Origin of the sequence: Streptomyces sp. NPDC059917, assembly GCF_042730635.1 — a bacterium.
In the GTDB taxonomy this organism is placed as follows: domain Bacteria; phylum Actinomycetota; class Actinomycetes; order Streptomycetales; family Streptomycetaceae; genus Streptomyces.
The window spans coordinates 112,962-224,632 of sequence record NZ_JBHWLC010000001.1; the positions used below are offsets into that span (position 1 = coordinate 112,962).

Sequence of the window (111,671 nt, forward strand, 5' to 3'; positions counted from 1 at the left end):
CTGATCGCGGGGGGCTCGGTCGGGTGCGGCAAGGCGGTCAGCGACGCCGCTCGTGATGCGGCCGCGCTCGGGGCGCTGGCTCAGGCGTCGGCCGTGGTGTCGAAGGCGGGGTCCGCGGACGTCAGCATGACCGTGACGGCGCCGTCCACGGGCGGTAAGGCAGTGGCGATGAACGGGCTCTACTCGTGGGGCGCGGGCACCGGTGTCGCGATGGAGACAGAGATGTCGGCCGCGGACCTCAACATGAGCGCGCTGGTCGCTGACGGCACCATCACGATGCGTCTGGTCGACGGCGTCTACTACTACGGCGTGGACCCCCTCAAGGAAGGTGCGGCCAAGGGCAAGTCGTGGCTCAAGGTCGAGGCCTCGGCCTTCGTGGGCGAAGACGGGGCGGCCGCCATGAAGTCCGGCAACGCCGACCCGACCGCGGGCCTCAAGCTCCTCCCGCACGCGAAGGACGCCGAGGAGCTGGGGACCGAGGACGTCCGGGGCGTGGAGACCGTCCACTACACGGCGAGGATCCCTACCGACAAGATGGTGGGCGACGCCGGCTCCGTGTTCAAGGGGATGGGCGCCACCGGCGACGTCCAACTGGACGTCTGGGTCGACGACAAGGGCAACCCGGCCCGCCTGAAAGAAGTCGTCGGCACCACCACGGTGGAAATGGAATTCCTGTCATTCGGCGGCAGCCGGACCGTCCAGGCCCCGCCCGCCGCGGACACCGCGGACCTGACCGAGGGAATCAAGAAGGCGAAGAGCGCCGGGGCAGCCTGACGCGGATGAACCGGTGGGCGGTGCTGCCGCCCACCGATTTCGCGTTACATGATTCCTTGCCAGGACCAGGGGCGGGGTCCGTGGCGCCCCCGGAGGCAGTCCACGCGGTATTGCGCTTGTTCGCGCCAACCAGGGTGGGACGTGGCGTGCTGAGCTGCGTAGGACACCATCCGCAGTTCACGGGCTCCCGCCAGTACTTCGTAGCCAGGCCATTGAGTGACGTCGTGTCCGTATGCCGAGCAGAACTCCGCATACTCGGCCGGTGTGACCGCGCCCGTGCTGCGAGAGCGGGCCGCGGTGGAGACGAGGTCCCATTCGGGTGGCCCGATGGAGAAGCGTTCGAGGTCCAGCAGGACGGTCTGTTGCGGTGTGCGGACGATGTTGCCGGGCCAGGCGTCGCCGTGGATCGCGCGGTGCGGGAGTCCTTCGGGGAGGCCGCTGTCCCATTGGTCTGCGAGGTCGTGGAGGCGGTCGAGGAGCCAACGGCGATCGTTCTCGGGGAGCGTGCTCGCGGAACCGAGGCGTTCGGGGATGCGGACGAAGGGATCTAGCCGGCCGATGTCGAAGTCGGGCACTGGCAAGGCGTGCAGTGTCTTGAGGGCCTGAGCTACCTCGGTGATGCTGCCGTGCTCGTGCGCCGGCAGTTCCTCCCAGAACGTCACAGGGCGCCCTGCGGTCGCAACCGGCTGCGCGACGGCCAGTGGCCTGGCCGTCGGGACGGCGTTGGCCAGCAGCCAGCGGGCTACGCGCACCTCGCGCTCGGCTGCGCCATGCTGTCCGGTGCGTGCGATGCGGGCGATCAGGCCCCCTCGCAGACGCCAGGTCTCGTTCTCGGCGATGCGTATGGGCTCGGCATCGGTGGGGTCGACGCCCGCTGCGACGCAAGCCGCGCGTAGTACCGCCGCCGAGGAGGAGTTGGGGGCGGTGGTCATGCCTTCACGGTAGCGGTGATTCGCCTGCGCAGGGCGGCTACGTCTGGCAGGCGGTTGTGGCGCGAGGCGTGGCGCGCGAGCTCGCGGAGGTCGTCGGCGGCCCGGAGCGAGGTGATGCCGCTCCCAAGGCCCAGGGCCCGGGTGCCGATGACGGCGGCTTCGTGTGGATCGCCGCGGTGCATGAGCAGTGAGGCGAACTTGGTGCAGGAGATGGCCTTGGAGCGGACGAAGCCGGGGCCGTGGCCGTTGACGGCCCGCCCGAATCGGGTGACGGCCTCGGTGGGGTTGTGGTCGTCGAAGGTGACCGCGAGATCGAAGAGGGCTCGCGCGGTGTCGCCGTTGTGCTGGGCCTCGTCGTAGTACGCCATCCACGGCGGGTCGTTCTCGGGCTGCCGCTGGGCGAATGCGTCGTCGGCCGCACCGACGGCGGAGAGGGTCCCTTGGACGTCGCGTAGCTTGCCGAAGGCACGGGCCCGGGCGGTGTGGAGCATGGCGCTCGGTCGCGGTGAGACGGTCGGCGCGCACGAGCCCCTTCTCCGCGTGGGTGAGGCCGTCGTCTGGATCCCCGGTCCAGATGGCTTGGCGGGCGAGGAAGCTGTAGCCCTTCGCCCTCAGGTGCCAATGACGTCCTTCTTCGGCGCATTCGACGGCGACCTTGAAGGCGAGCCGTGCTTCGTCGTGCCGGTAGACGTCGAACTGCGACGCGCCCGCGACGAGGCCGAGACGGGCGACGGCCGCCAGGAAGTGCTCGCGCAGCGGGGTTGGGCACTCGACGGAGAGAAGCCCGATGGCCCACTGCATCGAGGAGGCGGAGAGCCGGCCGATGAGGCCCCCACCGCCATGCTGGTTGTCCCAGGTTTGAAGGCCTTGGGCGATGTCGAGGAGACCTCGGATCTCGGTGGGGGTGATCCGCTCGGGCAGAGGCGCCGGGCTGGTGGGAGTGAGCAGACGGGCCAGGTCCACCGGAGCGGCGATGGCCAATCCGCCGATGGCCAGCAGTGTTCGTCGGTACACGGAGTCAGGACTCCTCGGCGCGGTCGGAGTAGTTCCGACCAGCATGCGCCCCTTGGGCATTCCTCCGGTGCGATCGGCCGGGTGCGCGCGGGACTTATCCGCATGGGGAGCGGATTTATCCGCATCGCCGAAGACCATGGCCCACGACCGAACGAAGAGGCCTCCCGTATCGAGGGCATCGTCGAGGCGAGGGGCGAGGTCCTGGGGACAGCGGTAGATGCCCTTCTCAATCTTGAGCAGCACATCGACGCTGACCTGCAACTTGGCCGCGACGGGCCCCGCAGTGGGGTAGCTGGCGTCCTTGCGGCGCAGCCTGATCTCGTGGCCGTACCACGCTTCCGGTGAGCTGCCCGGGTCAAGCACTTTCTCTGGCTGGGCCATTGCCGCCCTCTTCAGCCCCATGCGGATTCCCTGAGGTATCCGCATCGCCCTCTACACACGGCTCTGGCGTCCTGCCTGGATGGTGGCTGACCGGTGCACACCCAGTACACACCGCTACCGGGGCCCCGTGACGGGGTTTCAGGTCAACCGCACTGGATCAGACATGACGCCTTCCTCTGGAGCGACCTCCTACGGGCCCGCGCCCAGCCTGCTGCGCGGGCGGCCCGGTCAGATGGACATGGACCTGGAGGTCACCGCGCGCTCGATTCACCACACGAAGCGCCTCCTGATGGAAGGCGTCCGCATGTGGGGGGGGGCTGGAAACCTTGGCCGACGACCTCGGCCTGGTGGTGGCGGAGCTCCTCACCAACGTGCTGCGCCACGCCGTCCACCCTGACGGAACACCAGTTGGCCGCGCCCGCTGCGTGGTGCAACGCACGCCGACCGGTCTCGTGATCGTCGTCCACGACGACGACCCCGCTCTGCCGCGCGAACAGCCCGCTGATGACGAGGCCTGCAGCGGCCGCGGGCTGCGGATCGTCCGCGCACTGGCGTCTGGATTGGCCATCGTTCCCAGTCCGGCCGCCAGCGTCGGGACGGACATCACCCTCGATCACGAGCCTCCCCAGCACAAGCACGCCGAAAGCGCCGCCTGACTTCACCGTTCCCGGCGGCCCGCCTCTACGCTCTGGAGAACGCCCGATGACCACGGCCGACGACACCGGCTCACCCGTTCCGCTTCCCATCCGGTCGGCCGGAGAGGAATGGAAGATGGCGGAGGCCAGCCGTACCTCCCAAGGGCACCTCTTGCGCATGGAACAGGGCTTGTCCGCCGTCCCCACCCACAGCCTTGAAGAGCTGCTCGGGCAGTACGGCCGCGGGGACGCCCAGGGGTTGGCCGATGCCCAGGTGATTCAGCAACAGGCCGCGCGCGAGGAGGTGTTGGACACGGGCGCCTACGCCGAGGACCGCCTGCGCGCCCTGGAAGCGAGCGCGGTGCAGATCACCGCGCTCACCTACTGGACGTCCCCGCCCTTCTTGCACCGCGCCCCCACCCTGATTCCCACCTCAAGGCGGGGCAAATCGTGCCGTACTCACGGCCACGCCCCGCCTGCCCGATCACCCTCCTCATCGAGGAACCCGTCCTGAGCCGACCCGCGGGAGGAGCCGTCGTCGCCGGCGCCCAGTTCCACGACTGGGTCGACATGGCGGACGCCGGGCTCGTCACCTTGCGGGGGTTTTCCCCCATCACGGCGATGTCCCCCGCCGGTGGCCTCCTGAGCGAGATCACCCTGGCCCGCGCGACGCTCTGGGTCGAGGACCAAGGCATCCCCGTGTACTCCAGCGGCACCCCCGCCGCCTGGCGGCGCGACCTCATCCAACAAGCCACCGCCTCGGCACTCAGCCCCGACGGCAGCCGCGCCGCCGTGTCGCAGGCAGCCCACCGCTGGGCCCCCCGCAGCATCACCACGCCCTGGAGAAGCGACCTCGCGCGCTGCAAATCCCCCGCGCAACTGCGCGCGGTGGGCGCCTGGGTCCGCTGCACCGTGCGCACCGCGGCCGTCGCCCGGCGCCTTACATCCTGCGGATGGCGAACCGTGCACGAAGAGCCGCCACAGGCGCATCTTTCCCTCATGCAGCTGACCCCGGCCCCGGTTCGCGACCTGGAGAAGACGGTCTGTAGCGAAGGAGTCGTCAGGTCCGTTGGTCGGACGCGTTCCTGATGTCCAGGGTGGTTTTGGCCGCTTCCGTCAGATCCGTGATTCCGTTGTGCAGGACGGTGCCGAGGGTGTCTGAGTCGCTCCAGACGCAGACGGACATGGCGGGGTTGTCGTTGTAGTGCCCGCAGGCCAGCCGGCCGCCGAGGGGGCCGGCAGGATACTCCGCGGAGTCGGTGCTCTTGGCTCCGGCGAAGAAGTTCCTGAACTCTTGCGTGATGGAGTCCCGTTGCTTCTCCGCGGCCAGCTTCTGCGACCACTGAGTGGTGTCGATGTGGAGGACGCTGTCAGCGCGGCCGTCATCGTCGCGGTCGTAGTACCAGCTGCGGCCACCGGGAATGCGTGCGGCTCCCGCTTGCGCCTCACGGTAGGAGGCCGACTCCTCCTCCGTCATCAGCCGGTAGCCGTCCACGGCCGCGGGCGGCGTGATCGTACGCGCACCGGTCGCGGCCGTGTCGGCTTCTACCCGGTCGGCCGCGGGCGCGGCGGTCTCCGCGGCGCGCGGCTCCGGCCCGTACTGGAGCGCGGCGTTCACCACGGCGCCCACCCCGAGCAGGCCCAGGACAGCGAGGACCGTACGGCGCCGGCGCACTCGCAGCGCTTTGGTGTGCGCGTCAACGATCACGCCGGGGGGCAGGGCCTTGCCCCGCCGCCACGATGCGGTGACGCGCCAGAGCACGAGCAGCAGCACGGCGGGCAGGAGGAGGGCACCCAGCACCCGCCCGCTCGCGTACGCCTCGGAGGTGGTGTCGATGGACAGATAGATCATCACCGGCGCATCGTACGCAAGTGCGAAACTCGCACGCCCGCGCCCCTGTACCGGCCGAGCCAATGTGCTCCGGCCCGGTCCACGGCGCGTGAGCGCTGGCCGGCAGCTACTCAGCACAGCCGCCCAACGTCGCACAGCCCGGCGCTTCGTCGTTGGGCAGAACCGCGATTCTCCGGACGGCGCACTGGGGCCCGACCTAGTCTCGATGGGTCAGGTACCCGAAGGGGAGGAGCAATCGATGTCGACACCACAGGGGCCGCAACCCGGACCGTACCCGGGCGACGGCGGGAACCCTGTTCCCCAGCCCCCGCAGGACCCGCCCACCCCCTCGTCATGAACGCCAGGCGCCCGGAGCAGATCCGGGGATTCCGAATCCGCGAGAAGCCGCGCACGGACCCGGACCCGGGGATGGACACCGGCTACCGCATCGTGTGCGCCACGGGCCACCCGGCGTACGAGACGATGCACTGGGGGGGCGGTCAGCACACGTGCCAATGCGGCCGTGGGCTCGTGCTCACGCGGGCCGAATTGGACCTGCTGTACGACGCCTACCTGCCCGACCATCTCCGCTCAAAGAGCACCCGCAGAACCGATCAGCAGCACCAGTGACCGCGGATACCCCGCCCCGGCCAAGATCCACTCCTTAGGGGACACGCCCTGGCTAAGCAGCCGATCTGGTGGCGCCACCGGGTCGCCCCAGGGATTCAGGGACGCCTACGGGCCGCGGGGACCGGACGTGATCCAGTCCTCGCGGCCGGCCTTCACCGGCCTAGGGACTGGTAGGCCCGCATGTTCAGGAGTCGCGTATTCGCCATAGCCGTCGGCCGATCGTCACCCTGTGTCGGCGCTCTGCGGCATGCATGATGATCGATGTGAACACCGAGATACTGATAGACGTCTGGCAGCGGCTTCTCGCCGACCCTCGCAAGTCGTGGGTGCTGTTCGAGCATGGCACTTGTGTCGTGCTGACCGCTCCGGACGGGGAGCTTGCTGAACAGGCAACCGACCTCCTGAAGAAGTTCGGCCCGGCGCATGCCGGATCTTCGGCAGGAGACTTTGGGGTGATCGACCTCACGGACGTCGAGGGCTGGGTCGTCACGGGGCATCACAACGACGTCCTTACCTATGTCGGCCTCGATGAGCCTCAGGATCAGTCGCAGATCACTGTCGGGCTGTTCGGACGTTCCAAGCGCCACCGGGACGGCACCGAGCTTCACGTCGTCCACGTTGAGGACAAGCGAGGTTCAGCGACCCCAGCGTAAGCAGCCGCCCTTCACCGCTGGTGGTCGCCTGGGGCGTATCGGCTCCAGGTCCCGCCGGCTTCGGTGACCGGGCGGGTGGCAGTCTTGTCGTGATAGCCGAGTGCCTTCGCGATGACGGGGGCAGGGGCTTGGAGGACGAGCTGATGCATCGCGGAGGTCCTGCCGCGCTGCGGAGGGACGCCGATCTCACGCAGATGGACTTGGAGGCTGACCGGGTTCATGGGCTGTCCGGGCTGGCGGCCGGGGAAGAGCCACTGTGAGCTCCTGCTGCTGGCGTAGGGCAGGTGTTCCCGGGACTGGATGTAGGTCCGCATCAGGTCGGCGACGGGCTGCGGCAGCGGGGACGGCGGGTCTCCCAGCCGGATGGTGACGGTGGTCTTGCCGTCGGTGACGTCGTCGATGGTGAGGCGGTCGATGCGGCTGACGGGTTGCGCGTAGAGGAGAACGAGGGCGGCGGCGACTCGGGCCCGCAGGGGCAAGGAGTCGTCGTTGAGGACTCGGCGGAGGATCGCGAGCCGACGGTGCTGGTGCAGCGGTTCCGAGTCCTGGGTGATGACCGCGGGCGGCAGCGTGAGGCGGGGCATCTTGCCGGTCTTCATGCACCACCGGAGGAACGACTGGGACGGGCGGCGGGTGGCCAGGCTCTCGGTGTGTCAGGCGTCGATGTCGGCCTGCTGGCACTGTCCGATTGCACGTCCTCGGCTGGCGAGCCATGTGAGGAAGGCGCCGGCTTGGGTGTTCCTGCTTGGTGTGGTTGGTCTGGGAGCGTCCCAGTGGTCCCTTCTCCGTCTTCGTCCGCAGGCGCCGCATCTGGTGCCAGGTGGCGAAGTGGCGGAGGAGCTGATGGTGTTCGGGGTCTTCGATGGCGGCGAGCCGTTCGGTCAGCCAGCGCTGGTAGAGCAGGAGCTGCCGGTCGACCCGCGGGAGGACACCGCTGTCCATCAGCAGGTCAAGCAGATGCGTGACGGTTCGCCAGGGGGTTTCCTGGTGCAGCCCGTCATGGGAGAGCGGGATTTTGCCCGTGGCCAGGCCCTGGAGAAGTTGAACGACGTTGGGGTTGCGCAGCCAGATGAGTCGGCTCTTGGGCCGGTCCATCTCCAGCAGGATCTTGACCAGCGGCAGCAACTCCGGGGTGACACGGCCAATGCCGTCGTCGAGGAGGTGGGCGAGCGTGTCGGCGAGGGTGCAGTGTTCGCAGAGGCGCCCGCCAAGCAGTAGCCCCTCGAAGCCGCAGCGGTCGCAGAAGAAGTCGCGGACGATGCCCGCGCAGTCGCGGCAGATCGGTTCGCCGTCGGTGTCCCGTCCGGGCAGCAGCCGGTCCGTGTCGCAGCAGGGGCAGCGGCCACGGACTCGCATCGCACGGTCGTAGCAGGTTCGGCAGATCGGGCCGTCCGACCACTCGGCGGACTTCGAGGCGCGCCGGCCGCAGCGGGCGCAGTCGCGGATCATCCACCGCTCGTACTCCTCGGGCGTCACCACTCACCCCTCGGGCGTCAGCCGGACCCGTGTGGGTCGGCGAGCAGCCAGATTGATCGGCGGCTCTTCGCCGGCGGCGCGGCGGGCCGGGAGGTTCTGGGCCGAGGTGGCGATCAGGTCGGTAGGCGTGCGTCGAGGATGTCGCAGAGCGTGGCCAGCACCGGCAGGGACAACCGTTCCGGGGTGCCGGAGACCAGACGGTGGACCTGGGAGGAGGACAGCGTGATGCCGCGTTCGGTCAAGTGCGGCATCAGTTCGGCAACGGTGAACATGCCGCGGGCGGCCATCAGCTCGCGCAGGCGCCACCGGTAGCTGATCTGGCGTGCCATCAAGAGGTCCTTCCCTGCCGCAGAGCGGCCTCGATGGTGGCGTCCAGGACACGTCGCAGGGAGCGGGTGCGGAAGTCGGAGGAGACGCAGGTGTAGATCGCGGTGGTGGAGGCGTGGTCGTGACCAACCTGTTGCTGGACGAACAGCGGGTCGTGGCCGTCCTCGATCAGATGGGTGATGTAGGACCTGCGCAGCGAGTGGAACTCCAGCGCAGGGTCCAGGCCGACGGCGTCCCGGTAGCTGGCGAAGCGGGAGTCCAGGCGTTGAAGACCGACCCGCGGGCCTCGTTCGGATGGCCACAGGGCCCGGCTGGTCGAATGCCGCATCCCGGGACGCACCTCGCTGATCCATTCCTCGATCGTGTGGGGCGTCCAGTGCCAGACGGTCAGCACGCTTCGGCGCTTGGGCGGCGACCCCTTCTTGGCCTTGCCGTAGCGGACCAACAGGGTGCCGTACTCGCCGAACTCCCGGCCCTCCGGATTGCGTCCGAAGTCGGTGAGATCCAGCATCCGGGTCTCGTTGCGTCGCAGGCCGTAGGCGTACGCGACCTTGGACAAGGCGGCATCCCGGAAGGCCGGCAGCCAGCCCTTGCGGCCCTTGCCGCGAACGCGCAGGACCTTCTTCGTCGGCATGATCGAAGAACGCCTCCAGTTCGGGTTTGGTGAAGGCTCGGCGTTCAGGCTCGCCCTCGGCTTCGTCGACGTGCTGCGGCGTCCACTGCCACGGCATCGCATCGGCGTGCCGGGTGAACGCCCGAACTGTGCGTTCCTGGTCACTGACGTATCCCGGTGAGAGATTCCGGGCGAGCTGCTGGTTGCGCCAGCCCTTGATCATGGCCTCGAAGACTTGCTCGTCCGGCCGCAGCAGCGGCAGACCGTCGATCAGGTGCAGCCGAGCAGACCCTGGAGCAAGACCGTCCCCACCCATCCGCCATCACTCTCCGTCTATCGCATCTGACGCGAGAATTTCGCATCAGATGCGACTCGGAGGCGTCTTCGCAGTTCAATCGCTCGATGGAGTGAGATCCACGGGTGTCCGCCGAGGAGACCGCTACCGTGGTTCTGAGGTCAGCGTCCCTGGTGGAACCGCTTCCAGACGGTCCCGGGCCAACCTCCGGGATGTGGCCTATTCGCATCCGATGCAATTGGCGTCGGTAGGAACAGCGGTACAGCGGTTAACGCTAAGCCGATGATCAAGGGGTCGGTGCAGGTCGGGAGCGGGTCTACCTCAGTTCGGCGTTCGGGTGGGGCTGGGCCTGGAGCCGTTCGCGTAGCTCAATCTCCTCGGCGCTGAGTGGCTCTCCCGGCCGGCGCAGGCGGACGGGCTTGGGCCGCATTGGCACGCCGTCGTCCGGCGCGGCGGCCTCGGCTTCCGCGAGGGCCCGGTACAACGAGGCGACCGGCGGGGACTTGCCCGTGTTCTTCCCCACCTTGATGGTCAGCTTCTTGGCAATCTCGGGGACAGGGACGCCCTTGTCCTTCAAGGCGATGGCGAAGGTGAGCATGTCCTCGTCGATGACTTTCGGGCGCCCGGACCTTGATGCGGGTGCTGATCTACTCCTTGAAGACCTTGTGGCACTCCGCCCGGTGGAGGGCTTCGAGCTGGCTCGCCAGTTCCTGCCGCGCGGTCGACGTCCTCGCGTACCCGATGCGGACCGGGCGCTCGGTTCGGGGCGCGGGCACGACAGCGAGCGCCGGGCCCTGCTTCCACGCGCGGCCGGGGTGGCGGTCGGCGGGGACGAGGGCGAAGCGGGGGGTGTGGTACTTCGCGGCGGTCTCTCCGCCGCGAGTGCGGCAGGCTGAGCCGGCGGGCGCGTCACAGTTCGGGCAGTTGTGACGTTCTACCGCCAATACTGCCCGATCGGGCGTGAGATCCATGCGGGCAGCCTCTCAGAAGTGCCTCGCACAACATGCAGGTTTCGAGAGGACTTTTGCGAACACTGACATGCGGAAACGTGATCACTCCGGCGGCTCTCGCAGAACTCTCACAGATGAACATTTGTGAGAGTGGTCCCAAGTGCACACGCGCGGGTGGATGGCACCGCTTCTGATGTCCTTTCGCACGCTTCGTTGTCGCTGTGCTCACTAGTCCTCCGTGTCTGCACTGGCTTCCCAAGCGGCAGTGACACATCCCTCCTCCCAGTGCCACCAACCCTTCGCCTCGCCGTGTTCGAGCAGCTTGCGAATCCGCTGAATGTCCGCTTCCGGCGGGACGTCGAGCGCGACCATCCGAAACTGCTCGATGCCCTCGCCGGTGGTGCCGAGCCGGTGGAAGGTCTCCAGCACGGTCTGCCGGGCCGCCTCAGAGCCACCGTCCTTCAGCACGATCAACCGGACGGTGCAGTTCTCGGAGGGGTGAACGGTCTCCCCCGCCCAGCGCAAGCCGTCGTCGTCAACGTCCACGCGGATGACATCGCCGCTCGCGATGCCGCGGACGAACCATGGGGTGTTGTCGAGGCGCACTGTTCCGTCGCCGAGGTCCACTGCCCAGAGGCTCTCGACGCTTGCGGGCGGCCAGCCGTCCTCGTCAATCTCCATCCGGAAGTGGACCTTCACATGGGCGTCGCTGATGTTCGTCACCGCGCCATCATCCGCGCGGCCCGGAGGGGACCGACCCGCGGGGCCGTCGCGCGTCTGCGCTCCGACGCCCTGCCGGTCCCGGTCTTCTGGACCGGCAGGGTAGTTCGTTGTCGGTCAGTCCCGGCGGGCACCCTGCACGATCCGGTCGATGACGGCTGCGGCCCGCTCCGGGTCTTCCTTCAGCCACCTGCCGAGGTGGTCTTGGACGGCCTGTTCGACACAGTCGCGTACTTCGGCGTTGCCCAGCACGCCGCGCGTGGACCCCTCGAACTCGGGACGGTCCAGCTTCACCGACACGACCGCCGTCAGGCCCTCGCCGATCCGATCGGCGCCAAAGTCGGGGTCCGTAGCTGTCAGCAGCCCCTGCTCCCGCGCGTACGCGGTGACCGCGGCTGTCATCCCGTTGCGAAAGCCCACCGCGTGCGTGCCGTTGGTGGTGGGCCGGCTGTTGGCGAAGCTCCGGACCCGCTCCTCAGGACAGTTGCACCACCGGAAGGCCACCTCCATCACCCCCGCCATCCGAGGGTCCTCGTGCTCGAAAGCGATGGTGTCCATGGGGGCGGACACCGCCGTGTGCCCGTCGAGGAAGGCGACGAAGTCCCGCGTCCCTCGCGGGAACCGGAGCCGCACCGAACGGGACTCATCCGGGCGGCGCAGGTCGGTAAGGGAGATCTCCAGGCCCTTGTTCAGGAAGGCCAGTTCTCTGAATCGCTCTTCCAGCCCGTCGAACGAGAACTCCGCGGCTCCAAAGATGTCGGCGTCGGGCCAGAAGGCAATCGTGGTCCCGCTTTCGGTCGCCGTCCCGGCCTCGGTGAGCGGGGTGGCGGCCACGCCGCGCACGTACTCCTGGACCCATCGGACTCCCTCGCGTCGCACCTCGGCCGTCATCCGTTGCGACAAGGCATTGACGACGGCGGGCCCGACACCGCAGGAGCTGAGCGTTATGTCGTGGCGGCCTGCGGCTCCCGTCCCGGCCTGCATTTGGGTGAGCAGGGCTTTGAGCCCGGGACCGCCGGCGGTCCCCGTCTCGTCGATGGGAATGCCCGGCCCGTCGTCGGCGACATACACGCCGCCGTCGGGCGTGAGGGTGACGTCGACGGAGGCGGCACGGCCGTCCAGAACCTCGTTCACCGCCCGGTCCGCGACCTCGAACACCATGTGTCGCAGGCCGCGTTCACTTGTCGAGCCGATGTACATTCCGGGCCGCTTTCGAACGGCTTCCCACCCCTCCAATACCTGGATGTTGCTGGCGTCGTAACTGGTGGATTCCTCGCTCACAGTGTCCCCTCCGATGGTGTCCAGCAGAACTCCCCAGGCTAGGCGAATCCCAGGAAAACACCAGGTCAGAGCCATCTATCCGATGTCACGGGCGGGCTTAAGAGCGACTGTCCGGAGGTAGTCGGCCCAGGGGCCGCAGATCATCGCCGGAGTGCGGCCGCGGCGCCATCGAGAGCGTGAGCGGCACCCTTTCCAGCGGCCCCGAGGCCCCAGTTTCGACTCCGGCAAGGTCCTCCCCTGTCCAGCACCTATCCCGGGCCAACAGTCCGGCTCCCGGGGAGAGGCCGAGGTCCCGTCTACTCTTCGTCGTCCTCATCCAGCCCGAGCCCGGCCGCGTCCGGGTCGCGCAGCGGGCGCAGGGCGCCGGCGGCCGGGGTGGAGGCGGGTGAAGCTGTAGCGGCCGAGCACGTTGAGGTTCGCGTGCTTGAGCGGGGAAAGGCGGGCGATGCTCCTCGTCCCGGATCTCGTGGCCCTCAACGCGGAGCTGGGCGACGGCGGCGTCGATGCATTTCGTCGTCCCAAACACGATGGCGTTGAGGACCAGGCCGAGCGCGCCGAGCTGGTCCTCCATCCCGTCGCGGTACGCCTGGTGGATGGTGCCGCGCTTGCCGTGGCACACGTCGCGGGCAGGCTTGTGGCGGGACTCCTGCACGGTGAGCTGGCGGTTCATCTGCCGGCGGTAGGTGTCGTCGACCGGGTCGACCATCTGCATCAGGTGCTCGGTCTTGCCGATGCGCCCGTACTCCGCGAACGCCTGCCCCAGCGGTGTGGGGTGGCCATATCGGCCGAACATCCGCAGCAGGTCGTAGGCGCGGACCTGGTTGGTGACCAAGGAACCCGCGACCCGGAGCATGTCCGGCCACCACGTCTCGATCTTCTTCAGGTTGACCCGGTTCGGCGCGAGCGGCTCCAGCACCCCGTACGTCCCCGTCTCCACACCAGGCATCGTGGCCCGCCAGAACCGCTGGTCGTCAAGGTCTTTGAAGCGGGGGCTGAAGTTGTATCCCAGAATCTTGAAGATCCCGAACACGATGTCGGAGTACGAGGCGTTGTCGGTGGCCACCATCTCCGGCTTCACCCCGCCGTCGAGGTTCAGCAGGGCGTCCAGGATGTGCAGGGAGTCGCGCGGGGTGCCCGGAACGACCATCTGCCCGATGCCCGCGACCTGGTCGTTGACGGCGTTGAGCCAGGTGATGCCCCGCTTGAACCCGAAGTACTTCGGCGAGAGCGCGGCGCTGATCGTGCGGACCGGGACCACGAACCGCGGCCCGTCCACAGAGGCCAGCAGCCCGTCGCCCCAGTACGCCACGATCGGCACCTCGGACTGCGCCTTGATGAGCATCGCGTTCGCCGCGGCGATCGTGTCGGCGCGCAGGTAGAACTGGTCGACGTGGACCAGGCGGGAGCGGGTGAGGGCCTCGTGGCCGGGGTTGGTGACCGGGGTCATGCCGATGTTGCACGCCTCCGAGACCAGCAGCGCAACCAGCGAGGTGGTCAGGTCCTTCATGCGGGTGGTGCCGTCGCCCAAGTGCACGCAGGCGTCGAGAAACCCGGTCCAGGAGCGGACGTCGAAGAGCAGGCCCGGCAGGTCGATCTTCGGGAGCATCTTCTCGACCCGCTTACGCGGCCAGGCCAGTGACTTCGGCTCGCCCAGCGCGCCGAACTTCTCCACGTTCAGCTTCACCCGGCCGTCTCGCTGGACATCGAGCGACACCTTCGCGTCCTCGCCCGCCGACTCCAGGCGCTCCGCCATCTGCTTCCAGCCCGCGTCCAGGGCCCGCACCAGCTCCGCCAAGTGCTCGGTGACGGGCATGTCCAGGCTCAGCCCGGCCAGCACGTCCTCGCGCACCGCCTCCCACGCCGGCCCGTCCAGCAGCCGGGCGCGCGGGTCGGACCAGCGGTGCGAGGGGGAGGCGAACACGTCCCGGCGCTGGAGGGCGCGGTGCAACTGCTCCAGCACGCACACCACGTACGCGTCCCGGTCCACCGACCCCTGCGGCAGGTCGGCGTTCGCGTAGACCGCCTTACGCCAGGCAGCCGGCACCAGCTCGTCGTCGACCTCGCGCGGCAGGAGCGGCTTGTCCTTGACCCGTCGGCGAGCCAGCGCGGGCAGCCGCCGCACCCCGGACAGCACCCGCGTACCGCCTGTCGCCGCGTCCAGCGCCTTCGACTCGCCCAGCAGTGCGAGGAACGGGCGCACCGTGTTGTAGCGGGTGGTCAGGGCCGCCCGCATCGCGACGTTGGCCGAATCCTCGTCCTCGGGCACCAGCGACACCACCAGCGCGGCCGTGGTCATCACCGCTTCCCGGGGTGCGACCTCCTCGACCGCCGCCCACAGCGCCGCCGTATCCAGGTCCGCGCCGTGCTCCTCGACCAGCTCCAGCTCCTCGAACAGCACCTTCGCCGCCCGCGCGAGCGTCCGTGACGCCTTCTCCAGCTGCGGCAGCGTCGACAGGCGCTCCTTCTCCGTGGCCCGCTTCGCCGTGCTGATCAGCCGGGTCGCCATCAGGACCTGGAAGAGGAGGTCCAGGGCCTCGTCGATGGCCTTCGCCGCCAGGTGGCGCATCACCGCGGTGAGCATCGCGGTCCGCCTGGGCTCCTCGGCGCGCTCCAGGCTCGCCGCCTTCGACCCCAGCCCCTAGCGGGCCAGCGCGGCCAGCCGGTTCGGCGGGACCTGCGACAGCCGCACCCGGCCCAGCCCGAACGCGCCGATCTCGTCGACCCGCTCCGGCGAGCGGGCGAACGCCGTGCCCGTCGTACGTGTCGGCGGCCGGCGCAACCGCTCCAGCTCCGAGAACCGCGCGCCCTCCGGCGTCACCAGCATGGCCACCAGGTCCCCGGGCAGCGCCGCATCCGCCCAGTGCGCGGCCCTGGCGACCGTGGTGTGCCGCCGCTTCTCCGCGACCGCCCGGACCTCCGACACCTTCCGGGCCAGCACCGACACCCCCGGCAGCAGCACCCGGTGCCGGCGCAGCCAGCCCACGGCCTGGTTGAACAGCGCCACCGGCCTCTCGGCGTGCGTCCATGCCCGCCCGTGCAGGAACGTACGGAACTTCCGCCCCCACTCCGCATCGTCGTACTCGTGGTACTCGTACACGTCCCGGATCTCTCACCCGTGCTCGTACGCCGTCGGCTTACGCTCGGTGTACTGCATCACGCACGAGACGTCCTCGATGCCAAGCTGCTCCCCGAGGTACTCCACCACCACCCACGCAACGTCCAGCGGGTTGTCCGGGAGGAAGCGGCCGATGTAGCGCACGGTGCACATCTGAAGAGCGAACCCGAGCCGGTTGTGATCACCGCGCCGCTTCGCGATCAGCTTGCGGTCCTCGTCGTCGAGGAAGAAGAACCGCTCCAGCTCCGGCCGGGTCGGCTCCTCGTTGAACTTCCCGTACGAAGCCGCCTGCTCATCAGTCAGAAACTCCACCGGCATGGACCTGACGCTAACGACGCCCGCAGCCGCCCAACGATCTTCCACCGAACCCCGGCGCCAGACCGATCGCTGTGCTAGCAGCCCATGATCACCGGCTTAGCGTTGACGGCTGTACCGCTGTTCCCCGAGGCCGTTCACCAGCCCGGAGTATCAGGGGCCTCGTCCCCATCTGTTCGTGCTCGTCCCGGTCGGCTGCACTCGCCAGTAGGGTTACTCAGGTGGACATCTCCTCGCTCTCGCGTCCCTTCCGGCTGCTGGTGACGGGCGGAGGGACTGGCGGTCACACCTACCCCGCCCTGACCGCGGTCCGTGCTCTGCAAGCTCGTCTCGCGGCAGCGGGCGGGACCCTCGACGTCCTGTGGATCGGTACGGAGAGCGGTCTGGAGGCGCGCGTCGCTCCGGCCGAGGGCATCGCGTTCAAGACGGTGGCCACCGGGAAGATCCGCCGCTCCTCGAACCCGCTCAAGATGCTGTCCGCCGCGAACATGAAGGACATGGCCAGGGTGCCGCTCGGCGTCGCTCAGGCCCGGGCGATCATGTCCGCTTTCCAGCCGGACGTTGTCCTGGCGACGGGCGGGTACGTAGCGGTCCCGGCCGGGCTCGCCGCGCGGTTGTGCCGTCGCCCGCTGGTTCTGCACGAGCAGACCGTCCGGCTCGGCCTGGCGAACAGGAAGCTCGCCAGTTCGGCAACGCGGATCGCGGTGTCCTCCGAGTCCTCGCTGCCCCTGCTCCCCGCCGAGGTGCGCGAGCGCGCCGTCGTCACCGGGAACCCGGTGCGACCGGAAGTACTCGTCGGCCACCCGGACAAGGCGGTCGAGGCCCTGGCGCTCTACGGGTTCGACCGTCGACTGCCCACCGTGTACGTGACCGGCGGTGCGCAGGGTGCGCAGCAGATCAACGGCGCCGTCCGGGAGGTGCTGCCCTGGCTGCTGACCCATGCCAACGTGATCCACCAGTGCGGTCCGGCGAACGTCGACGAACTCCGCCGTGCCGCTGCGGATCTGGACCCGGTGTTGGCGGGCCGGTACCACCTGACGGGTTTCGTGGGGTCGGAGCTGCCGGACGTGCTGGCGCTGGCTGATGTGGTGCTGTCGCGGAGCGGGGCGGGGACGCTGGCGGAGTTGACCGCGTTGGGCAAGCCCGCGGTGTTCGTCCCCTTGGCGACGTCGGCGGGGAACGAGCAGGCGCACAACGCGACGCACTTGGCCGATGCGGGGGCCGCGGTCGCGCTGCTGGGCGAGGTCACGGCTCAAGGTCTGCAGAATGCGGTGGGCCCGCTCCTGACCGATCCCGCCCGGCGGGCGGCGATGGCGGGACGGGCCCGTGCGTACGGGAGGCCGGATGCCGCGGAGCGGTTGGTGGACGTCCTGCTGTCCGCCGCGAGCGGCTGATCTCCCTTCTGGCCGCTATTTCAGGTGCAGGCGGGCCGCGGTCTCCACGAGGTCGATCACCTCGGTGAAGGCCTACGGCTCCCTCCCGTACGGGTCGGGGACGTCCCGGCCGCCCAGGTACAAGCCGATCTTGTGGCGTGCCGGGCCGCGGGGGCGAGTGCGTGCAGGGCGGTGAGGTTGGTGGCGTCCATGGCCAGCACGAGGTCGGCCCAGTCGATGAGGCTGTCGGTGACCTGGGTGGCCCGGTGGGCGCTGAGGTCGTAGCCGCGCGCCGCCGCGGCCGCCACCATCACCGGGTGCGCGGGCTCGCCTTGCCACCGGTCGCGGATTCAGGCCGAGCGGACTTCGACGGCCGCCCCGCCGTGGCGGGCGAGGATGACGGCGGCCAGGGGTGAGCGGCAGATGTTGCCGAGGCAGACGGTGAGGATGCGCCGGGGCCGAGTCACCGGTCGGCCTTGGCTTCGGCAACGGCGCTGGCGAGTTCGGCGGCCACGCGGCGGACGTCGGCGTCGGTAAGGTGCTGGTGGAAGGGGAGGGTGAGGAGTTTTCGACCCACGCTCTCGGTCACGGGGAGAGTGCGGGTCTAGGGGGCGAAGGCGGGCTGCAGGTGGTTGGGCGGGTAGTGGGTGCCCACTCCGATGCCGCGCTCGCGCAGGGTGCGGAAGATGCGGTCGCGGTCGCGGGCGGCGACGAGCACGACGCACAGGTGCGGCACCGAGCGCTCGACGTCGACGTCGACGAGGGTCACCCCGTCGAGACCCTCCAAGGCGGCAGCGTAGGACCGCCACAGTGCCTGGCCCGCGCCGCGAGCCTCGACGAACTCCTGGCGAAGGCCACCGGACGGCTGTCCCTGCTGGACGAGCACAAGCCCCACCTCCACGCCCGCTGGCTGGAGGGCTGTCACGACATTCCCCATCTCCACCGGGAACTGCGCGAGCACGGATTCACCGGGAGTGTCCAGTGCCTCCGCCGCTATTTCCGCGCCTTCAGACCTCCCCGCCAACCAGGACGGAAGTAGCAACCGGTGTCCCGGCCGCAGCCCAGGACCGCCCGAAGCCTCGACGCGTCGTCCGCTGGATCATGACGAACCCTCAACACCTCGCGGCCGCCGACGCCGCGGAACTGAAGGAGATTCGTATGGCCTGTCCTCACCTCGACGCTGCCGCACGGCACGTCCACGACTTCGCTGAGATGCTCCACCACCTCCGCGGAGACCAACTTCCCGACTGGATGGAGCGAGTCCTTGCCGACGACCTACCAGCCCTCCACTCGCTGGTCAGCGGCCTGCGGCGCGACTTCGACGCCGTCACCGCGGGACTCTCCACGCCATGCAGCTTCGGACAGATTGAGGGCCACGTCACCCGCGTCAAGCTCATCAAGCGCAATGGCCTACGGCCGAGCCAACCTCGACCTCCTACGCCAACGCGTACTCCTGGGCCCATGACCCTGCGACATCACAAGATCCCCGACAGAGTCGAGAAACGTGAACGCTCGCATGCAGCCGCCCGATCCTCAGCTCGATCCCCGGAAGCAGGACGTCCGACAGCTCACGGAACCCCATAGAGAAGTTGTGCCGCGACGAAGCGATCCGGCATGCCGCCTTGTCGGAATCACGGCCCGAGGAACTGATCCAGGTGACCACTCCCCCTTTCGACCGTGGCCGAACTGGCCCAGCTATCTTCGTCATCGTTGGTCAACGCGACGTTTGAGCGAGGTGGGTATGTGTCAGACCTTGAGGAGTTGAAGCGCCTGTTGGGAGAGCCTGCGCCAAGGCCGCACTCGCCGAGCGACTGGGCTCAGGTTGAAAACCACCTCGGCTCGTCGCTGCCGAGCGACTACAAGGCCTTCATGGACGCCTACGGCAGCGGCATCATCTCCGAAGAGCTCATGGTCTTCCACCCCCAAGGCTCGACTCCGCTCCTGCCACGCATGCGTGAGATGCACGAGCGCATCAGCCGGTCCCGCGAGCGGCGCCCCGACGACTTTCCTTATCCGTTCCACCCTGAGGAAAACGGTCTCATCTACTGGGGGTACGACTTCGGCGGGGATGACCACTTCTTCATGCCGTGCAGCCCTGATCCGAACCGATGGAAGGTCGTCACAGCGGTGCATGGATCCAGCTGCGTGACTTTCGACGGCTCGTTCACCGCGTTCGTCCTGAACTTCGTTATGAATCTTCAGTTCATGGACGAAACGGGCAACATCGGACCCGCAACCCCCAGCTTCGAGTCCGCCTGACCCGGCGCCCACGTCCATGAGCGGCAAAGGTCGTAGTCATCACGGAAGCGCGGTCACAGCCCTGGAAACGACCAGGGCTACTCCTCGCCCCACTCGGTCCGTTCCTCAAGCGAGTGGGGAAGCACGGCGAGCGCCAAGCCGTCGGCGTGCCGGGGCCGCCCGACCGTTCAGTGTCCGGGCGACGCCGGCCCGTCAAGGGCGCCTTCGGCGCCGCTCGCGCGATGCGCTCCGCGCACCCTGGACCGGCCACCGAGGCCCTGGTGCTGGCTGGCTATCGGGCGGCCCCTCCCGCGTGGCGCCCGTCCGCAGGTCAGCGCGGGTCTGCCTGGGGAATCAAGCCGAGCAACTCTGCGGGCAGCCCGAGCGCCGGGTGGGGAGATTCAGATATCGCCATCAGCGAGGAGCTGCGGGCCTTGGAGGTCGTTGGCGAAGGCCTTCCGCTTGGCGGTATCCCAGAGGTCGGCGCCGGAGCGCCAGGCGTTGGCGAGGGGGACGATGTCGACCTTGCTGGCTGGCTGGCTGCCTCCCTACCACGCCCGTCTCTACAGCGGAGGGTGGGGCGGCGATGGGGTGATGCCCGGTGGCAACCGAGGCGGGGGTGGTGGTGAGGAGGGGCGTTGCGGGGAGGGCGAGCGCGGGCAGAGCGCGCATCATCACGGTCTTGATCACACGGATGGTCTAGGTGTGTTGTCCGGGGACGTTGGTGACACGCGTGCTGGGTCCTTGAAATGCGTGAGGGCCTCCGGGGTCGGTGTGGATTGCGACATCTACACAGATCCGAGGAGGCCCTCGTGATCCACCGTAATGCCCCGCTGATCGAGACCGGACGACTGCGCCCGGCCCGCTGTGTCGTGGACGACGGCTGGCCCGTGCGCCGGGCCGCGGAACGTTTCCAGGTCAGCCACACCACCGCGGCCCGCTGGGCCACCCGCTACCGCACTCTGGGCGTCGCCGGAATGAGTGACCGGAGCAGCCGCCCCCACCACCAGCCCGCCCGGACGCCGACGGCGGTGGAGGAACAGGTCCTGCGCCTGCGGCGCGAGCACCGCATCGGTCCGCTGCGGCTGGCGGCCCGGTGCGGGATCGCCGCCTCGACCGCCCACCGCATCCTGGCCCGTCACGGCCTGCCACCACTCGCGGCCCTGGACCGAGCCACCGGCGAACCCATCCGCCGCTACGAACGCTCCCGGCCGGGCGAACTGATCCACATCGACGTCAAGAAACTCGGCCGGATTCCCGATGGCGGCGGCCACAAGACCCTCGGCCGGGCCGAAGGCCGGCGCAACAAGACCGGCAGCGGCTGGGCCTACAGCAAGAACACCTGGCGCGACACCTGCCGTGACCTGGGCATCAGCCCGCGATGGACCCAGCCCTGGCGGCCGCAGACCAATGGCAAGGTCGAACGCTTCCACCGCACCCTGCTCGAGGAATGGGCCTACCAACAGCCCTACACCTCAGACCGGCAATGCCAGGAAGCCTTCACCGACTGGATCGACTGGTACAACTACCACCGACCCCACACCGGCATCAGTGGCCAGACACCCGCCAGCCGCGTCACCAACCTCCCCGGACAACACATCTAGGCGTTTCCTTCGGATCACCTTCAACGGCCTTGTCTGGCCTGGATACGGTGACGGCATGACGGCAATCCTGCGGCACCCCCGACCCGGATTCCTGTGGGATTGGTGGGCAGTGGACGCTCACGGCTTCCTCGTGCAGTTCAGTGGCGGGCCTGCTCCTGAGCATCTACTGGTGCATGTGGATCGTGTCGACGCTGCGGCTGCGTGGGCCGAGGAGAACCGTCCGGCATGGTTCAACGGTGCTCCCCCATCGCTTCACGCCTTCAGCTGCAATGGCGAGCTGCCGGTCTACACCCGCAACAGCGTCCCGGACTCCCCGTTGCGGCTGTCCGACGCCCCGGCAGCCATCGCAGACGCTGCGGCCCTGGTTGAACTGCACAAGGCAGTGAGAGACACCTGGACGGTGTACCTCGATGAGGGATGGGTCTAGGCACCCGGCCGCAGTCACCTGGCTGACCAGATGAAGATGGCGGCGATGTTGAGTCCGGCGAGGTACAGGGGTGGCGGTCTTGTCATAGCGGGTGGCCAGGCCGCATCACTGCTTGATCCTGTTGATGCACCGCTCGACGGTGTTGCGCTGCTTGTACGCCTCGCGGTCGAAGGTCGGCGGACGGCCACCGAGCCGGCCGAGTTGCTTAGGCGATGTTTCTCGGATCATGTGCGGAGCCAGATGATCCGAGAAGCATCGCCTAGCCCTCCCGGCCCCAGCTCGTAGATGGCCTCGAGCATCAACTCACCCGGCTGGGCTACGGGTTCACCGGGGAAACGATCCCGCCCCCGCTGGTGCTGAGGGCAGCCGCCTACAAAAAGCGGCGGCCGCTCGCAGGTAGCGCGGGCCGGACACTGAGGTCGAGGTGGCCCTCGCCGAATCGGCTGCCTCAGCTGTTCCAACCATGAATTGAGACACTGCACACGTGACCCAGTACCTACCGCGAATCTTGCTCATCGGCGGAGGTGCGGGCTCCGGCAAGACTGCCCTCGCCTACACGCTGGCCGCCACCATGTCCGGAGCCGCCCTGGTCCACCTGGATTCCTGTTTTCACCGCAACCCCGGCCTGTCCCCGAGCGTTCCCCGCCTCGACGGGAAACCGGGCCGACTGGTCGACTTCAGCGACCCACGATCCCTCGACCACGCCCGGATCGAACGCGCGCTCGCCGAGCACGCCACCAGCCCCCTCGTGATCGTGGAGGGCACCTTCGCGCTCGCGCTGCCCCAGCTCACCGCCCTCGCCACGCTGACCGTGTACGTCGACACCCCTGCCGACATTCGCGTCGTCCGCAAAACCCTCCGGAAACTGCAGGAGGGTCTGGACCCGGCCCCCGGCCTCCTCGGATACGACGCCAGTCACCGTTCGTACACCCGCCACGTCGCCCCCACCCGGGAAAGCGCGGACCTCGTCCTCGAGGGCACCCGCACCACCGCCGAGCTCGCAGCCGAGGTCCAGGCCCACCTGCCCGAGTCGTGCCGCAAGACCGCGGCCCCATAGCCGGCCTGTCGTACAGGAGTGGATACGGGAGCCACCGACGGAAGGATGAAGGCGGCCCGGCGGTACTGCCCCCGATCGAAGCGGGCACCGGGCCTGACCCGCACACGCCATATCGGTGCGGGCTGCGTTCGACCCTAGGTCCTGTTGGAGAGGGCTGGCGAACTGGCCCTGACGTCAGCACCGCTGTACACGGCGGGCGCGCCCTCAACTCAGTGAGCTTTTTTCAACCTGACGGTGGGGCTGTGGTGATGGTCGGCTGTACGAAACGACGAAGCTCCTGGTAGATGGGTTCTCGACCAAGATCACCCGTGTCCGCCACGAGCTTCGCGTGCTGGTCTACCCGTCGTCGATCGATTTGTCCAGCAGTACCCTGCGGTACCTGACCGAGCAACTCGCAGTTCGGCAAAGGGAGATCGGTACCCGGTGGTGACGACTGCCCGTCGGCCGTCGGGCCCTGCTCGCCCTGGCCCGCCTTCGGTGTGGTGACACCTACGCCGAGCTCGCCGCCGGGTTCGGGATCGGCATCGCGACCGTCAGTCCTGGGTTGCCCGCCCGACTGCCCCAACCCAGAGCGCAACCGCTACCTGATCTACGTCGCCCACCTCGCCACGGCGTACCGGTCCGCACCACCCTCACCGACACCGTGACCGCGGCCCTCGCCCTGGTCTCCGCCGCCCACCCCGAGCAGGAGAGCCGCCGATGATCTGCCGCCTGTTCCGACGCCGCGCCACCGTGCCTGGCACCGTCCTCGCCCCCGCGGACCAGACCGTCGTCGACGCGTTCCGCGCGATGCTCGCCGCCCTGCGCACCCCCCAACCCTGGACCCCCGGCTGCGCCCAGGACGTCGCCGTCCGGGTCGGTGCCCACATCGAACGTGCACACATCCGGCCGGGCGACGACCACGGACCTGACGTGATCGCCATCGCTCTGGTCCACCCCGACACCCCGCACGCCGCGGCCTACGCCCAGCGCTACACCCGTAGGGGCTGGCTCCGCTGCGAGACCGCCACGATCCTCGGCCTCTGGCAGCCGGCTTACACCGCGCTTTCCCACGCTGCCGCGGGCCTCGACCTTCCCGACGATGCCGGCATGTCCCCCGGCCCACTATGGCGGCGGCGTCGAAGCGCGGCGGGCTGACGGATCCGGCTTCACTGTGCTCCGCCTCGGCCCGTACACCCAGACCCGGCTCGCCTCGCGCGACGCCGACCGCCTCAACACCGAGCTGCAAGTCCGAGCGGCCACGGTCGTACCCGGGTCTACCGTCACCGCGACGAGTGCGCCGTTCAGTTTGAAGAGCGTGAGAACTTCAGCAACCCGGACCAGACCGGAGGCATCGAGCTCCTGGCCGCCGCCCTGATCGGGGCGGCGGCATGAGGCGTTTGGACGTGGTGAGGCCAGATCGCGGCCGCCATCCGGAGACCGACCGGGAGACGGGGGCCGCTCTTTGCGTTCCGAGTCCCCCGCTGCTGCGGCTGATGACTCTGCTCTCAGGGGCAGCGTCTTGGGGCTGGTCCGCCTTCAGATCACCAGAACAGCAGCCTGGCTCTCGCCACATCAGCGCAGGGCGTTCGTGAGCCATGTCCAGCTGACGGCCGGACAGGGGCTCTGCTCCACAAGCACTGTCGGTACGGGGAGCTGAGGCTCCGCCTTCGGCGATCCATTGGAGGCGAGGGCGGGGATGCGCAGAGTGCGCGTGCCCGGTCCGTTGGGGGGCAAGGCGGCGAGGCGCGCAGTAGTGGGTGTCTGGGATGGTCTGTGGCTGGTGGGCAAGGGGCAGCGAGACCGGTTGTCCCGTCCCACCGAACCTTGACCGATCTCACTGAACTTTGACCGGTAGTCCCGCTGGTCCGCGCAGACCCGCGGAGGCCGGCGAGCGCTGCGCTACTGCCGCTCGCCAGCGAACTCGTCGAGAAGCTCGAACAGAACCTTGATCGCGTGCTCATCATCCTCAGGCGCAAGGTTCCAGGAGTCGTCCCAGCCGTCGGGGAGGGCGATGTGAAGGACCTGGCCGGGCCAGGCGTGGTTACAGTCCCGTCCGCGGCGGTCGACGAGCCACTCGCTCCAGTTGGCGAGCCCGTCTCCGCCGTGGCGCATGGCGTGCTGGTCGTACCCCATCAGGAACGCCGTCAGGTTGTTGAAGGAGGCCTTGCCGACGAACATGCCTGGGCGTTTGCCGACGAAGGCGAAGTACTCGCGTTCACTCATCTCCGAGAGCGGTTTCATGTGCCCACCTTGCCAGTTCTGGCTGGAGGTCTCGCCGGTGGGCCGACTACGGCCTCGACGCTGCGCAGTAGCGGCACCGATCAAAGTTCAGTGAGATCGGTCGAGGTTCGGTGAGACGGGACACCGGTTGAGGTGCGATGGGGCAGGGCCGGGGTATGCGAGTTGGGGGTGCTAACGGCGTTAGCACCCCCAGGTTCAGTGCTTGCGGCGTTAGCACTGGAGTAGCAACTGCCGTGGAAAGTTAGCAAAACGCGCTTATTGGATCACTGATATCGCATATCGCGGCAGTATGTTGCCGTCTATGTCATCTCCGAACTCGGGAGCTGAGAGGGAGAAGCTCGCCTCGAAGCTGCCCGCTCACCTCCAGCAGGCACTCAAGGTCCGTGCAGCGCAGCTCCAGACCGATATGCAGGATGCGGTCGCCGCGGGCATCCAGGCCTGGCGCGACTGCCCGGACGAGCTCCCCGCGGCCAACACCGCCGGAGCCGACTCCTTCGGCACCTACCTCCCCGAAGGCCTCTACGAGGACTTCAAGACCGACTGCCGCGAGCGCGGAGTCTCCTACATCCAGGGCCTGGCACAGTCAGTCGTCCTCTGGCTGGCCGACCACCCCGCCGAGGCACAGAAGACCACTCGGCGGATCATCGTCTGCAACCAGAAGGGCGGCGTCGGCAAGACCGCTGTCTCCGCCGGCCTCGCCGAGGCCCTTGCGGAGGACCCGTCCGCCATCGGCGCCGCGGCCTCTGCCGCGATCGGCGGGCTGAAGGTCCTCCTCGTGGACTACGACCCCCAGGGCCACCTCACCCACCAGCTGGGCCTCACCGCGATCCCCGCCGGTGAGGAAAGCCTCATCACGCACATGCTCCACCGCGAGCAGGCGAAGCAGACCCTGCTCGACCTGACCGTCGCCATAAGCGGAGACCGCTTCGGCGGCCGTCTGCGGATCCTGCCCGCCGCGTTCGACGCGTTCCTCCTCGACTCTGGCCTCACCGTCTTCCGCGGCCCGCGCGAAGCCGCACTCGAACGGGCACTGGCCCCCCTCGAAGAGCACTTCGACGTCATCGTCGTCGACTCCCCTCCCAGCCTGGGGCTGGCCATGGACGCCGCCCTCAACTACGGCCGCCAGCGCGACGGAGAGCGGCCCGGTTCCTCGGGCCTCGTCATCCCGGTCGAAGCCGAGGACACCTCCGCCCAGGCGTACGGGATGCTCATCCAGCAGATCGATTCCCTTTCCCGGGACTTCGACATCGAGATCGAGCAGCTCGGCCTCGTCGTCAACAAATTCGACAGCCGCCGCGGCTACATCGCGACCTCCTCCCTCGACAAATGGAAGTCACTGGGCACTCCCCCGGTCCTCGCCGTCGTCCCCGACGTCAAGGAGCAGCGCGAGGCCGTCCGCAAGCAGCGACCGCTCCTGGATTACGCACCCGACTGCGAGCAGTCGCATCAGATGCGGCAGATCGCCCGCGGGGTGAAGAGCGTATGAGCAAGGCAGACAGGCTGGGGGACTCCCCCACCTTCAACGCGGTCGCCCAGCCCATGAGCAGCCGCGCGGCTTCCTTCGCGCGGTTCGCGGGCCAGGACACTTCGGCTGCGGAGCAGCTTGCAGCCACCCCGGCCGGGACGCTGCGCGTCCCGCTGGAGGCTCTTGCGCACAACCCCTACAACCCGCGCGAGGAACTCAAATCGGTCGAGGACCTCGCGGACAGCCTTGCCTCCCGGGGCGTCATCCAGCCCCTCGCGGCCGTCACACGCCAGGCCTTCCTCGCCGCCCACCCCGGGCAGCAGGAACAGATTGGCCAGGCGGAGTACGTGGTCGTCGACGGCAACCGGCGTCTGGCCGCAGCGAACCTCGCCGGGCTCGACGAGGTTCCCGTCCACGTCGACGACTCCCTCGCGCAGGACGCCGACACCCTCCTGGAAACCGCCCTCATCGCGGCAGTGCAGCACGAGAACCTCGACCCTCTCGACGAAGCGAAGGCCCTCCAGCGGCTCGTCGTAGTTCACGGATCGCAACGAGCCGTCGCGCGTGCCCTGGGCAAGTCCAGCCCCTGGGTCACCCAGCGCATTGCCCTGCTCAAGCTCACTCCCGAACTGCAGGAGGCCGTCGAGGACCGGACCCTGCCCGTGGAGATCGCACGGAACGTGGGTCAACTTCCGGCGCAGCAGCAGCAGAGTGCCGCTGAGGAAGCCTTGGCCAAGCGTGCAGTGTCCAAGCGGCGCAAGTCGAGCGTCCAGGGTGCTAACGCCGTTAGCACCCAGACTTCGCCTCCCGGTGCTAACGCCGTTAGCACCGGGCACTCCACTCCGGGTGCCGACTCCAGCACCGCTCCGCTCTCCCCACACGCCGAGACCCCGTCGATCAGTGAGGCACCCCAGGCAGGCGCTCCCCACATGCCGTGGAACGACGGTCTCAAGGTGGCCGACATCATTCTCGAGAAGATGTCCAGTGCACAGCGTGAGCTTCTCCTGGAGCGGCTCCTGGCCGCGCACGGTGAGCAGTAGCTCTACCGTTGGCACATGAAGGCGCCCGCCGGATCCCCCGGCGGGCGCCGCCACGTTCTTGGCCGGGGTGCTAACGGCGTTAGCACCGGAACAGCTGGGGGAGTCGAAGGCAGGAGCTGCCACCGAGGGTTGACCGTTCTCATCCCATCGAGGCGGCTACTCGGCGATCCCAGTCGTTCGGCCTTCCATCAGTGAACCCAGCCGTACGGCTGACCGCGCTGGGGGAGCTGGTGGCCGTACCGGCTGGGGCGGATCTCGCAGAACCGTACGTCGAGCTGTCGTACGTGGACGCCGTACGTCAGCGGCAGCGCCGGCCCTGCTGGACTGTGTGACGGCTCGCCCTACTCACTGCTCCGCCACTAAGTCCGCTCGCGCTGCCCTCAGCGCGTCGCCGCGAAATGGCATGCTCGACCCGCTTGGCCCGTGTGATCTCGCAACTCGCGTCACAGGGCTCATCACTCGTCCTCGTCGCAGAGGTCGTAGGGCGGGATGGTCCATCGCATCACTGTCGTCCCCGTCTCGTCAGCTTCGAGCGTGACCGGATAGACCTGGCCGGCGTCCCGCTCGCCGCGGTGCCGAATCGAGTGGTCGCCCTGGTCCCATTCAATGCCGAGCACCCGGCAACCGCCGACGTCGATCGCACCGACATGGAGCGGATGGTGCCACCCGGCCCGCTGGAAGCGGTGGAAATCGGTGTGCTTGTCGACCGAGACATGAGGCCCTTGCCGTGGAGGCGGTCCCGCCAGGCGGCGAGTTCGGCCGCACGTGCCGCCGCCTCAGCCACCGGGAGGTCCAGCCACCCATGCGGTCCGTCGACGCCGTGCTGCGCGATCCGCTCACCACCGAACCGCGCATGTGCGTCGTCCGCGTACAGGCCCCAGTAGAAGACATCGGCGAGCCCGTCCGCCGGCTCGGCGTCCATTCCCGTCCACGCGTCCAGCCCCGCGGCATCGCCGACAACCATGCCGCACCGGTCGACGGGCAGGTCCCCGAGTCGGACCGGTGCCGCCCGGTCCGCGGTCTTAGGCCACGAAAGACCAAGACTGATCTCCAGGGTCGCGATCGTCGGTTCCTTGCCGAACGGAGACGGCGAAGTGCGCGCCCGCACCATCAAGGGCCGGTCGTCCTCTGCCGGAACCGCGACCGCCTCGCACAACCACTGCTGAAGATGGCCTCCTCCCCTCGCCGCAACCGTCCTGGCACGCTCGGACAAGGGCTGCCCCAGGTCCCGCCACTGGTCGATCCACCCAGCCATGCCGAGGACCAGCGCACCCGACGGCGCATTGACTTCCCCCAGTTCGACGAAGATCTCAGACATGCGCCGATTGTGCCTTCCCAGTACGACAATCGTTCGGACTGGACCCGCCCTGCGAGAAGGCGCAAGTCTGTGACAACAGGGCCTCCTGGCAAACACGTTGGCGTGGGCTCCTACCGAGCTACGAAAGACCCTGCGCCTCATGCCCGAAACCCATCGCGATCACCCGAACGAGATCCCCTTCGACCGACACCACTCCCGATCGGAACGACAGCAGCCACTGATCCGCAGGGGCTCCGGTGGGACCCCATGACCGTGACGAGTTCCTTGAGCGGGCCTGCGGTGCGCTGCGAGCTGATCCGGTCGACGAGGCCGGGCTATCAGCAACCGCCCCCTGCGTCAGCGAACCCAACTGTCGAGGCCGACCAGTCGTGTCTCTCGCCTCAGGACGTCGAGCGCTGCCCGAAGCCCTTCCACAGCCGATCGGAATGCCTGCGTGGTCTCCGGCCCCAGTGTCGGAGACGGCGGGGTCTCCCAAGTGCCGTCGCCGACAGCTGCCGCGAACCGCTGCCAGGCGCTCTCGTACAAACTCGTGCACCGTGTGAGCTCGGCAGCACACTGGTGCCAGGCACCTCCGATCGCTCCGCCTTTGGTGCACGCCAGGAGATAGTTGACCTCCTCGCAGACAGTGATCATCTCCCCGGTCAGGGCTCGCCGCTGTGAGCCGCTGAAGCGGTGATTCAGAACCTCGATGAACAACTGGTCGGGATACACGTAGGGGAGGTGCCGGGCCGGAGCCTGCGGCAGGCCCGGTATCGGGCCGAGCATCAGGGGCCGGTCGGGATCACTCAGCTCGTCGAGCCTTGCCGTGATCCGCTCCACCGACACCGCAGCATTGCTGAGATGCGCGGCCTGCTCGGACCGCCTGGCCGGTTCGACGCTGTGGATCATGCTCACCTCGCCGACGATGCGGCCGAGTGCGTTCACCAAAGCCCGGGCCCAGAAGTCGGGGTCATTCATGTACTCGTCGTCGGTCACGGCCCCATCATGCCGGGCAGAGCCTGCCGAGCTCACCCGGTCGCAGCCGCTCGCCAGGCGGCGTCGGGGGTCCCGGCCTTGATGGCCAGGTCCTTCGTGAGCTGCAGGGAGATCGACACGGCGCGCGGGAGAACATCCGGGAGTCGGCCCTGGACGGGCTCGACACCTCGGCCCGCAAGGGCAAGCACGACGGCCGGCCTCCGGTCATCACCGATGACATGCTCCATACCGTCCTGCGGCGCCGCGCGGGCGGTGAGCAGATTCAGCTCGATTTGATCGTCCCCACCGGCTGGCGCAAGGGGCCGGAATCCGAGCCTGTCCAGCGTCTACCGGGCCGTGGCCGAGCACGAGAAACGGGCAGGCGTACCCGGAGGCCTTCGACGCCGGCACACGCCGACTTCGCCGCCCTCCAGAGCGTCGGGAGCATCCCGGGCCGGACAGCGGGGAGCCTGAGACCAGGGCCTGACCCAAGGCCGGGAAGAAGAGTGGGACGACGCGGTCGACAGCACGAAAGACTGCGGCACCAGGGTTTCCTGACGCTCTGATGGATGCGGCACCCACGAGCTGTTCGGGAGGCCCTGACCTCATGCCCAGACCAGGGGAAGATCACCCGGCCGGGCAACCACACTCGAACTCACGCCCACCATGATCGGTAGAACAACGGCTGCTCAGGCGATCTGGTCCGCCGGCGCTTCTGCCAGTGCTGGATGGCAGGCTTCGCGCATGAGTTATGACCTTGCTGTCTGGGAAGGCGAGCGGCCTTCAGATGACGCTGCTGCGGGCCGGTGCTTCACCGATCTGTACGACGAGTACATCGCCGCGGACGGGCCCGGTGTTGCTCCGACCGAGCAAATCGCAGCCTATGTCGCCGTACTGTTGGGACGATGGCCGGATCTCACCGAGGACGAGGACGAGGACGACAACTCGCCGTGGTCGACTGGTCCGCTTCTCGGAGAGGCCAGTGGCCCCCTGATCTACTTCCCGATGCGCTGGAGCATGGCGGAGGAGGCATCCGCCTACGCGGCCGAGATGGCTTCATCTATGGGCCTCAACTGCTATGACCCGCAGGCACAGTGCCTCCGGCCGTGATGATCGCGGGGGAGCGGTCGAGTCCACCCGTGCTGTTCGTCTTCGCCCCGGCCCCCACGCCGCACACCACGACCCGGTCGGCCGCCTCGTGCCGTTCGCGCGACCGGAGGCGCTGCTGGCCCTCACCGATCCGCACGACACCTACTGCACAGCACGGGTGGAGCTGTCCGGAGCCGAGACCATAGGCCGGCTCCACGACTCCTCCACGCGCTCGCCCGCGGCGTCGCCATGGAACTGTCCATCCCGGCCCGGGACCGGGCCCGGGACTGCCGTGGAGGTCCACCTCAGCAAGCGGCATGCACTCCCTTCTCACCATGCTCACTTCGATGGCCTCACCCGGCCCCTGTGCCACGCCGTCGCCACCATCGCGGCCCGCACCACGCCTGGGTGCGACCGGTGCTTCCAGTGCGAGAGGACCGGGCTTGCCCGCCCGGTGTGGGAGACGCCGCCTGGGCAGGCTTGACCGGCGGGCAAGCCTGGGCAAGCCTGGCCGCGCTGCTGGGCAAGCCCGAGTGGCTGGGCAAACCCCAGGGGAGCCCGGGCAGGCTGCCCCGCACGGGGGCTTGCCCGCCCCGGCCGCGTGCGCTCAGGGTGGTGCCCGTCCTGCCGGGTGTTCCGGCCGGGCCGCAACGAGAGGGGAACCGTTGGAGACTTTCGGGGTGGGGGAGACGGTGGTGCGGCGCGACGTGCACCGCTCCGGGCGGGTGTGGAGCGAGCATGCGCTGCGCGTGATCGCTGACACCGGCGAGGCGTTGGTGACCGCCTGCGCGCCCGGCGCCCAGACGCTGTGGCCGGCCCTGTACGCCAAGGCCCGCGTCGACGGAGACCGGTCGGTGCGCACGGAGGCGTTCGACGCGATGGCGACGGGGGAGTGGCGGCTCGCCCCCGGGGTGTGGCAGGAGACGGAGCTCCTGCTGTGGAAACCAGCGACGGCGTGGTTCAGCATCAACGCCTTCTTCACCGCGGCCGGACTGAGGAACTGGTACGTCAACTTCGAGCGCCCCACCCGCCGCACCCGGGCCGGATTCGACACGTTCGACCTGACCGTCGACCTCGTCATCGACCCCGATCTGAGCACGTGGACGTGGAAGGACGAAGACGAGTACGTCCACGTGAGGCGCCTGGGCATCGTCACCGACATCGAGCACCAAGCCGTGGAGCTCGCCCGCGCCCAGGTCCTTACGATGCTCGAGGACCGGGCGGGGCCGTTCGCGGACGCTGACCGGTGGGCGTCCTGGCGCTGGGAGCAGGCCTGGCCCGTGCCGCGCATATCGGGGAGTGGTGGCGAGCCGCTGGGACTGGGCACTTGAACACCACGTCGGCGGGACACGCCGCCTCCGGCGGAAGCGGGACCCGCTTCATGCTGGCGCGATGTATGAGATGAACCCGGCTGGTTGACCGACGAGATGCGTCAGGCCGCGGACAGCATCCGGTGCCAGGGACTCCGGACAGACCTGCGTACGCCGGCCGCCCAGACCCTGCTCTACATCGAGAACATGGCCGGCGGCGTGAGCGACGGTCAGCCGCTGCACCTGCCCAGCAGCCGTTCCGCCGGCACCCGGATCGACTGGACCGGTCCCGCGGGGGAGGAGTGGTTCGAGCTGACCGAGGCGGTGCTGACGGACGGCACCTACGCGGCGGAGCGGGCGGAGTAGAGAGGGGCCCGGCGGCGGCAGCATCGGCCGGACGTTGGCACGCCGCCGGGGGCATCCAGTCTCCCTTACTCCTCCGGATTGTCGGGGTCGCCCTCGATCCCGACCGGGCCGTCATGCTCAGCGCGGGCCAGTCCTCGGCGTCCAGGGAGGATGTCACCCCTGACCCACTCGGCTCGCCCAGCGCAGCTCGACGACTGACACCGCCGATCTCAAGGGGGTCACCATGACCGGGCCCGCCCAACTGTTACTGGGGGCGCTCGGAGTCCGGGGAGAGGTATGCGACCTCGGCATCGCGAACGCGCTGCTGCTCCCGGCTGATGCGCGTCTTCTGGACGCCGGCGTGTACGAGCCCCACGACGATGACGCAGAACGCGATCGCGAGACCGGCGTTGAAAGCCTGCTCCCTCTCCAGCCGCTGCTCGTCGAAGGAGATGGAGAGCACCCACACCATCAACAGCAGGAAGGCGCCCGTGCACCACAGGATGCCGATGGTGGCAGGACGCCACATGCGCCGCTCGACCGGTAGCCCAAGGCCGGTGCGCATCGCCCGGGTCGCGGCGTCGGCACGGCGGACGGACACGTGCGTGGCGATCATGCTCGCCGCAGCACCTCCCAGCAGGACCGTGACCAGGCTGATGGTGACGGCCGGCGCCACGCCGAGGGGATGAAGCGTCAACGCCATCGAAAAGGCCAGCGTAAGAAGCGTCACGGACAGGGCACCCCACTTCGCCGGCCACAACTGGTCGGCACCCTGGCGCCACCTCCTCCAGCACCGCCAGGCGACCCCGGCCGTGACGGCCCAGAGGATCGTGTAGAGAGCCACTGCCTTCACGGACTTGCTCTCTCCCCTGTGGCGTACGTCGGATCCCCTACGGTCCAACACCCTGCGGCACAGCCGCAAGAGCGCCGGCTCGAAGCGGCCGTGCCGCCACTGCTGGAGGAGGAGCACGCGCCGGACCGCCCTGGCGCAGCCTCTTCCACCGCCACAGCTGACCGCGGCGCCCGCCGGGCAAGCCACCCCGTCAGAGGCGGCTTGCCCAGGCTTTCGGCTACGGGCTCCCGCGTCCCGGGCGCAGGACGTCGGCGTAGACCCGCGCCCGGACACCGGGCTCGCCGGGATCTCTGCGCACCGAGCCGATACCCCGAGGTCGCCCAGCGCTCTTCGAGCGCGGCCGCGACGGCTCGGACGGTGTCCTCGTCCCCGCCGGTGATGTCCGGCACCACCAGGCCGGGCTCCGCGATGTGCTGCTCGTCGATCGGTTTCATGCACCTTTCGACAGCATGACGACGCCGGGCGGTTCGCCGGCGGTGACGGAGCCACCCGTACGAGGGAGGAGACAGTGGTTCAGGTCCGTGCCGTCCAGCGCACTTTGGCAAGCCTCCCCGGCCGCGGAGACCGGCGCCGAGCCCTGCCCCCGCAGGAGGATTGCATCGGAGGTGGGACCCCCCAAACTTGGCGATCTTCCATTCGTACAGGTCAGGGGCCATGGGCAAGCCTTCTCCCGAAAACGACACCTCTATTTCGTTAGTAATTAGAGGTTCTGGATCTCTGATGGGCCCGGGGCGGCGTGTTCTGCCCCCCCACAGGCCCGTCGGGTTCGGGATCCTCGATGGATGAACTGCCGCACGGTGACGCGTCTTCTCCGTGTGCTCGCCTTCGAGAACGGCGCCGGAAAAGGGGCGGGATCCATGGACGTGTTCTGCGGGATCGACTGGGCGGAGGGACACCACGACGTCGCGCTCGTGGACGACACCGGCAAGCTGCTGGCCAAGTGCCGGATCAACGACGACCTGGACGGCTACCGACTGCTGCTGGACCTCCTGGCCGAGCACGGTGACACCGCCGAGACGCCGATCCCGGTGGCCATCGAGACCAGCCGCGGTCTGTTGGTCCCAACGCTGAGGCAAGGCCTTCGGAAGATCTACGCGGTCAACCCGATGGCTGCCTCCCGCTACCGCGACCGCCACGGAGTCAGCCGCGAGAAGTCCGACCCCGGCGACGCCCTGGTCCTCGCGAACATCAGCCGCACGGACGCGCCGATGCACCGCACTTGGCCCGCCGACACCGACCTGGCCCAGCCCGTCGCTGTCCTGGCCCGGGCGCAGCTGGACGCGGTCTGGAACCGGCAGCAGGTCGCCAATCAGCTGCGGTCCCTCCTCAGGGAGTACTTCCCGGCGATGATCGAGGCATTCAAGGACGAGCCGGGAACCCTGACCCGCCCATATGCCTGCCGCATCCTCGCCGTCGCACCCACGCCTGCCCTGGCCGCCAAGCTGCAGATGTGGAAGCTGACGGCCATGCTCCGGTGAGCCGGCCGCCGCCGAGGTATCGAAACGGACGCCGAACGAACCCAGCAGCTCTTCCGCGAGGGGGCCCCTCGGCAGCTGCCCCTAGTCGAGGACGCCATGGGCAAGCAGGCACGGGCCCTGCTGCTGCAACTGGACGCGAACTGCGAGGCGGTCGATGACCTGGCGCGTGCCACCGAGGAGGCATTTCGCTGGCACCCGGACGCGGCGATCATGCTGAGCTTCCCTGGGATCGGCCCCAGTTCGGTGCCCGCATTCTGGGCGAGATCGGCGACGACAGGAGCCGGTTTGCCACGGCCGGAGGGCTGAAGGCGTACCATTACCGGCGCCGCCGGGCAGGAGGGGACTGGCACATGCAAGCCCTGCGGCACTTGTTCAACCGGATGCTCGGCCAGCTCCACCACTGCTGGCACGCGTCCCATTCGATGAAGCAATCGCTTTCCCATCAGAGACCCAGCCAGCAGCGACAGCTACTGCGTGATGAGGATGGCCCTGTCTCACCGCTCCCGCCCGACGGGCGGCAGGATGTGCGGATGGCGAAGAGCGAGATAGAACTACTGGCACTGCTGCGCGAGCTTGATGACCCGGAGCGGTTGGAACGGCCTCTGCACTACGACCGCGCGGCGACCGGCCTCAAGTTCGGCGGGCTGGTGCGTCGGCTCGAAGCGGACTTCGGTGTCTCGTGCGAGTCCGAGCGGGACACCCAGGACTCCAGCGAGTACGGGCGCGTCCACGTGCCTGCGGACGCGACGGTCTGCGGGACGCGGATCGTGGTCTGCGTGAGCAAGTTCGGCTCCCTCGCAGAGGTTTGCGCCGACAATCCGGGGGCCTTCCTCGGCACGGCCGAGGCCCACGAGGAGGGGGCGCTGGACCTCGGCGACCTCGCCACCGTGGAGCGGGCGTTGGCCGACCTCGGCTACGTGAGTGTCCCCGAGGAACTGTTGGAGAGCGACTACGAGGGCCCCAGCGGGCTGGAGCACTTCGCGGCACGGCCCACCTGGTGGACACGGTTCTTCGGCCCCTGGTGACCCACCCGCCCGGCCTCCACGCTCAGCTGGCCTCTGGGCGCTGGCTGAGGCCCGGCGCGGACCTTCGGCAAGATCTGTAAAGGGAAGGCCTCACACCCCGCGGCCTGACGGGTTACCGCATGAGGTGTCTTTCACCGCGATAGCCGAGGGAAGAGGTCCACTCGTATTGCGGCCGGCAGCCGGCGACTTCGCGCGCGTGCCGCACCCCTGGACCCTGGTCCGCGGTGCCGTCGAGCCTTCGCCCTGTTCTTCGGGATTCCGCCGTGTGTGGGTCATCGTGTGCGGGATGGTCGTGGTGCGCCTCGCTGAGGAGGTCGACCACCTGCTGGCGCAGCTGACCGAGGTACTTGACCGGTTCGTGGATGATGAGCCGGCCGGGGCGTTGAAGGCCGCGGGTCGGCTGGAGATGCTCGCGCAGAGCATCGGCTACGACGCCGGCCCGTCCCAGGGGTGTTCTACGGCTGGCCCCAGTCGGCACCGGCGCCGTCCCCTGTGAAGAGGGCGGTGTCGGGGCGGCAGTGGATGCAGGCGGGGACGCCGCGGGCGAGGAGTTCGCGTAGTTGCTCGGCGGAGGCGGGCACGCAGCGTTTTCCGGTGGCCCAGCAGTCCCCGACGTGGACTTGGGTGGGCGGGCGCCCTACGCCTGTCCCGTGCTCGACCAGCCACGCGGGCGGCTCCGGCGGCGTCCTGCGATGTGCCGTCGCGGCTTCCTCCTGCTCGGCGGCCAGGAGCGCGCGCTCCGCGCGGGTGAGCTCGGTGCGGAGGTAGGTGACGAGGGTGCGGAGCCGGGCGGCGTCCGGCGGCAGCTCGGACATCACCACTCCTGGACCACCATCTGACGTGCGCTTCTACAGCTCACGCACAACGTCGAGGCGCCCACTCCGTACCGGCAGCAGGGGGAGTGGCAGGCCGTGCACGGGCCGGTCCGGCTGGGTGCCCAGGTGACGGGCTGGGGTCTGGCGGAGGCGGTGGTGCTCACGGGGTGCTCCTCGGCGGTGCGGACTACCTCCCTCCATTAGATCGTACGTTCGAATATCTTGCCTAGGCTGTGTGCCACCCACGTCCGCCCCGCGGTGGTCTGGGTGCGCTGGTCGATCTCGCGGCACGTCGACGCGCCCCACCCCGATGGACCTAGCCCAACGCCGAGCCCCTGTCGGCCTCATAGCGGATCTGCCGGACGGCGGGCAGCCGGGTCCGCGGGCCGCGGACGCCTGTTCCCTGCCGGCCGTGGCGCTCTCCCGCAAGGCCAGCAGGGGGGGGGGGGGGGCGGGGCCGATGCCGCAGGCGTTCGTGGAGGCGGTGATGACGTCCTTGGCCGGGATGGTCTTCCCGGAGGCGGCGCGTTGCAGAACGGCTGGCTCACGGTGCTCTGGCTGGGGGAGTCGAGGAGGCTTCGGACGACCTCCCGGATGAGCCTGCCGCTGCTCAAGCGGCCGAAGATCGCCCTGGCGACGCCCGCGCCGGCGACAGCCGAGTGGCGCCGGAGATATGCCATCCGTGCAGGATGCGAGGCCACGGTCTCCGAAACCGTCGTAGCGCGAGTCACCGTGGCCCCTGGAGCCCAGGTCCAGATGTGGGATTACTGGGGCGGCGCAAACCAGAGGTTCTCGTTCCCTGCTCTGGGGCAAACTCTCAAAAATGGGTTGGTGGCATGTCGATTCCCACTTCGATCCCCTCTATATTCCACGCGACATCCGGGCTATGTCTCGATGTGGACAATCGGGGAACTGTAAACGGCACGTCAGTCATCTTGTGGTAATGCACCGCAAGTATCAATCAGAAGTGGCGTACGTCTTAAAAGTAAGGTATTCACCCTCTCGCCGAAACTGCCCCGGCTGCGGCGAGCCGGGGCAGTTTCGGTTAGTTATTCACTGAACTGAATGACATATTCTTCGAGACCTTCCTTTGGATGCACCCGGCCTGCCAGTTCGTCATGGCGTTCTTTCGCGTCATCGCCTCCCTTGCGCCAAACGCTCAGCACGTATTCCGTGTCTCGTCCCAGAGGGAAGGTCGCGTACGGGCCGTTGATAGTAAAAAGCGACGCATCCCCACTGGTACTTCTGTATCGCTCGCGGCCCACGAGCTCGAATTCGGAGGCGGGAGATTCGGGGGCGGTTTCCCACACTTCGATTGTCACCAGGGCGACATGAGTCCCTACCAGGCTCACGAAACGGATGGCCCCAGGTGAAACCCTCACGGGCGCAGAATCCATATCGAGATCCGTCCAGGCCTGCAGTGAACTCAAATCTCCGCCCACAGGTGCGGTCTCATTGATCCCAAAAATCATACGGTCGATGGGCAAATGGATTGTCTCGCGGTATACGACATCGTCCGGCATGTTCCGATCTTAATCATGTGGAACGTCGCGAAGTATGGGCTCTCTAAGATTTGGGTCGCGCCGAGTGGTGAAGTGCGCACTGGTGAAGGTAGACAGCCTTCGACCGGGTGAAGCGATTCGGTCGCTTCTATCAGTGTTGGGTCTAAGGACGAAGGATGGGACGGCAGCAGCCGCCGCAAGCACGCCAAAGCCGCACAGGTCACCGCGGATTGCTGCTCAACCAGCAGTGGCCGAGGCGGTCGTCACCAAATGCCAAAGACGGGGCGGGAGTTGACGCACGCGGGCCCCAGCGCGGAGGGGTGCGCTGAGGCTCGTATGGAGGCGCCGATCAGGCGGTCGGATGGGCGGGGGCGGGGACGCGGAGGCTGTTCACCTACAGCATCGCGGGGTCGTAGCCGACGGGGACGGCTCCCCAGCGCTCCCAGTCCAGGATGACGAGGGGGTCGTGGGTGAGGTTGGCCCACTGGAGGTCTGCGTGTCCGGTGACGCGTTCGGAGATGGCCGGGGCGGGGATCCCCAGGAACTCGGGGAAGACCCGGTCGGCCCAGGACTGGCGGATGGTCTCGCGGGGCGGTTCGGCGGTGCTGAGGGCGTCCAGGCTCTCCCACCGGGGCGTCCACCAGGAGTCCGGCAGGCACGGATCCTCGGTGAGGTCGGGCGTTTCCGGCGAGATGACGGGCTGGGTGATGTAGTCGATCAGCTCCGCTTCGAAGACGTACTCGCCACCGTCCCAGCGGTACAGGTCGTGGAGGTGTGGGCGGGACACCTTGTCGGACACCCGTTCCTCGGCGAGGGCGATCTCCTCGTTCCGGGTGGCGGGGGTCTTGGCCGCCTCGCCGCAGTGGACGCGGAGCCGGTGGCCGCCTGCCGTGCGGCTGCCGATGGTGCGGCCGAGCCAACCCCAGGCCGTGCCCCCGTCGTCGTGGTGGACAGGCGGGCAGCGGCGTGGGTCAGGGCGTCCTCCATGCGCGCCCCGGTGGTCTCATCCTTGGGCGAGTACATCGGTGACCTTCCTGAGGTGGCCCGGATCGAGCGGGGCGGCGACGGTGGCCTCTGCGGCGGCCCAGTGGGGGGCGGTGCCAGCAGACAGCAGTACCACGTCCAGGCTCGGGCAGGAGGCCGCAGCGAGGAGAGAGGCGGTGGCCGGCGAGGCCCCCGGGCGGATGAACTCGGCGAGTTCAGGCGTGACGAGGCCGGGCAGCTCGCCGCCGTGCAGAAGCGAGGAGCCGAAGGTGATCAGGCCCCCCGCGCGGGCCAGGACGGGCGGGCCCTGCCATCGAGGGAAAGGGCGATCGGCCTTGCCATGGCGAAACCGACCGGCTGTTGGACGGCCCGCAGATGATGTTCACCCGAACCAGCGGCCTCGATGGCCAGTCCCAGGAGTTCGGACACGGAGAAGGCGTCATGCTGAAACCCCGACCAGGTGGCCACGCCGTACCCGCCGATCCCGCCCGCGTCAGCGAACTCCTCCAGGACCGCGACCACATCACCCAGTGCCGGATGAAGCTCCGTGGGACAGAGACCGGCGTGCTCCGGGTTGTGGACGAACACGAGTTCGATCCGGCCGATAGCGGCCAGGGACCTCTCCGTCTGCCAGCGGACGAAGCCGGGATCGAGGCTGTGTCCGGCCCGGACCCGGGCGGCGGTGAGGACCCTGGATCGAAGAGCAGCCGTGCCCTCATCCGGGGTGAAGAAGCCTGTCTTCGTCGCCACCATGGCGCGCGGGTGGTCGGCGATGACGGGGCCGAGCGCCTGGTGGGCACTGCCGTAGTTGGGGGCGGTGTCGATCCAAACGAGCCCGTCGGCACACGCGATGCGGGCCGCCTGTTCGACAGCGCGCACCCGGTACGTTCCCGGTCCCAGGGGGGCGGTCACGAGGAGCCCCCGACCACGGCGACGGCTTGACCGGCGACCAGCGCGGGGACGACCTCCGCCACCTGGACGAGGATGAGACCGGACTCGGCGGCCAAGTCCGCGAGGGTGGCCGGTGGTCCACCAGCGAGGAGGCGAAGGACCGGGGCGACGGGGAGGGCGAAGGTCCACTCGTTCCCCGCCCCCGCGAAGGTCACGGCCTGGTCGTCCTGGTCGATCCGGGCACGAGGCGCCGTGGCCCGGACAGTGATGCCCGGTTCGGCATGAACGGCGGTGAGGTGTGGCAGCGACAAGCGCGGGCGCCCGGGGTGCGTCGCGTCCAGTGACGTTTCCCAACGGTCCATAACCGCAGCGTCGTCCAGGGCGGCCAGTACGTCCTTCCCTACGGCTGCCAGGTAGTCCGCCCGCTCCTTAGGGGTTAGGGGCGCCGAAACGAGATACGTCCGCCCGGACGATCACGCTCGCCCGGAGGTCGTCGCGAAGCCAGCCCAGGAACTCGGCACCGGTCTGAGTGGCGAGTCCGAAGGTGAGGCGCAGCGCGGCGGTGCCCTGGTCTGCGCTCACGGCGTGCCACCAACCGCGCGGCAGATAGAGCACGTCGCCAGGCGTCAGGACGGTGTCCGCGACCGGGCCGCCCGTTGGGACCTCCGGAGTTTCCACGTCGCGCCAGGCGGGGGCCGACTACTGGGCGGGGGAATACCGGCGGGCAGGAGACCTTGCGCAGGCCGGGCATAGCGAGGGTCGAGGCCCCGGCACAGGAACGATCAGGGCCCGGCTGCTGAGCTTGGAAGCATGTGCCCGTGCAGCCGAAGGCGACAACCGCAACGCGCTGCGGGTACTCGCACTGGCCCATGAGGCACGGGACGCTGCGGGAGCCGACGAGTTGCCCGGGGTCTTCTCATCTCCCGAAGCCAAGCAGTGGACCTACGCCGGTACCACCCTGTTGGCCGTCGGGGGCGACGAGCAGATCCGGCACGCCATAGGCGCTTCCCATCGTGCCGTGGATCTGTACCACGCCGGGCCAGAAGACGACCGTTCCCCCGGCGACCTACAAGCCGCCCATCTGGATCTGGCCACGGCCTACCTTGCGAGCGGCGAGGTCGAGAGAGCCAGTGCGAAGCTCTCGGAGGTATTCACCGCCGAGGGATGCACGGCGAGCATCACCATCAGGCTCCGCAACCTGGCTTCGCTCCTCGGAAGCGAGCCGTACCGCGGCGCACAGTCGGCAGTCGATCTCCGCGCGCACATTCACGAGGTGACCGTCCGGCCTGCTCTCGCCGGCAACCCCACGGAGCCGCGATGACTACCCAGCCCACGCCTGATCATTTGGTCACCGACCGCAGCCTTCTCTCCACCAAGGCGTATGGCACGGGTCAGCACCTGGCCGCCCGCCAATCCCTCTAGCAATGGCAGACCCCGAGCCACGACCTTCCGGGCATCGTCGTGAACGAACTGGCTGGCATACGCGGCGCAGTCGCGGACGTGGGCTGTGGCAATGGGAAGTTCGTCGCCCGTGTGCGGGAGGACCGTTCCGACCTGGCCGTGCTCCCTATGGACGTGTCTCACGACATCGCCAGACCGACAAGCGGGAACTGGAGCACCTTTGGCGCCAGGCCGCGGGCGATGTCCCGGGCATCGAAGAGGGGCCGGCCCGAGTGCAGTTGTCCGCCCGCTTCACCCTGGAGGACGCGCCAGCGATCCTCGGCACGGTCTTCGGCGAGATCCGTACGATCCCCCTCCCCGGAGTGATCGAGGTGACCGACGCTGAACCGGTCGTCGCGCACTTGGCCTCATACGAAGCATGGGCGGACAAGATGGGGGTTCCGTTCCGGGAGACGATCGAGCGTGCGCGGGAGCGAGTCAACGAGATCATTCAGGCAGAGGGCTCCTTCCGCGTCACCTGCCTGGGCGGCATGCTCGTCTGCCAAGGACCACGGCGGTAGAACCACCCTTTGGACCCAGTGGACCCAGTGGACCGAGTGTGGACCGCCAAGGGCGGTGAGGTACCCCGAGGGTAGGGAACGAGCAGGTCAGCCACGTTGAACCCGTTTGTCCAACACGTGCTGACAGCCGCCGGGACGAACATCATCCGGCTCAGCGGACGCACCTCGCCCTGCATCACACAGCCCCGCAAACCCCGGCCCCGGAGCCGCTTCCAACAACTCTGCCGAGGACTTCCCACCTAAGATCACCAACAGCATCCGAAGCGTGTGCCAGAACCTGCTGGACGCGAACGAAGCCAGTGGCGGGCACCGACCGGTGGGCGGACCTGCTCATGGCCACGTTGTCCAAGTGTCTGGTGCGCGACGCGATCCTCTCGTTCCTGGCTTGGCCGGACAAGGCGGCAAAGGCGACTCACCTAGGGCCTGTTGCGAAAGTGGCTGAAGATGTGGGGTGTCGTTCAGAGGCCGCGGATGGCCTCGGCCAGGTCAGATCCGTAGGAGGCCCAGCAGATCACTGAGCCGTCATCGTCGAGCTGTCCCATGAACCACTCGCCGTCGTCCCTCACGAGGCACAACTCGTGGAACGCAAGAATCACATCGGGCCGGAGCGGGTCGTAGTCGCCCTGCCCGGCCGCTTCAAGGACTACGAGCCGATCAAAAGAGAGCGAGACGGCGCTTGGGTCTCCGGAAAGAGCGCGCACGCGCTCGATCGTCCATCCGGCGGGGAGTCCTGAGTTCACTGGGGTATGTTCTCAGCAGGGTGCCCGTCACAGCCACTCGTTAAGGGCTGCGACCAGCACGGTCGCCTCGTAACGGACGGCGAGCTTGTCGTAGCGTGTGGCGACAGCGCGATGTCTCTTGAGGCGATTGATCCCGCACTCGACCGCATGGCGCTCGCGGTAGTCGGCCCGGTCAAAATGCGGCGGCCGGCCACCGCGGGAGCCGAGCTTCTGGCGGTTGCGTGCCTGGTCGGCCTTGTCCGGGATGGTGCAGCGGATCCCGCGACGACGCAGGTAGGCACGGTTCTTGCGGAAGGCATACGCCTTGTCCGCGCGGACCCGATCGGGGCGGACACGTGGCCGGCCCGGGCCGATGCGGGGCACGCGGACCTTCTCCAGCACGGGTTCGAACTGCGGCGAGTCCCCGCGCTGTCCTGCCGTGACCACGATCGCCATGGGCTTCTGCCCCTGCTCGACGGCCAAGTGGAGTTTGGTGGTGAACCCGCCGCGCGACTTCCCCAGCCCGTGATCGCCAGGCTCGGTGAAGATGCCGCCCGGTGATTCCTTCTGCAGGTCCCCCTGCTTGCGAGCGCCGGCCGCGTGCTGGTGAGCGCGGCAGACCGTGGAGTCGACGCTCAGGTCCCACGTGATCGCACCCTTCGCGTCGGCCAGAGACTGGAGGCGGGTGAGCATCCGGTACCAGGTGCCGTCCCGCTGCCACCGGCGGAACAGGTCGTAGACCCGGCTCCACGGTCCGTATTCGACGGGAACATCCCGCCATGGAGCACCGGTCCGGACCCGGAACCGTATGCCGTCGATCAACTGTCGCCGAGGCCAGACAGGCGGCCGCCCCGCCCTGGCACCTTTCTGCAACAGGGGCTCCAGCGCCACCCACTGCTCGTCTGTGAGATCTCCCTGCCCCATGAATAATGATCATTCACAGCCCAAGATCCACTTTCGATACACGCCCTAGACCAGCAACGGGGTGACCACGCCGGGGTTGTGACCGCCGCGCAGGGCCAGTGCGTCGGCGTCGACCAGGCCGTCGCCGCCCGCCCGCCCGGCCCAGCCCGCCGCTGCACTGTCAGCCGGCCCTGCGGCCGGAGTGCCCGCTGCCTGCGCCACAACCTCGTACGTGACGCCAGCCCCGGCCCGTCTGTGGCTGTGGCCTCGGAGTCGGGGGTGGGGAGTGCGGACGCTCGCGCGGTGTAGGGGCCGCTGATTGGTGCCTCACCGTCCCGCACGACCTGGACCTGTCCGACCGGCCCTACCGGCCCGCCGCCCTTCAGCGGCTGGGCGTTTCGGCGGCGAACAACCGACTGGTGTCCCTCGCGCAGGATTACATCGGCTCCGCGCGCATGCTCGCCAGCCGGGGCGCCGACCGGGGGATCGTGCTGACGGGCAACGGTGGAGCGGTGGTACGTCGGCGTTGGGCGGAACACGCCAGGAGGGCCGGTGCCCGGGACACTCCCCGGGCACCGGCCCTCCTGCTCATGCGGGGTCAGTCATTCCAGACGTCGCCCTGGAAGTCGCCGCCGGTCCCGCGCTCGTAGTAGTGCTGCCCGTACAGGCCGCCCACGCAGGTCTGCTGGTAGCGGTAGGCGTTGGTGGCGATCGAGCCCACCTTCACACCCGTGTCGGCGTCCCACAGCTCGGCCCGACCCCAGTAGCCGAGGGCCTTGTGCTTGCCGCCGAAGCAGACCTGGTGGTTGCCGTTGGCCGGGATGCTGCCGCTGGTGCACACGTTGCCGCCCCAGCTCTCGCAGGTCGCGCTCGCTGCGCTGGCGGGCGAGGCCACGACGCCGATGGCCACGGCAGCCATCGTGGAGGCCATGAGGCCGAGTCGGGCGAATCGATTCTTCGTCATCTTCGTTCCTCCGTTCGGCGAGCCGGTTGTTCCGGTCTCGACCTGCTCGAACCCTAAGGACGGCCGCCCGGGTGCCGGTATGTCATCCGTGCACGGTTGCCGCGCGGGTGACCGTCACGACTGCACGGCCGCACACACCTCCGCGGGCTGTCGTTCTTCGAAGGGGCGGTTCGTGCCGTAGAGCGCGAGAAAGGCCAGTGCGAGCTCGTAGACATCCACCCCACCGGCCACCAGCTCCCGCGCCAGCAGCGCCTCGGCGCTCCGCAGGCGTTCCCGGACCGTATGGGGATGCAGGCCCAGTCGTTGTGCCGTCAGCCCGACCGAGCAGTCGGCCAGGATCCAGACCCCCAGTGTGCGGTGCAGGTCGCGGGTGCCGCTGTCGAGCGGAGCCAGCACCCCGCGGGCCCATGCCCGACCGGCGTCCGTGCCGATCATGGCGGGTAGGCCCGGGTGGTGGCGGCCCGGCGCGGTGGGACGCTCTCGCAACTCCAGGGCCAGGTAGAGGAGGGTCCGTACCCTGACGTTGTCCAGGTCCGCGCCCAGGACGTCACCCACCCGTTCCATCCGTGCTCGTACGGTGTTGCGGCTGACTCCCATGATCTTGGCCGTGCGGACGGCGGTGAACTTCAACGCCAGGGACACCGTCGACAACAACTGGCCCCTCACGCGGTCCGGTAGCGCGTCCAACGGCCGCAGCAGCTCCGACGCCCAGCGGGCTGCCTCGGCACCGGGCAGCACTTCCAGCGAGTCCACACGATCGGGATGCCGACCGCGGCGATCGGGCACGTACCGGGCCGTCACCACGTTGCGGTACGCGTCCTCGTAGGCCGCACCGACACATGCGAGCGGGTGGAGTCGGCTGCGCCCTTGAAGGATCCGAGGACGGCGTGCGACGTAGTCCGACAGAGCGCGGCCCGTGCTGTCGGCAGCTCGCGGATCGGCGACGGGCACGATCGTGATCACATGGTTCTCGTAGGCCGGGCAGGGAACGACCAGGGCTTGGCCGGCGGTCAGTTCTTCGCATTCCCGGGCGACTTGGGCCCGCTCCTCCACCGGCATCTCCATCAAGGACATCCAGGCCCAGTCGGCGTCAAGCAGGCCCGGATGCATCCCGGCCGCCGTTCGCTGGGCCAGGGAGACGTCACCGGTCATCAGCAACTGCAAGACAGCGAGACGCAGATGAAGGCTGCTCGCCTCCCGTTCCCGGCGGTCGATCTCGGCTCCCGCCACGCGCGACAGCAGTCCCAGCACGTTGGCGGCGAGTCCGGTGAGGGCTGCGCTGTCGCTCTCGAAGGGGAGCTCCCGAGTGACCACGAGGACCTGGAACGGCGGCCCGTCCCCCACGGGGACCATCCGGATATGGCTCCCGTCCTCGGAGACGACGGCTGAGCCCAGTTCGCCCCGGGCCACGGCCGCTGCCTCCACCCTGGGGTCCGCTCCCCGACCAGGCCGCAGGACCTCGACGGTCCCCTCCAGCGTCCGCGCCAACCACCGCTCGATGCGATGTGCTGCCTCTTCCGCGCCGTCCGGGCCCACGCGCGCGTACCGAAGGAGTTCCGTCAGCCGCACGGATTGTCGTGTCGTGTTGTGAGCCGGCTGCCCTAAGCCCATGCTGCGTGCCCTTCTCCCAAGAATCAGCTGTTGTAAGGCCGGAGCCTCCCGGCCTCCGTGAAGGTGATCAACCGTAGTCGGGCGGGGTCGAACGGGTAAAGGTCGACCGTGGGCGCCGCCAGCTCGGCGGCGGCCTCGGGCGCCCGGCACGCGCTGGAGGTGACCGACACCCTCGCCGCGTTCGTCCAGGCCCCGGTCGAGGAACCAGACGCCCCGGTCGCCGGGCGACGCTGGTCCAGCAGACTGGGCGCCGTACCGCCCGCAGCCGCACATGAGCGGCGCCTCCCGGGACGGCCGGTCGAGCTGCTGAGCACGGCCAGCCACCCGCAGCTCCGCCCCGGCGACGCTTACGGCAAGCTCCCCATGAACGGTGGCGTGTTGACGTGCTCGAAGGTCGGGGAAACGGTGTGCGCCAGGGTTCGCCGGGACGAAGATGAACACCGGCGAGTACATCCGGGGCCAGGGGGCGAGCACATGCATGGCGAGCAGCGAGGCCAGCAGCTGGCACTGACCGAACTGCGCAGGAGACTGACCGATGGGCTTGCGGCGGCCCGGATGAACCAGACGCAGCTCGCCGCCCGGGCGGAACTGGGACGCACAACCGTGTCGGAGGCGCTCTCGCCCCGGAAGCCGCCACCGTCTCCGGAGACGGTGGCGGCGCTGTCCCGCGCACTGAAGCTGCCCGTACAGGAGCTACTGGCATTGCGGTCGACCGCGGCCAAGGAGTCGGGCACGGTCACAACGCGCGGGCCGGGGCGTCCGATCGGGGAATGGGAGCCGCACGATCTGGAGGTGCATCCCGCCGGGCCCAGCGGCACCAGGTCACAGTCCGCCACCTCCACGGAGCGTGCGCTGCCCGGGTACGTGTCCCGCGAGCACGACCGGGCGCTGGGCGAAGCGGTCCGGGACGTCATGGCCGGTCGCAGTCGGATCGTGGTCCTGGTGGGGGCCTCGTCGACGGGGAAGACACGGGCGTGTTGGGAGGCCGTCCAGCCTCTGGCCGACGCGCGATGGCTGCTGTGGCATCCGTTCGATCCCACCCGCGCGGAGGCCGCGCTGGAGGATCTGCACCGTGTCCTGCCGCACACGGTCGTATGGGTGAACGAGGCTCAGCACTACCTCGGCAACCCGACAACCGGCGAGCGCATCGCGGCGGCCGTGCACCACCTGCTGATCAGCCCGGAGCGCGGGCCCGTCCTCGTTCTGGGCACGCTCTGGCCGGAGTACGCCGCCCAGTACACGGCCCTGCCCCCAGCAGGCGAAGCGGATCCGTACAGCCGGGCGCGGGAGTTGCTCGCTGGCCGCACCCTGACCGTCCCAGATGCCTTCGACGCCCCGGCCCTGGCCGCGGCCGAGGCCCTTGCCGAGGGCGGCGACCGGCTGCTGGCCGACGCCCTCACCCGTGCCCGCACCGACGGACGCATGACCCAGGACCTGGCCGGCGCGCCCGAACTCCTCCACCGCTATCGGCACTCCAGCCCGGCCGCCAGAGCGCTGCTGGAAGTGGCGATGGACGCGCGCCGCCTCGGTGTCGGCCTCCACCTTCCCCAGGCCTTCCTCACCAACGCCGCCACCGACTACCTCGGCCAGAACGACTACGACCAGCTCGCCGACGACTGGGCAGAACGGGCCTACGCCGAACTGGCCGAGCCGGTCCACGGCAAGCAAGCCCCTCTGCGCCGTACCACCCCCCGCCCCCCACTGCGTCCGCCAACCCCCACCACTGCCGCCGGAACCGGGGCCCCGCCGACTGCCGGCCCACAGTTCCGGCTCGCCGACTACCTCGAACAACACAGCCGCACCACCCGCCTCCACCTGTGCCCGCCCGCATCCTTCTGGCACGCGGCCCACACCCACCTCACCCACCCCGACGACCTGAGCAACCTCAGCAGAGCGGCCGGGGCACGCCACCGCCTGCAATGGGCCCACCATCTCCTCCACCGGGCCGCCGACCACGGCAGCGGCGAAGGCCTGTCCTACCTGGCCGAGCTGCGGGACAACGCGGGGGACCGGGACGGCGCCGAGGTCCTGGCCCGGCAGGCCGCCGACCACGGCGAAATCCACGGCGTGTACCGCCTGGCCGTGCTGTGGGAGCGGGCCGGGGACCACGCGAGGGCCGAAGCCCTGGCCCGGCTGGCCGTCGGCCACGGCAACGTCGACGCCCTGTCCCACCTCGCTCTGCGGCGGGAGGCGGCCGGGGACCGGGCGAGGGCCGAGGCCCTGGCCCGGCTCGCCGCCGACCAGGACGACGGCTACGCCCTGTCGCACCTGGCTCAGCTGCGGGAGACCACCGGGAGCCGGGCGGAGGCCGAAGCCCTGCTCCGCCAGGCGGTCGACCAGGGGAGCACCTACGCCCTCTACCCCCTGGCCGTGCTGCGGGAGAAGGCCGGGGACCAGACGGAGGCCGAAGCGCTGGCCCGGCAGGCCGCCGAGCACGGCCACACCGACGCCCTCCCGCACCTGGCTCAGCTGCGGGAGAAGGCCGGGGACCAGGCCGGTGCCGAAGCCCTGCTCCGCCAAGCGGTCGACCAGGGGAGCATCCACGCCGTGCACCACCTGGCTGTGCTGCGGGAGAAGGTCGGGGACCACGCCGGGGCCGAAGCGCTGGCCCGGCGGGCCGCCGACCACGGCCACACCGACGCCCTGTCCCACCTGGCTCAGCTGCGGGAGCAGGCCGGGGACCAGGCCGGGGCCGAAGCCCTGCTCCGGCAGGCAGTCGACCAGGGGAGCAAGTACGCCCTGTCCAATCTGGTTGAGCTCCGGATGAAGACCGGCGACCAAGCGGGCGCCGAAGCCCTGCTCCGGCAGGCCGCTGACGAGGGCGACACCCACGCCATGTACCGCCTGGCTGTGCTGCGGGAGCAGGCCGGGGACCACGCCGGGGCCGAAGCCCTGGCCCGGCTGGCCGTAGACCGCGGCAATACCGATGGCCTGTACCGCCTGGCTCGGCTGCGGGATGGGGCCACCACGCTGTGGCCGAACGGCCTGGATCCGGACGGTACTCCGACAGCCCCATGGATGTAGGGACGCCGTCGCTGACTGCGGGGGACCGGCCGGCAAGTGGCCGAACTACTCCCTCCGGACCTCGTCAAGGGCTGAGGAAACTGCCCTGCCGACCCAGGCCACTCAGCAGCGTCTCGACCACGAGGGTTGCCAGTTCATCGACATCGTCGGCTTCGTCCGAGCGGTTCTGGGCGGCCTCGTGAATGAGCGCGTAATAGACGCGGCGAGCCCACGCCAGGTCAGTGTCAGGGCGTAGAACACCGGCTTCCAGCGCGCGCTGGAACAGGCGGTCGCACTGATCGAGCACATCGGCATGTGCTCGTGCCACGTCGGGGTCCTCCGATGTGGTCCTGCTCATTGCGAACCCCCACCCGATCTTGACCCGGAGGACGTTGGCGGTCGCTTGGTAGAGGGCGATCAGTGGTGGAGCGCTCTCGGGATGAGCACTCGTCACGGCTTCGTGGAACTGCTGCGTTGCCCAGGCTGTCAGAGCGTCCACCAGGGCCTCGCGGCTGGTGAACCGGCGGTGCACGGTCGTCCGGGCGACGCCCGCCGCCTCCGCGATCTGCTCCATCGTGGCCGCCGGATTGGAGCTGAGCACACGCTCGGCAGCTTCCAGGATTGCCCTCACGGTCCGCTCCGCGTCCGCGCGCAGCGGCCGCTGCTGACTCTTCCGATCCACGAGGCTCCCTCTCCCTGACTTTCCGAGAAGAGTACGGGATAGTCGCCGTTCCTTCGCAATTTGCAACATCGATGTTGCAAGTTCTAGGGTTCACGCATCGACTAAGTCTCATCTCTGGATAGGGGTGCTCCATGGACCTGCAACTGACCGACAAGGCCGCCGTCGTGACCGGCGCGAGCCGGGGGATCGGCTTGGCCATCGTCTCCGCACTGGTGAGTGAGGGCGTGCGGGTCGTGGCCGCGGCACGGACGATCACACCGGAGCTCAAGGCCACCGGCGCGATCGGCGTGTCCGTCGACCTTTCAAAAGCCGACGGCCCTGCCCGGCTCATCGCCCAGGCCGAAGCCGAGCTCGGCGGGCTGGATCTCCTGATCAACAACGTCGGCGGCGGCGACGCCGGGGAGGGCCAGACGGGCGGCTTCCTCACCTTCACCGACCAGCAGTGGTACGACGCGTTCGACCTGAATTTCCTCGCCTCGGTCCGCACCACCCGGGTCGCGCTGCCCCACCTCATCAACAGCCGCGGCGCCATCATCAACATCTCCTCCAACGGAGCCAGGACCCCCCATGCGGGCCCTATCGCCTACACCACCGCCAAGGCGGCATTGACCGCGTTCGGCAAGGCGCTGGCCGAGGAGTTCGGCCCCCAGGGCGTGCGCGTCAACACCGTCTCGCCCGGGCCCGTCCGCACGGACATGTGGGAAAGCCCCGACGGCTACGGAGCCGAGCTGGCCAAGTCGATGGGCCTGGAACAGGAACAGCTCCTGGCCCATCTCCCCACCGCCATGGGCATGGTCACCGGCAGGCTCGTAAACCCCCACGAGGTCGCCGCCCTTGTCGCCTACCTCGCCTCGCCCCTCGCCGGCAGCACCACCGGAGCGGACCACATCATCGACGGAGGCGCGATAAAAACAGTGTGACCACAGGCCTAGCTCAGGCTTCACCCGTCGAAGTGAAGTGCCGAGAGAGATCCGGTGCACGGCCTCGCCCGCGTACGCCAGCCGGAACGCGAACAGGCAGCAGGTCACCAGCTCGCGGGCCCCCGCACCGTCACGCCCCCCAAGCCGACCTCCGCCTCCGCGCCGGGCTGGTGGGTCTGCGGAACTAAGGCCTCCACCACACCCCGGCCGGCCTGGACCCGGATCTCCTCACGGCGCGTCGCCACATAGCCGCGGACCACCTGGTACGAGATTTCGTCCGCACCCTGTGACCGGCTGGCTCACCCGACACCCCACCGCGTTGAGCGAAGACGAGCGCGCCAGCCCGAAGGGGGTCCTGGCACGCTGCCCCGAACTGGACAGGGCCGCCGGGCATGTCCGCGATTTCGGCGAAATGCTCACCGACCGCCTCGGAGCCAGGCTTCCTGCCTGGATCGACGCAGTCGACGCAAGCCAACTGCCCGGCCTCACCCGCCACTGGAGCTCCGGCAGCATCGAGGGCGTTGTCAGCCGCACCAAGAAGACCCAAAGGCAGCTCTACGGACGAGTTGGCTTCCACCTGCCGCGGAAGATGATCCCGCGGCAGTAGCCCCGCAATGGAAGGACCGAGCCGAAGCTCAACCCTTCCACTGTCCGTTCGCATTGAAGATGGTCATCGGCAGCCTCCTGACCTGGGCGGACAGTACTCGTTGAGCACGACCTTCCCTCCCTTGATCACTCAGGCTCCGAGCAAATGCCTGCAAGGATCTCACCCATGATGACCAAGCCCACTCTGACGGAACACCGCTCTCCATGGGTCGTGTCCACCTCCCCGGCCGACCCATGGCCGGCGTCGGAAACGGCCGCGCTCGTGCACCGAAACGGTCTGGTCCTGCGGCTGGACGGCCGAGAGGTGACGGATCCAGCTCCCTCTTCCGTACCTTCGCCCGGGAGCTGTCATTCCTCGGGTACTTCGGCCACAACTGGGACGCGCTTGTGGACTGCCTCCACGACTGGCACGGTCCCGGCCACGGGAGCCAGGAACTCGCGATTCTGATCGAGCACGCGGACGACCTGCTGAAGTCGGACTTCCTCGGGCTGTTCGTACCGGTTCTCGCCCAGGCAGTCTGGAACTCCAACCTGCGCCTGGACGGCGAAGGCGAACCCGATGAGTGGCGGCAGCGCATGGCCCAGCACTTCGTCTTCCTCCTGGACCACACGGCACCCGTTGCCTTCACGGAGAAGGCGGCCCGCGGCACGGACGTGGCCGTGGCGCTCGCGGACGGCCGCCTGCTCGCTACCCCGACCGACGTCGACTGGCCAGGTGGAGACTCCGCGTCCGCCCCTGGACGGCGGGCCCGCTCTCCTTCGCAGACAAAGAGATCCTCAGCGGCATGACCATCAAGGCCATCGAGCTGTTCCGAGACCAACTCGGCTGCTCGATCCACGAGGCCCTGGACATCCTGCAGTCCCGCTCTGAGCACCTGCACCGCGAACATTCGGGCGGATGAAGTCGCGGTGATGTCAGCGGAGGACGACGGCGAGGTGTGCTGGAGCGGCGTCACGCGCAAGTCTGCCGGTGCCGAGTGTCCAGGCTGCGGAAGATGGCCGAATCGGTGTCATGGGTCCTACCTGCGGTTTCCCGCTGATCTCCCCAGCGCTGAGAGGCGTGTAGTACTACGCCTGCAGGTCCGCCGGTTCACCTGCGCGGACACCTCTTGCGGACGGCAGACCTTCGTTGAGCAGGTCCCGGGGCTGACCCGCCGTCACGCTCAGCGGACTGACCGGCTGCGTTCGGCCTTGGTCGAGGTAGGCCTCGCATTGGCCGGCCGCGCTGGCGCCCACCTTGCGGACGTCTTCGGCATCTCCATCAGCCGCAGCACGGTACTTGGGCCGATTGATGCGGTGCTGACCCTCAGCCGTCGGCCCCGCGGGTGGTGGGTATCCGAGTACGCGATGCGCAAGGGCCGTGTGTACGGGACTGTGCTGGTTGATGTCGAAACCCGCAGGCCTGTGGATCAGCTGCCGGACCGCGAGGCGACCACCGTCGCCGCCTGGCTTGCTGAGTGTCCCGGATTGAGGTGGTCCGCCACGACCGTGCCCCCTTCTTCGCCGAAGGCGCCAGCACTGGGGCCCTCACCGCGGTGCAGGTCGCAGACCGTTTCCATCTCTGGCGCAACCTCGGTGAAGCCACCGAGCGATGCGTATCGCGCCATCGGACCTGTCTGCGAACACCATTCGCGGTGCCCGGATCCGAGAGCGTCACGACGCCACCGGCTCCTGAAGCCGGCGCGTCGCCCTGGCCGAAGGGGCACCGATTTGCCGACCGAACTCGCGAGAAGCACGCCATCGTCCACGGGATGCTCGGCGAAGGACACAGTCGGCAGGGGTCGGCCGCGAACTCCGGATGACCTACCGAACCGCGCAGCGTCTGGCCGATGCGGCGACCCCGGAAGACCTCTTCCAGGGGCAGTGGCAGAACCGCAGGACGAAGCTCGACGACTTCAAGCCGTACCTGCACGAGCGGTGGGCCGGGGGCTGCACGAACGCCTGCACCCTCTGGAAGGAGATCCGGACGCATAGATACGCAGGTGGATCCTGACCCATCCCGACGCGCTTCCGGAGAAGGAGCGACTGAGGCTCAAGTCCGTGCCGGCTGGCTGTCCCGAACTGGACTCCCTCGCCGGGCACGTCCGCTCCGTCGGGCAGACGCTCACCCAGCTACAGGGAAAACGGCTCCCAGAATGGATCGCGGCGGTCCGAGCCGACGACCTACCCAGCCCGCACACCTTCATCGACGGCCTCGAACGCGACCTCGCAGCCGTCACTGCCGGCCTGACCCTGCCTTGGAACTCAGGCATCGTGGAAGGCCACGTCGACCGCATCAAAATGATCAAGCGGCAGATGTGCGGACGCGCTGGCTTCAAGCTCCTGCGCAAGCGGGTACTACTTGCCTCCTGACCTCGCTGTCGGTGGCCAGTGCGAGGATCCCCAGACGGCCACGCGAGGAGAGACATGGGCACGTGGGACATCGGCCCCTTCGATAACGACACCGCCGCCGATTTCGCCGGTGACCTGGACGAGGCAGCACGGGAAGAACACGAAGCCATGATCTGCGGCGTGCTCAAGCGTGCCGCCGGGCCTGCGGACTTCCTGGGAATCTACGACGGCGAGCGTGCAGTGGCCGCAGCGGCTCTGGTCGTCGCCCAGCATCCTGACGGCGAGCCTGCCTGTTCGAACTATGGCCCATCAGAGCCGCCACCAGAGTTGCCTGCAGACCTTCGAATGCTCGCCGTCGACGCCCTGGACCGAGTGGTCTCCAACCGGTCTGAACTCGCCGAGTTGTGGGCCGAAGCCGCGAACTGGTCGAAGTGGCGCCAGGACATCGCCCGCCTCCGCGACGTCCTTGACCCTCCGATCCCGCCACAAGAGGAAGCCCTCTTCGAGATCTGATCGGTGACCCACAGTCACGGACCGAAGAACTGGAGCCAGAACCCGAACGGGACGAGACGTCCGGGGAGCGGGTGCCGGTCGGCGTGGCCGCGACCGCGGCCGAGGCGGCCCGGTTCCTCAACGGCTGACGCTGCTCCGCTCGACCTCCCAACCCCTCTGCAGACCCCACGGCAGAGGGGTTTCCCGTCCCCCGGGCTCTCGTTGGCCTGGTGAGCTCACGCCCACACCGGCGCCTGCCCCCTGCACTCCCCGCCGACGAACAGCAGAACACCGAGAATCCGGCCGCGAGCATTGCGGAGCAGACCGGTCGCGCCGAGCGATGGACCGGTCTGCTGCAGGGCGCCGAGCACGGTCGACCGCGACCGGAATCAGTGTGTTGCCGTCAACGATCTCGTCCCGCATCTGGCGGTCACGGGCGCAAGGCGGCCAGGGAGCGCAGTTGGTCCCGACGCAGGCGTGCTTCCTGCCGTTCCAGGGGTCAGCAGCCGTCGTACTTCCAGGCCCCGCCTTCGCGCGCCCACGCCTGGCTGCTCTGGCTGAGCTTCGGCACGGCATAGGTGTACGAGACGTGGCCCACGTTCCCGGCGATGTCGTCGATCGTGAGTGAGGTGATGCCCTGCTTGCCGTAGGCCTTGGCGGCTGCTTCGACGACGCCGTTGAAGGGCTCGGGGTCGCCGACCTTCGCGGCGCAGCGCTGTGAGAGGGCGGCGTAGGCGGCGGTGCCGTCCGGCTTGAAGTACGCGGCGGAGTAGGCCCGAACGGCCTTCTCCAGTTCGGCGCGGGCCGGGTCCGCCTTCGGTGCGGGGGAGGACGCGGGCGCCGGCCCGTTGGCGGGAGGCTGCTCGGCAGCGGGCTTGGGGTCGCTGGAGCACCCGGTGAGGGCGAGGAGCCCGGCGGCCGCGGCGAAGACGAGGGCTGTGCGGAATGCGTGCATCGCGCCATGCTGACGAAACCCACGTGGCCCTCGGCTGGACGCGCGGGCCCGTGATGGGACCGTGACGCACGATCCCCCGCACGGAGGCAGAACTCGACGTTCTGGCGCCGCGGACGGGCGGTCAGGATGGGTCGCAGGCGCCGGGCGTGCGGCTGGGTGATGATGGCGCTCTTTGAACCTCCCCAGGTGCCGCTCTTGAGGTGGCCAAACCTGCTCAGGTGATCTCCCCACCTATTGCGTGACTTTCCTGGCGTGTCGAACTGGTGTCGGCGTGTTGTGGAGTGCCTGCGTGAGCACGGAGTTCGGCCTGGTTGAAGGGCCCTGGATGCTCACCTGGGAGGAAGGCGTGGATGCTCACGCACTGCGTCGCCAGGGCTGGTCGATCTCGGCGATCGCCCGGCACTTGGGGCACGACCGCAAGACGATCCGCGCCTATCTGAACGGCGAGCGAGTCTCCTGATATCGCCGCCAGCCACCTGACGCATTCACACCCTTCCTGGAGTACTGCCGCCAACGACTCACCGATGACCCCCACTTGTGGGCCCTCGACACTCATCGATGAAGTGGTGGAACTCGGCTACGCGGGCGGCTACTCCACCTTCACCCGTGCCCTGCGGCGATACAAAGCACGTCCACACTGCGAACCCTGCCGGCGTCAAGTGGCCGCGACGCCGCAGTCGACGCCGGCCACCGCGTCTACTTCACCACCGCCGCAGAACTTGCGGCCAAGTGCCACAAGGCCGCCCTCGAAGGCCGCTGGTCGAGCATCATGCGGTTCTTCGCCGGGCCTCGCCTGCTCGTGATCGATGAACTGGGCTATCTCCCGCTGGCGGGCGACGGCGCTTCAGCGCTCTTCCAGGTGATCAACCAGAGGGATCTGAAGTCGAGCACGATCCTCACGACCAATGTCGGCATCGCCAAAGCGCACATGTTCCGGCGAACGTGTGCAAGGCAGCGCCGAAACCTCACGGGTTCGGGGGTTCGTCCTGCGCCGCCACCTTGTAGTCGCGGTATTCAGAGCTGACGACGCCCTCGTTGACCCAGCGGCCGGGTTGAGCGCCGAGCTCGCTCTCGGCGAGGTCGAGTGCCTCCTCGGGGGTCGCCTTGGTGGCGATGGCCTTCCCCCAGGTCTCGTCGTCGGGATCGATGGGAGGGAAGTTGTCGATGGCCGAGTAGGTCGCTGTGCCAGCGTCCTCGACTTCGCTCAGGTAGATGGTGATGCCCTCTCGGCCTGGTCCGAGGGCCAGCCAGCGAAGCGCTTGGCGGCCATCATGGTCGAAGCCGCCGAGGAACTGTTCGATCTGCTTCCCGCGGCGCAAGGCTCCTACTGCAAAGGATCGGGTGAGGTGCCGCACTCTATTGGCTCCGTTCTTGCCGGTCGGGCAGGCGTCCTGCATCGACGTGGTCCGAGAGGTAGATCATGACGCCTTCGGGGTCCATGCCGAGGACCGCGGCGACGAGCTTGGGGTCGAGAGCGTTGACCAGGTCGGCCGGGCGAGTGCTGCGGAGAGTCCGTGGTCCGATGCCGCATGGATCCAGGATGTGGCTGACATAGGCGGTGGATGCCGGTGCTCGGCCGGTCTTTGTGATGCGGGTGACGATCACGTGGGGGTTGTCGGTGTTCTGATCTTCACGGTGAGCCAGGCAGCGTTGACGCACTGCCCAACTGGCCGGGTCCAGAGGCACTGGATGCGGCCGTTTGCCGAGGTGGACGGTGCGGCTGATGGAGTCGAGATCGTCAACGCGTAGAAGCCGGACTTCGCTGCTGGAGGCCGCATGGAGGAGGGCCAGGATTCCCAGCAGGGCCTCGTGCGGGTGCGCGTCGGCGCTGGTGGTCCAGCGGCGGAACAGCTGGCGCTGCTGGTCGACGACGATGGTGGTGCCACTGAATCCGGAGGGACCTTTGGCCTTGATTCCGCGGGTGGGGTCGACGAGTACGACTTTGCGGGATCGAGCGAAGCGGAAGTACTGCCGCAGCGCGGTCAGCCGGCGCTGGCGGGCTTTAAGCAGGGTCGCCAGGGAGGCCTCGATGTCGTGGACATCGGTCAAAGACCAGTCCTGTTTGTCGCGGGTGCTGGTCAGGAAGCGGGGCTAGGTCTCGGACGATGGCCAGGGCCGCGTCGATGGTGCTGTCAGCGCGAGGCAGAGTGCCCGCTCCCCGGGCCCGCTCACGTGCTCGCAGCAGGGACTCGGCGGCCAGGGCGCCGGGCCCGGTCCAGCAAAGACTGGGGGTGGTGGGGTTGCTCGTCCTGCAGCAGCCGACCCAAGGTGCTGATCATGGTGCAGGCTCGGCTTGGGCAGTGCCGCCGGACCGCGAGGTGACCGGCGAAGTCTTCGAACCAGGAAACGGGCTCGAGGGGCCGGGCGGCGAGGTTCTCGGCGGCGACGTAGGGACGGTCGGGGTGCTTCTGCCAGCACGCCCAGCAGAGTCCGAGTCTGGCATGGCGCCGCACCTGACCACAGCCGGCGCAGGTCCGCGGCGGCTGTTCGGCCTGCCGCTGGCGCGAGCAGTGGCCGCACCATCCGGTGCCGCTCCGCAGGAAACCGGGCCGCTGGCAGCGCGGGCAGAGCTGCTTGGCGGCCTGCCGCTCGGCTCGTCGTCGGCAGATTCCGCAGTGACTGGCGGTGGGCGAACGGACCGGCCGTCCGCAGTCTTCGCAGGTCCGCGAGCAGGTGATGCACCGTCCGGTGTCCTCTTGGAGGATGCGCGATCTCCCGCAGGAAGGGCAGGTCGCGCGGGTGGCTTCGTCCTTCATGCGAGCTGTGCATCGGCAGCAGTGCTGGCGGCCGATAATGCCCACCGATGCACCGCATTCGACGCAGTCCCGCTGCCTCATTCCCATGTTTCTCCCGCACCTCCTGCGGTCAGATCGGCGGCATGGACCGGCCCCGGGCGGAAGTGACCCGAGGGAGTTCGGCTGCCGGTCGAGGCGGTGCCGCAGGGCGTTCGACGGGGGTGGTGTCGACCTCGATCAGGTCGTTGGGGGTGCAGTCCAGCGCGGTGCACAACGCTGCGAGCGTGGACATCTTCACCTGGGAGGGTTCCTTGGTGAACAGGGCGGATATCGAGGCGGAGGACAGTTCCAGGCCGGCCTTCTCGGCCAGGAGACGTCGCAGTTGGGAGCCGGTCCAGACCTCGCGCTGGGCGGCGGCCATCCGTAGCTTCCACTTGATGTTCACGTCGTGGGGTCCTCTCCGGTGAGCTCGCCGAGCGTGGTTGTCACGGCGCGTCGATAGGTTTCGTCGGCGAACAGTGTGGGCGAGTCGGGGAACTTGCCGCGGACGTCGTCGAGGAACCAGCGCAGGATCAGGCCCAGATGGTCGAGCATGGGAACCCAGCGCGGGCGGGGGCCTGAGGTGTGGGCGCCTCTCCCGAAGCGGACGCGGAGTTTGCCGAACGGGCCACGGGAGAAGTGGACGTCTGGGCGGTCCAGGAGCGAGGCCTCTTCCGAGCGCAGGCCGGCGTGATACAGCGTCCAGAACAAGGCGTAGTCCCGGGCAGCGGGTGCGTATTTGCGGCGATGCGTGCCTTGAGGAACTCGAGGAACTCCTCGACCCGCTCGGGGGTCGGCGGCGGCAGCAGTGCCAGGGAGTCGTCGCCGACATGCCGCGAGGCGTTGAACTCATCCACTGGGCAGACCGGGCGGACGCCGAACGCGGCCTCGATCTCGACCGCTTTGCGGGCCTGCAGAAAACGGTGGAAGCCCTTGAAGACCTGGACGTACCCGCGGCGCGTTGAAGGAGCCCGTCCTTCCACGGTCAGGCCGCCGACCACACGGTCGATGTCATTCTCGACCGTCACCGGGCTGAACCCCCGGGCCCGCCAGGAGGCCACGAAAGCTTCCACGCACAACTCCTGGAACTGCCACGGATCCCAGGCAACAGGGACCTCGGGCAACGTCCGGCCCTCGATCACCCGCAGACGCGACTCCACCATCTGGCACACCTTCCTCGCACCTGACAAATGAAGGTAGCGCCTACAAAACCGCGCTGCCAGCAGGACAATCAAAGAGGCGCCCAGACCCCCAAAACGGCCAGGTCGCAGGGCACTCTCACGATGACGAACAAGTGCCAGCCCCAGTTGACTGGGCCGGCGCCTTCGGCGACGCGACCGTTGCCGCTGCGATGCTCGACCGGCTTCTGCACCGCGCCGCCGTGGTCGGCATCGATGGCCCGTCCTACCGGCTCCGCTCACATCAGTCCCACTCCGACAACCTCCGCAAAGGGGTGACCGGACGTGCTGGTTGAGTTTCGGGAGTGCCTCATCTGCTGGACGTCATTCCAGGTCAACCCCAATGCGGCGGCCCGGCACACCTACTGCACACCCCGCTGCAAAGCGGAAGCCAGAAGGCGCCGACGCCGCTGAAGGCGAAACGATGACGCCAGCGTCCCAGACCCGACACCACTCGCACCAACAGCCGTCCGGAACTGCCCACACTGCGACAAGCCCGTCACCATCGTCGCGCTGCTGGCCACTCCCGAAGCCGCGCGACCCACCATTCCGGCAGCGAGCCGGGACGTGATCCAGATGCGCAGAAGCTGACACCGTCCGACGGGAATCGACGCGACACGATCAGCGGCCGCTCACTACTGTGACTTGCGAAAGGATGTGGACATGGCACTGGTCAAAAAGGGATCGCGGCTCATCACCGTGGACGGCACCACCTACCGGTGGCGACTCCGAGGACGGCCGACCTACGACCAGGGCCTGGTCTGGTCACCGCTTACCTACGCGGTTGAACACGCCGAGGCGCCCGGCACCACACTGGTGATCACCACCAACCAGCCGCACCCGAGCAACTGGTTCGGAACACAAGGCAGCCCAGTCCTGCCCACCCAGGTCGCTGACAGCATCCGCATGGCTCTCACCGCTGGCTGGACGCCCGAGAACCCCGGCTCACCGTTCCACCTCGACCAGTCAGCTGGCTTCGTCTCGTCCCACTGACTCACCCGCACTCAAGGACTCACCGACCCAGCCATCGGTGAGTCCTTCTGCCTTCCGCTCCCCACATTCCCCAGTTGGTTCACTCCGTGAACCAACTGGGGCGAAGAGCCGCAGTGGGGAAAACTCGAGATCGGCATCAATCGCCGAGAACCTCCTCGGCTACCACGTCATACCCCCGGGATGGACTGCCGCGGCCCACGAACGGGAAGCCACAGGACTGTGCAGTCGTAGGCATCACTTCGATTGCCCGGTTGGCGACCCAGAGGCTCCGGCATTCGTGGTGCGATTCACCTCCTTCCCCTGGCCTCGCACGTTCCCCATGATGCGGTCCTTGAGTAGCTGGGAGTTCACGGAGTCGTCACGGCCTTCTTCAGTTCCGCGGCTGCGTTGCGGTATACGTTCAGTAGATCGAGATCCTGGCCGGGCACGTTGACGATGTTCACCTGCTTCGCGCCCGGGACCGGCGGGGCCGCGCCCTGCGGCGTGCTCGCGTTGCCCAGGACGAGGCCGGGCCCCTTGACGGATAACTGGGCGACTTGTGCGGGGGTCGCGGCCTGCGGCCCGTACGTTCCGACGACGGCGGCTCCGAGGAGTGTCGCCGCCCAGCCGGTGCAGACCTGGGCGACGGCGGTCGGGGCCTTCCCGGTGGCCCGAGTGGCGGTCCGCAGTTCCTGTGTCAGTTTCCGGGTCTCGGCGTCGAAGGCGTTCTTCCAGTCGTCCGCGGCGTCCTCCGTCTCGAATTCCGCGGCCAGCTTGTCGACCTGGGCCTTGAGAGCGGCCGGGTCGTTGTCGAGCGTGACCTCCAGGGGTTGTGACTCGGCTTCGTCCGCGGCGCTCTTCAGCTGTGCCGCGAACGGTTCGGTGGCGGAGAAGAGGACGAAATCGGCGTCGTCGATGACGGAAAGGGAGTCGTCGGTCGGGGAGGCCATGGTGGCGCCGGGCGGCATGATGACCACGACCTTCCCGGCGCCCGCGGCCTTGGCCAGGGCTCCCTCCCACGTCGTGGCGACGGCGACCACCGGCCCGTCGGCCGCCTGCTCGTTCGCGGCGGCCTTGGTTCCCGCGCTCTCGCCGGAGCAGGCAGCGGTGAGGAAGAGCACCGTGCCCAGGGTGAGGAGGAAGGGCATACGGGCGCCGGTGCGCATCATGAACTGGATCTCCGTTTCGCGGGCGAGGGGACACGCCGCTTGTGGCAGTGGCGACGACTGGCCGCGCATGGGCGGCCAGTCAAGGGATCGGGTCGGGCAGGCAATCGAGTCGGTCGCGGATCGCGGTACCGGCCCGGACAGCGGTGACAAACCTAAGCACGCCCGGAGGCGCCAGATGTGGATCTTGTCGCAACGGACAAGGAATCGGGTGGTATTGGTGATCCGACCGCTCGGGTCGGCACGCCCTCATAGCGCAGTCCCGGGGTCAGCTCCTCGTGTTTCATGACCACGCTATGCGGCGCGACGAGCGCGCCGTCGCCGACGATCGCGCCGTAGAGGGGCACGGTGTTGTCGCCGAGGGTGGCTCCGTCACCGACCCGGATGCGGTCGATCTTGAGGACGCGGTCCTCGAAGGTGTGGGCCTGGAACATGGCCGAGACGGTCGCGTCGTCCCCGATCTCGATCATGTCCGGATCCACCACCTGCGCGAAGCCGTCGCCCAGCACCACGCGCCGCCCGATGCGCATCCCCATGCGGCGCAGGTAGACCGCCAGCAGCAGGGTGCCCTCGAGGACGGAGAGGATGTCCCCGGCAAGGACCTGCCACGCCACGTAGAGGAAGTCCCAACGGCTGCACCAGCAGGACCACAAGGGATGTGACCCCGGGCGCACCCGCCCCAGCAGCCCCCATTTCAGGGCCAGCACGAAGCCGCACATCAGCACCGCGCAGCCGAGCGTGACGACCGCGGTGACGAGCGGCAGCCACCCGGGGGAGAGGACCGTCCGGTAGGAGTCGATGACCGCGTACCAGAGGGTGGCGCAGGCGAAGGTGACGACCGGCAGAGCGAAGCGCGAGAGTTCCCAGAACCAGCGGTTGGCCCGCCGCAGCGCGGGCGGCAGGTGCGTCATCGTGTAGTCGGCCGTGCGCACCTCGCGGTGGGGCAGTTCGAAGGCGGGATGGCCGAACCACGAGGTTCCGGGCCAGAGAGGGCGTCGGACCGGCGTGGCGATGCCGATCAGCAGGTCGTCGGGGAGCGTGCTTCCCCCGGGGAGCACGCTGTGGTTTCCCACGAAGACGCCGCTTCCCACCCGCAGGGGGGCCAACACGACCACGCCGTCCAGGACCTGCGGTCCCCCGAGGTAGATGCCGTCGGCGAGGAAGGTGTCCGTGCCGAGGGACACCAGCTCGGGGAGCACGTCGATGACCGTACTGATCTCGCACCCCGGGCTGACGGTCATGCCCGCCGCCCGTAGCCACCAGGGCCACATGAGCGTCCCGCTGAGCCAGTCGCCCGCCGACTCGACCATGCCCGACTTGATCCAGACCCGGATGTAGGCGGGGCTCCACCGGCTGATGACTCCGGGCCGGACCGTGCCCAGACAGCGGACGGTCAGCGCCGACAGGGCGAGGGAAGCCACGAGCGCTGCGGAGATCAGCGGACCCGCGGCGAGGTACAGGTTCAGGTGCCGCAGCGGGTGGCGGATCATGTCCAGCAGGCCGGCCCCGGTGAGGTCGCCGAGCACGACCACCAGGGCGAGCAGCAGGGCGTAGGGGATCGCCGTCGTGGCCGCCAGCAGGCTCTGGCTCAGGATCAGCGCGGCACCGTGCACGTGGGGGGAGAGCCGGTGACCCGTACGGGTCACCGCCGGGACGGGCGGCGCGGTCGACTCCGTGTGGACCGGTACGCCGTCGGCGAGCATGCCCGCCGGGACCTCGGTGCCTGTGGGTACGGAGGAGAGCGAGGCCACCCGGGCACCGGCGCCCACCCGGCTGCCGGGCCCGACTCCCGCGCGGACGTCGAGGGTGGAGCCCGTCTCCAGGACGACCGGCCCGACATTCACCCGGCCCCCGCTCAGCTGGATCAGGCGCAGCGAGGCGTCCTGCCCGATGCTGACGTCGTCACCGATGTCGAGCAGGTCCCAGCCGCCCTGGGTGAGGTCCGCGCCGCGGTGGACGTGGACGCGGGAACCGACGCGGGCCCCGAGCAGGCGCAGAGCCATGGACTGGTACTCCGTGCCCGCGATCGTGCGCCAGGGCACCAGGCGCACGGTCTGGCGGACCGCCCACATGCGCATCGCCCGGCCGCTCCAGGCAGGGACGGTCTCCGCCACGTACCGGCCCACCAGAAGCCTTTTGGCCGCCACCGCGAGGAGCAATGCCGGGGGTACGAGGAAGGGGCTGAGGGCAGTGAGCAGCGGAGGCGCCAGCAGGAGCAGGGGCAGCGGGCCGAACCGGAGCAGGAGCAGGGGCAGCGCCCAGAAGGCGAACAGACAGGCAGGCACCGACAGGAGGAGGAGTTCGCTGGCCACCCAGGCGCTCTGCCACGCGGTGGCCCGGGCGACGTCACTTGCCGTCGCCATCTCGGCCGGCGGGGCGGCCGTGGCTTCCGGGGCGGGCCCGGGGGAGCCGGAGGTGGTCCGGGCCCGCCGCTGCTCCGAGGTGACGGCCAACCGCCTGATGGTCCGGTCCGCGTAGACGTCCCGTACGGCCAGGGAGGAGGTGACGGCATCGGTGCGCAACTGCGAGACGAGGAGCGCGGCGTGCAGGGAGGTGCCTCCGAGGTCGAGGAAGAAGTCGGCGTCGGCGTCGGGAGCGGGGACACCCGTCGCCTGGGCCACGGCGACCAGGATGCGTGCCTCGGCGTTGTCGGCGCAGGGGTCGGCGAGGTGTGCCCGGTTCCTTGCTTCGATCGGGCCGCGACCGCAGGCGCTCGGGGGAGGCTCCAGATCGGGCAGGACCTCCCGGCGCAGCTTCCCGCTTCCACCGCGCGGCAGTTCGCGGGTGAATCCGTATCTCGTGGGCACCATGGGGGGCGGCAGCAGGGAGGTCAACTGCCGGGTGAGTTCCCGGGTATCCGGTGGGTGGGTGCCGTCGATGGCCACGATGTGCGCCACGAGCATCTGCGTCGGACCGTCGCCCTGGATCCGGCAGGCGACTTCGCGGACGCCGGGGCAGCGGGCGAGCGAGGCTTCGACAGCTTCCAGCTCGATCCTGTGGCCCCGCAGCTTCACCTGCGCGTCGATACGTCCGTGGCAGATGAGGGAGCCGTCCGGTTGCTGGTGTACCAGGTCTCCTGTGCGGTACAGGCGGCCGTGGGCCGGGTGCTCGACGAACCGCTCGGCCGTCAGTTCGGGCCGGTTCAGGTAGCCGAGGGCCAGTCCCGAGCCGCTCATGCACAGTTCGCCCCGCTCGCCGGGAGCGACGGGCTGGAGGCCGGCATCGAGGACCCAGGCCTCCATACCGGGTACGGGGCGTCCTATGGCGATGGGCTCACCAGGCACGACGTCCTGCCGGACGCAGGTGACGCTGCATTCGGTGGGGCCGTACCCGTTCACCAGGCGCGGTACGCGGGACCAGGTGTCCGCGATGTCCGGGGGCAGCGGCTCGCCGCCGGTGTAGACGAGCCGGAGGTCGGGCAGCTCGGTCCGCGGGTCGGCGCAGGAGGTGGCCCGCAGCAGCGTCGGAGGCGGGCACAGAACGGTGACGCGTTCCCGTCGCAGCCACGGGACCAGGTCGGGGCCGAGGCGGACCGCTTCCTCGTCCATGACCACGAGGGTCGCTCCGGACGCCAGGGCCATCCAGGTCTCCTCGAGTGAGGAGTCGTAGGCGCTGGACGAGCCCTGCGCTATCCGGTCGCCGGGTCCGAGGCCGAACTCTTCCGTGTCCGACCGGATCAGTGCGGTGATGCCGCGGTGGGCGACCACCACGCCTTTGGGCGGCCCGGTCGTACCGGAGGTGTAGACGAGGTAAGCCGGCGTATCGGCATCCCGGGAAGCGGGCAGGTCCTGAACCATGAGCGGACAGGGCTGGTCCACCCTGAGTAATCGGCCCGCAAAACCCGCTCCGCGCAGGCGGAGCTCCCCCTCGTGATCAGTGAGCACGACCGCCGGAGCCGCGTCGGTGAGGATCTCCATGACGTACGCGTCGGGACTCACCGGGTCCACGCAGACGTGGGCGCAGCCCGCCCGCAGCGCTCCGAGCTGCGCGGTGTAGAGCAGTTCCGTGTTCCGTGCCAGCAGGACCGCGACGGTCCTGCCCTGCCCGACGAGGGCGACGACGGCACGGGCCACGAGGTCCACGTCGATGCCCAGCTGGGCGTAGGTGAGGCGTCGGCGCAGTCTGCCGGAGGAGGGCGGCAGATCAATGGCGATGGCGTCCGGCCAGCGCAGCACGGCCTGCTCGAAGAGGTCCGGCAGGACCGTGGCCGCCGGTGCGCTCCCGCGGGGCGCGTCGACGGGCTCCGCCGGGGCCGCCCTCACGCGGTCCCAGTGGCTACTCGTGGCCTTGTCCATGGGGGTGCTCCAAGAGTCCGCGGCTTCCTTCTGGTTGGCGGCGGCCCGCGCCGGCCCGCTTGCACGGGGGCCGGCGCGGCACGGCCGTACCAGGAGCTGGGACCTGACAGGCAACCTTCAAAAACACCCGGTGCCAAGGCAGTAGGGGGTGTCTCCAGGTGCCTCCCCGATCCCGCGGCTCCAACGCGCCCTTCTTCGAAGGGTGTCGATTGGCCGCTGTGCCGTTCCCCCACCCGGCCGCTCCCGGTGTCCCTTCGGTCCCTCACTCGAACTGCCATGAAAATCCACAGGTCAGAGCCGTTCCAGCAGTGCGGCGAGGGACCGAAGGGACCGAATTCATCAGTATCGGTCGGCTGTGTGCATGGGGTCGGGCCCGCGCGCGGTGCAGATCCCCTCCACGCGACTGCTGACGGAGAGCGCATAACTGGGTCTTCTGAGTCCCTTCAGTCCCTCGTTCAGCTAGTCAATTACCTTTTGAGCTGGTGTTTTGCCGTGATGGGCAAGAAGGTGCAACGCCCGGCCAGTCCCCCTCCCGGGTCCCTGACGCCTGAGAGCCCGCGAAAAACGGACGGTGGCCCATTGGAGCGCCCCCCAACTGGGGTACGCTCGCCATCTCATGTGAAAAGTCGGTCCCTTCAGTCCCTCCTTCGCCCGTTCTGGCTCTTTGACCAGCACGTTTTCCTAAGGTTCGGATCAGCTGCCGGGTCCCTCGACAAGGACGATCCGCGTGTCAGGCCAGGGTGAGACCACGAGAACAGCCCCCTCGGGCAGCACGAGCCCCCTCGAGGTCGCGATGTGGTGCGCGTCCCAGGGGTGGCCGGTCCATCCGCTGGCGCCAGGCCGCAAAACCCCCGCGGCCAACTGCGCCTCGTGCAGGGAGCATTCCCATCCACCGGGGGCCTGCCCCTGCAGGGACGCCGGCCGGTGGTGCCACGGCTTCCACGCGGCGACCACCGACGCGGCCCGGCTGGCGGTCTGGTGGGGAGAGGGCTCCGCCTTCGGTGTCGGCGTCTCCTGCGGTCCCGGAGGGCTGGTCGTGCTCGACGTCGACGCGCACGGCACCGAGATACCCGGCCGCGAACGGCTCCTCCCCGGCATCGGCATCCCCCCGGAGGTCAACCTGACGGGCCTGGCCTCGGGCTTCGACACACTGGCCCTGCTCGCCGCCTACCGGGGCAGGCAGGACCCGGCGAAGGACGAGACCACCTTGCGGGTCCGGACCCCCTCAGGAGGCATGCACATCTGGTACCGGACCACCGGGCCGGGAGTGGGCTACCGCTCCTCCACGGGGTCGAGCCCCAAGGTGGCACTGGCCTGGCAGGTCGACGTACGGGCTGCGGGCGGGTACATCGTCGCCCCCGCCACCCGTACCCGGGCAGGCAGATACGAACCCGTCGGCCCCGCACGGACGCCTGCCAGGCTGCCCGGGTGGCTCGCGGCCGAACTGGCCCGGACGGGGCACGTCGTCGAACTCGCCCGGACGGGGGACGTCGCCGACGGGGACCTGGCCCGCCCCCCCGCCTCGGCGGTCCGCCCCGTGAGGAGCGGTCGGGAAACGGCGGCACGGCGTCTCCTCGACCCGTTGCTGGCCGAGGTGCAGAGGTGCGGAACCGTTCCGCGGGGTGCGGGTTTCACGGAGAAGCTCAACCGCGCCGGCTACACCGCCGGAGGCCTCGTCGCGGCCGGCCACCTCACCGGTGCCCGGGCGCGGGAACTCCTGACCGCGGCCGCGGACACGGCCCGCCCCGATCAGGGCCACCGGAGCCTTGCCATCATCAACTCCGCCCTGTCCGCCGGTCTCCGCCGGCCGCTCCCCCTCAAAGGACGCCCATGAGCAGCGCCGACGGCCCGCATTTCGACGCCACTGCCGCCGCCCGGCAGATGCTCGACCTCGAGGGCCGGACCCGGGCCGCGAACCCGTCCGCCCCGTGGCACACGATTCCCGCGAACGGGCCGGCCGCCCGGGACGGGCAGCTCCCGGGCCTGCTCAGCGACCGGGGGAACGCGAAGCTCTTCGCGGTCATGTACGGGGACCGGTTCCGTCACGTGGAGGGGCTGGGGTGGTACCACTGGAGCCAGTACCGGTGGAAGCGGACCGGGGGAGAGAAAGCCGCGGTATGGGCGGCGGGCGACATGGCCGAGCAGATGCCGGTGACCGACCCCACCGGGCTCTTCAGCGACCGTGACCTGCTCCTGCACCGGCGGCGCTCGATGTCGACCCCCGGCATCAAGGCGATGCTGACCCAGGCGAAGGCCTCACCGGCTCTCGCCCTCGACCCCGACGTCCTGGACGGCGACCCCTACGCCCTGTGCACCCCGGCGGGCGTCGTGGACCTCTACACCGGGCGGCTGCGCAAGCCCGACCCGGAACGTGACATGCACTCGCGGGCCACCAGGGTCGCCCCCGAGGAGATCGAAACCCCGCGCTGGCACCGGTTCCTGACGGACACCTTCGGAGAGGACGCCAAGGGCGCGGAGACTATCCGGTTCCTTCACCTCCTGCTCGGCTACTCCATCACCGGGGACGTCGGGGCGCAGGTCCTGCCGTTCCTCTACGGGACCGGAGCGAACGGCAAGTCGGTCCTGTTGGACGTGATGACCCAGATCCTGGGTGACTACGCGCAAGCCGCGCCGCCCGGATTCCTGATGGAGAAGGGCAAGTTCTCCGAGCACTCCACCGAGCTGACCGAACTCCACGGCCGGCGCATCGTGGTGTGCAGCGAACTCAAGCCCAACGACAAGTTCGATGAGTCCCGCGTCAAGCTCCTGACCGGAGGGGATCGGATCATGGCGCGCCGGATGCGCCAGGACTTCTTCTCGTTCACCCCCACGCACAAGCTGTGGCTCCTGGGCAACCACCGCCCGGAGGTCGCCTCGGGCGGGCACGCCTTCTGGCGCCGGATCAGGCTCATCCCGTTCGAACGCGTGGTGCCCGCGGCGCACAAGATCGACAACCTGGCCAAGGAACTCGTCGACAGCGAGGGCCCCGGAATCCTGCACTGGCTCGTAGAGGGAGCGCGGCGCTACCTCGCCACCCGTGACCCGCTCACGGGACCCGTCTCCGTACGCGCGGCCACACAGGCGTACGCGACGACGGAGGACCACATCGGGCGCTTCCTCACGGAATGCTGTGGCACCGGCACCGGCACCAGTCCGGGCCGCAGGACCGGCGACCTCAAGGTCGAGCAAGGGCTCCTCTACGGCGCCTACAGCACCTGGTGCCACGCGGGAGAGGGAATCCGGCCCGCCACGGCCCGCGCCTTCGCGACCCGGGTGCGTCAGGAACTCTCCATGACCTCGCCCGCGGACATGATGAAGTCCAGCGGCAAGAAGTACTACCCGGGGCTGGCCCTGCTCGCCGACGACGAACTGCGGCCCGAAGATGTCTAGACCAGGCCGCCCGCGCGCGAGCCGGAGCGGTCCCTACGATGAGCACCGGACCCCTGAACGGGGCGCTGTCCTTCCTATCCGCCAGGGCCGAGACCGGCCACCGACAACGAAAGGGGCCGCAGCCATGAGCTCGCTGCTGAACGAGCGCGATCTCCGCAACGAAAGCGCCGTGGTGTGGCTGGAGGACCCCGAGTGTCTCGACTACGTTCGCCAGGCCCTCGACAAGACCGCCCGGCGCCGCGGCAGGCCGCGCTACGCCCGGGACGGACGCATGATCGGTTACACGGAGCTCGACGAACACGCCGAGGCCGACCCCGACAGCGGCCTCCAGCTCCGACGGGTCTTCTTCCTGCTCCCGCACGACCGCGACACCGAACCGGACGGCCTCTACGAGGAGGGAGCCCCCGGCGAAGCGGTGGACCCGCGCACCATCGAGCCCCGCCGGGTGGGGGCGAAGACGCCCCGCTCCCAGGGCGGTCACACCGCGGTGACGGGATCACCGCCCCCGGCGGAGTCCCGTCGTGCTAGTGCGCGGGCCAGTGCGGACTCGCGGGCCGGCTGAAGAACGGGGCGGCCGCAGGTGCCGGGAACTTGGGGGGAGTTATGGCCCATTCCGGCGCTTCGACCAGGGGCGTCCAGGTGCGCACGATCTCCGAGAGGGACAGGTGATGCGGGGCCTCCGGTGCGGCCGGGGCATCCACGTAGGTCTCGCGGGTGCCGGGATTCGTGAACGCCGAGTTGAGTGCGCCCGTGCCGTAGCCGTACGACGGCGGCTCGGAGCCGGAGGGCGAAGGATCGTGGGCCGCCTCCGGGGGCAGGCCGCCAGGGGTGGTGACCGGCGTCATCTGCCCGGCGGGACCGCCGGGCAGGGGTCCCTCGGCGTTCTGGGCGGGGTCCTGAGCGGCGGGCGTGCCGGAGGCGTCCGGCGTCCCGGCGCCGGTGCCCCGGTCCTGCGCCGGAGGCTTCTGCCCGGCCTCGGCGGGCAGATCGGGGTACCAGTGGTCGTACTCCCCGGGAAGTTCCGTATCCGGAACGCCCACTCCGGGCAGTGACACCGCGTCACGGGCGCGGGTGGAATCGGAGCAGCCCAGTCCGTTTGCCACGACGGCCCCGGTGAGCACGAGGCAGGCGCCGGTGACGGCCTTGCCGAAACGGCTGGCCAGCAGATCTCGAGGGGACAATATCAAGGAGTGCCTTCCCTTTCGTCAGGGAGATCCGGACGGTCGCCGGATGCTCACCGCATGAGGAAACGTGGGCCGTCACCCGCCTTCAAGTGGCGTAGGAGTGCCTACGGGTGCCTCGTAGGCACTCCGCGCGTCCGACGCGCAGGGGCCGCCGGTCGGCGCGGTACGCGTGACGCCGCCCGTCCGGCCACGCCGCGGGCCGCCGCAAGAGCAGCGCGGACCGTAGGGGGAGGCGCCCCGCGAGTTGGCGGGACGCAGGAGCACGCGCGTGTGCGTCCGGCGGCGCGGTGCGGCGGGGGTACCGGCGACCGTACCGGTGTGCCGCAGCGACGGATACGGGGCCAGGGTGCGGGCGTAGAGTCGCACGAGGTCGTGAAGGACGTAGGCCCGCGGGCTCGTCTCGGTGATGAGCCGGGCCGCCGCCAGTTGGTCCAGGGCCATGGATGCCTGGCTGGGCGGGCAGTCGGCGAGCGCGGCTGCGGTACGGGTGTCGAGGACGGCTCCGGTGTGCCGTCCGAGCCGGTGGAACACGTACCGGGCCGGTTCCGGGAGGTGGCACACCGTCAGGCCGAGTGCGGCGGCGACGCCGGTGTCCCCGATGGTCAGGAGATCGAGCCGGGAGTCCTCATCGGAGAGTTCCCCGGCGAAGGCCGCCAGGCCCTGGTGCGGGCGGGTCGCGACCCGTGCCGCGGCCACGCGCAGGGCGAGGGGCAGGCCCTCGCACAGACGGACGATCCGGGCGGCGGCCGCGGGCTCGGCGTCCACCGGACCGGATCCGAGCACCTCGGAGAGCAGGACGGTGGAGTCCTCGGCGGTCAACGGCCCGACCGGGACGAGACGGGCGGCGTCGGAGGCGACCAGCTCGCCCAGTCGGCCACGACCGGTGACGAGGGTCACGCAGTGCGCTCCGCCCGGCATCAGGGGGCGGATCCGGTGGACGTCCCGCGCGTTGTCCAGGACGACGAGCATCCGGCGGGTGGCGGTGAGCTCGCGGTAGCGGCCTCCCCGGGCCTCGGGCGAGACCGGTATCCGGTCGGCCGGCTCACCGAGCGCGAGCAGGAAATCGCGCAGGACGGCGCCGGTCTCCCGCTCCGGGAGCGTGCTGTGACCGTGCAGGTCGGCGAAGAGACATCCATCGGGGTAGTCGGCGGACCGCTGGTGACCCCAGCGCACGGCGAGGGCCGTCTTGCCGACGCCCGCGCCGCCGGTGAGCATGATGACGGGGCCATGATCGCCGGTGGCGGCCCGGTCGATCGCGGCCAGCTCACGGGAGCGCCCCCTGAAGCCCCGGGGGCGGCCCGGCAGGAGCCGGGGCACGGCCGTGTGCGGGGGAGGGGGACAGGACGGGGAGGTCTCCTCGGTCCCCTCGGAGCCGGAGGGGACCGGTTGTGCCGACTGGTGCCGTCCCGGCGCCGCGCCCCGCACGGGTGGTGACGCCTGGGCATCGGCGCTGAGGAGAGCGGCGTAGGCATCGGTGAGTACGGATCCGGGGTCGACGGCGAGCTGGTCGGCCAGGAGCCGACGCGTGCGGTGGTACCAGTCCAGGGCGTCCGACGTCCGGCCCGCCTTGCCCAGGGCCAGGATCAACGCAGCGGCCAGCGGCTCGCGCAGCGGTTGAAGCGCTGCCTCGGCCCGCAGGACGGCCGCGGCCGTCGCGTGCTGGCCGAGCCGTCCGTGGGCAGCGGCCAGTTCCTCGACGGCGGTCAGCCGCAGCTCGTCGAGCGTATGGGCCGCCGTCTCCAACAGCGGTCCGGGCAGGGTCCCGTCGAGAGCCGGTCCCCGCCACAGGGACAGCGCAGCCCGCAGCCCGCAGACGGCGTCGGCCGGGTCCTGGTGCCCACGGGACGCCTGGAGGAGGTCCCTGAAGCGGTGGGCATCGACGAGTGCCTCGGGCAGGCGCAGGGCGTAGGCCTGCCCCTCCGTGACCAGTGCGACGCCGTGGGCCTGCGCCCCGTGTTCCGCGAGGACCGCCCGCAGCCGGGACACGTGCCCCTGCACCATCGTCCTGCAGTGCCGGGGCGGCTCCTCGTCCCACAGTGCCTCGGTCAAGCGCCCCATGGTGACGGGAGCGTTGGGGTGCAGGAGCAGCACGGCCAGCAGGCTGCGGCGCTTGGCGGGACCGAGGGGCAGGAGGCTTCCGCCGCCCGTCGCCACGGCAACGGTACCCAGTAACCGGAATTCCATTCGTGTTCTCGCTTTCGTCCGACCAGAACCCAGAGCGAGCATAGGTTCTCCGAATTCCTGACAAGGGGTCCGCTCCGCCCCGACTGGATTAACCGTCCCGGCCGGGCGGTAATGGGGCACGGTTAGTGGTCTCTTAAGGAATTGTTTGCGAGCGCTGGAATACTCCGGTCCAGCCGGGCGGTCCGCACGCCGGCTTCTCCGGCGCCCCACCCCCTCGGGGAGGCGGGCGGAGCGGCCGCCCGGCCTTCGACGACAACGTGTTGGAACCGGGAGTCCCTCATGGCCTTCTCCATCTTCCGTAAACCGGCCCTCGCGGCCACGACGCTCGCCCTGGCCGGCGCGGCACTGACCGGTCTGGTCACCGCGGGCCCGGCACAGGCCTCCACCAGCCCACAGGCCTGCCAGGTGTCGGGCGGCCTGGGCGGCAGTTACATCTGTGAGTACGGCGAGTCCTGGCAGACCTACCCCAACGGGCAGCGCCAGGTGTTCGTCGTCGGGACGAACCGTGAGGTCTGGACGCGCTACAACGCTCCGGAAGGCGGCTGGTCCAACTGGCAGTCGATGGGCGGGAAGGCCCGGAGCAAGGTGGAGATATCCGGGAACAAGACCTGGAACCCGACCGTCGCCGTCACGGGGATGGACGGCAACTACTGGTACCGCCAGCGCATGAACAACGGCGGTTGGACCGGCTGGCAGAAGTGAACCGCTGCGGGCCGGGATCGCGACGGGTCCCGGCCCGCCCCGCGGGCGCACCGCCGACATAGATCCCCGAACAAGGATGATCCGATCATGCCCAGCACCTCGAGTATCCGCCGTACCGCCTGTGGCCTCGCCTCGGTGGTCGCTTTGACCCTCTCCCTCACCGCTTGCTCAGATTCCGGTACGGGCACGGCGGCCGGTGCGGCCGACAGCAAGGTGGCGGACCCCGCGGCGGCGCCTCCCCAGGACGCGTCCATGGCAGGCATGGACATGCCCTTCGGTCCGGCCTGCAGCGCGATGCCTGCGGCAGGCGCGGGCAGCTTCAGCGGGATGGCCAAGGACCCGGTGGCCACCGCGGCCTCCAACAACCCGGCGCTGTCCACCCTGGTCGCCGCAGTCAAGCAGGCCGGTCTGGCCGACACCCTCAACAGCGCCAAGGGCATCACCGTCTTCGCCCCGACCAACGACGCCTTCGCCAAGATCCCGAAGGCGGACCTCGACAAGGTCCTGGCCGACAAGGCGATGCTGACCAAGGTCCTCACCCATCACGTCGTGAGCCAGAAGCTGACTCCCAATCAGCTGGAGAAGGGCTCCTTCGACACCCTGGCCAAGAGCAGGATCACGACGACCGGTTCCGGTCAGGCCTTCCAGGTCAACGGCACCGCGAACGTGCTCTGCGGCAACGTGAAGACGGCCAACGCCAACGTCTACGTCATCGACACCGTCCTGATGCCCCAGTAGGGCAGTGCCCCGCGACGCGGTGGATGGAGTCGGGCGGGTATCAGGTACCCGCCCCCCCAGGCCCACGGGATCAGTCCGCGTCCCGGGTGACCGGACTGTCCGCGGGCCCGGCGGACATGGTTGCGAGGAGTTCGACCAAGGCATCGCCCTCGGCCACCGCGCACGGCGGGCACAGGTGCCGCCTGCCCACGACCCAGCCGTCCTGGGCCAGCTGTCTCGCCCAGTAGGGCGGGACCTCGCGTTCGGGAAACAGCGCTTCCTCGACGATGCCGTCTTCCGACAAGAACCGATAAGGGACGGCACAATCACTGCAATTGAGGGTGTACACGATATGCGGGAGCAGGCTCAATGTCGTGTGGTCCTGTCGGGTCGGTTGCGGTGGACGGGGGCGATCCGCCCTCCCCATTACAGAACGTCCGGGCCCTGCGGTACAGGTGCCCACCCGTGCCCCCGCGGAATTCCCTCCCCACCCGGAAGCACTAGGTGACCAACTACTTGCTGGTCGATCTCGCGCTGGCCGCGACTCTCGCCCTGACCCAGATCGCCGTCGCCTGGCGGCCCCGGAAGAGGCGCCTTCGGCGCTCAGCGGCCGCTTTCCTGCGCCTGCTGGCCGGTGGCGGGAGGGCGGGGGTCTGGCTGGGACGGCCAGAGTCGCTCCCCGCTACCCCGCCGCACGGCCGGGTCCCCCACCGCGGGCCGCGATCGGAGGGGAGGTGACGACAAGGGCTCACGAACCCCGTAGGGCATTCCACAGGAGCGCCCACATGCCCCATGGAGGCATCGCCGATGTCCACGTTCCTCTACCGTCTGGGCCGGTCGTGCCACCGGCGCCGATTCGTCGTCCTGGCGATCTGGCTGGTGGTACTGCTAGGGGCGGGAACGTCAGCGGCGCTGTTCAGCGGCAGGACGAGCGAGGAATTCCGGGTGCCGGGGACCGAGGCGCAGACCGCGCTGGACCGGCTCGCCCTCACCTTGCCCGAGTTCTCCAACTCCTCCGCGCAGGTAGTCTTCGCGGCCCCGCCGGGCGACACTGTGTCCTCGGTGAAGAACCGCAAGGCGATCCAGGACGCGGTCGCGGCCATCGGTCGGACCCGGGACGTCCTCGCGGCCCAGGAACCGTTCGCGACGAAGGCGGTGTCGCAGGACGGCAGGATCGCGCTCGCCCAGGTCCTGTTCGGCCTGAGCACCAAGGACCTGGGGCAGGGGTCGAAGGACGCCGTCCGAGCGGCCGCCGACTCCGCCCGTGCCGCCGGCCTGCGGGTCGAGTTCGGCGGGGACGCGTACACCCCGACCGTGGAGGTGGAGGGCGGCGAAGCTGTCGGTGTGGGCGTCGCGGTTCTGGTCCTGCTGGTCACCTTCGGCTCGCTGGTCGCCGCCGGACTCCCGATGCTCACCGCGCTCTTCGGCATGGGCGCGGGCATCACCGCACTGCTCGCCCTGACGAGCCGGTTCGAGATCATCTCCACCGCGCCGGTACTCGCGGTGATGATCGGCATGGCGGTCAGCATCGATTACGCCCTGTTCATCGTCTCCCGGCACCGGCAGAACCTGGCCGCCGGAATGGAACCCGGCGAGGCGGCCGCACGGGCCAACGGGACGGCGGGAAGCGCCGTGGTCTTCGCCGGCGCCACCGTGGTCGCGGCGCTGGCCGGTCTGGCCGTCGCGGACGTTCCCTTCCTGACCGTCATGGGAGCCTCGGCCGCGGCGGCCGTCGTCCTCGCCGTGCTCTCCGCGGTCACGCTCCTGCCCGCCCTGCTGGGCTTCGCCGGGCGCTCGGTCGGCCAGGCCCGGCCGCCCAAACTCCGCCGAAACGGCGATCCGCGGCCCCGGCTCGGCGAACGCTGGGCACGGGTCGTAGTACGGCGTCCGCTCATCGTCCTGTTGGTCTGTCTCGCCGGCACCGCGGTCCTCGCCCTTCCCGCGAGGGACCTGCGGCTCGGCCTGCCCAGTGCTGGCTCGTACGCGCAGAGCACCACTGCGCGCAGGGCCTTCGACCTGGTGAGCCAGGCCTTCGGGCCGGGCTTCAACGGCCCGCTGCTCGCCGTCGTCGATGCCGGCGGCACTCCTCGGCCCGACCTCACCATCCAGCTCATCGCCGACCGGCTCCCCCTGCAACGCGGTGTCGCGACCGTGCTCCCGCCCACCCTGGACAGGAGCGGCAAGCTGGCCGTCATCCCGGTCATCCCGATGGACGGGCCCGATTCGGGCACCACCGCCGCACTCATCGCCGACATCCGGGGCCAGCGCGCACAACTGGGCCGGGCCGGAGTGGACATGCTCGTGTCCGGCAGCACGGCGGCCAACATCGACGTGGCCGAGAAGCTCGGAGGCGCGCTTCCCTCCTTCGTCCTCACCATCGCGGGAATCGCACTGGTCCTGCTCTCCCTCGCGTTCCGCTCACTGCTGATCCCCCTGAAGGCCGTCCTCAGCTTTCTGCTCAGCGTGGCCGCGACGGCCGGCGCCGTGGTCGCCGTCTACCAGATCGGCTGGTTCACGCAGGCGATCGACGTGCCGAAGACGGGCCCCGTCGTCGCCTTCCTGCCCATCCTGCTCATCGGCGTCCTCTTCGGACTGGCCATGGACTACGAGCTGTTCCTGGTCTCCCGCATGAAGGAGGAATACGACCGCGGTGCCACCCCCCGGGCAGCGGTCATCGCGGGGTTCGCCGACGGAGCGAGGGTCGTGACCGCGGCCGCGCTCATCATGGTCTCGGTCTTCGGCAGCTTCGTCTTCGGTCACGATCCGATCGTCCAACCCATCGGCTTCGCCCTGGCGGTCGGCGTGCTCGTCGATGCCTTCGTCGTGCGGATGGCACTGGTGCCGGCCGTGATGGCGCTCTTGGGGAAGGCGGCCTGGTGGTTTCCGCGTTTCCTCGACCGGATAGTGCCGAGGATCGACGTGGAGGGCGAGGGGCTGGCCGCCCGGCCGGTGCGGGAGGGAACCGGTACCGGACCGGCGACGGCGGTTCCCAGTGCGCTGCCGTCCTAGCCACACGCTCGACGGGCACCGGCGAAGCACCAACGCCCATCGCCGCGGCCCGAAGGCATCCATTGACAGACAGAATCGACAGACAGACGGGAACACCATGAAGTCCTACCCTCCGTTCATCGCAGGACGTGACGTGCAGCCCGAGGGTTGGGTGTACTCCCTACGCGCGAGCGCGTTGTTCGATGACATGTTCGGAGCCTTACGGTGCAAGCGTGAACTGGAGAGCGGACGAGTCGCGTTCGAACCGGTGGACCCGAGGGTGACCGGGCGAGTCGGTACGACGTCCGTCGCGCAGGGCGAGGCGGCCCTGCTGGCCGCCTCCGCCGCCCAGCGGCACTGGGCGGCCGTCCCCCTGGACGTCCGGTACGCGTTCGGCCTGGCCGTGCACCGCGAGATGGCCCGCCGGGCCGACGAACTCGTCGAGATCCTGATCGGCGAGGGCCATCCCCGCCGACTGGCCGAGTGGGAGGTTTCCGGGATCCTGGGGGGCTCCAGCGAGGAAACCCTCCGCAGCAATGTGCACGAGCTGGAGCGGGAGCGGTCGGTGGACCAGCGCACCCTGCGCCTGGTGCGCAAGCCCGACGGCGTCGTGTGCCTCAACCCCCCGCAGAACGCAGCGACCTCCGTGTCCGTGCTGGGGCTGGGGGCGCTGATCGCGGGGAACTCGCTCGTGGTCAAGATTCCCCGCACCGTGCCGCTCGGAGTGAGCTTCATCTACCGCGACATCGTCGCACCGATCCTGGAGGAGTTCGACGCACCGCCCGGTGTGCTGAACCTCGTGTGCAGCCCCTCGGAGGCCGTGCTGCAGCAGTGGCTCGAAAGTCCCCTCGTCGACGACATCTTCTTCGTGGGCAGCAGCGAGCGCGGCTTGAAGCTCGGTGCGGAATGCGCGGTCCGGGGGAAGAAGCCGATCCTGGAACTGGCGGGGAACGACGGCATCCTGGTCTGGAAGGACGCCGACCTGCCGATGGCGGCCCGCGCGCTCGCCGAGTGCTTCTACGGATCCACGCAGATCTGCATGGTCCCGAAGTACGCGGTGGTCCATCCGGACGTCGCGGGCGAACTACTGGCCCTGCTTGTCGGACTCCTAGGCGACATACGGCCCGGGTACCCCGAGGATCCCGACACGGTGTTGACCCCGGTCCTCAAGAGCCACGAGTTCTTCACCGTGCTGCAGCAGGCCGTTTCCGACGGGGCCGAACTCATCACCGGCGGAGACCGCATGGACCACACGGGCGCGCCCTCGCCCACCGGGGTGTTCATCGAGCCCACCGTGCTGCGCGTGGACGGTCTGGACGCGGCCGACCGCGTTCCGGCGGTCCGGGAGGAGACCTTCTTCCCCCTGCTGCCGGTGGTGGTGCCCACGGAGACCGAAGCCGCCGACGTGGACAAAGTGCTGGCCTTCATCGACGCCAACTCGTACGGCCTGCGCAACTCGCTGTGGACCCAGGACCAGCATCTGATCGCCCGGTTCTGCTCGCAGGTCAACAACGGCGGACTGCTCAAGATCAACGACTCGCACGTCGGATTCGCTCCCGGCCTGCCCACCCACGGCGGCACGGGCCTCACCGGAGGACCCTTCGGACAGGCGAACTTCCCGGTGCTCATGGCCACGCACCTGCAGGGGATCAGCATCGCCACGGAAGTGCAGCCGCGCGCCGCCGTCTTCGACACCGGATTCTCCCAGTGGGCCAAGGCCTCCGGCGAATCCCCGATCGTCCCCTGGCACGTACCCCTGGGCATCTGAGCGCGCGCGAAGGAGACCGGCACATGCAGAAGACGCTCCCCGCGGACGAGGTGTCCGCCCTCGCCATCGCCCGGCACCGCCGGTACGTCAGCAGGGGCAGGGCGGCGCTCGCCCAGGTCCTCGGATCCGGTGTGGAGATCAGGTCGCACGGCGCCACGGTTTGGGCCGCCGACGGCCGGGAGTTCCTCAACTGCGGCGGCTACGGAACCTTCCTGCACGGTGCGACCCACCCTCAAGTGGTTCGGGCGGTCGTCGAGCAGGCTCGCAAGCACCCCTTGTCGACCCGGCTCCTGCTCGATCCGTTGGCTTCCGAAGCGGCCGAGGCACTCCTGCGGATCAGCCCCCCGGGCATGGAGCGCGTGCACTTCGTGCTCTCGGGGGCCGATGCCACCGAGACCGCGATCAAGATCGCACGGACCCTCGGCAAGCACCACCTCGTCACCACCCACGGCGGGTTCCACGGCAAGAGCATGGGAGCCCTCAGCCTCACGGCACGGGACATGTACCAGGCCCCGTTCCGCCCGCTCCTGCCGGATGTCACCACGATCCCGTTCGGCGACGCGCGGGCCCTGGAACGGACACTGGAGGAACACCCCGGAACGTCCTGCCTGTTCGTGGAACCCGTCCAGGGCGAGAACGGCGTCCGCCTCCCCCCGGACGGCTACCTCGCCGAGGCCGCGAGCCTGTGCCGCTCCCACGGAGCCCTCCTCGTCCTGGACGAGGTGCTCACCGGCCTGGGCCGCACCGGCCGGTGGTGGGGCGCCGACCGGGACCGGGTCACCCCGGACGTCATGCTGGTCGCCAAGGGCCTGAGCGGTGGCGTCGTGCCCGTCGGGGCCGTCGTGTGCCGTCAGGAGGTCTACGAGGCCTTCGACAAGGACCCCTACCTCCACACCTCGACCTTCGCGGCTTCACCCTTGGCCATGGCCGCCGCGAAGGCCGCGATCGAGGTCGCCGAGCACGAGTCCTTTCCCGAGCGGTCCGCCCGACTGGGCCCCATGATCCAGCTGGCGCTGACTGAGGCGTGCCGGTCCCGCTGCCCGCACCTCGTCGTCGAAGTACGGGGCGAAGGACTGCTGTGGGGCATCGAATTCGTCTCACCGGACGTCACGGCGGACGCCGTCCTCGAACTGCTGCACCGAGGCGTTCTGGTGAACCACTCCTTCAACTCCAGCGAGACCCTGCGGCTGACCCCGCCCGCGTTGCTCACGGATGACGAGCTCGCCCAGCTGCTGCGCGCATGGGAGGAATCGCTCGACGCCTTGACCGAGCGCTACCCCGCGCGTGGCTAGAACACACCCCACCCACAGAGGAGCCCCCGTTATGCCGCGGGTATTCATCGAAGCACTGCTCCCGGACGTCACGCCCCGTGACGCCTTCGCACGCGTCACCGACTTCACCCAGTACCCGCAGCACGCCCCCCACGTGCGGGCCGTGGAAGTCGAGCAGTCCCTGCTGCCGCACACCCTGGCGAGCCACTGGGAGGTGGACTTCCGCAACGGAACGCTCACCTGGAGCGAGCAGGACGAACTGGACCACGACGGGATGACCGCCAGGTTCACCCAGCTCCAGGGAGACTTCGACACGTTCACGGGCGGCTGGCGGGTGCTGCCCGCTGCCGCCGGCGCCCGCGTGCAGTTCAGCGCCGAGTTCGACTTCGGGGTCGCCAGCCTCGCTCCCCTGCTCGATCCGCTGGCCCAGCGCACGCTGGAGGACAACGTGCAGACGATCATGGAGTCCCTCTTCGCGGGGGCCCGGATCCTCTGCAAGCCGTCGCACCCCTGACCCGCGGAAGGTCCCGCCGGGGGCCCGTCAACACGGAGCACACGCATCATGTCGCAGTCCCCCCGGTTCCACGAGGTCGTGGAACACCTGCGGGCACATTCGGACAACCCCAGCGGCTTCCTCACGCTGAACAGCACCATGCGCTACTACCGGGGGGTGGAGACGCCGGGAATCGTCGCGTACGCCGCCTTCGGGCGACACACGGTCCTGCTCGGAAATCCGCTGGCGCCCGCGGATCGCCGCGTACACCTTCTCGACGAGTTCCGGGCACGGGAGGCGAGGTGTTCCCGCTCTCTCACCGTCACCGAAATCCGGGGCCACGACGCGCAGACGTACGCCCGCCGGGGATTCGCGGTCAACCAGATCGGGAGTTCGTACAGCATCGACCTGACCGCGTTCAGTCTCCGGGGACGCGCCCTGGCGAAAGTCAGGCAGAACACCGCCAGGGCCCGCCGCGAGGGTGTCGCGGCCGAAGAGGTGGCAAAGGAATTCCCGGTGGGCCCTGCCCTGGACGCCGTCGACGCGTTCTGGCTGCGGGGCAAGGGGAAGGGGGTGAAGGAGTTCGCCTTCTTCATCGGGGAGCGCGAGGAGCCCGGGGTCCTGCTCGCGAGGGTGTTCGTCGCGCGCCACCGCGGCCGGATCGTCGCCTACGCCAGCTACTACCCCGCCTACGGGACGCAGCCCGGCTGGATCGTGGACCGTACCCGGCGGATGCCGGACGCACCCGTGGGGACCACCGAACTGCTCAACCTCACGGCCCTGGAGACCTTCCAGCGGGAGGGGGCCGCCTGGCTGCACCTCGGTCTGACCCCGCTCGCTGGGCTGGACCCCCTCAGGGAGCAGACCACCGCGAACCGTCTGCTCTCCAGGGGGCTCGCCCTCGCCGCGGGCAACGACCGGATCCTCTACCCGTCGCGCAGTCAGCTGGCGTACAAGATGAAGTGGGCGCCCCACGACGTCCAACCGGAGTACGTGGCCTTCGACCGGCGCATGACGGCACCGGCCCTGTGGAACCTGCTGAAGGTCCTCGGCGCTGTGTGACGGGAACGCGCCGAGGACTCCGGGGGCCGGTCAGGCGGGCACGTGAGAAACGATGACGCTGTTGATGTCGTTGATTTCCTCGCCCGTGGTCGGCGTCGCGAAGTAGTTGGAAAGTCCGGCGGCCCGGAGCGCACTGAAGAATGGCTGGGATTTCCGGAGGAGGAAATACTCCGCGTTCTTCTCCAGGTCGGTGTCCGCGTCGATCTCGTCCGCCCGGCGTTCGTCCGCGTCCTTGATGGTGTTGGGCCCCACGGTGTACCGGAAATCGTGCTGCGCGCACGCTTGCCAGTCCTTCTCCGTGAGCAGGATGCTGGGTACCTTGGTGCAGCCGTTGCTGTAGAAGCTGGCCTTGACGGGATTCCCGGCCGAACTGCCGAGCACCTTCCTGCGGAGTTCGATGAAGTCGGCGCTGGGCAGCTTCGCTATCCGCTTGTACTCGGAAACCGAGAAGACCGCTCCCGGGTTCTCCTTGGACGGAGGGTCCCCCTCGAAGTCCAACTGGTTCCGCGGACCGCCGGTCGGTATCTTCAGTGACCGCCCACGAAGTTGCCCGTCCCCGCCCGATTCCCTCTTCGCGGCTTCGGCCACGGCTTCCTTGAATTCGGGTATATTGCTGAAATCTGGATCGCTTGTTTCGCCGGCCTTTGATGTCCCGTCCGGCTTCGGATCGGCACTGGGCTTTGAATCGGTACTCGGAGTCGAATCAGCGGTCGCGTCCTGTTTTGGCGGCGGAGAATTTTCTTCGCCCGGAGTGCAGGCGGACAGTGCGGCGAGTATCGCGGCGCACGCGATGATGGTGGGCAATTTCCTCATGGTTTCTTTCCTCTTGCTTCGGTGCGAGTTCGCCAATGCAGAGAATTTCAGCTCCAATGAGGACCGGCAATGACCGTTGGAAGATTTGTTGGAAATGTTCGGTGTGTTTCGCTGTGATCCTTTCGCTACTGTTTGAATGTGAGGATTCCGGATGACAGGGCGTGTTGACGGTCGTACGGTGCTCGACACCACTGCCGTTCCGGGTGGCGAGGGGCTGACCCGACGTGGTCTGCTGGGCGGCCCCGGGCAGTGGTCGTCGGATGACGTGGTGCGCCAACGGCTTGCGATCGACGTCACGGTCCTGCGCGCGCGGGACGTGACCTACGAGGAGCGGGCATTGACGGAAGTGGCCGTGCACCACGAACTCACCCACCACATGCTGGAGGTGGAGATCGAGGTCGACGGAGTCCCGGTGACCGGGTTCGGGTGCGACGGCGTGGTGTGTGCCACGCCCACGGGCTCAGTGGCTCTGGACCGCCTGGCGGGTGGTCCCGCCGTCTGGCCGGACGTGGACGCATTGATCATGGCTCCGCTGCGCGCGCACGGTTTGTTCTCAAGGCCCTTGATGGTGCCCCCGGCCTCCCGCATGGCGGTGACGCTGCAGCAGGGCAGTCGGCCGGGAGTGCTGTGGTGCGACGGTCACCGGACAGTGCCCTTGGCTGCGGGGGACCGGATAGAGGTGCGCCGCAGCGCGCGCGCCGTCCCGGTGGCCCGTCCGGGCTCGTTCTCCACGGTGTGAGTCGCTGTTCGTCGTTGTGGCATGGCGGCGCGAGCAACTGGTGCAGGGCTTTGCGGGACGGTCATGGGCGGGTGTGTGCGACCGCTGGCTGTCCGGCGTCGCGCTGCGGATACCCCATATGCCCGGCACAGCTCGATGATCACCGATCGGCAGTCCCTAGGACGAGGCAATCGTGTCGTTCGCTGACGCGCGGGACATGCCAGGGACCCGGCAGCGGGAGGAATCCACGACGTACCTCCTGCTCCGGGTCTCCTATGGCGATGGCCGGAAGAACACAACCGCCCGCCGTCAGGCGGCTTCCACGGGCAGGTCGGCCGTCTCTCCGAGTGCCCCTTCGTCACCTGTGCCCGCACCGGCGCTCGCCCCCGCGCTCCAGGCGATGACTTCGGCCTGTGGATCCACGTCGTTGATCGTGCCGTACACGGACCGCACGATTCCCTCCCCGGTCGCGATCCACGACTGGTCCGGGGAGGAGTCGACCTCGGCGGTCAGTTTGCCGTCCTCCGTGACGATCGTCAGATCGACCGTCGCGTAACCGGCCATCCCGAACCATCCGCTGCTCGGCTTGAACAGGGTGGTCAGGAGCCCCTGTTCCCAGACGTTGGCGCTGTCACCCGCCGGGATCCTGATGGAGCCCTTCTTGAACGCCTCCACCAGTTCGAGCGCCACCTCCGCCGATCGCGTGCCGGTGCTCGCGGTTCCCGACAGCAGCCCCGCCGCCAGCTTGAGGAGCCGGGTCAGGTCGCCGAACGTGCTCGCCGCGGTGGGAAGCTCCATGCCCGAAACGAGCGCGATCTCGTTGACCCCGAGGGCGAACAGAGCCGTATCGGTGACTACGTCGGCGATCAGCCAGCCCTTGTCGAGCGTCGGCATGACGTAGATGTTCTGGGAGCAGTGGTTGCTCAGATATACCCTCTGATGCGTTCCGAACGGCATGATCACGCCTCTCGCGATCCTTCTCCCTCACGACCCCGCCACGGAGGTCCCGGGCGACGGCAGGGAGTAGGGCGAGTCTCCGCCCCTGCGGCGCGCTTGCTGAAGGGATTTGTGCAAGGTCGAGCGCTCGTGCCTTCCCGTTTGTCCGGGGCGCGCGTCCTCCCGGATACGGATGTGATCGATTGCATCGCCGGCGGCGGCTGCCCGAACCAGGAGGCGGCGGAGGGCGAGAGCCGGTCTCTGCGCATGGCGACGCCGATCAGCACATCGTCCGGCACGGTGGCGCCGCCCGGAAGGACCGTGTGGTTGCCGATGAAGCTGCCCCGCCCGATGGTCAGCGGAGCCAGCGACACCCGGCCGCCCGCGATCCTCGGGCCACCGAGGCAGATGCCGTCCGCCAGGAGGGTTCCGGTGCCGATCGTGACCAGCTCGGGGACCACGTCGACGATCGTGCCGATGGCGCAGTCGGAGCCGATGCGCATCCCCGCGGCCCTCAGCCAGCCGGGCCACAGCAGCGTCCCACCGAGCCGTTTCCCGGCATGGTCCACCAGCCCCGACTTGAGCCGGACCCGGATGTAGTCCCGGCTCCACCGGCTGATCACCCCCGGTTCGACCGTGCCGAGCGACCGCGCGGCCAGCGCTGCGAGGACCACGGAGGAGGCCAGCGCGAGGCATACGGCGCTGGCGGCCCACACGATCAGTGGCAGGTATCGCAGCGGGTGTTCCACGACGAGCGGCACGTCCGCGAGGGCGAGGCCGCTTCCTCCGACGAACAGCAGGCCCAGCACGCCGTACGGAAGGGCTAGGACCCCGCGCATGACGGCTTGGCTCAGTACCAGCGCGGCTCCGTGGGCCCTGGGCGAGAGTTCCCTGCCGTCACGCGTGAGTTCCGGCACCGGTGGCGCGGCCCCGCGGCCCCGCGCCGGGACCCCGTGGGCCAGTGCGCCGTCGGGCAGCCACGCGCCCGCGGGAAGCGAGGACAGCGCGCTCACCCGCGCTCCGCGGCCCACGCGGGACCCCGGCCCGACACCCGAGCGGACGTCCAGGACCGCGCCGGCGCCCAGGGCGACCGGGCCCACCACCAGGTGGCCGCGGTCCAGGTCCACCAGGCGGACCGTCGCGCCCTGGCCGAGCGTCACGTCGTCCCCCACGTCGAGGAGGTCCCAGCCGCCCCGAGTCAGGTCGACCCCGCAGTGGATGTGCACGCGTTGCCCGATTCTTGCTCCCAGCACGCGCAACGCCATGTTCTGGTACTCCGTGCCGGCGATGGACCGCCACGGCACGATCCGTACGAGCTGACGGACCATCCACATGCGCACCGCCCGCCCGCTCCGCACCGGTAGGGTCTCCGCCCGGTACGCGCCGATCAGAGCCTTCTTGGCGAGCACGGCGATCAGGATCGCGACGGGGGCCGTGAAGGGGCGCAGCAGGGACAGAGCCAGGGGGGCGAGGACCAGGGCCAGGGTGGCCCCGATGACATCGAAGAGCCGGGGGAGCAGCCACCCCATGGACAGGTAGGCCGGTGCGGACAGGACCACGAGCTCCGCGATCAGCCACGTGCCCGGGGCCGCGGTCGTGGCGCGGGCCCGTCCGGCCCGTCCGGACGCGGGAACGCCGAGGACGTCCGGGCAGTCGGCCGTGGCCGTGCTCCTGGCCCGAGCGGCCCGCTCACGTGCGCGCGACGCCTGCCGTTCCCGCGCGGTGCGGGCCAGGTCGCTGACGTTCCGGTCCTGGTACACGTCGCGCACGACGAGCGATGCGGTCGCCGGGTCGGTGCGAAGCCGGGATGTCAACATCGCGGCGTGCAGCGACGTACCGCCGAGGTCGGTGAAGAAGTCCGCATGAAGACCGACGTGCGGCAGGCCCAGCACGGCGCGCATCGCGTCCGAGACCAACTCGTCGATCCGATCGCCCCGCAACTCGACCTGTGCGTCCATGTGTCCGTGAGGGACGTTCGCCCCGTAGCCGTTCACCACGCGGCGGCCGACCGACCAGGCCTCGGCGATGTCCGCGGGCAGCGCCTCGCCACCGACGCGGAGCAGCCTCAGGCCGGGCAGTTCCCCGCTCGGTGAGGAGCAGCCCATCGAGCGCAGCAGGGTCGGCGTCGGGCAGAGGACGGTGATGGCCTCCGCGCGCAGCCAGGGAACCAGGTCGGGACCCGAGCGGGCGACGTCGTCGTCGATGACGACCAGCGTCGCCCCGGAGGCGAGCGCCATCCAGGTCTCTTCGACCGACGAGTCGTAGGCGCTGGAGGAACTCTGCCCCACCCGGTCGCCGGGGCCCAGCCCGAACTCCGTGACGTCGGACCGGATCAGGCCGAGGATGCTCCGGTGCGCGATCACCGAGCTCTGGGGAGTCCCGGTCGTTGCCGAGGTGTGGACGACGTAGGCCGGGGCCCAGGGGTCCGCCGGGTCGGGCAGTTCCACGGCAACGGAGGGCACCGGCTGGTCCGTGCGCAGGACCAGACCCTCGAACCCGGCTCGTCGCAGGCGCCGTTCACCATCCAGGTCGGTGAGCACGGCGGCGACGGCGGAAGCCCGCAGCACCGTGAGCAACCGTTCGTGGGGGAACGCCGCATCCAAGCACATCTGTGCGGATCCGGCGCGCAGGACGGCGAGCTGGGAGGCGCAGAGCATGCCCGTGGTCCTGCTCAACAGGACGGCGACCACCTGGCCGTGCCCCACCAGGGCGACGACGACCCGTGCCAGCTCGTCGACGTCCGCCTTCAGCTGAGCGTACGTCACCAGTTGCCGGCCGCGGCCCGGGGCAGGGGGCAGATCGAGGGCGACCGCGTGCGGCTGTCGGATGGCCGCTTCGTCGAACAGCCCGGGAAGCCATGCCGCGGGACCGGGCGAGGTCGACGGGGCCGTCGCGGTCACGACTGCGGCAGGCCGTCCACGGACGGTGCCGCGTGGCCGTCCGGGTCCTGGTGGAGGGCCCGCAGGTGGGGGGCTGCCCAGGGCCACAGTCGCTCCCGTTCCGCCGGATGCGCCGCGGCGAATCCCGCGATGCGGCCGGTGCACCAGGCCGTGGCGCAGCGGCATGCGAAGGGTTCCGCGAGGTGGGCCTCGGTGGTGTTGTAGTGGAACGTGATCTCTTCGCCCGCCCGGATGTCGGTGGAGGCGAAGACCTCCTGCTGGTGGATCCGTACGTTGGGCTCGCAGCTGTGGTTCATGTACCGCCAGAAGTAGGTGTCGATGATCACGTCCTCGGGGCAGTCGCGGGGCAGGTCGAGGTGACGATGGGTGTCGATCTGTATGGAGTACCGGCTCGGGACGTCGGTCGGTTCACCGTCGATGGCGAAGAGGCGGGCCCCGGCCGGCACGGGGGCGCACGCGATCAGGCGGTACTGGCCGTCGGACCGGAGCACTCCCATGCGCGCCTGTCCGGGCGGAGTGAGGACGGCTTCGTTCGTATCGATGGTCATCTCTTCGTTTCCTCGGGTGTGGTCGGCGTCGCGCCGGGTCGGGGTGGGGAGGCCGGGACGGCCCCCGTTGACCAGCCAACCGGGAGGCCGCGCGGGTGCCTAGAGACGGAGGGGGTGCCTCAGGGTGCCTCTCCCGGGCGCGCCCCACCCGGTGCCACGGCGGCGTCGGTCGGGCCGTGTGCCGCGGGGAAGTCCCGCCGGGAGGTGACCCCGAACTTCCGGAGCGCCGTGGAGACGTACTCCTCCACGGTCCGCCGGGACAGGTGCAACGCCTCCGCGATCTCGCGGTTCGTCCGGCCCAGGGCCGCGAGCTGGGCCACGTCTCCCACCCGGAGGGACAGGTCGCAGCCGCAGTGGCGGTGGCCGCGGGCCGACGCGGGACTCAGCCCCTGACCGCGCAGCAGGGCCCGGCACCGGGAGGAGTCCCAGCGGGCGCCGACCGCGTCGAACGTCACCATGGCGCTCTTGATCTCGGACGCCCCCGAACGGCCGGTGGCGAATCGACACCGGCCCACCCCTTCGAGGGCCAGCGCGGCATCGTAGGGACGTGGCAGGGCGGTGTACCGGTCGGCCGCCACCCGGTAGTGCTCGGCGGCGCCCGCCCCGTCGCCCATGGCCTCGGCCAACCGTCCCCGGCAGTCGGCCACCACGGCCGCGGACAGCGGCATGGTCCGGTGGACCGTTCCGGAGGCGAGCTCCTCGATGAACGCCGCCGCGCGGACGGGGTCGTGCCGTCCGAGGATCTCAGTGATGACGGGTGCGAGTTCTACTCCTCCCCACCACATGCCCCGGCACCTCACCCCGGTCAATTCACGGTGCACCACGGCGAGGGCCTCCGCTTCCTCGCCCCGCGAGATGAGCAACCGGGCCAGCGCGGCGGCGGCCTGGGGCCGGAAGCCCGCTGCGGCGTCCATTGCCTCGGCCCGCAGCGCCTTCCGCAGCGAGCTCTCTGCCGCTACGAGGTCACCGTGGGCCAGCGCGAGCCGGCCCGACAGCACGGCCAAGGCGGTGCCCGAAACCGAACGGGCGGACGGTGCTGCCGCACCCGCCCCACCCCCCGCACCGGTTCGGCCGATCTCGGCATCGAGGGCGGCCCATTGACCGGTGTGCCAGTCCAGGGCCATCTTCGTCACGGTGAACTCGGCGCTTACACGGGGCCAGGAGATGCCCGCAAGTCGACGGGCCCGGCCGAGGAGTTCCACCGCCCGTAGGTACTGGCCGCGGTCGATCGCCTCTCGGGCGAGCCTGCACCAGCTCATGGCCAGGATCGCGGCCGCCTCCGCGGACCGGCCGGCCGACGGGGCGTGCGCGCCGTCGCTTCCGTCCGCGTCGGCCCAGTCAGCCCTCCCGGCCCGGTGCGGAAGGGCGAGCGCCGCGAGCGCGTCGACGGCCTGCCCGAACGGCAGAGGTGCCGCGCCCCCGCGGCCGTGCTGGGACGGAGGGGACGGCCGTTGTGGTCCACCGCGGTTGCCCTTCGCCGACCGCGCCCTGTGGCACGTGCCGCCCAGCCGCTTCTGATGCACTGGCTGCATGATGTGGAACCTCACTCCGGTGAAATGTGTGCCAGTTCGCCGATGACGCCTTCGGCCCAAGAAGTGCATGTGGAGCCCCCCTCGGTCGCGCCTATCCAATATGGGCGATCCGTGCGGGCCCGTGGGATACCTGTCCGAGAATGATGAATCGCCGTCCCGGCTGGGCGCCCGCTGTGGGAAACGCGCAAGAGGCCCGCCTGGCGGGCCGGGATTAACGCGACGGCACCGTGCCGTCGGCGCGCACCGGGCGAGACACGGGTAGGCACCTGGGCAGAGAGTGCCGTCGCTTTCTACTGTGAGTGGCAACTCGGACGTGCGGCGATCAATTTCGGACAACCTTCACGCCGAAGCAGTACGCGGTGCCACCGGATACGAAGAGAGTGCGTAAACCATGCCCGGACAGATTCTGTAGCTCACGGAGCGGGCCGCCGCGACCCATGCTGCCTTCTCACAGAAGAACCCGACACGAGGTAGACATTGAACCCCCACAGCCATGACTTACCCGCACGTGTCTTCCTGCCCACCGCCGAGGCGATCCTCGAGGTGATCCCATCACTGGTCGACCAAATGATCGGGCTGCTCCAGCATGAAGAAGGACCGGGAACCGACGTGCCGTTGCGGGGATCCACCGAGCAGCGGCGCCACGTGGTGGAACGTTCCCTGGCCATCGCCCTCGGCACGCTGATGGAGACCGTCCCGGGCAGGGCGACGAGCGCGAACACGAGCCTGAGAGCCGTCGTCGACCGTGCCCAAACGGCCACGGGCGTGCCGGATGCCGGGGGCCCGGAGCCGGAGCGCGCGAGGCAGCGGCTGTTCGAGAAGGTCGTCAGCGAAGTCCCCGCGTCCGTGGAGGACCTCGCGACCCTGAGCCGCGGCACCGCTTGGTCCTCGCTGCCGCGACGGGTCCGGCCGGTCGTGCTGGCGGCCGGACGTCCCGTACCGCGGGCTCTCCCCCTCAACACGTTGTGGGGCGTCCACGACCACTCCCCGTGCGGCTTGATACCGGATCCCACGCCGGAGACCGAACGCGCGTTGCCCGCCGTGCTGGAGGGGTACGGCGCCGCCATCGGGCCGCTTGTGCCCCTCACCGACGCGGGCGCCGCCGCACGCTGGACGCACAGTCTGCTGCACTTGGGTCAGGAGGCCCCCGGAAGGAGAGGGGCGGTCCGAGTGGAGGACCATTTGACGACCCTGCTCCTGATGCAGGACGACCGGCTGTCCGGGGTGCTGGCGCAGCGGTGGATGACGCGGATGGACGGGATGCCGGCCCAGCGCCGCGAACGGGTCAGTTCGACCCTTCTGGCCTGGCTGCAAGAGGGCGGCGCCCGCCAGGCGGCCCGGGTGCTGAACGTTCATCCCCAGACGGTCCGGTACCGGATACGCCAAGCCGAGGGAGCTTTCGGCGCCGCGCTGTACGATGCCCGCTCCCGGCTGGAGCTGGAGCTGGCGCTGAGCTATCAGAGCCTGGTCGAGCGCTCCGAACGCCCGCGTGTCCTCGGTCGGACCCACACCGTGCGCGGCGCGGGCGCGACCGTCCTGGGCGGTCGCGCCCTGGGCATCTGAAGCACCAGGACCGGCAGCCGACCCTGCGGCTCCCGACCCTGGCGTCCGGGGCCGCGTTTCCACGAGATGCCGTGCCGAGGCACCTGGCCCATGCTGGAAGGGGCGGGTCCCTGCGTGACGTGCTGCCGCGCGGCCCCTTCCGGGCCCCGCCCGGTCACCGCGCCGCAGAGGCATACGAAGGCGCCTGCCGAGGCCTTCGGGACAGGGGTGCAGCGGTGCAACAGAGCCGAGCGCAGCATCCCCTGGCCGTGCTCCGTATGGCCCTCGGCCTCTCCCACGGGCAGTACGCCCAGCTGGTCGCCGACGCGCACGCGGCCCTGGGCTACGGGCGGGTCCTCGCCCGGCGAGAAAAGGTGGCCCGGTGGGAGGGCGGCCGGGCCGTTCCCACGCCCACCGCACAACTGGCGATCGCCCGCATCCACGGGGTGGACGAGCACGAGGTGACGCGGCTGGGCTGGCCGCACTGGTTGCTGCTGGGCACGGACGACGCGGTGCTGCTTGACGGGACGTGGGGACCGGCGGCCGCGGCACGGGCCGCCCACGCCACGGCGGTGCTCGGGCACTCCCCGAGACCGGGCGGGCGGGAACCCGCGGTGACGGGGAGCGCCCTGCGCGGTCAGCTGCACTCGGCGCTGGTGGTCTTGGGCCGTCCTCCCGTCCTGTCGGGGCAGGCAGGCCGGCCCATCCCGGAGCATGCCCTGGAATGGGCGGAAACGCGGCTGCGGGCCCTGGAGGTACAGGAGTCGGGGTCGCCCGCCACCGCGCCCGTCCTGACCTACGCGGCACGTGCGGAGCACCAGCTGATCGCCGAGATGCTGGACACCGGCGGCTACGGGGCGGCCACGGCGTCCCGGCTGTTCTACCTGGGCGCCCGTGGGGCGCGACTGTGTTCCTGCCTGAGCATGTGCCTGATGCGGACGGCCGACGCGGAGCGCTACGCCCTGAGCGCCCTGCGCTGCGCCGTCACGGCCGGATCGGGACGGCAGGCGGTCGCGGCGCTGGCCACCCTCGGCGGCATCCACGCCGCGCGGGGTGATCCCCGCGACGCGTTGCTGACCATCGAGGCGGCACGGCAGATCCCGGAATCGGCCGCCTCGACGCAGGTGCTGGACGCCTGGGACGCGCTCGCCCAGGCACGCCTCGCTGACGGCCGCGGAGCCTTGAGGGCGCTGTGGGCGGCCGAGCGCGCGGTGGACAGGGCCGCGCCGCCGGAAGCGGACTCCGGCACGGACCGGGAAGTGGTCTCCCCGCCAGGCCTGGACGCCATGCGGGTCGCCCTGTGTTCGGGCCTGCGCTGGCTGGAGCAGGACCAACCCCGTTGGGCGTTGGCGGACTTCGTCCTCATGACCCGGGACCGCCCTCACCGGGGCGGTTCCTCGCCCTTCGCCCCAGGTGTGCTCCTGTACGTCACGGAGGCGCAATTGTCGGCCGGTGAGCTGGACACGGCCGTGCACAGCGCCCACCGGGCCATCGCCCTGGCAGGTTCGCTGCCCGTGACCCTCGCCCAGGAGTTCCGTCGCCTCTTCGCCCCCTACCGCGACGACCGCCGGGTACGGGACGTCCTGGAGATCCTGCCCCGCTGCCAGCCCGAGGCCGCAGTGCCGTCACAGGCCCCCGGCTGACGGCTCGCGGGCGGTCGGGGGTGGCCGGAGCGAGGCACAGGCGAGGCACACCCCCCTTGAGCCAGGCCCCGGCCTGCGGTTTCCTGGAGACCCAGCCCGCACGGCACGGCCCGGTGCACGGGCACCCGGCGAGAGAAGCGGACACCGTGGCGGTACTGGCATGCCCTGCACTGAGAGTGATGATCGTCGACGACGAGGAGCTGTTGCGGTCGGGGCTGGAACAGATCCTCGGAGCCGCGCCGGACCTACGGGTGGTCGGTACGTGCCAGGGCGGTGAAGCGGTGGACCGGGTCCGTGCGCTGCGCCCCGACGTGGTGCTGCTTGATGTGCGCATGCCCGACGTGGACGGTCTGACCGTACTGCGGTCGTTGCGGTCGCTGCCCGAACCGCCGCAGGTCGCGATGCTGACCACCTTCGACCGGGACGAGTACCTCTTCCAGGCGATGTCCGACGGCGCGTCCGGTTTCCTGCTCAAGGACACCGCGCCCCGGGCCCTGATCCGGGCGGTGCGCGCGCTGGGAACCGGCAGCGGATGCCTGTCCGTGCCCGTCGTACGGCGGCTGCGTCAGACAGGGGTGCGGACGGACACGGCGGCGGCGCGCGCCCTGGGCGGGCTGTCGGAGCGCGAGGGGGAGGTGCTGGGGCTGCTCGCGGAAGGACTGTCGAACGCCGCGATCGCGCAGGAGCTGTACCTGGCCACCCCGACGGTGAAGGAACACGTCAGCTCGGTGCTGTCGAAGCTGGGCGTCGACAACCGCCTGCAGGCGGCCGTGCTGGCCACTCGGGCCTCCTGGGCGGAGGCCGGGGGGACGGGCGGATGAGGCCCCCGAAGCCGTCGGTGTGGCGCTGGCCCGACCACTGGTTCTTCATACCGCGCACGGCCGGCGCGCGCTGGTCGGGTGACCTGGTCCTGGCCGCGGCCGTCGTGGCGGACGCCTGGCCGCACCTGTCCGTCCACGCCTGGGCGCCGAACACCCCCGACCACCACCACCTCTTCGTGTTCCTCGTGCTCCTCGTGTCCCTCGTGGCGGTGCGGATCCGTCACGAGCGGCCGCTGCCCGCCTTCCTCCTCACCCTGCCGGGGCTGTGCGCCGGTCAGGAACTTGCCGCCAGCGGCATCGTCCTGTGCGCCCTCGCCCGGCGCCGCCCGGACCGCCGCGTGCTGGTGGCGGCGACCGCGGCGCTCGCCCTGGGCAGCCTGAGTCGCTGGCACGCCACACGGGGAGACCTGCTGGGCCTGCTGACGCCGCGGGAGCTGGTCCAGCACACCCTCTACGCCTTCCTCATCGGCGGAGCGCCGGTGGCCATCGGGCTCCTCCACCACGCCCGCCAGGACCTCACCGACCGGATCACCGAACTCGACGCCTTGCGCGAACAGGAGAGCCGGCGTCTCCAGCACGACGCGGTGAACCGCGAACGCGCACACATCAGCCGAGAGATGCACGACGTCGTTTCCCACAAGGCCGGACTGATCGCCGTACAGGCGGGCGCACTGGAACTCACCGCGCTGGACGCGGCGACCCGGAGCACCGCCCGGACGGTGCGGACCCTCGCGGTCTCCACCCTGGAGGAGCTGCGTTCGATCCTGCTCGTCCTGCGGGACGACGACGCGCGCGCCGGGGCTCCGCTCGTACCGCAGAAGAGTCTCGCCGACCTGCCGCCTCTGGTGGCGCACAGCGGGATCGATGCCGCCCTCCACATCGGTCAGGAGGTCACCGGCCTTTCGGCGGCGGCCCAGTGCACCGTCTACCGCACCGTCCAGGAGGGGCTGACCAACGCCCGCAAGCACGCTCCGGGGGCACCGGCTACCGTTCGGGTCGACGTGGACGGGTCCGGCCTGACCGCGATCATCCGCAACCCGTCCCCGGCCGGATCCCGTCGAACCCCGTTGCCGGGCGCGGGCTGGGGCCTCGTCGGCCTGCGAGAACGCGCCGCGTTGCTCGGCGGTCGCCTGGACGCCGGACCGTTGCCCGACGGCGGCTTCCAGGTCGTCCTCACCCTTCCTCGGCCGACACCCCTGCCCTGAGGGTCCTTCCCGTAGGGGACGGCCCCTTCGCCCGAGGAGTGACGGATCAGGTCATGAGCCGCAGCCCCGGGTAGTACTTGTACCCGTTCGACCTGATCATCTCCGCGGGTGAGCCGAGACCGGCCTCCTGGCGCACCCGCACGGCGAACGCGCGCGGAGCGGCGGGGGTGATGCCTTCGCCGATGCGGCACCAGTCGCTGTAGGCGGCGTACAGCAGCCCCTGCTCCACCTTCGCGCCGGAGCCGCGGGCATCCGCGCCCCGCGGCCCCGTGCGCTCGTCGGTACAGCACTCGGTGAGGAACCGGCCTATGTGGTCCTCGGTCACGGCATAGTCCTCGGTGGCGCGGCGAACGGTGTCGGGGCCCGTCAGTGGATCCCGTGTGGCGAGGTAGCACCGGGCGCCCTCGATCAGCCAGTCGAGGATTCCCGGGCCCTCGTCGCGCACGAGCTCCTGGGCGAGGTTGTCGATCTTGCGCTCGGCGGGGACCGTCCGGTCGAAGGGGATGATCCTGATCCGGCGCCAGAACGCGTGACCGCCGACGCCGACTTCGGGCCGGTGGTTCCCCAGCAGCCAGAGCGTATGGGTGGGCTCGAAGCTGAAGTGGTCCTGCCGCATGCGGCGCGCCTTGATCCGGTCGCCGCCCGTCAGGAACTTGACCCGGGACTCGTCGAACCGGTCGTTCGGCTTCAGCTCGCTGCACACGACCAGGCGGCGTCCGTGGAGTTCGGTGAGTTCGGTCGCGTGCTGGGCGGAGCCCTTGTCCATGAGGAAACCGGGTGGGGCGGCGTCCGCGTAATCCCCCAGGATCTGCAGCATGACGTCGAGCAGGGCCGACTTGCCGTTGGCCCCGAACCCGTACAGGAACGGCAGAACCTGGGCGCCCACGTCGCCGGTGATCGAGTATCCGAGCAGGAGGTGAAGGAAGCGGATCGTCTCTTGGCCCTTGGCGTCCTCGCCGAAGGTGTCCAGGAGGAAGCGGTGCCAGCGCGGGACGGGCATCGCCCGCGGAGCGAGGGTGGTGGCCCGCGAGTGACGGTCCGTGGCGGGGTCCGGCGCGCGCAGGGTGCCGGTGCGCAGGTCCACCACTCCCGCCGGAGTGCACAGGTCGTACTTGTGCCCGTCCAGGGAATCGGGGTCGAGGGAGAGGAGAGGGGCGGCTCGGGCCTGCAGCAGCAGGGCCTCCAGCCCCGGAGTGGACATCGTGCGCGCACGGTGCAGGTAGAGCTCGCGGTCGCTGAACTCGCCCCGCGGGTCTCTGGGAGGGATCTGCTCGGCCATGTCCCCGGCGGCCCACAGGGCGGCTTTTTCGGCGCCGGCCCGCTTCCAGCGGTACGCGTCCCAGCAGTACCACCCCAGGCCTTCGACGTGTCGGAAGCGGTGGCTGTACAGGTGCGCGAACAGCTTTGCGTTGCCCCGGTCCGACAACGTCCCGGGGAGGTAGGCGTCCCGTCGCCCGTACCGGACCGGAACGGGTGCGTCGAAGTCGGCGGCCTGCGAGGTGTTCTGGTCGCCTCTGGGATGCACGTGGTCGTCCTTGAGCGGAGTGCGGTGCGGGGATCCGGCCGAACCCGCCCGGAGCGGTCGGCCGGTTTGCGTCAGATACCGGCGGATTGTGTGATCAGCACCCAGCCGACCAGGGCCCCCACCGCGAGACCGGTCAGGAACACCGTGCCGGCGAGCGCGGGTCCGTTCGGCATGAGGACGCGCCTCCACCTGCCGTGCTCCGTCCGGGGGCGGCCGACGGCGCGTTCGGCCTGCCGAACCGCCCTCTCCAGGAAGGGTGGATCGGTGAGGGGGACCGGGATCGCGGCCCGGAGGTTGAGGTAGTCGAGCACGGGCCACCAGCCCAGGAGGGCCAGGGGAAGCTGCGATTCGAGCCGTGTGTCGGCGTGTATCACGTCCTGATAGACGTTGAAGCAGTCGGGGCAGGAATAGCAGTGGTGCAGGGAGGCCGGATCGTCGGGATGGGCCATCAGCTCCTGCACGGCCCGCCTGCAGTCGTCCGACAGGGAGATCTGGGAGAGGTACAGGGCGGCGCGTCCGGACCTCACGGCCGCCAGGGCTCCGACGCGGGCCCTGTCGATCTCATCGGTCGATGTGCCGGCGAACCGGGACACCGCGAGGGGCGCGTCCCTCTCCACGAGGGTGTGCCACAGGAGGCAGCGGGCTTCGTGGGGGATGCGCTGCCAGGCATGGGCCAGCTGTCCCCCCTCGTCGAGCGACCAGTTGGCGCCGTTGCCCACCCACTGGCGGAACTGGGGTGCGAAGCCGCCCGGGTCCCGCACGCACCGCTGGACGCCGATCGTCCGTACCAGGTCGAGGAGCTGGAGCCGGATGCAACCGGTCAGGCGGTCCGTCGTGACATCACCGCTCACCATCCGGTGCAGCAGCTGGGTGAAGGCCTGGCTGGTGAGTTCGAAGGCGTCCAGGGGCGTACGGCTGCAGGTCGACGCGTACCCGTGGACCGCGGGGTAGTGGCGGCGGTAGAGCAGGCGGAAGCTGTCGCACCGTCCGTGTCGTACCTGCGTCGCCAACTCGGCGTCCGAGGCGCCGACCTTCGGCTGGGATACATCTGTCGGCCAACGCATCGGTGCCTCTTCTGTCGATCACGACGGGAGTAACCAGCGGAGTCCCTCCGGGAGCGGGGCCCGGGCCCGGGGCGCTGGATGACAGGATCATTTCAAGATCGTCTGCTTCCGCTCCAGCGGGGAGGGGGTGCCTCGGCGTGCCTCGCGCCCCCCGGCGCCCGCGCGGCAACGCTCCTCTTTCCACATTCGGGGCGAGCGCTTAGTCAACCCCTGACAACTGTCTTTACACGTCTGCCCCGAACGGCGAGAGTGTGATCCCGGCCGCAAGAATCCCCAAGGGTGACCGGACATCGTTTCGGAAACTCATGCAATGTCGGCGATTCTTCGAAGGGTCTGGAATCGTGAAACGAAGGGAATCGGATACCCATTCATTCACCTTCTGCGTGCCGGCCACCAAAAGGGCGGTGAGAAGAGGTCGACGGCGTGTCGTCGACATCGCGCGGATCGAGGGATATCCACTCGATGTGGAATCGATGTCCTGTCTCGCCCTGCTCACCGGCGAGGTCATCGCGAACGCGGTTCTCCACACGGCTGATGCCTGTGTGGTCACCATCGCGTGGAACGGCCGCCGGGTGCGCGTCGAAGTAACTGACACGCAGCCGGTCGACGAGATCCCCGAAGGAGCCGGAACGGATGGGGAGAACGGGCGAGGCCTGCTGATCCTGAATTCACTGGCAGCTGCCTGGGGGAGACGGGCAGCGGCACCGGGAAAGGTCACCTGGTTCGAGATCGACCCGGACCTGGCCGGCTTCCGGTCCGACGCGGCCGGGTTCCCCGGTGGAACCCCCTGAACTTCCTCCTACCCGGAGGGAAGGCCGAGACCTCCTCGCGCACGGTCACGCGCAGAACGGAGGGGGCATCGGCGGCGACCGCTCCTCTTCGCCCTCTCCAGGCGACGAGGAGGGTGACGCGCCACGGTGCGCCCTGGTCAGGGCGAATGTCCCGGGGCGCACCGATCCGGGCACCAGACATCTGTCCCGCAGGGGCTGCCGGGGCACGGCGCCGGACGCGCCGTGCCACACGAGGAGGAGACGGTGTTGTTCCAAGGTCGTAGTTCCGGTTTCGGAAGGGCCGCGACGGGCAAGGCGGGCGAGTCCGCCGCAGTGAGCCGCGCATCGGTCCTGTCCCGCCCCCTGGTGACATCGGGGGTCCTGGTCGGACTGGCTGCGACGGTCGCCACGCTGGCGTACCCCGTGGTCCCGTTCGCCGAATCCCGCGAAGGGTTCGGCGTCGTCTCCGCGACGACGGACGATGGCCGCGGCGTCATCAACACGTCCTCCGGCCCTCTCACACCGGCGGACCGGGACTTCCTGAAGAAGGTCCGGCTGGCCGGTCTCTGGGAGCTCCCGTCGGGGACCATGGCGCAGGTCCAGACGCAGAACGCCGCCGTACGGACCGCGGGCAAGCACCTGATCGACGGGCACAAGCTGCTCGACCGGGACGTGGTGCAGGTCGCCCAGAACCTCGGGGTGGCCCTGCCCAACGAGCCCAACTCCCAGCAACAGGGCTGGCTGGCCCAGCTGAAGAGCTCCCGCGACGGAGCGTTCGACGAAAACTTCGCCAACCTGCTGCGCAACGCGCACGGCAAGGTGTTCCCCCTGGTCGCCGAGACCCGCAGCAAGACCCAGAACCAGCTCGTGCGCGCGCTGGCCGACCGTGCCAACTACGTGGTCCTCGACCACATGGGGATGCTGGAGCAGACCGGGAGGGTCGACTTCAATGCCCTCACCCGCTGACACGGGCTGATCGCCGGCTCATGGACGACGTACTCGCACCGGTCCGCGCCCCGGAGAACGGCGTGGTCTCCCGTGCCGCGACGGCCGGGCCGGGGGCCTTCCTCCACCAGGCTCCCCACCCCGAGGTGACCAGGCGCCTGCCGGCCCCGGCCCGGCCCGCCGGGACGGCGCCGTCCGCGGAGCAAGCGGCCGGGAGCGGTGGCCCGGGGGTGTCCGAGGCCGTCTACTGGCTTTTTCACGTGAAACAGCTAGTCCACCGTACGGAGGCCCTGCGCGAGCGGGTGGAACTCCTCGACGGCGCACGCGGCTGGGACCCCTCGGAGGCCAGTGGCACCGGAGCGCGCTACGGCGCCGATCTGCTCGCCGCCGCCATCCAGGATTCGGCGCCACCGCCGAGCGCGGGTCACCGACCCCGTCCGCAGTCGGCCGCGGTCAGCGCCATCGCCTGGGCCCATGCCGTGTGCGGGGTACGGGCCGAAGCCGCCCTCTCGGCTGAACGGGCGACCGCGACGGCGGCGTCCTTCCCCTCCCTGGCGGAGGCGCTCACCGAGCTGGCCGAGGCCTGTGGCGAGGTCTTCCGGCAGATGGCCGCCGCCGAGTGCTTCACCTCATGGTCCACGACGCTGGACCCCCTCTACCGGGCCTGGCTCTCCGGGAGCCTCTCGTCGATGCCCGCTCCTCCTCCCTACTTTCCCGACCGGACCGGTCTCTACCGGGCCCGACCGGCTCTGGCGAGGGAGTGGGAGCAGGGAGATGACTGGGGCCCGGCGGGCGGTGGTCTGCCGCAGGGGAGCCTCGAGCGCTATGTCCCCGATACCCAGGGCGATCCGTGGGCCCTCATCCTCGCCGCTCCAGGGTACGCCGCCGACCCCCGCGACTGGCCCGAGCCGTCGGCGGTGCTCATCGCCGCCAACGCCTCGGCCCAAGAGACGCGTTGCTACCTGCTGGCGGAGGAGGTCGTGGCCGTGCACATGCTGCCCCTCATCGGCCGCGGACGCGGGCGGGACCAACTGGAGGACGTGGCCGCCGCGGTCTGGCTGCCGGGCGGACAGCGGGATGCCGAGGTCCGTTCCCCGCTCGGCTCGGGCCCCGGGGCACTCACTCCGGCAGCTCCGTGGGGGCTGCCCCGGGAGCCCTGGGGCAGTGGTCCCCGTCGACCCGGAGGCTACGGGTGACGTGAGGACGGCCCGTCCGGACGCACCAGTCAGCCCACTGCCACAGAGCCCTCCGAACCGGCGGACGGCGGGGAGTGAACATGCCACAAGGGAGTCCGCATCCATGCCAGTCACACTCCGGCGCGCACTGGCCGCCGTGCTGTTGGCGGTCGTCCTCGCGACCACCAGTGCCTGCGGCTCGTCCGTGGGTCCCGTCCAAGGCGCCGCGAGAACCTCCGGACCGACCAGTCTCAAGAGCTGGAAGGAGGGGGAGTGGAGCAACTGGGACCCCGGTTCCTGGCTCAGCGGAGCGAGCGACTTCTTCAATCCAGTGATCGAGGGGCTCTGGAGCGCCGGCCGGATGCTCCAGGCGGCGGGCTCCCGCAAGACGGTCGACGCGCGCACGGCCAGTCTGGGGATCTCGGATCCGGATCCGGCCCCCGTCAACGCGGTGCGTGAACAGACCCCCTACCACGAGTCGGCGGCGTCCATCGGGAAGATCTTCTTCGACACACCGGCGGGACCCGCCGTCTGCTCGGGAACCGTCGTCCGCGACCCGGCGAACCCGGGGCGGTCCAACCTCGTGTGGACGGCCGGGCACTGCGTCCACGCGGGGCGCAACGGAGGCTGGTTCCGCAACATCGTTTTCGTGCCGGACTTCAATGACACGGGGGCCCCCAAGCGGGCCTTCGACGTCTCGACCCCGCAGGCCGCGTCCAAGGCCCTGCCCTTCGGCACCTGGTGGGCGGACTGGGCGCAGACCTCCGAGCAGTGGATCAATACGGGCGCCGAGACGGGCGGCGCCGGGGCGCCCTTCGATTTCGCCGTACTGCACGTCAAACCCGGCGCGGGAAAGCTGCGTTCCCTGGAGGAGAGCCTGGGTTCCGCGCTGCGCGTCGATTTCGACGCTCCGCCCGCCGAGTCCGTCGGCACCCTCGGCATCTGGGGATACCCGGCCGACGTACCGTTCGACGGCAGCCTGATGTTCCGCTGCGTGGACCGCTCGAGCCGGCTCTCCGTCGAGCCGACGCAGCCGACGATGTACCGGATCGGCTGCACCATGACCGGAGGCTCGTCGGGCGGCGGCTGGGTCCGCAGGGTGTCCGGGAACGAGGTGGTGCTGGTGTCCAACACCTCCATAGGCCCCGATCCGTCGGTCTGGCTGGCGGGTCCCCGCCTGGGGCCCGAGGCAAGAGCGGTCTACGAAGCCGTGAGCCGCCGTTTCGCCGGCGGGTAGTGGTGGCGGGCACCCCCTCCTCCCCTCCCCGTCGGGCCGCTCCCGTGCTGCCGGCCGACTGGTTCGTCGTGCTCCCGCGTGACAGCGCCGCGGCGCGCCGCTGTGTGGAACGGGCCCGCGTCCTGGATCCCTACACCCGGATCCTCGCCCATCACGACGGACAGCCGTGGATCATCGGCCAGTCGAGGGCTGCCGTGACCCGCGCGTGCCGGGCCGGAACGACGGCCGTCCTCATAGGAACGCACACGGTGACGGAGCGGGAACTCGCGGCCGTCCTTCCGGTGGCCTCGGGCCGCGTGAGCGTGCTCATGCGGTTCCCGGGCAGCTACCACGCCCTGTTCGCCGCGGGGGAGGAGCGGCAGGTCTGCGGTGACGTCACGGGGCTCCGGGCCGTGTTCACCACGAGGGTCCCGAACGGGATGATGGCCGGGAGCCACGCCCGGGTCCTGGCCCAGGTCGTGGACGCCGGGCCACGGCCCGACCCCGCTCATCTCGCCCGGCTGCTCCTCGGCCCCGTCCCGCCGTTGGCGCTGACGGAGGACGGCACCACCCCCTACGAGGGCATCGGCGCCGTGCCACCGGGAAGCTCCGTCCGACTGCGCGACGGCAGGATCGTCATGCGTTCCTGGTGGGAGGTTCCCGATGACGAGGCACCCCTGGCCGACGCGGCGCCCGTGCTGCGCGAGGCCCTGCGGGTGGCGGTGGGGATCCGGTTGGGGCACCAGACGATCATGGGCTACGAGGCCCCGGCCCGCGCCACGGGCCGCGCGATGGCGGCCCTGGTGAGGGAACACGACAGACGGATCCACCTGATCGCGGCCCGCGGGGCCGAGGCGGCGTTGGCCACGCGGCCGGGGTTCCCCGCCGAGGGCGCGGGGCCGGTGATGGCGGACCCTTCGGGACTGGAGGCGGCTCCCTTCCTCCTCGACGGGCCCACCCCCGCCCTCTTGAGCGCCGTCCAGTCCCGGTACCGGTGGGGGCGGACGGTCTCGGCCGGCGCCGAGACGCTCCTCTCCGACGGCGCGGCCCGCGAAGGGACGTCGGCACCCTTGAGCTACCTCCTGCGGGCGCGCCGCCGGAGCCGGATCGTTGCCCGGCGCCACGTCGCGGGCTGGGCGTCCCTGGGCGGGGTCCCGAGGTCATCGATCCACGCGCACGCGGGCACCCGCGGTTCCTACGGTGCCTGGCTCGCCGACTGCCTCGCCGCCGACCGGCGAGGGGGCTGGGAAGCGGGCAGCTACGCACCCCCGTGGCTGACCCCCCTGGCCCGGGACGTCCTCGGTGACGCTCTGGCCCGCGCCGCCTCGGGGGCGAGCCCGGTCCACCGGATGCCTCACCAGCACGGGGCGGTAGCCGCACTGAGAGGTGCCGCCCGCACCCTGCGGGCGCGGGCCGACGCGGCCGCCCTGTACGGCGTACGGATGGAGTATCCGTACGCCGACCGGGCGGTCGTCGAGGCGGCTCTCTCCACCCGGGCGGAGGAGCGGCTCACCCCCTTCCGCAGCGATCCCCTCCTGACCACGGCCATGGCCGACGTCGAACCGGCGCCCGAAGCCCCGGACATCGGGTACACCGTTCCCGATGTGTGCGAGCCGCGGGACGAACACGTCGGGCGGATCAGACGGCTCGTGACCGGCGAGTCCGCGCTCGCTTCGATGGGACTCGTGGACGCGGACCGGCTGTCCGACTGCCTCGGCGCCCCGCAGCCCATCGGCGAACTGTCCGGGCTCCTGCTCTCCACCACGCTGATGTGCGAACTGTGGGTGCGCAGCCTCTATCCCCGGGCCGAGCGGTGACGGGTGAGCCGTGGAAGGGATCCGCAGCCGCCGATTGGCGAGAGACAACATACCGGCGGAATTGCTTATCCGAACAATACACATTCGGTCTGCGGGAATGGATCCGCCCCTACCGTAATGATGCCCGGGTGTGATGTGTTCCCGCTCGATCATGCCGTAGTCAAGGAGAATCGAATGAAGCGGCGACCTCGTTACGGAAGGCCTCGGCAGGGCAGGGGAATATTCCTGATCTCCGCGCTGGGTTTGGCCGGAGTCGGAACGCTCGTATCCCTTTCCGTGTTCGCGGGCGACCCGGATCCCGAGGTGAGGTCCCTGGCGTCTCCCACGATCGTGTGCCCGGACCTGACCGAGCCCCTGAGCCAGGTGCCGGAGGGCGCGCAGCGTGCGGTGGACGAGAACTCCGCCCTGCTCGACGTGCAGATCGCCGGCGCCTTCAACAGGATCCAGCAAACCGGCGGCGGACCCGATCAGGCGAAATCGGCTCTCGCCGAACTCTCGGTGCAGCGCGCGGCGACGCTTGGGACCATGGAGGAGGCGTTCCGCCGTGTGTCGTCCACACCGCCCAACCTCAGGGCGTTCGCCACGTGCCAGATCAAGGCGGACGCGGAGCCGGACCAGAGCATCGTCGCGCTCGCGGGGCCCGGGGGGAAGAAGGGCAACAACAACGGGCAGGGACAGGGATTGTCCCGCCGGGACTTCGCCGACATCACCCAGGCACCGCCCAAGACGGGGCAGGCCCGTCCGCAGCGCAACGCCTCCACGGGCACCTTCACCGTCGACTGCGGACGAAACGAGAACGGCCACTTCAATTCCGACAACGTCATCGTCGCTCCCGGTGTGGCGAATGGCGCCCACCACATGCACGACTATGTCGGAAACGACTCCACCGACGCGCAGTCGGTGAACAGGACCCTCATCGCCGCAGGAACCACCTGTAAGAACGGCGACAAATCCACCCACTACTGGCCCGTCCTGCGGGTCCTGGACGGATCGCGAGAACGGGACGCGAAAGCGCCGGGCGGCGGTCAGGACAAGAACGTGGGCCGGATCCTCACCCCGGCCACCGTCACCCTCAAGCTGGACGGCAGCGCGACGGCACAGGTGACCGCCATGCCCCAGTTCATGCGCCTCATCACCGGAGACGCCAAGGCGTTCACCAACGGCACGAAGAACGCCCGCGCCTCCTGGAGCTGCACGGGCTTCGAGAACCGGCAGCTCCAGAACAAGTACCCCACCTGCCCGCAGGGTGCCCAGGTCGTCAGGGCACTGGAATTCCCGAGCTGCTGGGACGGGAAGAACAAGGACAGCGCGAACCACCGGACGCACGTCGTGTTCCCGGACGGCTCGGGGAACTGCCGCAGGGGCTTCCAGGCGATCCCCAAGCTGACCCAGCGCCTCACCTACAACGTTCCCGCGGACTCCTTCTTCGCGGTCGACAGCTTTCCGGAGCAGCTGCACAAGGCCGTCACCGATCACGGAGATTTCATCAACGTGATGTCCGCGAGGCAGATGGACCAAGCGGTCAGGTGCATCAACAGCGGACAGCGCTGCAACAACTGAAACGAGGAGTAGCCGTGTCACTGAACCGTCTTCTGCGCGTGGTCGTCATACCTGCGACTGCCGCCCTGCTCGTGCTGGCCACGGGCTGCAGCAAACAGAACACCGCACCGCCGCCCCCGCCCGTGGCCGCCAACGACGCGGCCGGCGGCACCGTGCCGAATCTGCCTCCTGCGCTCCTGCCCGCCGGAGCACCGTCCTCCGCACCCGTGACGGACGGGGCCTCACCCAGCGGCCCGCCCGGCGCCCCGGCCGACGGCCTCGCGGTGCGCGACGACGCGGCACTGGGTCCCGTCGTCACCAACGCCGGATTCACGCTCTACCGGTTCGACAAGGACGACCCCAAGGCGCCCAAATCGAACTGTGACGGCGACTGCGCCAAGTTGTGGCCCCCCGTCATCGCGGGTTCGGCGGCCGCGGCCGGCATCGAGAGCAAGGCCCTCGGCGAGGTCGTGCGCAAGGACGGATCGAAGCAGCTGACGATCGGCCGATGGCCGGTCTACCGCTACTCGAAGGACACGAGTCCCGGGGAGACCAAGGGCACGCTAGTGGACAACTGGGGTGCCGTGGCCCCCGATGGAAAGAAGGCCGCCCGGACCACCGGAGGACAGCCCGGCGAAGGAGGCAAGGAATCCAACGGCGGCAAGGGGGGCGACCGTGGCCAAGAGGACCGGGGCCGGGGCCGGGAAGGCAACCAGGAATCCCAGTTCGCGGTGAACATCATCAACCAAACCGTTCTCGGCGGAATCATCGTGGACTCCCGGGGACACACGCTGTACGCGAACGGCGGCGGTTTCGGCCAGACCATCTGCATCGGCTCGTGCATGTCCCGGTGGCGGCCGGCACTGATCAGGGGTGACATCCGGGTGAACGGGATCGACCGAAGGCTGGTCACCAGCAGGATCCTGCAGGACCGGACCGTCCAACTGGTCATCAACGGCGACCCCGTCTTCGTTTTCGACGGAGACGTGGAGCGCGGCGACGTCAGGGGTCACGGCATGTCCAACCGCTGGTCGGCGATCAATTCCAACGGACGACGTGTCCGGCAGTAACGTCGCCCGCCACCTGATCCGCCCCTGGGGCTCCGCGAGCCGGATGATCCCTCGCGTTCCGCAGGCGACGGTGTGCGTACTGGCCCTCGTCCTGCCCACGGTCTGCCTGGTGGACGAGAGCCACCAACACCAGCACACCGGCACCGCCGCGCAGTCCACCCGGCTCGCGTCCGCGCTCGGCTGCCGGGAGGAGGTGGTGACGGACTCCCACGAGTTCCGCGAAGGAGCGTGCACGGCCGGGGAGCGTCAGTACCGCGTCCTGAGCTTCGCCAAGAGCGGGGACCGCGAGGCCTGGCTCACGGAAGCACAGGCCTACGGCGGCACCTATGTCGTGGGCGGGACATGGGTGGTGGTGACCGGAGCACCGGAGCCCGGACTGAAGGCGCTGGCCACCCGGCTCGGCGGCGAGGTCAAGCAAGGCGCCACGCACGACTCCGGGCACGCGGATCACGACCCGGCCTCGCCCGAATGACCGACCACCACACCACGAAGGACTGACCCAGTGCCCATCATCGCGCGCAACCGCTCCCGGGGCGCGGCGCCCCCAGCCGCCCCGAGAGAAGCCGACAACCCCGGCACCGCCCCGGGCCGCCGCCCGGTGGGCAAGGTCGTCCTCGTCCTCATGGCGACCGCCGTCGCCGTCGTGGGAACGGCGGCCCTGATCCAGGCCGCACCGGAGATCCAGGCGTTCCTGGACTTCGGCGCGGGGGTCCTGGCGCTGCTGGCCCTGAGCGGTGCGGTGATGTGGGGCCTGACCGCCACCGACCGCAAGGTCCTGTACCCCGAGCACCGCCTGTGGACGCAACGGGTCCACCGGATCCTGGCGGTCGCGGGGCTCGGGTTCCTCCTCCTGCACATATGGATCAAGGTCGAGCGCAACAGCGTCCTGCCCCTGGCGGCCGTCGTGCCGTTCACCGATACGACGCAGCCGGTGCTCATCGGTCTCGGTTCGCTGGCCGGCTACGTCTTCGTCGGGGTCGCGATCACGGGGGCCGCTCGCAGCCGCTTCACCTCCACCAGGGGCTCGCTCCTGTGGCGTGCCCTGCACATGTCCGCCTACCTGGCGTGGGGCGCGGCGCTGCTGCACGGGCTCAAGGCCGGACGGGAAGCCGCCGTCGGTATCACCGTGGCCTACGTGGCCGCTGTCGCCGCGGTGGCGGTGGCCCTGCTGCTGAAGATGCGGGAGAAGAACACGCTGGACAGTCAGAGCCAGTCGCGCTCCCGTCCCGTGCCCAGAGCAGCGGCGCCCGCCCCCACGGTGGGCCGGCCGCCCTCCGAACCGTTGATCCCGGTTCCAGTGGTGCAACCCGGTGCGCCGCGCCTGACGTTCGAAAGGCCGACGCGATGAACCAGATCCAGCCCGAGATCACCTCGTTCGGGCCCGCGACCCTGCTGGCGGGCCTGGAGAACGCCGAACGGCTGGACCGTGAGCGCCACATCTCCGTGCACGGTCCCTTGCGGCTCATGCGGGCCGCCGAGATGGTCGAGCTGGCCGAGAACATCGGCCTGCGGGGGCGTGGGGGAGCGGGGTTCCCCTTCGCGCGCAAGGTCCAGGCGGTCATGAAGGCGAGCGCCGCCGGAGACCGGCAGACGGCCGTCATCGTGAACGGTAGCGAGGGAGAGCCCAGTTGTCTCAAGGACACCGCCCTCCTGCTGCGGGCTCCGCACCTCGTCCTCGACGGCGCGGAGCTGGCCGCGGCCGCGATCGGAGCGGAGGAGGCGGTCATCGGGGTGACCCGCCGTGATGTCGAGGCATCGGTTCAGCAGGCCCTGGCGGAACGCGGGCCCTCCACGACGCTGCTGCGGGTGGAACGGCTGCCCGAGCGGTTCGTGACGGGTGAGGGCACGGCGATGACGCGGGGTCTCAGCAACGGTCCGACCCTCCCCGCTGGCCGCAAGGTCCGCACCAGCGAGCAGGGCCTGTACGGCATGCCGACGCTGTTCTCCAACACGGAGACCTTCGCCCAGCTCGCCGTCGCGGCCCGACTGGGAGCGGACTCCTACCGCAAGACCGGCCTGCCCAACGAGCCGGGCACCGTGCTCCTGACGATCTCCGGCGCCCTTGTGGTGGAGGCTCCCACGGGGGCGCCCCTCAACTACATCCTGGAGATGTGCGGCATGTCCGTGGGCCAGGGCGTGCTGATCGGCGGCTACCACGGCATGTGGCTCACGCCGGACGACGCGCAGAGCGTCCTTGTCTCGCGGGACTCCCTCTCGGCCCTCGGCGCGACCCTGGGAGCCGGGGCGGTGCTGCCCCTCCCGGCGGACACCTGCCCGCTGGGCGAGACCGCGTTGGTGGCCCGCTGGATGGCCGACGAGTCGGCGCAGCAGTGCGGGCCGTGCGTATGGGGCCTGACGGGGCTGGCCGACGAGATGGCGGTCTTCGCCGCGACCGGCGGACAGTCCGCTTATGACGCGGTCTACGCCCACATCAAGGGCGTCAAGGGCCGCGGAGCATGCAGCCATCCCGACGGCACGTCGCGCTTCGTCGCCTCGGCCCTGTCCATCTTCGCCGACGACGTCGCGGAACACGTCCGCGGCAACGGCTGCGGCCGGCCCACCCTCGGCGTGCTCCCGCTGACGACGGAGGAGAAGACCCAGAGCCTCCTCGTGGACTGGACGCTCTGCCGTGCGCACGGCCTGTGTGCGGACGTCCTGCCGGGCGTCATCCAACTGGGGGTGGACGGCTATCCGATGTCCGCCAACATGGCGTTGCGTCCGGCGTCCCTGCCGGACGCGCTCAAGGCCGTGCGCCGCTGCCCCGCCCTCGCCCTGCGGATCGAGGGATGAGGGAAGGGGAGATCGAGGGACCTCACGCGTCGGGTAGCAGGCCCAGGAGGTCTCTGGCGGCGGGCAGGTACCGGTACTGGGCGAACTCGCCCCTGACCCGGGATACGTAGCCCTCGGGCAGGGTGCCGTTGACCTTGACGGCCCTGCCCGCGAGGAGCGCGGCCGTGCCGGGATCTCCGATGGCCAGGAGGGCGTCGGAGGCTTCCATCAGTTCCCTCGGGAGCGCGTGGTGCGATCGCTGCCGCAGCGAGGGGTCATCGTCCAGGAGGATCGCGAAGTAGTCGATCGCGGTGCGGTACTTGCCCAGGCGGAGGTAGGTCATCCCGGCGCGGATGGTCAGCCATTCCTCGTCCGCCCCCTTGAGGTTGCTGGCCAGGTCCGGTTCCTCGGTGTGGGGGCCCGAGAACAGCGTGTCCGCAGCCTGGTCCAGCGCCCGGGCACTCGCGGTGCGCTCGCCCAACTGGGCCAGGATGAGGGCCTCCCTCGTGCGCATGAGGCGTTCGTGCCGGGGCGAGGGGGTCGGTGCGGCCCTCTGTGCGGCCCGGTTGAGGCCGAGGGCGTCCCTCGGATCGCCGAAGTCGAGGTGGACGAAGGCCAGATTGCTCATGCTCACGGACGCCCACGCGGGAGCCCGCGCGGCCGTGGCGGACCGCACCGCCGCGATGAAGTAGCGCTCCGCGCTCGCGGGGTCCATCAGGGTGTGGCTGAGTTCCCCGCAGAGGTTGGCCGCCCACGCTCCCAGACGAAGGAGCAGTGTCCCCGTTTCCCGGGTGTACCCGGAGGAGTCCAGCAGGCCGGTGATCACACGGAGCTTGGACACCGCGGCCTGGATGAAGACCGCCGGGGGGATGGTCTGCGACACCTCTTCGAGCTCGGTGAGCCGGATCCGCATCCACGCGATGTCGCTCGCGGTCACGGGCGTTCCCTCCCTCACCGGAGGCTCCGGTGAGCCGGCCAGGGCCGTCTCCCAGGCGTCGGCCAGACGCGCGGCGCGGGGGCCGCAGGCGGCCACCGAAGAGCTCGTCCGGCTGCCCGAGGACGCGGCGATGCGCAGGGCGTCCACCGCGTGCTCCGTCGTCCACGGGTGGGCCAGCACGGCGGGACTCTCGGCGGCGACGTTGAGCCAGTTCGGCCAGCCGAGATGGCGGATGGTCTCCTGGGGGACCTGGTGGATGTGGGCCATCGCCAGCTGTGCGGTCAGTTCGGGAGTGGCCCGTCCGGACTCCCAGCGCGAGATCTTCTCCCGGCGTGCCGCCATCTGCCCGAATCCCAGGGCCGCATGCGTCTCCGCGACCAGCTGAGCGTATGCGGGGTGGGACAGCTTGACGGAGGCCCGCAACGAGGCCAGTGGGTGGCATGTCGGATTCATCTGTTTGTTCCTGGGTCGGGGAAGGGAGCGAGGGAGCGGTCCGCCCCCAAGCGGACCGCTCCCTCACCGTGGCCGGGTCTCCCGCCGAGCGGGGGAGGGCCGTCAGCCCTTGCCGAACGAACCGGCGATGGGACCGGCCGCGCACTGGCGCCACTCGTTCTGGAAGGTGTTGCTCATGTTCTTCACGACACCGCCGTGCGAGCGGAGGTAGCCCTGCAGCCCCTCGCAGTTGCCGGCCGTGGGAGAGAAGGTCGAGGAGCCGCGGTCGCCCGCGGCGCCGCCGAAGTCCATCTGACCTGCCGAAGCGGTGGTCGCCACGCTGAGGAGCGCGGCCGGGGCGACGACGAGAGCCGCGGCGCAGAGGCCGAGATTGGTGCTGAGGCGTGACATGGAGCGTCCTTCGGTTTTGGTGGTTCGGTGGTTCGGCGGCCCAGTGGCGCGGACCGCCCGCTGATCCTCGCCGCCCTGCCCGGGAGCCACCACCCGCCGAGGGAACGGTATCCACCCCTCCGTCCGAAGGGGCTGCACAGGGGGTCGGGCCGGGAGTTCACACGGGACGCGCGGTCCCGTTGTTGCCCTCGTGGTGTGCCAGCCACCGGTTGTACCGGCGGATCAGGAGGCCGGCGGTGGTGGCGAGACCGGTGAGGAGCCCGAGCCAGACGCCGAGGAGGCCCAGGCCCAGGAGGTGGGCCGCGAGCCAGGCAACAGGCAATCCCACGGCCCAGTAGCCGACGAGGGTGATGAGGAAGCCGCTCTTGGTCTCGCCCAGGCCCCGCAGGAGTCCGGTGCCGATGTTCTGGGCGCAGTCGAAGAACTGGAGGAAAGCTGTGACGGTCAGCAGCTGGGTGGCGATGGTCAGGGCCTGCCCGGTGCCGGTGCCGGTGCCGAGGAGGGGAGCCAGGACCGCCCCGGGGAGCATCAGGTAGAGCCCTGCGACGAGAGCCATGACGACGGAGGAACACGCGAGGGCCGCGTTCCTCAGGCGGCGGGCGCCGTCGTGGTTGCCGAGGGCGAGCTCGCGGCTGACGCTGATCGACGCGGCGTGGGAGAAACCGACGGAGACCTGGAAGACGATGTGGACCAGCTGGTTCGCGGCGGTGTGTGCGGCCAGGGCATCGGGGCCGAACGAGCCGGCCATCAGCGTCGTGAGGGAGAAGAAGCCCGCTTCGGAGCCGTACGCGGCGGCGATGGGGATGCCAAGGACGACGAGGCGCCTCAGCGCCACGGGATCGGCTCGGGTGATGTCCAGGGCGAGGAACCGTGCCAGTTCCTTGTCCCTGCTCACGGAGAACCGAAGGGCGAGGAAGGAGAGAAGGTAGACGCCGGAGGTAGCCGCGCCGACGCCGACTAGGCCGAGGCGCGGCAGACCGAAGCTCCCGTTGACGAGGATCCAGTCGAGGCCCGCGTTGACCGCGATCGACGCCACGGCGATCGGCAGGAGGGCCCGGGGGCGGCGCATGCCGACGGTGAACTGGCGGACGGCCTGGAACCACAGGCAGGGCAGGAGACCGGGTGCGAGCGTGAGCAGCATGCTCCGGGTGAGGGCGACGACCTCCTCGTCCTGGCCGAGCAGGGTCAGGCACTGGCCGAAGAGGATCATCAGGAGGGCGCCGACGATGCCCGCGAAGGTGGCGACGGCCAGCCCGGCGCGTACGACGGACCGCACCTCGCCGTCGGCGGCGGCCTCTTCCTGTCCGGGTTCTCCTGCGCGGTGGCCCTCCCGGGTCGCACGTTCGCCGAGGGCGACCGCGGCGGCCGTCTGGTTGCCCATGGCGGTGAGCAGGCCCACGCCCATGGTGCGGACCTGGTGGAAGATGACGACGGCCAGCCCGCCCGCGGCGAACGCGGAGGTGCCCAGGAGACCGGTCATCACCGTGTCGGTGGTGGTCAGGGCGACCTGGGCTAGCTGGGTGAGGATCAGGGGCACGGCGAGGACGCCGAGTGCGCGACTGTCGCGCACCAGGGCTTCCGGCACGGCCTACCGGTCCCCGCGGAGCTTGCCGAGCAGCTCGTCGATCTCCTGCTCGGCCCAGGGGTCCAGGAGGGCGCGGTCGCGCATCCACACGTCGTCGAAGATGGTGTCCGCGTACTTCTCGCCGCTGTCGTTGACGAGGGCGACCACGGTGGTGCCCGGGGGCAGGGAGGACAGCCGGTTGAGGGCCACGTGAACGACCCCGCCGGCGGATCCGCCGATCAGGAGTCCGGTGCGGGCGACGGCGCGGCAGGTGGCGAACGCCTCGACGTCGCCGACCTTGACGCCCTCGTTGATGAGGTCGAAGTCGACCAGGGCTCCGATCTCGGCACCTTCTGGAGTACCGGTACCGGACTGGCGGTAGGAGTGGGCGGGGCCGCCGAAGACGATGGACCCCTTGGGCTCGACGCCTATGACGGTGAGCCCGGGCACGAGTGCGGCCAGCTCCCGGCCGGTCCCGCACAGGGTGCCCCCGGTGCCGACGGGGCCGATGAGGACGTCGATGTCCCCGTCGAGTGCCTCGTGGAGTTCGTGCGC

112 protein-coding genes and 6 pseudogenes (2 of these 118 cut by a window edge) are annotated in these 111,671 nt (G+C 69.7%); 63 read left to right on the forward strand and 55 right to left on the reverse strand.

The window, feature by feature from the left end:
* A protein-coding gene (locus ACFWAR_RS00555; protein ID WP_385772052.1) for a hypothetical protein crosses the window boundary here: on the forward strand, positions 1 to 774 show its 3' portion. 42 nt of this gene lie to the left of the window's left edge; only the last 774 of its 816 coding nucleotides appear in the window; its start codon lies beyond the left edge, outside the window; it ends in the stop codon at positions 772 to 774.
* A 44-nt stretch (positions 775 to 818) separates the two neighbouring features.
* Here the strand turns inward: ACFWAR_RS00555 and ACFWAR_RS00560 are convergent, their stop codons facing one another.
* Together ACFWAR_RS00560 and ACFWAR_RS00565 are read right to left on the reverse strand one after the other, a co-directional pair.
* Positions 819 to 1,706, reverse strand: a complete 888-nt coding sequence (locus ACFWAR_RS00560; protein WP_385772053.1) for an aminoglycoside phosphotransferase family protein — start codon at positions 1,704 to 1,706, stop codon at positions 819 to 821.
* A complete protein-coding gene (locus ACFWAR_RS00565; RefSeq protein WP_385772054.1) occupies positions 1,703 to 2,197 on the reverse strand; it encodes a hypothetical protein in 495 nt (164 codons plus the stop codon). The genes ACFWAR_RS00560 and ACFWAR_RS00565 overlap by 4 nt, the downstream gene beginning before the upstream one ends.
* A gap of 130 nt (positions 2,198 to 2,327) precedes the next feature.
* On the opposite strand from ACFWAR_RS00565, the gene ACFWAR_RS00570 reads away from it, so the two are divergent.
* The 4 genes from ACFWAR_RS00570 to ACFWAR_RS00585 all read left to right on the forward strand — a co-directional run bounded on the left by ACFWAR_RS00570 (position 2,328) and on the right by ACFWAR_RS00585 (position 4,825).
* Entirely contained in the window at positions 2,328 to 3,065 is a 738-nt protein-coding gene (locus ACFWAR_RS00570; protein WP_385772055.1) for a hypothetical protein, read from the forward strand.
* A 353-nt stretch (positions 3,066 to 3,418) separates the two neighbouring features.
* Positions 3,419 to 3,757: an ATP-binding protein gene (locus ACFWAR_RS00575; RefSeq protein WP_385772167.1), complete on the forward strand. Its 339-nt coding sequence runs from the start codon at positions 3,419 to 3,421 to the stop codon at positions 3,755 to 3,757.
* A gap of 46 nt (positions 3,758 to 3,803) precedes the next feature.
* The gene (locus ACFWAR_RS00580; RefSeq protein ID WP_385772056.1) at positions 3,804 to 4,250 is read left to right on the forward strand and encodes a hypothetical protein; all 447 of its coding nucleotides are present in this window, start codon (positions 3,804 to 3,806) and stop codon (positions 4,248 to 4,250) included.
* A complete protein-coding gene (locus tag ACFWAR_RS00585; protein ID WP_385772057.1) occupies positions 4,187 to 4,825 on the forward strand; it encodes a hypothetical protein in 639 nt (212 codons plus the stop codon). The genes ACFWAR_RS00580 and ACFWAR_RS00585 overlap by 64 nt, the downstream gene beginning before the upstream one ends.
* Here the strand turns inward: ACFWAR_RS00585 and ACFWAR_RS00590 are convergent.
* Positions 4,797 to 5,591, reverse strand: coding sequence for a hypothetical protein (locus tag ACFWAR_RS00590; protein ID WP_385772058.1), 795 nt, complete (start codon positions 5,589 to 5,591; stop codon positions 4,797 to 4,799). The two genes, ACFWAR_RS00585 and ACFWAR_RS00590, sit on opposite strands and share 29 nt — an antisense overlap.
* 330 nt (positions 5,592 to 5,921) lie before the next feature.
* Between ACFWAR_RS00590 and ACFWAR_RS00595 the strand changes: the two genes are divergently transcribed.
* Positions 5,922 to 6,197: a hypothetical protein gene (locus tag ACFWAR_RS00595; RefSeq protein ID WP_385772059.1), complete on the forward strand. Its 276-nt coding sequence runs from the start codon at positions 5,922 to 5,924 to the stop codon at positions 6,195 to 6,197.
* Positions 6,198 to 6,448: 251 nt separating this feature from the next.
* Positions 6,449 to 6,850, forward strand: a complete 402-nt coding sequence (locus ACFWAR_RS00600; RefSeq protein WP_385772060.1) for a hypothetical protein — start codon at positions 6,449 to 6,451, stop codon at positions 6,848 to 6,850.
* An 11-nt stretch (positions 6,851 to 6,861) separates the two neighbouring features.
* On the opposite strand, the gene ACFWAR_RS00605 is transcribed toward ACFWAR_RS00600, so the two are convergent.
* Positions 6,862 to 7,449, reverse strand: a complete 588-nt coding sequence (locus ACFWAR_RS00605; RefSeq protein WP_385772061.1) for a hypothetical protein — start codon at positions 7,447 to 7,449, stop codon at positions 6,862 to 6,864.
* A gap of 229 nt (positions 7,450 to 7,678) precedes the next feature.
* Here ACFWAR_RS00605 and ACFWAR_RS00610 point away from each other — a divergent pair, with 229 nt between their 5' ends.
* Positions 7,679 to 8,068 carry a hypothetical protein gene (locus ACFWAR_RS00610; RefSeq protein ID WP_385772062.1) on the forward strand — a complete coding sequence of 130 codons (390 nt, stop codon included), beginning with the start codon at positions 7,679 to 7,681 and terminating at the stop codon, positions 8,066 to 8,068.
* 371 nt (positions 8,069 to 8,439) lie between these two features.
* Here ACFWAR_RS00610 and ACFWAR_RS00615 read toward each other — a convergent pair whose 3' ends face one another.
* Complete coding sequence (locus ACFWAR_RS00615; RefSeq protein ID WP_385772063.1) at positions 8,440 to 8,655, reverse strand: helix-turn-helix domain-containing protein; 216 nt, start codon at positions 8,653 to 8,655, stop codon at positions 8,440 to 8,442.
* Positions 8,655 to 9,287: a tyrosine-type recombinase/integrase gene (locus tag ACFWAR_RS00620; RefSeq protein ID WP_385772064.1), complete on the reverse strand. Its 633-nt coding sequence runs from the start codon at positions 9,285 to 9,287 to the stop codon at positions 8,655 to 8,657. Before ACFWAR_RS00620 ends, ACFWAR_RS00615 begins: the two co-directional genes overlap by 1 nt.
* On the opposite strand from ACFWAR_RS00620, the gene ACFWAR_RS00625 reads away from it, so the two are divergent.
* Positions 9,286 to 9,447: a hypothetical protein gene (locus tag ACFWAR_RS00625; RefSeq protein ID WP_385772065.1), complete on the forward strand. Its 162-nt coding sequence runs from the start codon at positions 9,286 to 9,288 to the stop codon at positions 9,445 to 9,447. The two genes, ACFWAR_RS00620 and ACFWAR_RS00625, sit on opposite strands and share 2 nt — an antisense overlap.
* 430 nt (positions 9,448 to 9,877) lie before the next feature.
* Here ACFWAR_RS00625 and ACFWAR_RS00630 read toward each other — a convergent pair whose 3' ends face one another.
* The 5 genes and pseudogenes from ACFWAR_RS00630 to ACFWAR_RS00650 form a co-directional block, all read right to left on the reverse strand.
* Positions 9,878 to 10,159 carry a hypothetical protein gene (locus ACFWAR_RS00630; protein WP_385772066.1) on the reverse strand — a complete coding sequence of 94 codons (282 nt, stop codon included), beginning with the start codon at positions 10,157 to 10,159 and terminating at the stop codon, positions 9,878 to 9,880.
* A gap of 49 nt (positions 10,160 to 10,208) precedes the next feature.
* Positions 10,209 to 10,337, reverse strand: a complete 129-nt coding sequence (locus ACFWAR_RS00635; RefSeq protein WP_385772067.1) for a hypothetical protein — start codon at positions 10,335 to 10,337, stop codon at positions 10,209 to 10,211.
* Between the two features lie 402 nt (positions 10,338 to 10,739).
* A complete protein-coding gene (locus ACFWAR_RS00640) occupies positions 10,740 to 11,234 on the reverse strand; it encodes a DUF4265 domain-containing protein (RefSeq protein ID WP_385772068.1) in 495 nt (164 codons plus the stop codon).
* A gap of 114 nt (positions 11,235 to 11,348) precedes the next feature.
* Entirely contained in the window at positions 11,349 to 12,512 is a 1,164-nt protein-coding gene (locus ACFWAR_RS00645) for an ATP-binding protein (RefSeq protein WP_385772069.1), read from the reverse strand.
* 296 nt (positions 12,513 to 12,808) lie between these two features.
* Positions 12,809 to 15,945: pseudogene (locus ACFWAR_RS00650) on the reverse strand (Tn3 family transposase).
* Positions 15,946 to 16,163: 218 nt separating this feature from the next.
* Between ACFWAR_RS00650 and ACFWAR_RS00655 the strand changes: the two are divergent.
* On the forward strand, positions 16,164 to 17,336 hold the full coding sequence (locus ACFWAR_RS00655) for a glycosyltransferase (protein WP_385772070.1): 1,173 nt from the start codon (positions 16,164 to 16,166) through the stop codon (positions 17,334 to 17,336).
* Positions 17,337 to 17,392: 56 nt separating this feature from the next.
* On the opposite strand, the gene ACFWAR_RS00660 is transcribed toward ACFWAR_RS00655, so the two are convergent.
* Genes ACFWAR_RS00660 through ACFWAR_RS00675 form a run of 4 tightly spaced genes read right to left on the reverse strand, consistent with a single transcriptional unit; the run spans position 17,393 to position 18,201 of the window.
* Complete coding sequence (locus tag ACFWAR_RS00660) at positions 17,393 to 17,626, reverse strand: hypothetical protein (RefSeq protein ID WP_385772168.1); 234 nt, start codon at positions 17,624 to 17,626, stop codon at positions 17,393 to 17,395.
* Positions 17,627 to 17,665: 39 nt separating this feature from the next.
* Positions 17,666 to 17,782: a low molecular weight phosphatase family protein gene (locus ACFWAR_RS00665; protein ID WP_385772071.1), complete on the reverse strand. Its 117-nt coding sequence runs from the start codon at positions 17,780 to 17,782 to the stop codon at positions 17,666 to 17,668.
* Positions 17,779 to 17,904, reverse strand: a complete 126-nt coding sequence (locus ACFWAR_RS00670; RefSeq protein WP_385772072.1) for a hypothetical protein — start codon at positions 17,902 to 17,904, stop codon at positions 17,779 to 17,781. The genes ACFWAR_RS00665 and ACFWAR_RS00670 overlap by 4 nt, the downstream gene beginning before the upstream one ends.
* A gap of 15 nt (positions 17,905 to 17,919) precedes the next feature.
* Positions 17,920 to 18,201 carry a DegT/DnrJ/EryC1/StrS family aminotransferase gene (locus tag ACFWAR_RS00675; RefSeq protein WP_385772073.1) on the reverse strand — a complete coding sequence of 94 codons (282 nt, stop codon included), beginning with the start codon at positions 18,199 to 18,201 and terminating at the stop codon, positions 17,920 to 17,922.
* 95 nt (positions 18,202 to 18,296) lie between these two features.
* Between ACFWAR_RS00675 and ACFWAR_RS00680 the strand changes: the two genes are divergently transcribed.
* From ACFWAR_RS00680 to ACFWAR_RS00695, 4 genes are all read left to right on the forward strand, one after another.
* A complete protein-coding gene (locus ACFWAR_RS00680; RefSeq protein ID WP_385772074.1) occupies positions 18,297 to 18,899 on the forward strand; it encodes a transposase in 603 nt (200 codons plus the stop codon).
* A 93-nt stretch (positions 18,900 to 18,992) separates the two neighbouring features.
* Positions 18,993 to 19,574 (forward strand): SMI1/KNR4 family protein, encoded by a 582-nt coding sequence (locus ACFWAR_RS00685; RefSeq protein WP_385772075.1) that lies wholly within the window; start codon positions 18,993 to 18,995, stop codon positions 19,572 to 19,574.
* Positions 19,575 to 20,365: 791 nt separating this feature from the next.
* A complete protein-coding gene (locus ACFWAR_RS00690; protein WP_385772076.1) occupies positions 20,366 to 21,157 on the forward strand; it encodes an integrase core domain-containing protein in 792 nt (263 codons plus the stop codon).
* 55 nt (positions 21,158 to 21,212) lie between these two features.
* Positions 21,213 to 21,584, forward strand: a complete 372-nt coding sequence (locus ACFWAR_RS00695) for a hypothetical protein (protein WP_385772077.1) — start codon at positions 21,213 to 21,215, stop codon at positions 21,582 to 21,584.
* A gap of 105 nt (positions 21,585 to 21,689) precedes the next feature.
* Here the strand turns inward: ACFWAR_RS00695 and ACFWAR_RS00700 are convergent, their stop codons facing one another.
* Positions 21,690 to 21,812: a hypothetical protein gene (locus tag ACFWAR_RS00700; protein ID WP_385772078.1), complete on the reverse strand. Its 123-nt coding sequence runs from the start codon at positions 21,810 to 21,812 to the stop codon at positions 21,690 to 21,692.
* A 256-nt stretch (positions 21,813 to 22,068) separates the two neighbouring features.
* Here ACFWAR_RS00700 and ACFWAR_RS00705 point away from each other — a divergent pair, with 256 nt between their 5' ends.
* The 3 genes and pseudogenes from ACFWAR_RS00705 to ACFWAR_RS00715 all read left to right on the forward strand — a co-directional run bounded on the left by ACFWAR_RS00705 (position 22,069) and on the right by ACFWAR_RS00715 (position 23,778).
* Positions 22,069 to 22,641: a uridine kinase gene (locus ACFWAR_RS00705; RefSeq protein ID WP_385772079.1), complete on the forward strand. Its 573-nt coding sequence runs from the start codon at positions 22,069 to 22,071 to the stop codon at positions 22,639 to 22,641.
* 328 nt (positions 22,642 to 22,969) lie between these two features.
* A pseudogene (locus ACFWAR_RS00710) lies at positions 22,970 to 23,173 on the forward strand (transposase family protein); the annotation flags it as partial.
* A 167-nt stretch (positions 23,174 to 23,340) separates the two neighbouring features.
* Complete coding sequence (locus ACFWAR_RS00715; RefSeq protein ID WP_385772178.1) at positions 23,341 to 23,778, forward strand: hypothetical protein; 438 nt, start codon at positions 23,341 to 23,343, stop codon at positions 23,776 to 23,778.
* Between the two features lie 744 nt (positions 23,779 to 24,522).
* Here ACFWAR_RS00715 and ACFWAR_RS00720 read toward each other — a convergent pair.
* The gene (locus tag ACFWAR_RS00720) at positions 24,523 to 24,864 is read right to left on the reverse strand and encodes a hypothetical protein (RefSeq protein ID WP_385772080.1); all 342 of its coding nucleotides are present in this window, start codon (positions 24,862 to 24,864) and stop codon (positions 24,523 to 24,525) included.
* A gap of 301 nt (positions 24,865 to 25,165) precedes the next feature.
* Here ACFWAR_RS00720 and ACFWAR_RS00725 point away from each other — a divergent pair, with 301 nt between their 5' ends.
* Complete coding sequence (locus ACFWAR_RS00725; protein ID WP_385772081.1) at positions 25,166 to 26,350, forward strand: ParA family protein; 1,185 nt, start codon at positions 25,166 to 25,168, stop codon at positions 26,348 to 26,350.
* Positions 26,347 to 27,369 (forward strand): ParB/RepB/Spo0J family partition protein, encoded by a 1,023-nt coding sequence (locus tag ACFWAR_RS00730; protein ID WP_385772082.1) that lies wholly within the window; start codon positions 26,347 to 26,349, stop codon positions 27,367 to 27,369. The genes ACFWAR_RS00725 and ACFWAR_RS00730 overlap by 4 nt, the downstream gene beginning before the upstream one ends.
* Positions 27,370 to 27,871: 502 nt before the next feature.
* Here the strand turns inward: ACFWAR_RS00730 and ACFWAR_RS00735 are convergent.
* Both ACFWAR_RS00735 and ACFWAR_RS00740 read right to left on the reverse strand, forming a co-directional pair.
* Complete coding sequence (locus ACFWAR_RS00735) at positions 27,872 to 28,687, reverse strand: hypothetical protein (RefSeq protein WP_385772083.1); 816 nt, start codon at positions 28,685 to 28,687, stop codon at positions 27,872 to 27,874.
* A gap of 336 nt (positions 28,688 to 29,023) precedes the next feature.
* Entirely contained in the window at positions 29,024 to 29,662 is a 639-nt protein-coding gene (locus tag ACFWAR_RS00740; protein ID WP_385772084.1) for a hypothetical protein, read from the reverse strand.
* 723 nt (positions 29,663 to 30,385) lie between these two features.
* On the opposite strand from ACFWAR_RS00740, the gene ACFWAR_RS00745 reads away from it, so the two are divergent.
* The 3 genes from ACFWAR_RS00745 to ACFWAR_RS00755 all read left to right on the forward strand — a co-directional run bounded on the left by ACFWAR_RS00745 (position 30,386) and on the right by ACFWAR_RS00755 (position 32,406).
* Complete coding sequence (locus tag ACFWAR_RS00745; RefSeq protein WP_385772085.1) at positions 30,386 to 30,751, forward strand: hypothetical protein; 366 nt, start codon at positions 30,386 to 30,388, stop codon at positions 30,749 to 30,751.
* A 659-nt stretch (positions 30,752 to 31,410) separates the two neighbouring features.
* A complete protein-coding gene (locus tag ACFWAR_RS00750) occupies positions 31,411 to 32,061 on the forward strand; it encodes a DUF402 domain-containing protein (protein ID WP_385772086.1) in 651 nt (216 codons plus the stop codon).
* A gap of 84 nt (positions 32,062 to 32,145) precedes the next feature.
* On the forward strand, positions 32,146 to 32,406 hold the full coding sequence (locus tag ACFWAR_RS00755; RefSeq protein WP_385772087.1) for a hypothetical protein: 261 nt from the start codon (positions 32,146 to 32,148) through the stop codon (positions 32,404 to 32,406).
* Between the two features lie 244 nt (positions 32,407 to 32,650).
* Here the strand turns inward: ACFWAR_RS00755 and ACFWAR_RS00760 are convergent, their stop codons facing one another.
* Both ACFWAR_RS00760 and ACFWAR_RS00765 read right to left on the reverse strand, forming a co-directional pair.
* Entirely contained in the window at positions 32,651 to 33,238 is a 588-nt protein-coding gene (locus tag ACFWAR_RS00760; protein WP_385772088.1) for a hypothetical protein, read from the reverse strand.
* Entirely contained in the window at positions 33,235 to 33,894 is a 660-nt protein-coding gene (locus ACFWAR_RS00765) for a DUF6207 family protein (protein ID WP_385772089.1), read from the reverse strand. The genes ACFWAR_RS00760 and ACFWAR_RS00765 overlap by 4 nt, the downstream gene beginning before the upstream one ends.
* Before the next feature lie 201 nt (positions 33,895 to 34,095).
* Here ACFWAR_RS00765 and ACFWAR_RS00770 point away from each other — a divergent pair.
* Both ACFWAR_RS00770 and ACFWAR_RS00775 read left to right on the forward strand, forming a co-directional pair.
* Positions 34,096 to 35,194: pseudogene (locus ACFWAR_RS00770) on the forward strand (transposase).
* Between the two features lie 52 nt (positions 35,195 to 35,246).
* Positions 35,247 to 35,741: a hypothetical protein gene (locus ACFWAR_RS00775; protein ID WP_385772090.1), complete on the forward strand. Its 495-nt coding sequence runs from the start codon at positions 35,247 to 35,249 to the stop codon at positions 35,739 to 35,741.
* A 455-nt stretch (positions 35,742 to 36,196) separates the two neighbouring features.
* On the opposite strand, the gene ACFWAR_RS00780 is transcribed toward ACFWAR_RS00775, so the two are convergent.
* From ACFWAR_RS00780 to ACFWAR_RS00805, 6 genes are all read right to left on the reverse strand, one after another.
* A complete protein-coding gene (locus tag ACFWAR_RS00780; protein ID WP_385772091.1) occupies positions 36,197 to 36,556 on the reverse strand; it encodes a DUF6233 domain-containing protein in 360 nt (119 codons plus the stop codon).
* Positions 36,557 to 37,605: 1,049 nt separating this feature from the next.
* Positions 37,606 to 38,079, reverse strand: a complete 474-nt coding sequence (locus ACFWAR_RS00785) for a hypothetical protein (protein ID WP_385772092.1) — start codon at positions 38,077 to 38,079, stop codon at positions 37,606 to 37,608.
* Positions 38,080 to 38,452: 373 nt separating this feature from the next.
* Positions 38,453 to 38,857 carry a hypothetical protein gene (locus ACFWAR_RS00790; protein WP_385772093.1) on the reverse strand — a complete coding sequence of 135 codons (405 nt, stop codon included), beginning with the start codon at positions 38,855 to 38,857 and terminating at the stop codon, positions 38,453 to 38,455.
* A gap of 458 nt (positions 38,858 to 39,315) precedes the next feature.
* Positions 39,316 to 39,921 carry an aldo/keto reductase gene (locus tag ACFWAR_RS00795; protein WP_385772094.1) on the reverse strand — a complete coding sequence of 202 codons (606 nt, stop codon included), beginning with the start codon at positions 39,919 to 39,921 and terminating at the stop codon, positions 39,316 to 39,318.
* Between the two features lie 29 nt (positions 39,922 to 39,950).
* Positions 39,951 to 40,295: a hypothetical protein gene (locus tag ACFWAR_RS00800; RefSeq protein WP_385772095.1), complete on the reverse strand. Its 345-nt coding sequence runs from the start codon at positions 40,293 to 40,295 to the stop codon at positions 39,951 to 39,953.
* A 67-nt stretch (positions 40,296 to 40,362) separates the two neighbouring features.
* Entirely contained in the window at positions 40,363 to 40,611 is a 249-nt protein-coding gene (locus ACFWAR_RS00805; protein WP_385772096.1) for a JmjC domain-containing protein, read from the reverse strand.
* A gap of 223 nt (positions 40,612 to 40,834) precedes the next feature.
* Between ACFWAR_RS00805 and ACFWAR_RS00810 the strand changes: the two genes are divergently transcribed.
* Both ACFWAR_RS00810 and ACFWAR_RS00815 read left to right on the forward strand, forming a co-directional pair.
* Positions 40,835 to 41,254 (forward strand): hypothetical protein, encoded by a 420-nt coding sequence (locus ACFWAR_RS00810; RefSeq protein ID WP_385772097.1) that lies wholly within the window; start codon positions 40,835 to 40,837, stop codon positions 41,252 to 41,254.
* Positions 41,251 to 41,894: pseudogene (locus tag ACFWAR_RS00815) on the forward strand (SAM-dependent methyltransferase). Before ACFWAR_RS00810 ends, ACFWAR_RS00815 begins: the two are co-directional and overlap by 4 nt.
* Before the next feature lie 458 nt (positions 41,895 to 42,352).
* On the opposite strand, the gene ACFWAR_RS00820 reads toward ACFWAR_RS00815, so the two are convergent.
* The 5 genes from ACFWAR_RS00820 to ACFWAR_RS00840 all read right to left on the reverse strand — a co-directional run bounded on the left by ACFWAR_RS00820 (position 42,353) and on the right by ACFWAR_RS00840 (position 46,049).
* Positions 42,353 to 42,595, reverse strand: a complete 243-nt coding sequence (locus tag ACFWAR_RS00820) for a hypothetical protein (protein WP_385772098.1) — start codon at positions 42,593 to 42,595, stop codon at positions 42,353 to 42,355.
* 66 nt (positions 42,596 to 42,661) lie between these two features.
* Positions 42,662 to 43,537, reverse strand: coding sequence for an IS5 family transposase (locus tag ACFWAR_RS00825; protein WP_385772099.1), 876 nt, complete (start codon positions 43,535 to 43,537; stop codon positions 42,662 to 42,664).
* Positions 43,538 to 43,582: 45 nt separating this feature from the next.
* Entirely contained in the window at positions 43,583 to 43,738 is a 156-nt protein-coding gene (locus ACFWAR_RS00830; protein WP_385772100.1) for a hypothetical protein, read from the reverse strand.
* Positions 43,739 to 44,114: 376 nt separating this feature from the next.
* Positions 44,115 to 44,480 (reverse strand): hypothetical protein, encoded by a 366-nt coding sequence (locus ACFWAR_RS00835; protein WP_385772101.1) that lies wholly within the window; start codon positions 44,478 to 44,480, stop codon positions 44,115 to 44,117.
* Positions 44,481 to 44,594: 114 nt separating this feature from the next.
* Complete coding sequence (locus ACFWAR_RS00840; RefSeq protein WP_385772102.1) at positions 44,595 to 46,049, reverse strand: helix-turn-helix domain-containing protein; 1,455 nt, start codon at positions 46,047 to 46,049, stop codon at positions 44,595 to 44,597.
* 516 nt (positions 46,050 to 46,565) lie between these two features.
* On the opposite strand from ACFWAR_RS00840, the gene ACFWAR_RS00845 reads away from it, so the two are divergent.
* The gene (locus ACFWAR_RS00845; RefSeq protein ID WP_385772103.1) at positions 46,566 to 49,115 is read left to right on the forward strand and encodes a hypothetical protein; all 2,550 of its coding nucleotides are present in this window, start codon (positions 46,566 to 46,568) and stop codon (positions 49,113 to 49,115) included.
* Between the two features lie 64 nt (positions 49,116 to 49,179).
* Here ACFWAR_RS00845 and ACFWAR_RS00850 read toward each other — a convergent pair whose 3' ends face one another.
* A complete protein-coding gene (locus ACFWAR_RS00850; protein ID WP_385772104.1) occupies positions 49,180 to 49,725 on the reverse strand; it encodes a TetR/AcrR family transcriptional regulator in 546 nt (181 codons plus the stop codon).
* A gap of 182 nt (positions 49,726 to 49,907) precedes the next feature.
* On the opposite strand from ACFWAR_RS00850, the gene ACFWAR_RS00855 reads away from it, so the two are divergent.
* The 7 genes and pseudogenes from ACFWAR_RS00855 to ACFWAR_RS00885 all read left to right on the forward strand — a co-directional run bounded on the left by ACFWAR_RS00855 (position 49,908) and on the right by ACFWAR_RS00885 (position 54,146).
* On the forward strand, positions 49,908 to 50,696 hold the full coding sequence (locus ACFWAR_RS00855) for an SDR family oxidoreductase (protein ID WP_385772105.1): 789 nt from the start codon (positions 49,908 to 49,910) through the stop codon (positions 50,694 to 50,696).
* 319 nt (positions 50,697 to 51,015) lie between these two features.
* On the forward strand, positions 51,016 to 51,303 hold the full coding sequence (locus ACFWAR_RS00860) for a hypothetical protein (protein WP_385772106.1): 288 nt from the start codon (positions 51,016 to 51,018) through the stop codon (positions 51,301 to 51,303).
* Between the two features lie 233 nt (positions 51,304 to 51,536).
* On the forward strand, positions 51,537 to 52,091 hold the full coding sequence (locus ACFWAR_RS00865) for a barstar family protein (RefSeq protein ID WP_385772169.1): 555 nt from the start codon (positions 51,537 to 51,539) through the stop codon (positions 52,089 to 52,091).
* Between the two features lie 123 nt (positions 52,092 to 52,214).
* Positions 52,215 to 52,394, forward strand: a pseudogene (locus ACFWAR_RS00870) (transposase family protein); the annotation flags it as partial.
* 706 nt (positions 52,395 to 53,100) lie between these two features.
* On the forward strand, positions 53,101 to 53,295 hold the full coding sequence (locus ACFWAR_RS00875; protein WP_385772179.1) for a hypothetical protein: 195 nt from the start codon (positions 53,101 to 53,103) through the stop codon (positions 53,293 to 53,295).
* Between the two features lie 47 nt (positions 53,296 to 53,342).
* Entirely contained in the window at positions 53,343 to 53,654 is a 312-nt protein-coding gene (locus ACFWAR_RS00880; RefSeq protein WP_385772107.1) for a hypothetical protein, read from the forward strand.
* Positions 53,655 to 53,708: 54 nt separating this feature from the next.
* A complete protein-coding gene (locus ACFWAR_RS00885; protein WP_385772108.1) occupies positions 53,709 to 54,146 on the forward strand; it encodes a DUF4259 domain-containing protein in 438 nt (145 codons plus the stop codon).
* A gap of 478 nt (positions 54,147 to 54,624) precedes the next feature.
* Here the strand turns inward: ACFWAR_RS00885 and ACFWAR_RS00890 are convergent, their stop codons facing one another.
* Positions 54,625 to 55,080, reverse strand: coding sequence for a hypothetical protein (locus tag ACFWAR_RS00890; protein ID WP_385772109.1), 456 nt, complete (start codon positions 55,078 to 55,080; stop codon positions 54,625 to 54,627).
* A gap of 289 nt (positions 55,081 to 55,369) precedes the next feature.
* On the opposite strand from ACFWAR_RS00890, the gene ACFWAR_RS00895 reads away from it, so the two are divergent.
* A complete protein-coding gene (locus ACFWAR_RS00895) occupies positions 55,370 to 55,540 on the forward strand; it encodes a hypothetical protein (RefSeq protein ID WP_385772110.1) in 171 nt (56 codons plus the stop codon).
* A gap of 186 nt (positions 55,541 to 55,726) precedes the next feature.
* Positions 55,727 to 56,104, forward strand: coding sequence for an ATP-binding protein (locus ACFWAR_RS00900; protein WP_385772170.1), 378 nt, complete (start codon positions 55,727 to 55,729; stop codon positions 56,102 to 56,104).
* Here the strand turns inward: ACFWAR_RS00900 and ACFWAR_RS00905 are convergent.
* The 5 genes from ACFWAR_RS00905 to ACFWAR_RS00925 form a co-directional block, all read right to left on the reverse strand.
* Positions 56,046 to 56,399, reverse strand: coding sequence for a hypothetical protein (locus tag ACFWAR_RS00905; RefSeq protein WP_385772111.1), 354 nt, complete (start codon positions 56,397 to 56,399; stop codon positions 56,046 to 56,048). The genes ACFWAR_RS00900 and ACFWAR_RS00905 overlap by 59 nt on opposite strands.
* Positions 56,400 to 56,436: 37 nt before the next feature.
* Positions 56,437 to 57,129: a hypothetical protein gene (locus ACFWAR_RS00910; protein ID WP_385772112.1), complete on the reverse strand. Its 693-nt coding sequence runs from the start codon at positions 57,127 to 57,129 to the stop codon at positions 56,437 to 56,439.
* A gap of 816 nt (positions 57,130 to 57,945) precedes the next feature.
* Positions 57,946 to 58,260, reverse strand: coding sequence for a helix-turn-helix domain-containing protein (locus tag ACFWAR_RS00915; protein WP_385772113.1), 315 nt, complete (start codon positions 58,258 to 58,260; stop codon positions 57,946 to 57,948).
* Positions 58,257 to 58,409, reverse strand: a complete 153-nt coding sequence (locus ACFWAR_RS00920; protein WP_385772114.1) for a hypothetical protein — start codon at positions 58,407 to 58,409, stop codon at positions 58,257 to 58,259. Before ACFWAR_RS00920 ends, ACFWAR_RS00915 begins: the two co-directional genes overlap by 4 nt.
* On the reverse strand, positions 58,388 to 59,017 hold the full coding sequence (locus ACFWAR_RS00925; RefSeq protein ID WP_385772115.1) for a hypothetical protein: 630 nt from the start codon (positions 59,015 to 59,017) through the stop codon (positions 58,388 to 58,390). Before ACFWAR_RS00925 ends, ACFWAR_RS00920 begins: the two co-directional genes overlap by 22 nt.
* A gap of 149 nt (positions 59,018 to 59,166) precedes the next feature.
* Between ACFWAR_RS00925 and ACFWAR_RS00930 the strand changes: the two are divergent.
* Positions 59,167 to 59,328: pseudogene (locus ACFWAR_RS00930) on the forward strand (ATP-binding protein); the annotation flags it as partial.
* Between the two features lie 367 nt (positions 59,329 to 59,695).
* A complete protein-coding gene (locus ACFWAR_RS00935; RefSeq protein ID WP_385772116.1) occupies positions 59,696 to 60,025 on the forward strand; it encodes a hypothetical protein in 330 nt (109 codons plus the stop codon).
* Between the two features lie 347 nt (positions 60,026 to 60,372).
* Here the strand turns inward: ACFWAR_RS00935 and ACFWAR_RS00940 are convergent, their stop codons facing one another.
* Positions 60,373 to 61,173: an ABC transporter substrate-binding protein gene (locus ACFWAR_RS00940; protein WP_385772117.1), complete on the reverse strand. Its 801-nt coding sequence runs from the start codon at positions 61,171 to 61,173 to the stop codon at positions 60,373 to 60,375.
* Positions 61,174 to 61,325: 152 nt separating this feature from the next.
* A complete protein-coding gene (locus ACFWAR_RS00945) occupies positions 61,326 to 65,465 on the reverse strand; it encodes an amino acid adenylation domain-containing protein (protein ID WP_385772118.1) in 4,140 nt (1,379 codons plus the stop codon).
* Between the two features lie 793 nt (positions 65,466 to 66,258).
* Between ACFWAR_RS00945 and ACFWAR_RS00950 the strand changes: the two genes are divergently transcribed.
* From ACFWAR_RS00950 to ACFWAR_RS00960, 3 genes are all read left to right on the forward strand, one after another.
* A complete protein-coding gene (locus ACFWAR_RS00950; RefSeq protein ID WP_385772171.1) occupies positions 66,259 to 67,299 on the forward strand; it encodes a bifunctional DNA primase/polymerase in 1,041 nt (346 codons plus the stop codon).
* Positions 67,296 to 68,855: a phage/plasmid primase, P4 family gene (locus ACFWAR_RS00955; protein ID WP_385772119.1), complete on the forward strand. Its 1,560-nt coding sequence runs from the start codon at positions 67,296 to 67,298 to the stop codon at positions 68,853 to 68,855. The genes ACFWAR_RS00950 and ACFWAR_RS00955 overlap by 4 nt, the downstream gene beginning before the upstream one ends.
* 124 nt (positions 68,856 to 68,979) lie before the next feature.
* Positions 68,980 to 69,417: a DUF6009 family protein gene (locus ACFWAR_RS00960; RefSeq protein WP_385772120.1), complete on the forward strand. Its 438-nt coding sequence runs from the start codon at positions 68,980 to 68,982 to the stop codon at positions 69,415 to 69,417.
* Here the strand turns inward: ACFWAR_RS00960 and ACFWAR_RS00965 are convergent.
* Together ACFWAR_RS00965 and ACFWAR_RS00970 are read right to left on the reverse strand one after the other, a co-directional pair.
* A complete protein-coding gene (locus ACFWAR_RS00965; RefSeq protein WP_385772121.1) occupies positions 69,380 to 70,036 on the reverse strand; it encodes a hypothetical protein in 657 nt (218 codons plus the stop codon). The two genes, ACFWAR_RS00960 and ACFWAR_RS00965, sit on opposite strands and share 38 nt — an antisense overlap.
* A 78-nt stretch (positions 70,037 to 70,114) precedes the next feature.
* Entirely contained in the window at positions 70,115 to 72,193 is a 2,079-nt protein-coding gene (locus tag ACFWAR_RS00970) for a BTAD domain-containing putative transcriptional regulator (RefSeq protein WP_385772122.1), read from the reverse strand.
* Positions 72,194 to 72,502: 309 nt separating this feature from the next.
* On the opposite strand from ACFWAR_RS00970, the gene ACFWAR_RS00975 reads away from it, so the two are divergent.
* Together ACFWAR_RS00975 and ACFWAR_RS00980 are read left to right on the forward strand one after the other, a co-directional pair.
* A complete protein-coding gene (locus ACFWAR_RS00975; protein WP_385772123.1) occupies positions 72,503 to 72,925 on the forward strand; it encodes a hypothetical protein in 423 nt (140 codons plus the stop codon).
* A gap of 87 nt (positions 72,926 to 73,012) precedes the next feature.
* Positions 73,013 to 73,663: a fasciclin domain-containing protein gene (locus tag ACFWAR_RS00980; protein ID WP_385772124.1), complete on the forward strand. Its 651-nt coding sequence runs from the start codon at positions 73,013 to 73,015 to the stop codon at positions 73,661 to 73,663.
* Positions 73,664 to 73,733: 70 nt separating this feature from the next.
* On the opposite strand, the gene ACFWAR_RS00985 is transcribed toward ACFWAR_RS00980, so the two are convergent.
* The gene (locus ACFWAR_RS00985; protein ID WP_385772125.1) at positions 73,734 to 74,012 is read right to left on the reverse strand and encodes a hypothetical protein; all 279 of its coding nucleotides are present in this window, start codon (positions 74,010 to 74,012) and stop codon (positions 73,734 to 73,736) included.
* A gap of 437 nt (positions 74,013 to 74,449) precedes the next feature.
* On the opposite strand from ACFWAR_RS00985, the gene ACFWAR_RS00990 reads away from it, so the two are divergent.
* The 5 genes from ACFWAR_RS00990 (at position 74,450) to ACFWAR_RS01010 (ending at position 81,224) form a co-directional block, all read left to right on the forward strand.
* A complete protein-coding gene (locus ACFWAR_RS00990) occupies positions 74,450 to 76,651 on the forward strand; it encodes an MMPL family transporter (RefSeq protein ID WP_385772126.1) in 2,202 nt (733 codons plus the stop codon).
* A 97-nt stretch (positions 76,652 to 76,748) separates the two neighbouring features.
* Entirely contained in the window at positions 76,749 to 78,398 is a 1,650-nt protein-coding gene (locus ACFWAR_RS00995; RefSeq protein ID WP_385772127.1) for an aldehyde dehydrogenase family protein, read from the forward strand.
* A 23-nt stretch (positions 78,399 to 78,421) separates the two neighbouring features.
* Complete coding sequence (locus ACFWAR_RS01000) at positions 78,422 to 79,690, forward strand: aspartate aminotransferase family protein (protein ID WP_385772128.1); 1,269 nt, start codon at positions 78,422 to 78,424, stop codon at positions 79,688 to 79,690.
* Positions 79,691 to 79,721: 31 nt separating this feature from the next.
* Entirely contained in the window at positions 79,722 to 80,183 is a 462-nt protein-coding gene (locus tag ACFWAR_RS01005) for a type II toxin-antitoxin system RatA family toxin (protein WP_385772129.1), read from the forward strand.
* Positions 80,184 to 80,231: 48 nt separating this feature from the next.
* Positions 80,232 to 81,224, forward strand: coding sequence for a phosphatidylglycerol lysyltransferase domain-containing protein (locus ACFWAR_RS01010; protein ID WP_385772130.1), 993 nt, complete (start codon positions 80,232 to 80,234; stop codon positions 81,222 to 81,224).
* A 30-nt stretch (positions 81,225 to 81,254) separates the two neighbouring features.
* Here the strand turns inward: ACFWAR_RS01010 and ACFWAR_RS01015 are convergent, their stop codons facing one another.
* Positions 81,255 to 82,028 (reverse strand): hypothetical protein, encoded by a 774-nt coding sequence (locus ACFWAR_RS01015; RefSeq protein ID WP_385772131.1) that lies wholly within the window; start codon positions 82,026 to 82,028, stop codon positions 81,255 to 81,257.
* Positions 82,029 to 82,188: 160 nt separating this feature from the next.
* Between ACFWAR_RS01015 and ACFWAR_RS01020 the strand changes: the two genes are divergently transcribed.
* Positions 82,189 to 82,776 (forward strand): hypothetical protein, encoded by a 588-nt coding sequence (locus ACFWAR_RS01020; RefSeq protein WP_385772132.1) that lies wholly within the window; start codon positions 82,189 to 82,191, stop codon positions 82,774 to 82,776.
* Positions 82,777 to 83,064: 288 nt separating this feature from the next.
* Here the strand turns inward: ACFWAR_RS01020 and ACFWAR_RS01025 are convergent, their stop codons facing one another.
* From ACFWAR_RS01025 to ACFWAR_RS01040, 4 genes are all read right to left on the reverse strand, one after another.
* Complete coding sequence (locus ACFWAR_RS01025; protein ID WP_385772133.1) at positions 83,065 to 83,649, reverse strand: hypothetical protein; 585 nt, start codon at positions 83,647 to 83,649, stop codon at positions 83,065 to 83,067.
* A gap of 65 nt (positions 83,650 to 83,714) precedes the next feature.
* A complete protein-coding gene (locus ACFWAR_RS01030; RefSeq protein ID WP_385772134.1) occupies positions 83,715 to 86,678 on the reverse strand; it encodes an AMP-binding protein in 2,964 nt (987 codons plus the stop codon).
* Complete coding sequence (locus ACFWAR_RS01035; RefSeq protein ID WP_385772135.1) at positions 86,588 to 87,139, reverse strand: SET domain-containing protein-lysine N-methyltransferase; 552 nt, start codon at positions 87,137 to 87,139, stop codon at positions 86,588 to 86,590. Before ACFWAR_RS01035 ends, ACFWAR_RS01030 begins: the two co-directional genes overlap by 91 nt.
* A gap of 119 nt (positions 87,140 to 87,258) precedes the next feature.
* Positions 87,259 to 88,671, reverse strand: coding sequence for a response regulator transcription factor (locus ACFWAR_RS01040; protein WP_385772136.1), 1,413 nt, complete (start codon positions 88,669 to 88,671; stop codon positions 87,259 to 87,261).
* A gap of 609 nt (positions 88,672 to 89,280) precedes the next feature.
* Between ACFWAR_RS01040 and ACFWAR_RS01045 the strand changes: the two genes are divergently transcribed.
* The 4 genes from ACFWAR_RS01045 (at position 89,281) to ACFWAR_RS01060 (ending at position 93,882) form a co-directional block, all read left to right on the forward strand.
* A complete protein-coding gene (locus ACFWAR_RS01045) occupies positions 89,281 to 90,234 on the forward strand; it encodes a helix-turn-helix domain-containing protein (protein ID WP_385772137.1) in 954 nt (317 codons plus the stop codon).
* 215 nt (positions 90,235 to 90,449) lie between these two features.
* On the forward strand, positions 90,450 to 91,856 hold the full coding sequence (locus ACFWAR_RS01050) for a helix-turn-helix domain-containing protein (protein ID WP_385772138.1): 1,407 nt from the start codon (positions 90,450 to 90,452) through the stop codon (positions 91,854 to 91,856).
* 179 nt (positions 91,857 to 92,035) lie between these two features.
* Positions 92,036 to 92,677, forward strand: coding sequence for a response regulator (locus tag ACFWAR_RS01055; protein ID WP_385772139.1), 642 nt, complete (start codon positions 92,036 to 92,038; stop codon positions 92,675 to 92,677).
* On the forward strand, positions 92,674 to 93,882 hold the full coding sequence (locus ACFWAR_RS01060) for a sensor histidine kinase (RefSeq protein ID WP_385772140.1): 1,209 nt from the start codon (positions 92,674 to 92,676) through the stop codon (positions 93,880 to 93,882). Before ACFWAR_RS01055 ends, ACFWAR_RS01060 begins: the two co-directional genes overlap by 4 nt.
* A 46-nt stretch (positions 93,883 to 93,928) precedes the next feature.
* Here the strand turns inward: ACFWAR_RS01060 and ACFWAR_RS01065 are convergent, their stop codons facing one another.
* Positions 93,929 to 95,407: a phage/plasmid primase, P4 family gene (locus ACFWAR_RS01065; protein WP_385772141.1), complete on the reverse strand. Its 1,479-nt coding sequence runs from the start codon at positions 95,405 to 95,407 to the stop codon at positions 93,929 to 93,931.
* 71 nt (positions 95,408 to 95,478) lie between these two features.
* Complete coding sequence (locus tag ACFWAR_RS01070; protein WP_385772142.1) at positions 95,479 to 96,471, reverse strand: RNA polymerase sigma factor; 993 nt, start codon at positions 96,469 to 96,471, stop codon at positions 95,479 to 95,481.
* 305 nt (positions 96,472 to 96,776) lie between these two features.
* Here ACFWAR_RS01070 and ACFWAR_RS01075 point away from each other — a divergent pair, with 305 nt between their 5' ends.
* From ACFWAR_RS01075 to ACFWAR_RS01120, 10 genes are all read left to right on the forward strand, one after another.
* The gene (locus tag ACFWAR_RS01075) at positions 96,777 to 97,262 is read left to right on the forward strand and encodes an ATP-binding protein (protein ID WP_385772172.1); all 486 of its coding nucleotides are present in this window, start codon (positions 96,777 to 96,779) and stop codon (positions 97,260 to 97,262) included.
* 312 nt (positions 97,263 to 97,574) lie between these two features.
* Complete coding sequence (locus ACFWAR_RS01080; protein ID WP_385772143.1) at positions 97,575 to 98,207, forward strand: DUF4142 domain-containing protein; 633 nt, start codon at positions 97,575 to 97,577, stop codon at positions 98,205 to 98,207.
* Between the two features lie 20 nt (positions 98,208 to 98,227).
* A complete protein-coding gene (locus ACFWAR_RS01085) occupies positions 98,228 to 99,382 on the forward strand; it encodes a hypothetical protein (protein ID WP_385772144.1) in 1,155 nt (384 codons plus the stop codon).
* Positions 99,383 to 99,485: 103 nt separating this feature from the next.
* Complete coding sequence (locus ACFWAR_RS01090) at positions 99,486 to 100,598, forward strand: trypsin-like serine peptidase (protein WP_385772145.1); 1,113 nt, start codon at positions 99,486 to 99,488, stop codon at positions 100,596 to 100,598.
* Positions 100,599 to 100,642: 44 nt separating this feature from the next.
* A complete protein-coding gene (locus tag ACFWAR_RS01095; protein ID WP_385772146.1) occupies positions 100,643 to 102,394 on the forward strand; it encodes an asparagine synthase-related protein in 1,752 nt (583 codons plus the stop codon).
* Between the two features lie 276 nt (positions 102,395 to 102,670).
* Entirely contained in the window at positions 102,671 to 103,954 is a 1,284-nt protein-coding gene (locus tag ACFWAR_RS01100; protein ID WP_385772147.1) for a DUF1996 domain-containing protein, read from the forward strand.
* Positions 103,921 to 105,003, forward strand: coding sequence for a hypothetical protein (locus ACFWAR_RS01105; protein WP_385772148.1), 1,083 nt, complete (start codon positions 103,921 to 103,923; stop codon positions 105,001 to 105,003). Before ACFWAR_RS01100 ends, ACFWAR_RS01105 begins: the two co-directional genes overlap by 34 nt.
* Entirely contained in the window at positions 104,990 to 105,475 is a 486-nt protein-coding gene (locus ACFWAR_RS01110) for a hypothetical protein (RefSeq protein WP_385772149.1), read from the forward strand. Before ACFWAR_RS01105 ends, ACFWAR_RS01110 begins: the two co-directional genes overlap by 14 nt.
* Before the next feature lie 30 nt (positions 105,476 to 105,505).
* Positions 105,506 to 106,351 carry a hypothetical protein gene (locus ACFWAR_RS01115; RefSeq protein ID WP_385772150.1) on the forward strand — a complete coding sequence of 282 codons (846 nt, stop codon included), beginning with the start codon at positions 105,506 to 105,508 and terminating at the stop codon, positions 106,349 to 106,351.
* On the forward strand, positions 106,348 to 107,793 hold the full coding sequence (locus tag ACFWAR_RS01120; protein ID WP_385772151.1) for an NADH-ubiquinone oxidoreductase-F iron-sulfur binding region domain-containing protein: 1,446 nt from the start codon (positions 106,348 to 106,350) through the stop codon (positions 107,791 to 107,793). The genes ACFWAR_RS01115 and ACFWAR_RS01120 overlap by 4 nt, the downstream gene beginning before the upstream one ends.
* A gap of 22 nt (positions 107,794 to 107,815) precedes the next feature.
* On the opposite strand, the gene ACFWAR_RS01125 is transcribed toward ACFWAR_RS01120, so the two are convergent.
* The 4 genes from ACFWAR_RS01125 to ACFWAR_RS01140 form a co-directional block, all read right to left on the reverse strand.
* Positions 107,816 to 109,162 carry a hypothetical protein gene (locus ACFWAR_RS01125; RefSeq protein ID WP_385772152.1) on the reverse strand — a complete coding sequence of 449 codons (1,347 nt, stop codon included), beginning with the start codon at positions 109,160 to 109,162 and terminating at the stop codon, positions 107,816 to 107,818.
* A gap of 102 nt (positions 109,163 to 109,264) precedes the next feature.
* Complete coding sequence (locus ACFWAR_RS01130; protein ID WP_385772153.1) at positions 109,265 to 109,552, reverse strand: hypothetical protein; 288 nt, start codon at positions 109,550 to 109,552, stop codon at positions 109,265 to 109,267.
* A 157-nt stretch (positions 109,553 to 109,709) separates the two neighbouring features.
* Positions 109,710 to 111,125: an MATE family efflux transporter gene (locus ACFWAR_RS01135; RefSeq protein ID WP_385772173.1), complete on the reverse strand. Its 1,416-nt coding sequence runs from the start codon at positions 111,123 to 111,125 to the stop codon at positions 109,710 to 109,712.
* 15 nt (positions 111,126 to 111,140) lie between these two features.
* Positions 111,141 to 111,671, reverse strand: the 3' portion of a protein-coding gene (locus ACFWAR_RS01140; RefSeq protein ID WP_385772154.1) for a cysteine synthase family protein. 498 nt of this gene lie beyond the right edge of the window; only the last 531 of its 1,029 coding nucleotides appear in the window; its start codon lies beyond the right edge, outside the window — the gene reads right to left on this strand; its stop codon occupies positions 111,141 to 111,143.

Bases quoted from the DNA above. Each gene is read 5' to 3' on its own strand.
- ACFWAR_RS00925 (WP_385772115.1), bottom strand. From the start codon at position 59,017: ATGGTGGAGTCGCGTCTGCGGGTGATCGAGGGCCGGACGTTGCCCGAG.
- ACFWAR_RS00875 (WP_385772179.1), top strand. From the start codon at position 53,101: ATGACCTACCGAACCGCGCAGCGTCTGGCCGATGCGGCGACCCCGGAA.
- ACFWAR_RS01040 (WP_385772136.1), bottom strand. From the start codon at position 88,671: ATGCAGCCAGTGCATCAGAAGCGGCTGGGCGGCACGTGCCACAGGGCG.
- ACFWAR_RS01060 (WP_385772140.1), top strand. From the start codon at position 92,674: ATGAGGCCCCCGAAGCCGTCGGTGTGGCGCTGGCCCGACCACTGGTTC.
- ACFWAR_RS00570 (WP_385772055.1), top strand. From the start codon at position 2,328: ATGACGTCCTTCTTCGGCGCATTCGACGGCGACCTTGAAGGCGAGCCG.
- ACFWAR_RS01075 (WP_385772172.1), top strand. From the start codon at position 96,777: ATGCAATGTCGGCGATTCTTCGAAGGGTCTGGAATCGTGAAACGAAGG.
- ACFWAR_RS00745 (WP_385772085.1), top strand. From the start codon at position 30,386: ATGAGTTATGACCTTGCTGTCTGGGAAGGCGAGCGGCCTTCAGATGAC.
- ACFWAR_RS00720 (WP_385772080.1), bottom strand. From the start codon at position 24,864: ATGAAACCGCTCTCGGAGATGAGTGAACGCGAGTACTTCGCCTTCGTC.
- ACFWAR_RS00995 (WP_385772127.1), top strand. From the start codon at position 76,749: ATGAAGTCCTACCCTCCGTTCATCGCAGGACGTGACGTGCAGCCCGAG.
- ACFWAR_RS00865 (WP_385772169.1), top strand. From the start codon at position 51,537: ATGGCCGGCGTCGGAAACGGCCGCGCTCGTGCACCGAAACGGTCTGGT.
- ACFWAR_RS01025 (WP_385772133.1), bottom strand. From the start codon at position 83,649: ATGCCGACGCTCGACAAGGGCTGGCTGATCGCCGACGTAGTCACCGAT.
- ACFWAR_RS01010 (WP_385772130.1), top strand. From the start codon at position 80,232: ATGTCGCAGTCCCCCCGGTTCCACGAGGTCGTGGAACACCTGCGGGCA.
- ACFWAR_RS00625 (WP_385772065.1), top strand. From the start codon at position 9,286: ATGATCGAAGAACGCCTCCAGTTCGGGTTTGGTGAAGGCTCGGCGTTC.
- ACFWAR_RS00600 (WP_385772060.1), top strand. From the start codon at position 6,449: ATGATGATCGATGTGAACACCGAGATACTGATAGACGTCTGGCAGCGG.
- ACFWAR_RS01090 (WP_385772145.1), top strand. From the start codon at position 99,486: ATGCCAGTCACACTCCGGCGCGCACTGGCCGCCGTGCTGTTGGCGGTC.
- ACFWAR_RS00695 (WP_385772077.1), top strand. From the start codon at position 21,213: ATGACGGCAATCCTGCGGCACCCCCGACCCGGATTCCTGTGGGATTGG.
- ACFWAR_RS00885 (WP_385772108.1), top strand. From the start codon at position 53,709: ATGGGCACGTGGGACATCGGCCCCTTCGATAACGACACCGCCGCCGAT.
- ACFWAR_RS00785 (WP_385772092.1), bottom strand. From the start codon at position 38,079: ATGCCGGACGATGTCGTATACCGCGAGACAATCCATTTGCCCATCGAC.
- ACFWAR_RS00960 (WP_385772120.1), top strand. From the start codon at position 68,980: ATGAGCTCGCTGCTGAACGAGCGCGATCTCCGCAACGAAAGCGCCGTG.
- ACFWAR_RS01055 (WP_385772139.1), top strand. From the start codon at position 92,036: ATGATCGTCGACGACGAGGAGCTGTTGCGGTCGGGGCTGGAACAGATC.
- ACFWAR_RS00940 (WP_385772117.1), bottom strand. From the start codon at position 61,173: ATGATGCGCACCGGCGCCCGTATGCCCTTCCTCCTCACCCTGGGCACG.
- ACFWAR_RS01125 (WP_385772152.1), bottom strand. From the start codon at position 109,162: ATGAATCCGACATGCCACCCACTGGCCTCGTTGCGGGCCTCCGTCAAG.
- ACFWAR_RS01005 (WP_385772129.1), top strand. From the start codon at position 79,722: ATGCCGCGGGTATTCATCGAAGCACTGCTCCCGGACGTCACGCCCCGT.
- ACFWAR_RS00800 (WP_385772095.1), bottom strand. From the start codon at position 40,295: ATGGACCGTTGGGAAACGTCACTGGACGCGACGCACCCCGGGCGCCCG.
- ACFWAR_RS00835 (WP_385772101.1), bottom strand. From the start codon at position 44,480: ATGACGAAGAATCGATTCGCCCGACTCGGCCTCATGGCCTCCACGATG.
- ACFWAR_RS00725 (WP_385772081.1), top strand. From the start codon at position 25,166: ATGTCATCTCCGAACTCGGGAGCTGAGAGGGAGAAGCTCGCCTCGAAG.
- ACFWAR_RS00845 (WP_385772103.1), top strand. From the start codon at position 46,566: ATGCATGGCGAGCAGCGAGGCCAGCAGCTGGCACTGACCGAACTGCGC.
- ACFWAR_RS00950 (WP_385772171.1), top strand. From the start codon at position 66,259: ATGTGGTGCGCGTCCCAGGGGTGGCCGGTCCATCCGCTGGCGCCAGGC.
- ACFWAR_RS00735 (WP_385772083.1), bottom strand. From the start codon at position 28,687: ATGTCTGAGATCTTCGTCGAACTGGGGGAAGTCAATGCGCCGTCGGGT.
- ACFWAR_RS00920 (WP_385772114.1), bottom strand. From the start codon at position 58,409: ATGCTCGACCATCTGGGCCTGATCCTGCGCTGGTTCCTCGACGACGTC.
- ACFWAR_RS00565 (WP_385772054.1), bottom strand. From the start codon at position 2,197: ATGCTCCACACCGCCCGGGCCCGTGCCTTCGGCAAGCTACGCGACGTC.
- ACFWAR_RS00715 (WP_385772178.1), top strand. From the start codon at position 23,341: ATGATCTGCCGCCTGTTCCGACGCCGCGCCACCGTGCCTGGCACCGTC.
- ACFWAR_RS00890 (WP_385772109.1), bottom strand. From the start codon at position 55,080: ATGCACGCATTCCGCACAGCCCTCGTCTTCGCCGCGGCCGCCGGGCTC.
- ACFWAR_RS00990 (WP_385772126.1), top strand. From the start codon at position 74,450: ATGTCCACGTTCCTCTACCGTCTGGGCCGGTCGTGCCACCGGCGCCGA.
- ACFWAR_RS01120 (WP_385772151.1), top strand. From the start codon at position 106,348: ATGAACCAGATCCAGCCCGAGATCACCTCGTTCGGGCCCGCGACCCTG.
- ACFWAR_RS00730 (WP_385772082.1), top strand. From the start codon at position 26,347: ATGAGCAAGGCAGACAGGCTGGGGGACTCCCCCACCTTCAACGCGGTC.
- ACFWAR_RS00605 (WP_385772061.1), bottom strand. From the start codon at position 7,449: ATGAAGACCGGCAAGATGCCCCGCCTCACGCTGCCGCCCGCGGTCATC.
- ACFWAR_RS01070 (WP_385772142.1), bottom strand. From the start codon at position 96,471: ATGCGTTGGCCGACAGATGTATCCCAGCCGAAGGTCGGCGCCTCGGAC.
- ACFWAR_RS00855 (WP_385772105.1), top strand. From the start codon at position 49,908: ATGGACCTGCAACTGACCGACAAGGCCGCCGTCGTGACCGGCGCGAGC.
- ACFWAR_RS00935 (WP_385772116.1), top strand. From the start codon at position 59,696: ATGGCACTGGTCAAAAAGGGATCGCGGCTCATCACCGTGGACGGCACC.
- ACFWAR_RS00955 (WP_385772119.1), top strand. From the start codon at position 67,296: ATGAGCAGCGCCGACGGCCCGCATTTCGACGCCACTGCCGCCGCCCGG.
- ACFWAR_RS01085 (WP_385772144.1), top strand. From the start codon at position 98,228: ATGGACGACGTACTCGCACCGGTCCGCGCCCCGGAGAACGGCGTGGTC.
- ACFWAR_RS00620 (WP_385772064.1), bottom strand. From the start codon at position 9,287: ATGCCGACGAAGAAGGTCCTGCGCGTTCGCGGCAAGGGCCGCAAGGGC.
- ACFWAR_RS00630 (WP_385772066.1), bottom strand. From the start codon at position 10,159: ATGCTCACCTTCGCCATCGCCTTGAAGGACAAGGGCGTCCCTGTCCCC.
- ACFWAR_RS00775 (WP_385772090.1), top strand. From the start codon at position 35,247: ATGGCGAAGAGCGAGATAGAACTACTGGCACTGCTGCGCGAGCTTGAT.
- ACFWAR_RS00615 (WP_385772063.1), bottom strand. From the start codon at position 8,655: ATGGCACGCCAGATCAGCTACCGGTGGCGCCTGCGCGAGCTGATGGCC.
- ACFWAR_RS00700 (WP_385772078.1), bottom strand. From the start codon at position 21,812: ATGATCCGAGAAACATCGCCTAAGCAACTCGGCCGGCTCGGTGGCCGT.
- ACFWAR_RS01035 (WP_385772135.1), bottom strand. From the start codon at position 87,139: ATGACCATCGATACGAACGAAGCCGTCCTCACTCCGCCCGGACAGGCG.
- ACFWAR_RS00560 (WP_385772053.1), bottom strand. From the start codon at position 1,706: ATGACCACCGCCCCCAACTCCTCCTCGGCGGCGGTACTACGCGCGGCT.
- ACFWAR_RS00945 (WP_385772118.1), bottom strand. From the start codon at position 65,465: ATGGACAAGGCCACGAGTAGCCACTGGGACCGCGTGAGGGCGGCCCCG.
- ACFWAR_RS01130 (WP_385772153.1), bottom strand. From the start codon at position 109,552: ATGTCACGCCTCAGCACCAATCTCGGCCTCTGCGCCGCGGCTCTCGTC.
- ACFWAR_RS00780 (WP_385772091.1), bottom strand. From the start codon at position 36,556: ATGTCCGAGCTGCCGCCGGACGCCGCCCGGCTCCGCACCCTCGTCACC.
- ACFWAR_RS00595 (WP_385772059.1), top strand. From the start codon at position 5,922: ATGAACGCCAGGCGCCCGGAGCAGATCCGGGGATTCCGAATCCGCGAG.
- ACFWAR_RS01000 (WP_385772128.1), top strand. From the start codon at position 78,422: ATGCAGAAGACGCTCCCCGCGGACGAGGTGTCCGCCCTCGCCATCGCC.
- ACFWAR_RS00825 (WP_385772099.1), bottom strand. From the start codon at position 43,537: ATGGGGCAGGGAGATCTCACAGACGAGCAGTGGGTGGCGCTGGAGCCC.
- ACFWAR_RS00580 (WP_385772056.1), top strand. From the start codon at position 3,804: ATGACCACGGCCGACGACACCGGCTCACCCGTTCCGCTTCCCATCCGG.
- ACFWAR_RS00975 (WP_385772123.1), top strand. From the start codon at position 72,503: ATGGCCTTCTCCATCTTCCGTAAACCGGCCCTCGCGGCCACGACGCTC.
- ACFWAR_RS00980 (WP_385772124.1), top strand. From the start codon at position 73,013: ATGCCCAGCACCTCGAGTATCCGCCGTACCGCCTGTGGCCTCGCCTCG.
- ACFWAR_RS01020 (WP_385772132.1), top strand. From the start codon at position 82,189: ATGACAGGGCGTGTTGACGGTCGTACGGTGCTCGACACCACTGCCGTT.
- ACFWAR_RS00765 (WP_385772089.1), bottom strand. From the start codon at position 33,894: ATGGCCCCTGACCTGTACGAATGGAAGATCGCCAAGTTTGGGGGGTCC.
- ACFWAR_RS00660 (WP_385772168.1), bottom strand. From the start codon at position 17,626: ATGGTGGCGGCCGCGGCGGCGCGCGGCTACGACCTCAGCGCCCACCGG.